Origin of the sequence: Pseudomonas sp. Marseille-Q5117, from assembly GCF_946901175.1 — a bacterium.
GTDB lineage: Bacteria > Pseudomonadota > Gammaproteobacteria > Pseudomonadales > Pseudomonadaceae > Aquipseudomonas > Aquipseudomonas iranensis.
This window is the reverse complement of record NZ_CAMPPP010000004.1, coordinates 227,617-342,959: the sequence shown is the minus strand read 5'-3', so window position 1 is coordinate 342,959 and position 115,343 is coordinate 227,617. Positions and strand designations below refer to the sequence as shown.

Annotated in this window: 86 protein-coding genes (1 of these 86 running past the window's edge); 39 read left to right on the top strand and 47 right to left on the bottom strand. The window is 60.1% G+C overall.

Annotated elements, in window-relative coordinates:
• From OC605_RS09960 to metG, 5 genes are all read right to left on the bottom strand, one after another.
• Window positions 1–99, bottom strand: partial view of an RnfABCDGE type electron transport complex subunit G gene (locus OC605_RS09960; protein WP_262136821.1) — the 5' end (the start) only. Its footprint begins 510 nt before the window's first position; only the first 99 of its 609 coding nucleotides appear in the window; it begins with the start codon at window positions 97–99; its stop codon lies beyond the left edge, outside the window.
• Window positions 96–1,079 carry an RnfABCDGE type electron transport complex subunit D gene (locus OC605_RS09955; RefSeq protein ID WP_262136819.1) on the bottom strand — a complete coding sequence of 328 codons (984 nt, stop codon included), beginning with the start codon at window positions 1,077–1,079 and terminating at the stop codon, window positions 96–98. The genes OC605_RS09960 and OC605_RS09955 overlap by 4 nt, the downstream gene beginning before the upstream one ends.
• On the bottom strand, window positions 1,066–2,070 hold the full coding sequence (rsxB, locus tag OC605_RS09950) for an electron transport complex subunit RsxB (protein WP_262136817.1): 1,005 nt from the start codon (window positions 2,068–2,070) through the stop codon (window positions 1,066–1,068). The genes OC605_RS09955 and rsxB overlap by 14 nt, the downstream gene beginning before the upstream one ends.
• Complete coding sequence (locus OC605_RS09945; RefSeq protein WP_262136815.1) at window positions 2,067–2,636, bottom strand: Rnf-Nqr domain containing protein; 570 nt, start codon at window positions 2,634–2,636, stop codon at window positions 2,067–2,069. The genes rsxB and OC605_RS09945 overlap by 4 nt, the downstream gene beginning before the upstream one ends.
• A gap of 114 nt (window positions 2,637–2,750) precedes the next feature.
• Complete coding sequence (metG, locus tag OC605_RS09940; RefSeq protein WP_122752244.1) at window positions 2,751–4,802, bottom strand: methionine--tRNA ligase; 2,052 nt, start codon at window positions 4,800–4,802, stop codon at window positions 2,751–2,753.
• A 319-nt stretch (window positions 4,803–5,121) separates the two neighbouring features.
• Between metG and apbC the strand changes: the two genes are divergently transcribed.
• Complete coding sequence (gene apbC, locus OC605_RS09935) at window positions 5,122–6,216, top strand: iron-sulfur cluster carrier protein ApbC (RefSeq protein WP_130926783.1); 1,095 nt, start codon at window positions 5,122–5,124, stop codon at window positions 6,214–6,216.
• Between the two features lie 131 nt (window positions 6,217–6,347).
• On the opposite strand, the gene OC605_RS09930 is transcribed toward apbC, so the two are convergent.
• Window positions 6,348–7,106, bottom strand: a complete 759-nt coding sequence (locus OC605_RS09930; protein WP_016773416.1) for an SDR family oxidoreductase — start codon at window positions 7,104–7,106, stop codon at window positions 6,348–6,350.
• A gap of 163 nt (window positions 7,107–7,269) precedes the next feature.
• Between OC605_RS09930 and OC605_RS09925 the strand changes: the two genes are divergently transcribed.
• The 4 genes from OC605_RS09925 (at window position 7,270) to groL (ending at window position 10,793) form a co-directional block, all read left to right on the top strand.
• Window positions 7,270–7,995 carry a HugZ family protein gene (locus tag OC605_RS09925; RefSeq protein ID WP_133338587.1) on the top strand — a complete coding sequence of 242 codons (726 nt, stop codon included), beginning with the start codon at window positions 7,270–7,272 and terminating at the stop codon, window positions 7,993–7,995.
• Between the two features lie 71 nt (window positions 7,996–8,066).
• Window positions 8,067–8,543 carry an FxsA family protein gene (locus tag OC605_RS09920; RefSeq protein ID WP_016773418.1) on the top strand — a complete coding sequence of 159 codons (477 nt, stop codon included), beginning with the start codon at window positions 8,067–8,069 and terminating at the stop codon, window positions 8,541–8,543.
• Window positions 8,544–8,802: 259 nt separating this feature from the next.
• Entirely contained in the window at window positions 8,803–9,096 is a 294-nt protein-coding gene (locus OC605_RS09915) for a co-chaperone GroES (protein WP_007916610.1), read from the top strand.
• Between the two features lie 50 nt (window positions 9,097–9,146).
• Window positions 9,147–10,793 (top strand): chaperonin GroEL, encoded by a 1,647-nt coding sequence (gene groL / locus OC605_RS09910; protein ID WP_016773419.1) that lies wholly within the window; start codon window positions 9,147–9,149, stop codon window positions 10,791–10,793.
• A 190-nt stretch (window positions 10,794–10,983) separates the two neighbouring features.
• Here groL and OC605_RS09905 read toward each other — a convergent pair whose 3' ends face one another.
• Complete coding sequence (locus OC605_RS09905; RefSeq protein ID WP_024014149.1) at window positions 10,984–11,727, bottom strand: phosphatase PAP2 family protein; 744 nt, start codon at window positions 11,725–11,727, stop codon at window positions 10,984–10,986.
• A 209-nt stretch (window positions 11,728–11,936) separates the two neighbouring features.
• On the opposite strand from OC605_RS09905, the gene colR reads away from it, so the two are divergent.
• From colR to OC605_RS09880, 5 genes are all read left to right on the top strand, one after another.
• Entirely contained in the window at window positions 11,937–12,620 is a 684-nt protein-coding gene (colR, locus tag OC605_RS09900) for a two-component system response regulator ColR (RefSeq protein WP_016773421.1), read from the top strand.
• Window positions 12,610–13,893, top strand: coding sequence for a sensor histidine kinase (locus OC605_RS09895; protein WP_262136807.1), 1,284 nt, complete (start codon window positions 12,610–12,612; stop codon window positions 13,891–13,893). The genes colR and OC605_RS09895 overlap by 11 nt, the downstream gene beginning before the upstream one ends.
• A 149-nt stretch (window positions 13,894–14,042) precedes the next feature.
• On the top strand, window positions 14,043–14,711 hold the full coding sequence (locus tag OC605_RS09890) for a class I SAM-dependent methyltransferase (RefSeq protein WP_197890826.1): 669 nt from the start codon (window positions 14,043–14,045) through the stop codon (window positions 14,709–14,711).
• A 3-nt stretch (window positions 14,712–14,714) separates the two neighbouring features.
• Window positions 14,715–15,431, top strand: coding sequence for a lipopolysaccharide kinase InaA family protein (locus OC605_RS09885; protein ID WP_186567580.1), 717 nt, complete (start codon window positions 14,715–14,717; stop codon window positions 15,429–15,431).
• Between the two features lie 2 nt (window positions 15,432–15,433).
• Window positions 15,434–15,661 (top strand): hypothetical protein, encoded by a 228-nt coding sequence (locus tag OC605_RS09880; RefSeq protein WP_016773424.1) that lies wholly within the window; start codon window positions 15,434–15,436, stop codon window positions 15,659–15,661.
• Between the two features lie 171 nt (window positions 15,662–15,832).
• Here OC605_RS09880 and OC605_RS09875 read toward each other — a convergent pair whose 3' ends face one another.
• The 9 genes from OC605_RS09875 to OC605_RS09835 all read right to left on the bottom strand — a co-directional run bounded on the left by OC605_RS09875 (window position 15,833) and on the right by OC605_RS09835 (window position 29,441).
• Window positions 15,833–18,859, bottom strand: a complete 3,027-nt coding sequence (locus OC605_RS09875; protein WP_262136803.1) for a multidrug efflux RND transporter permease subunit — start codon at window positions 18,857–18,859, stop codon at window positions 15,833–15,835.
• Between the two features lie 13 nt (window positions 18,860–18,872).
• Window positions 18,873–20,021 carry an efflux RND transporter periplasmic adaptor subunit gene (locus OC605_RS09870; RefSeq protein WP_262136801.1) on the bottom strand — a complete coding sequence of 383 codons (1,149 nt, stop codon included), beginning with the start codon at window positions 20,019–20,021 and terminating at the stop codon, window positions 18,873–18,875.
• Window positions 20,022–20,273: 252 nt separating this feature from the next.
• Window positions 20,274–21,374, bottom strand: coding sequence for a DUF1513 domain-containing protein (locus tag OC605_RS09865; protein WP_262136799.1), 1,101 nt, complete (start codon window positions 21,372–21,374; stop codon window positions 20,274–20,276).
• A gap of 14 nt (window positions 21,375–21,388) precedes the next feature.
• Window positions 21,389–22,453: an imelysin family protein gene (locus tag OC605_RS09860; protein ID WP_262136798.1), complete on the bottom strand. Its 1,065-nt coding sequence runs from the start codon at window positions 22,451–22,453 to the stop codon at window positions 21,389–21,391.
• A gap of 27 nt (window positions 22,454–22,480) precedes the next feature.
• Entirely contained in the window at window positions 22,481–23,905 is a 1,425-nt protein-coding gene (locus OC605_RS09855) for a di-heme oxidoredictase family protein (protein ID WP_410055985.1), read from the bottom strand.
• Window positions 23,906–24,185: 280 nt separating this feature from the next.
• Window positions 24,186–25,538, bottom strand: a complete 1,353-nt coding sequence (locus OC605_RS09850; protein WP_262136794.1) for an imelysin family protein — start codon at window positions 25,536–25,538, stop codon at window positions 24,186–24,188.
• 146 nt (window positions 25,539–25,684) lie between these two features.
• Window positions 25,685–27,736 carry a putative bifunctional diguanylate cyclase/phosphodiesterase gene (locus tag OC605_RS09845; protein WP_016773430.1) on the bottom strand — a complete coding sequence of 684 codons (2,052 nt, stop codon included), beginning with the start codon at window positions 27,734–27,736 and terminating at the stop codon, window positions 25,685–25,687.
• A 329-nt stretch (window positions 27,737–28,065) separates the two neighbouring features.
• Window positions 28,066–28,662 carry a superoxide dismutase gene (locus tag OC605_RS09840; RefSeq protein ID WP_016773431.1) on the bottom strand — a complete coding sequence of 199 codons (597 nt, stop codon included), beginning with the start codon at window positions 28,660–28,662 and terminating at the stop codon, window positions 28,066–28,068.
• A gap of 176 nt (window positions 28,663–28,838) precedes the next feature.
• Entirely contained in the window at window positions 28,839–29,441 is a 603-nt protein-coding gene (locus OC605_RS09835) for a LysE/ArgO family amino acid transporter (RefSeq protein WP_130888882.1), read from the bottom strand.
• A gap of 96 nt (window positions 29,442–29,537) precedes the next feature.
• Between OC605_RS09835 and OC605_RS09830 the strand changes: the two genes are divergently transcribed.
• The 4 genes from OC605_RS09830 (at window position 29,538) to OC605_RS09815 (ending at window position 33,476) form a co-directional block, all read left to right on the top strand.
• Window positions 29,538–30,425, top strand: coding sequence for a LysR family transcriptional regulator ArgP (locus OC605_RS09830; RefSeq protein WP_262136791.1), 888 nt, complete (start codon window positions 29,538–29,540; stop codon window positions 30,423–30,425).
• 106 nt (window positions 30,426–30,531) lie between these two features.
• The gene (locus OC605_RS09825) at window positions 30,532–31,524 is read left to right on the top strand and encodes an NAD-dependent epimerase/dehydratase family protein (RefSeq protein WP_262136788.1); all 993 of its coding nucleotides are present in this window, start codon (window positions 30,532–30,534) and stop codon (window positions 31,522–31,524) included.
• 116 nt (window positions 31,525–31,640) lie between these two features.
• Window positions 31,641–32,498: an ATPase gene (locus OC605_RS09820; RefSeq protein ID WP_262136787.1), complete on the top strand. Its 858-nt coding sequence runs from the start codon at window positions 31,641–31,643 to the stop codon at window positions 32,496–32,498.
• 129 nt (window positions 32,499–32,627) lie between these two features.
• Window positions 32,628–33,476, top strand: coding sequence for a cache domain-containing protein (locus OC605_RS09815; protein ID WP_262136785.1), 849 nt, complete (start codon window positions 32,628–32,630; stop codon window positions 33,474–33,476).
• 132 nt (window positions 33,477–33,608) lie between these two features.
• On the opposite strand, the gene OC605_RS09810 is transcribed toward OC605_RS09815, so the two are convergent.
• Window positions 33,609–35,126: an MDR family MFS transporter gene (locus tag OC605_RS09810; protein WP_262136783.1), complete on the bottom strand. Its 1,518-nt coding sequence runs from the start codon at window positions 35,124–35,126 to the stop codon at window positions 33,609–33,611.
• Window positions 35,127–35,203: 77 nt separating this feature from the next.
• Window positions 35,204–36,388, bottom strand: coding sequence for a 4-hydroxybenzoate 3-monooxygenase (pobA, locus tag OC605_RS09805; RefSeq protein WP_374190764.1), 1,185 nt, complete (start codon window positions 36,386–36,388; stop codon window positions 35,204–35,206).
• Between the two features lie 184 nt (window positions 36,389–36,572).
• Here pobA and OC605_RS09800 point away from each other — a divergent pair, with 184 nt between their 5' ends.
• The gene (locus OC605_RS09800; protein WP_024014136.1) at window positions 36,573–37,463 is read left to right on the top strand and encodes a helix-turn-helix domain-containing protein; all 891 of its coding nucleotides are present in this window, start codon (window positions 36,573–36,575) and stop codon (window positions 37,461–37,463) included.
• Window positions 37,464–37,594: 131 nt separating this feature from the next.
• Here the strand turns inward: OC605_RS09800 and OC605_RS09795 are convergent, their stop codons facing one another.
• The gene (locus OC605_RS09795) at window positions 37,595–37,771 is read right to left on the bottom strand and encodes a hypothetical protein (RefSeq protein WP_016773438.1); all 177 of its coding nucleotides are present in this window, start codon (window positions 37,769–37,771) and stop codon (window positions 37,595–37,597) included.
• 130 nt (window positions 37,772–37,901) lie between these two features.
• Window positions 37,902–38,807: a LysR family transcriptional regulator gene (locus OC605_RS09790; RefSeq protein ID WP_262136780.1), complete on the bottom strand. Its 906-nt coding sequence runs from the start codon at window positions 38,805–38,807 to the stop codon at window positions 37,902–37,904.
• 113 nt (window positions 38,808–38,920) lie between these two features.
• Here OC605_RS09790 and OC605_RS09785 point away from each other — a divergent pair, with 113 nt between their 5' ends.
• Together OC605_RS09785 and OC605_RS09780 are read left to right on the top strand one after the other, a co-directional pair.
• A complete protein-coding gene (locus OC605_RS09785) occupies window positions 38,921–39,799 on the top strand; it encodes an MBL fold metallo-hydrolase (protein ID WP_262136779.1) in 879 nt (292 codons plus the stop codon).
• A gap of 45 nt (window positions 39,800–39,844) precedes the next feature.
• The gene (locus OC605_RS09780) at window positions 39,845–40,459 is read left to right on the top strand and encodes an NAD(P)-dependent oxidoreductase (RefSeq protein WP_130888877.1); all 615 of its coding nucleotides are present in this window, start codon (window positions 39,845–39,847) and stop codon (window positions 40,457–40,459) included.
• 323 nt (window positions 40,460–40,782) lie between these two features.
• Here the strand turns inward: OC605_RS09780 and OC605_RS09775 are convergent, their stop codons facing one another.
• Entirely contained in the window at window positions 40,783–41,664 is an 882-nt protein-coding gene (locus OC605_RS09775) for a LysR substrate-binding domain-containing protein (RefSeq protein ID WP_122507735.1), read from the bottom strand.
• A 218-nt stretch (window positions 41,665–41,882) separates the two neighbouring features.
• On the opposite strand from OC605_RS09775, the gene OC605_RS09770 reads away from it, so the two are divergent.
• Entirely contained in the window at window positions 41,883–43,520 is a 1,638-nt protein-coding gene (locus tag OC605_RS09770) for a 5-guanidino-2-oxopentanoate decarboxylase (RefSeq protein ID WP_130902369.1), read from the top strand.
• Window positions 43,520–44,968 carry an aldehyde dehydrogenase family protein gene (locus OC605_RS09765; RefSeq protein ID WP_262136884.1) on the top strand — a complete coding sequence of 483 codons (1,449 nt, stop codon included), beginning with the start codon at window positions 43,520–43,522 and terminating at the stop codon, window positions 44,966–44,968. The genes OC605_RS09770 and OC605_RS09765 overlap by 1 nt, the downstream gene beginning before the upstream one ends.
• A 247-nt stretch (window positions 44,969–45,215) precedes the next feature.
• Here OC605_RS09765 and OC605_RS09760 read toward each other — a convergent pair whose 3' ends face one another.
• On the bottom strand, window positions 45,216–46,145 hold the full coding sequence (locus OC605_RS09760; RefSeq protein ID WP_186567608.1) for an AraC family transcriptional regulator: 930 nt from the start codon (window positions 46,143–46,145) through the stop codon (window positions 45,216–45,218).
• A 369-nt stretch (window positions 46,146–46,514) separates the two neighbouring features.
• Between OC605_RS09760 and OC605_RS09755 the strand changes: the two genes are divergently transcribed.
• A complete protein-coding gene (locus OC605_RS09755; RefSeq protein WP_186567610.1) occupies window positions 46,515–46,868 on the top strand; it encodes a putative quinol monooxygenase in 354 nt (117 codons plus the stop codon).
• A 43-nt stretch (window positions 46,869–46,911) separates the two neighbouring features.
• Window positions 46,912–47,154, top strand: coding sequence for a hypothetical protein (locus OC605_RS09750; protein WP_016773447.1), 243 nt, complete (start codon window positions 46,912–46,914; stop codon window positions 47,152–47,154).
• On the opposite strand, the gene OC605_RS09745 is transcribed toward OC605_RS09750, so the two are convergent.
• The 8 genes from OC605_RS09745 to OC605_RS09710 form a co-directional block, all read right to left on the bottom strand.
• Entirely contained in the window at window positions 47,155–47,784 is a 630-nt protein-coding gene (locus OC605_RS09745) for a flavin reductase family protein (RefSeq protein WP_016773448.1), read from the bottom strand.
• A gap of 135 nt (window positions 47,785–47,919) precedes the next feature.
• A complete protein-coding gene (locus OC605_RS09740; RefSeq protein ID WP_024014128.1) occupies window positions 47,920–49,239 on the bottom strand; it encodes an MFS transporter in 1,320 nt (439 codons plus the stop codon).
• Between the two features lie 386 nt (window positions 49,240–49,625).
• Window positions 49,626–50,954, bottom strand: a complete 1,329-nt coding sequence (locus tag OC605_RS09735) for a sigma-54-dependent transcriptional regulator (RefSeq protein WP_150741921.1) — start codon at window positions 50,952–50,954, stop codon at window positions 49,626–49,628.
• Window positions 50,954–52,714, bottom strand: coding sequence for an ATP-binding protein (locus OC605_RS09730; protein ID WP_262136777.1), 1,761 nt, complete (start codon window positions 52,712–52,714; stop codon window positions 50,954–50,956). The genes OC605_RS09735 and OC605_RS09730 overlap by 1 nt, the downstream gene beginning before the upstream one ends.
• A gap of 77 nt (window positions 52,715–52,791) precedes the next feature.
• Entirely contained in the window at window positions 52,792–55,524 is a 2,733-nt protein-coding gene (locus OC605_RS09725) for an RHS repeat-associated core domain-containing protein (protein ID WP_262136776.1), read from the bottom strand.
• Window positions 55,521–58,289, bottom strand: a complete 2,769-nt coding sequence (locus tag OC605_RS09720) for an RHS repeat domain-containing protein (protein WP_262136775.1) — start codon at window positions 58,287–58,289, stop codon at window positions 55,521–55,523. The genes OC605_RS09725 and OC605_RS09720 overlap by 4 nt, the downstream gene beginning before the upstream one ends.
• Window positions 58,286–62,770 carry a SpvB/TcaC N-terminal domain-containing protein gene (locus OC605_RS09715; RefSeq protein ID WP_262136774.1) on the bottom strand — a complete coding sequence of 1,495 codons (4,485 nt, stop codon included), beginning with the start codon at window positions 62,768–62,770 and terminating at the stop codon, window positions 58,286–58,288. Before OC605_RS09715 ends, OC605_RS09720 begins: the two co-directional genes overlap by 4 nt.
• Before the next feature lie 202 nt (window positions 62,771–62,972).
• Window positions 62,973–64,496, bottom strand: coding sequence for a fumarate hydratase (locus OC605_RS09710; protein WP_024014122.1), 1,524 nt, complete (start codon window positions 64,494–64,496; stop codon window positions 62,973–62,975).
• Between the two features lie 487 nt (window positions 64,497–64,983).
• Here OC605_RS09710 and OC605_RS09705 point away from each other — a divergent pair, with 487 nt between their 5' ends.
• The 3 genes from OC605_RS09705 to OC605_RS09695 are packed head-to-tail and all read left to right on the top strand — an operon-like array spanning window position 64,984 to window position 67,790.
• On the top strand, window positions 64,984–66,090 hold the full coding sequence (locus tag OC605_RS09705) for a sensor domain-containing diguanylate cyclase (RefSeq protein WP_186567620.1): 1,107 nt from the start codon (window positions 64,984–64,986) through the stop codon (window positions 66,088–66,090).
• Window positions 66,083–67,018, top strand: coding sequence for an iron-sulfur-binding ferredoxin reductase (locus OC605_RS09700; protein ID WP_262136773.1), 936 nt, complete (start codon window positions 66,083–66,085; stop codon window positions 67,016–67,018). The genes OC605_RS09705 and OC605_RS09700 overlap by 8 nt, the downstream gene beginning before the upstream one ends.
• A 28-nt stretch (window positions 67,019–67,046) precedes the next feature.
• The gene (locus tag OC605_RS09695; RefSeq protein ID WP_262136772.1) at window positions 67,047–67,790 is read left to right on the top strand and encodes an enoyl-CoA hydratase; all 744 of its coding nucleotides are present in this window, start codon (window positions 67,047–67,049) and stop codon (window positions 67,788–67,790) included.
• A 169-nt stretch (window positions 67,791–67,959) separates the two neighbouring features.
• Here OC605_RS09695 and pyk read toward each other — a convergent pair whose 3' ends face one another.
• On the bottom strand, window positions 67,960–69,411 hold the full coding sequence (pyk, locus tag OC605_RS09690) for a pyruvate kinase (protein WP_262136771.1): 1,452 nt from the start codon (window positions 69,409–69,411) through the stop codon (window positions 67,960–67,962).
• 172 nt (window positions 69,412–69,583) lie between these two features.
• On the opposite strand from pyk, the gene OC605_RS09685 reads away from it, so the two are divergent.
• Together OC605_RS09685 and OC605_RS09680 are read left to right on the top strand one after the other, a co-directional pair.
• A complete protein-coding gene (locus OC605_RS09685) occupies window positions 69,584–69,970 on the top strand; it encodes a tetratricopeptide repeat protein (RefSeq protein WP_016773461.1) in 387 nt (128 codons plus the stop codon).
• A 230-nt stretch (window positions 69,971–70,200) separates the two neighbouring features.
• Window positions 70,201–70,560 carry a PilZ domain-containing protein gene (locus OC605_RS09680; RefSeq protein WP_262136770.1) on the top strand — a complete coding sequence of 120 codons (360 nt, stop codon included), beginning with the start codon at window positions 70,201–70,203 and terminating at the stop codon, window positions 70,558–70,560.
• A gap of 132 nt (window positions 70,561–70,692) precedes the next feature.
• On the opposite strand, the gene OC605_RS09675 is transcribed toward OC605_RS09680, so the two are convergent.
• Window positions 70,693–71,070, bottom strand: coding sequence for a DUF6124 family protein (locus OC605_RS09675; RefSeq protein WP_262136882.1), 378 nt, complete (start codon window positions 71,068–71,070; stop codon window positions 70,693–70,695).
• A gap of 464 nt (window positions 71,071–71,534) precedes the next feature.
• Here OC605_RS09675 and OC605_RS09670 point away from each other — a divergent pair, with 464 nt between their 5' ends.
• The 5 genes from OC605_RS09670 to OC605_RS09650 all read left to right on the top strand — a co-directional run bounded on the left by OC605_RS09670 (window position 71,535) and on the right by OC605_RS09650 (window position 87,933).
• Window positions 71,535–74,723, top strand: a complete 3,189-nt coding sequence (locus OC605_RS09670; RefSeq protein WP_262136769.1) for a hypothetical protein — start codon at window positions 71,535–71,537, stop codon at window positions 74,721–74,723.
• A gap of 55 nt (window positions 74,724–74,778) precedes the next feature.
• The gene (locus OC605_RS09665) at window positions 74,779–75,654 is read left to right on the top strand and encodes a hypothetical protein (protein WP_186567628.1); all 876 of its coding nucleotides are present in this window, start codon (window positions 74,779–74,781) and stop codon (window positions 75,652–75,654) included.
• A gap of 166 nt (window positions 75,655–75,820) precedes the next feature.
• Entirely contained in the window at window positions 75,821–79,477 is a 3,657-nt protein-coding gene (locus OC605_RS09660) for a Tc toxin subunit A (protein WP_262136768.1), read from the top strand.
• Window positions 79,478–79,517: 40 nt separating this feature from the next.
• Entirely contained in the window at window positions 79,518–83,606 is a 4,089-nt protein-coding gene (locus tag OC605_RS09655; protein ID WP_262136767.1) for a neuraminidase-like domain-containing protein, read from the top strand.
• Entirely contained in the window at window positions 83,599–87,933 is a 4,335-nt protein-coding gene (locus OC605_RS09650) for a hypothetical protein (protein WP_262136766.1), read from the top strand. Before OC605_RS09655 ends, OC605_RS09650 begins: the two co-directional genes overlap by 8 nt.
• 13 nt (window positions 87,934–87,946) lie before the next feature.
• On the opposite strand, the gene OC605_RS09645 is transcribed toward OC605_RS09650, so the two are convergent.
• The 6 genes from OC605_RS09645 to OC605_RS09620 are packed head-to-tail and all read right to left on the bottom strand — an operon-like array spanning window position 87,947 to window position 94,645.
• Window positions 87,947–89,275 carry a DUF58 domain-containing protein gene (locus tag OC605_RS09645; protein ID WP_186567638.1) on the bottom strand — a complete coding sequence of 443 codons (1,329 nt, stop codon included), beginning with the start codon at window positions 89,273–89,275 and terminating at the stop codon, window positions 87,947–87,949.
• The gene (locus OC605_RS09640; protein ID WP_262136765.1) at window positions 89,272–90,273 is read right to left on the bottom strand and encodes an AAA family ATPase; all 1,002 of its coding nucleotides are present in this window, start codon (window positions 90,271–90,273) and stop codon (window positions 89,272–89,274) included. Before OC605_RS09640 ends, OC605_RS09645 begins: the two co-directional genes overlap by 4 nt.
• Entirely contained in the window at window positions 90,270–91,433 is a 1,164-nt protein-coding gene (locus OC605_RS09635; RefSeq protein WP_262136764.1) for a DUF4350 domain-containing protein, read from the bottom strand. Before OC605_RS09635 ends, OC605_RS09640 begins: the two co-directional genes overlap by 4 nt.
• A complete protein-coding gene (locus OC605_RS09630; protein WP_262136763.1) occupies window positions 91,430–92,968 on the bottom strand; it encodes a DUF4129 domain-containing protein in 1,539 nt (512 codons plus the stop codon). Before OC605_RS09630 ends, OC605_RS09635 begins: the two co-directional genes overlap by 4 nt.
• Complete coding sequence (locus OC605_RS09625) at window positions 92,955–93,932, bottom strand: stage II sporulation protein M (RefSeq protein WP_262136762.1); 978 nt, start codon at window positions 93,930–93,932, stop codon at window positions 92,955–92,957. The genes OC605_RS09630 and OC605_RS09625 overlap by 14 nt, the downstream gene beginning before the upstream one ends.
• Complete coding sequence (locus OC605_RS09620) at window positions 93,929–94,645, bottom strand: RDD family protein (RefSeq protein WP_262136761.1); 717 nt, start codon at window positions 94,643–94,645, stop codon at window positions 93,929–93,931. The genes OC605_RS09625 and OC605_RS09620 overlap by 4 nt, the downstream gene beginning before the upstream one ends.
• A 267-nt stretch (window positions 94,646–94,912) precedes the next feature.
• On the opposite strand from OC605_RS09620, the gene sbcB reads away from it, so the two are divergent.
• Entirely contained in the window at window positions 94,913–96,343 is a 1,431-nt protein-coding gene (gene sbcB, locus OC605_RS09615) for an exodeoxyribonuclease I (RefSeq protein WP_262136760.1), read from the top strand.
• Between the two features lie 98 nt (window positions 96,344–96,441).
• On the opposite strand, the gene mvaT is transcribed toward sbcB, so the two are convergent.
• Window positions 96,442–96,819, bottom strand: coding sequence for a histone-like nucleoid-structuring protein MvaT (gene mvaT / locus OC605_RS09610; RefSeq protein WP_016773476.1), 378 nt, complete (start codon window positions 96,817–96,819; stop codon window positions 96,442–96,444).
• 337 nt (window positions 96,820–97,156) lie between these two features.
• Here mvaT and purU point away from each other — a divergent pair, with 337 nt between their 5' ends.
• Complete coding sequence (gene purU, locus OC605_RS09605; protein ID WP_041479808.1) at window positions 97,157–98,005, top strand: formyltetrahydrofolate deformylase; 849 nt, start codon at window positions 97,157–97,159, stop codon at window positions 98,003–98,005.
• A gap of 81 nt (window positions 98,006–98,086) precedes the next feature.
• On the top strand, window positions 98,087–98,263 hold the full coding sequence (locus OC605_RS09600) for a hypothetical protein (RefSeq protein WP_016773478.1): 177 nt from the start codon (window positions 98,087–98,089) through the stop codon (window positions 98,261–98,263).
• On the opposite strand, the gene OC605_RS09595 is transcribed toward OC605_RS09600, so the two are convergent.
• The 4 genes from OC605_RS09595 to OC605_RS09580 all read right to left on the bottom strand — a co-directional run bounded on the left by OC605_RS09595 (window position 98,247) and on the right by OC605_RS09580 (window position 103,202).
• On the bottom strand, window positions 98,247–99,245 hold the full coding sequence (locus OC605_RS09595; RefSeq protein ID WP_262136759.1) for a YbhN family protein: 999 nt from the start codon (window positions 99,243–99,245) through the stop codon (window positions 98,247–98,249). The genes OC605_RS09600 and OC605_RS09595 overlap by 17 nt on opposite strands.
• Window positions 99,242–100,012: a polysaccharide deacetylase family protein gene (locus OC605_RS09590; protein WP_262136758.1), complete on the bottom strand. Its 771-nt coding sequence runs from the start codon at window positions 100,010–100,012 to the stop codon at window positions 99,242–99,244. The genes OC605_RS09595 and OC605_RS09590 overlap by 4 nt, the downstream gene beginning before the upstream one ends.
• Window positions 100,005–101,096, bottom strand: a complete 1,092-nt coding sequence (locus tag OC605_RS09585; protein ID WP_262136881.1) for a glycosyltransferase family 4 protein — start codon at window positions 101,094–101,096, stop codon at window positions 100,005–100,007. Before OC605_RS09585 ends, OC605_RS09590 begins: the two co-directional genes overlap by 8 nt.
• A 216-nt stretch (window positions 101,097–101,312) precedes the next feature.
• Window positions 101,313–103,202 carry a methyl-accepting chemotaxis protein gene (locus OC605_RS09580; protein ID WP_262136757.1) on the bottom strand — a complete coding sequence of 630 codons (1,890 nt, stop codon included), beginning with the start codon at window positions 103,200–103,202 and terminating at the stop codon, window positions 101,313–101,315.
• A 186-nt stretch (window positions 103,203–103,388) separates the two neighbouring features.
• On the opposite strand from OC605_RS09580, the gene OC605_RS09575 reads away from it, so the two are divergent.
• Window positions 103,389–104,876, top strand: a complete 1,488-nt coding sequence (locus OC605_RS09575; RefSeq protein WP_041480025.1) for a helicase HerA-like domain-containing protein — start codon at window positions 103,389–103,391, stop codon at window positions 104,874–104,876.
• 133 nt (window positions 104,877–105,009) lie between these two features.
• Here the strand turns inward: OC605_RS09575 and OC605_RS09570 are convergent, their stop codons facing one another.
• On the bottom strand, window positions 105,010–105,465 hold the full coding sequence (locus OC605_RS09570) for a DUF721 domain-containing protein (protein ID WP_262136756.1): 456 nt from the start codon (window positions 105,463–105,465) through the stop codon (window positions 105,010–105,012).
• Between the two features lie 308 nt (window positions 105,466–105,773).
• Here OC605_RS09570 and secA point away from each other — a divergent pair, with 308 nt between their 5' ends.
• From secA to OC605_RS09550, 4 genes are all read left to right on the top strand, one after another.
• Window positions 105,774–108,515 (top strand): preprotein translocase subunit SecA, encoded by a 2,742-nt coding sequence (gene secA / locus OC605_RS09565; RefSeq protein ID WP_038861039.1) that lies wholly within the window; start codon window positions 105,774–105,776, stop codon window positions 108,513–108,515.
• A 122-nt stretch (window positions 108,516–108,637) separates the two neighbouring features.
• Entirely contained in the window at window positions 108,638–109,855 is a 1,218-nt protein-coding gene (gene argJ, locus OC605_RS09560) for a bifunctional glutamate N-acetyltransferase/amino-acid acetyltransferase ArgJ (RefSeq protein ID WP_262136755.1), read from the top strand.
• A 159-nt stretch (window positions 109,856–110,014) separates the two neighbouring features.
• Window positions 110,015–110,647: a glutathione S-transferase family protein gene (locus tag OC605_RS09555; RefSeq protein ID WP_130888828.1), complete on the top strand. Its 633-nt coding sequence runs from the start codon at window positions 110,015–110,017 to the stop codon at window positions 110,645–110,647.
• Window positions 110,644–111,588, top strand: a complete 945-nt coding sequence (locus OC605_RS09550) for a Nudix family hydrolase (protein WP_186567652.1) — start codon at window positions 110,644–110,646, stop codon at window positions 111,586–111,588. Before OC605_RS09555 ends, OC605_RS09550 begins: the two co-directional genes overlap by 4 nt.
• A 121-nt stretch (window positions 111,589–111,709) precedes the next feature.
• On the opposite strand, the gene OC605_RS09545 is transcribed toward OC605_RS09550, so the two are convergent.
• The 3 genes from OC605_RS09545 to OC605_RS09535 are packed head-to-tail and all read right to left on the bottom strand — an operon-like array spanning window position 111,710 to window position 115,297.
• On the bottom strand, window positions 111,710–112,294 hold the full coding sequence (locus tag OC605_RS09545) for a cob(I)yrinic acid a,c-diamide adenosyltransferase (protein WP_262136754.1): 585 nt from the start codon (window positions 112,292–112,294) through the stop codon (window positions 111,710–111,712).
• A gap of 3 nt (window positions 112,295–112,297) precedes the next feature.
• Window positions 112,298–114,334, bottom strand: coding sequence for an ATP-binding protein (locus OC605_RS09540; protein WP_262136753.1), 2,037 nt, complete (start codon window positions 114,332–114,334; stop codon window positions 112,298–112,300).
• Between the two features lie 45 nt (window positions 114,335–114,379).
• The gene (locus OC605_RS09535; protein WP_136492851.1) at window positions 114,380–115,297 is read right to left on the bottom strand and encodes a putative 2-dehydropantoate 2-reductase; all 918 of its coding nucleotides are present in this window, start codon (window positions 115,295–115,297) and stop codon (window positions 114,380–114,382) included.
• Between the last annotated feature and the right edge of the window lie 46 nt (window positions 115,298–115,343).

The window sequence follows — 115,343 nt, the reverse complement described above, 5'->3', positions numbered from 1 at the left end:
GGCAATCTGCGGTGCACTGCTGCGCTGCAGCACGTATGTTGCGCTCGCGCCAATGAGTGCCAGCAGCACCAGGGTCGCGACACTCGCTGGGCCGTTCACGCGGTCACCTTCGACTGGCGGCTGGCGGCGAAGCGCTCCAACGTCGGCACCAGCAGATTCATCAGCAATACCGCAAACGCGACGCCGTCCGGGTATCCGCCCCATGTGCGAATCAGGTACGTGAGCAAGCCGACGCCAATGCCGAACAGCAGGCGGGCGAGGGCGCTTTTCGCGCCGGACACAGGTTCTGTCACGATAAAAAATGCACCGAGCATGGTTGCGCCGCTGAGCAGATGAAACAGCGGCGAACCATGGGAATCGGACCCCGATCCGTTCCAGCACAACAGGCTGATGAGGAACAGACTGGCGAGCATCCCCACCGGCGCATGCCAGGAGAAGATCCGCCGCTGCAACAGCCACAGACCGCCGAGCAGAAACGCCAGATTCACCCATTCCACACCGCGCCCGCCGAAGCGGCCGAAGGCCGGGTTGCTGGCGAACAGCTCATCGATGGTCAGGCTTTTATTGATGCGCAGACTGTCCAGTGCCGTGGCCTGAACCCAGGCGTCCGGCGCTTGAGCCGGGTTGAAAACCTGTTGCAGCGCCGAAAGGAAATCAAGGCCATGGCCCGGCCAGTGCGTCATCCCTTGCGGGAACAGCACGATGCTCAAGGCGAAGCCAAGCATGGCTGGGTTGAACGGATTTTTACCAACCCCGCCGTACAGGTGTTTGCCGAATAACAAGCCTGAAATGGTCGCGGTGATCGTCAGCCACCAAGGGCAATAGGCGGGAAGCGCAACGGCCAGCAACAGCGCACTGACCAGTGCACTGCCATCACGCAGTGCCGCTTGCACCGCTTGCCGACGCAAATGGGCGACCCCGGCTTCGACGAGCAAAGCACTGGCAACCGCCAACAGCAGATTGATCAACACGCCCCAGCCATACAACCAGAACAAAGCGAGCAGCCCCGGCAGCGCTGCGAGCAGCACGGTATTCATCGCCTGTTGCAGGCGATCGTCCGCTGCCTCAAGGGGTGGCATGGTCTTGCACCTGGCGCTCGGCGTCAGTCACGGCTTGCTCCAGTGCTGCGATCTGCTCCGGCGCAGCCTCCGCTGCCTGAGCCTTTTTCAACTCGGCGCGGCGCATGGCCAACTGGATCTTGGCTCGCTTGAGTTCGGCGTCGTTGCTCGGAGCAGAGACGGCGGGAATCACCGGTTGGCTGCTTTCCAGCTTCGCCAGTGCTTGCTCGGCGGCTTCGAATTGTTGCTGCAGGACGGTCAGTTGCGACTGCTGTTCGAACGTCAGCGGATGGCCGAAAGCTTTCAGCGATTTATGCAACTGAGCCCGACTCATCGCCACATCGACCTTGGCCTTCTTCAGCGCCGCATCTGCGTTCGCGGCTTTTTGCGCACGCACCCGCTCCAGCGCAGCCTGCACCGGGTCGCCGGTCGATACTTGCGGTTGTACCGCACGCGCGGCTCGCGCTTCACGTTCGGCCTGCTTTTGCTGTTCTTCACGCAGCAGGCGCTGGTTGCGGCGCTCGAAACGCTGGCGCGCGTGGTCACGTTTGATCGCGCGGGCGCGCTGTTCTTCAAGATCGAATGCGAGACCGCCAACCACTGGGATCGTGTTCGCAGGCAAAGGATGCATTTCGATGCAATCGACCGGGCACGGCGCAACGCACAGATCACAACCGGTGCACTCGTCGATCAGCACCGTGTGCATGAGTTTTGCCGCGCCGACGATGGCGTCGACCGGGCAGGCCTGAATGCACTTGGTGCAGCCGATGCATTCGGCCTCGCGGATGAAGGCGACTTGCGGCGGTGCCGGGCCACGGCTGATATCCAGTTCCAGGACCGGTATTTTCAACAGCTCGGCCAGGGCAGCGATGGTTTCTTCGCCGCCCGGCGGGCACTTGTTGATCGGCTCGCCGTCAACAATGCCTTGCGCATAGGGTTTGCATCCAGGATGTCCGCACTTGCCGCATTGGGTCTGCGGCAGCAGGGCATCGATGCGTTGAAGCAGACTCATGTTTTGATCAATCCACTGAATCCGAGAAAAATCACTGCGATCAGTCCGGCGCTGATCAGATCGATCGGCAGGCCGCGAAAGGGCAGGGGAATATCGTTGTCGGCCGTGCGCTCGCGCAGATCGCAGAACACACTCAACACCAGCCAGAAACCCAGCCCGGCGCCGAAGCTCAACGCCGTTGCGTGCAGCAGGCCTTGATCATTTTGCGCATTGATCAACGCCAGCCCGAGTACGCCGGCATTGCCGAGCAGCAGCGGCCACAATCCAGCGAACGGCCAATCCGGCAGCCCGCCCGCCAGCAGTTTCAGCAGCGGCGCGATCAACAACACACTCAATGGCAGAAACACGAACAGGCGCAGCGCTTCAAGCTGCAACGGCACCAATATCCACTGCCAGATCGCCTGACCGATAACGCCGACCACCACCATCAGGCACAACGTCGCCAACCCCAGCGCATGGACCTGGCGTCGGCTGCCCGCCAACAGCGGAGCGACGCCCAGCGGCCAGTGCAACACCAAGTTGTTGAGCAGCGCAGCACTGATCAGCGTTAACACGAGTTCGGTCATGGTTCTGCCAGCGAAACGGGCGGGTGTCTCTTAAGGGTAGGCACTATCGGGCCAGATATGAAAAATCCCACCGGCATGCAGAGCACGTCGGTGGGATCGTTTTATCGCAACGCCTTACTTGATGCGCTGACCCGGCTTGGCGCCGCTGTCAGGGCTCAGCAGGTAGATCTCTTCACCACCAGGGCCCGCCGCCATCACCATGCCTTCGGAAATACCGAACTTCATTTTCCGTGGCTTGAGGTTGGCGATCATCATGGTCAGGCGACCGTCGAGCTTGGACGGGTCCGGATACGCGCTCTTGATCCCGGAGAACACGTTGCGTTGCTCGTCACCGATGTCGAGGGTCAGGCGCAACAGCTTGTCCGCGCCTTCGACGTGTTCGGCCTTGACGATCAAAGCGACGCGCAAATCGATGGCGGCAAAGGCGTCGAAATCGATTTCCGGCGACAGCGGATCCTTGGCCAGTTCGCCGTTGCCTGCAGGGGCGGCTGCGCCAGTGTCGGTCTGGCTGGCGGTCAGGTCTTCCTTGGAGGCGTCGGTCATGGCTTGCACTTTTACCGGGTCGATGCGGGTCATCAACGGTTTGAATTCGTTGAGCTGGTGGTTGGCCAGCAGGGTGGTGTGGTCATTCCAGGTCAGCGGCGCGACGTTGAGGAACGCCTCGGCATCAGCGGCCAGCAGCGGCAGTACCGGTTTGAGGAAGATCACCAACTGGCGGAACAGGTTGATGCCGGTGGCGCAGATCGCCTGGACTTCATCCTGCTTGCCTTCCTGCTTGTTCAACGACCACGGCGCCTTGTCGGCGATCCAGGCGTTGGCGCGGTCAGCCAGGGCCATGGTTTCACGCATGGCGCGGGCGAAGTCGCGGGCCTCGTAAGCGTCGGCAATGCTCGGCGCGGCGGCGAGGAAGGCCTCGGTCAGCTCCGGCGCGGCATTGTTGTCGACCAGCAGGCCGCCGTTGCCTTTGTGGATAAATCCGGCGCAACGGCTGGCGATGTTGACCACTTTGCCGACCAGGTCGGAGTTGACCTTCTGCACGAAGTCTTCGAGGTTCAGGTCGAGGTCATCGACGCCACGGCCCAGCTTGGCCGCGTAGTAATAGCGCAGGTATTCCGGCGACAGATGATCGAGATAAGTGCGGGCCTTGATGAAGGTGCCGCGCGACTTGGACATTTTCTGGCCATTGACGGTCAGGTAGCCGTGCACGTTGATGCCGGTCGGCTTGCGGTAGCCGGCGCCTTCGAGCATGGCTGGCCAGAACAGCGCATGGAAATTGACGATGTCCTTGCCGATGAAGTGGTACAGCTCGGCAGTCGAGTCCTTGCCCCAGAACGCGTCGAAGTCCAGCTCCGGCGTGCGGTTGCAGAGGTTCTTGAAGCTGGCCATGTAACCGATCGGCGCATCCAGCCAGACGTAGAAATACTTGCCCGGTTCGCCCGGAATCTCGAAACCGAAGTACGGCGCATCGCGGGAAATGTCCCACTGCTGCAGGCCGGCATCCAGCCATTCGGCGATCTTGTTGGCCACGGCGTCCTGCAGGGTGCCGCTGCGGGTCCAGGCCTGCAGCATTTGCTGGAAATCCGGCAGCTTGAAGAAGAAGTGCTGGGAATCCTTGAGCACCGGGGTGGCGCCGGAGATCGCCGACTTCGGATCCTTCAGGTCGGTCGGTGCGTAGGTCGCGCCGCATTTTTCGCAGTTGTCGCCGTACTGGTCTTCGGTGCCGCATTTCGGGCAGGTGCCCTTGATGAAGCGGTCGGCCAGGAACATTTTCTTTTCCGGGTCGAAATACTGCGTGATCGAACGCTGGGCGATGTGCCCGGCGTCACGCAGCTTGAGGTAGATCTGGCTCGACAGCTCACGGTTTTCTTCGGCGTGAGTGGAGTGGAAATTGTCGAAATCGACGAGGAAGTCGGCAAAGTCGGCGCTGTGTTCAGCCTGCACGTTGGCGATCAGTTGTTCCGGGGTGATGCCTTCCTTTTCCGCGCGCAGCATGATCGCCGAACCGTGGGCGTCGTCGGCGCAGACATAGATGCATTGGTTGCCGCGATGCTTCTGGAAGCGCACCCACATATCGGTCTGGATGTATTCCAGCATATGGCCAAGGTGGATCGAACCGTTGGCGTAGGGCAGGGCGCTGGTGACGAGGATCTTGCGTGGCTCGGACATGGGGCTTCGCTACTTGATGAAACGGAGGTCGGCCACTATAAAGCGCCGGCGCATATTTTTCACCCCTGCGCCACTGGGTACTTTGAGAGCTCGGGTGGTGAGGGGATTTATTCCCGCTGGGTGGCGAAGCCGCCCCAAAACCGCAAACATCGATGCATCAGACAGTCCGAGTGCAATGGCTTTACGACTGCTGCGCAGCCGAACGGGGATAAGTCCCCTCACCACAGTGGCTTTTCAGCGCAAGTAATCTGTTCGCCTCAAATCGGTGTCCAGCGTACGATAGCCGCCATCTTTTCCAGTCTTGTTATCGGAGTTGCCCATGAGCGCCGTCACTCGCGCAGCGGTGGAAGCCGTCCTCAGCCAATACACCGACCCTTACCTGAACCAGGACCCGGTCAGCGCCGGTTGCGTGAAAAACATCGAGATCATCGGTGACCGCGTCAATGTGCAGCTGGAAATCGGCTACGCCGCCGGTTTGTTCAAGAGCGGCTGGGCGCAATTGCTGCAACTGGCCATCGAAAACCTTGACGGCGTGGTCATCGCCCGTATCGAGGTCACCAGCGTGATCGCCGCGCACAAGGCCCAGGCGCAGATTCCCGGGCTGGCCAACGTCAAGAACGTCGTCGCCGTCGCTTCCGGCAAGGGCGGCGTGGGCAAATCCACTACCGCTGCCAACCTCGCGCTGGCGCTGGCCCGGGAAGGTGCCAAGGTCGGCATCCTCGACGCCGATATCTACGGCCCGAGCCAGGGCATCATGTTCGGCATTCCCGAACGCACCCGGCCCGAGGTCAAGGATCAGAAATGGTTCGTGCCGCTCAAGGCCCACGGTGTGGAAGTCATGTCGATGGCGTTCCTGACCGACGACAACACGCCGATGGTCTGGCGCGGGCCGATGGTTTCCGGGGCGCTGCTGCAACTGGTCACGCAAACCGCGTGGGGGGATCTGGATTATCTGGTCATCGACATGCCGCCAGGCACCGGCGACATCCAGCTGACCCTGGCGCAGAAAGTCCCGGTGGCCGGCGCGGTGATCGTCACTACGCCGCAGGATCTGGCGCTGCTCGACGCACGCAAAGGCGTGGAAATGTTCCGCAAGGTCAACATTCCGGTGCTGGGCGTGGTGGAAAACATGGCGGTGCACATCTGCTCGAACTGCGGGCATGCCGAGCATCTGTTCGGTGAAGGCGGCGGCGAGAAACTGGCCACCCAATACGGCGTCGAACTACTGGCCTCACTGCCGCTGTCGATGCTGATCCGCGAACAGGCCGATGGCGGCAAGCCAACCGTAATCGCCGAGCCGGACAGCCAGATTGCCATGGTCTATCAGGAACTGGCCCGCCACGTCGGCGCGCGCATTGTCTTGCAGGAAGCGGCCACGCCGGCGATGCCGAATATCACCATCAGCGACGATTGATCCATCGGCAGCGCTGAAAAACCTGTGGGAGCGAGCTTGCTCGCGTAAGCGGTAGATCAGACAACCAATGGGTTGAATGACACACCGCATTCGCGAGCAGGCTCGCTCCCACATTTGTTTCAGGGTGACAGTCAGATCCGCAACCCGCCATCCATCTCCAGAATCCGCCCGGTGTAGTAGTCGTTCTCGAAGATATACGCCGCCGAATGGGCGATCTCTTCGGGCTTGCCCATGCGCTTGAGCGGAATGCCCGACGTCATCTTTTCCAGCGCTTCCGGCTTCATGCCCAAAGTCATTTCGGTTTCGATGAAGCCCGGCGCGATGCCCGCCACGCGAATGCCGTAACGCGCCAGCTCCTTCGCCCAGGTCACGGTCGCCGCTGCGACGCCGGCCTTGGCTGCGGAATAGTTGGTCTGGCCGACGTTGCCCGCACGGGAGATCGACGAAATGTTGATGATCGCACCGCTGTTCTTCAGCTCGACCATCTTCGCTGCGACTTCACGGGTGCAGAGGAACACGCCGGTCAGGTTGACGTCGATCACCGCCTGCCACTGGGCCAGGCTCATCTTGGTCATCTCACCGTCCTTGACCTTCAGCAGCAGACCATCGCGCAAAATGCCAGCGTTGTTGATCAGGCCGTGGATGGCGCCGAAGTCTTCGGCCACTTGCGCGACCATGTGCTCGACCTGTTCTTCATTGGCGACGTTGCACAGGTAGCTGCGCGCCTCGACACCTTTGGCTTTGCAGGCGGCCACGGCGTCGTCGAGTTTTTCCTGATTCAGATCGACCAGGGCCAGCTTCGCGCCCTTGCCGGCGAAATACTCGGCCATGGAACGGCCCAAACCCTGGCAACCGCCGGTGATAATGATTACTTTGTCGTTGAGTTGCATTCGCATGTCCCGCTGGCAGGTCTGAGTTGTTTTTGTTGTCGGCAACGCTCGATCGGCACCGGTCAGGCCTGGTTGCACACGAACATTTGCCCGATGCGCGCCGGTTACTTTTCGCTGCGCGCCTGTCCGTTTTCTAGACGGAACCCATTTAAGGAGTCACAAATTGAGCGCTGAAGTGGCGAAGAATGCCCGAGAATTGCTTCTCAAGGAATACCGCGGAGTGCTGTCGACCCACTCCAAATCGATGCCGGGTTTTCCCTTTGGCTCGGTCGTGCCGTATTGCCTGGACGAGCAGGGTCGGCCGCTGATCCTGATCAGCCGCATCGCCCAGCACACGCATAACCTGCAGAAAGATCCGAAGTGCTCAATGCTGGTGGGCGAGCGCGAGGCCGACGATGTGCAGGCGGTCGGGCGGCTGACCTATCTGGCCCAAGCGCAGAAACTCGAAGACCCGGCAGCCATCGAGGCTGCCGCCGAGCGTTATTACCGCTATTTCCCTGACTCGCAGAATTATCACCAGGCCCACGATTTCGATTTCTGGGTGCTCAATCCGGTGCGCCATCGTTACATCGGCGGCTTTGGTGCGATCCACTGGATCGACGATCTGACCTTGGCCAACCCGTTCGCCGGCAAGGCGGAAATCAGCATGGTCGAGCACATGAACAGCGACCACGCCAAGGCCATCGCCCATTACGTCGAGCTGGCCGGGCTGCCGAACAGTGTGCCGGCGCAACTGGCCGGGATCGACAGCGAAGGCATGCACCTGCGCATTGGTCAGGCCGTCTACTGGTTGCCCTTCGCTGCGCCATGTAATACGCCGACACAAGTGCGCGAGGCCTTGGTTTCTCTGGCTCACGCCCAGTCCTGGCCGAAAAAAGCGCAAAGTTAAGCTTGAATTCACGCAAGGGCGACGTCATCTAAGGCTTACTGCAAGGCATTTCTTGCGTTGAGGAAACTTTGATGCGCCCTTTTCTGTTGCTCTTTCTGCTGTTTCCAGTGCTGGAGCTGTTCGTATTCGTCAAAGTGGCAGGCTCTATCGGGTTCTTCCCGGCCCTGCTGCTGATCATTCTCGGCTCGATGTTCGGTGTGTTCGTGCTGCGCGTCGCCGGTCTGGCCACCGCATTGCGTGCCCGGGAAAGCCTGAATCGCGGCGAATTGCCCGCGCAGACCATGCTCGAGGGCCTGATGCTGGCACTGGCCGGCGGACTGTTGATCATTCCCGGCTTCATCAGTGATGTGGTCGGTCTGGTGATGCTGCTGCCGGTCACCCGTCGTCTGCTGGCGAACAAGATGCGCCAGCGCGCTGAAGACCAAGCCATGCGCCAGCGCGCCTTCGCCGACGACCTGCAACCCCGTGGCGGCCCGGCCCCGCGCGAACCGCTGGGTCGAGAGCCGAATGTGATCGAAGGCGAGTTCGAACACCGCGACAACAAGTGACATCTGCATCGACACGGCACCTTCGGGTGCCGTGCTCGTTTATGGCTGTTATTTACCGTGTCTGGATGAAAATTTTTTTCCGCCAGCCCTTGTAATCGGCTTGTACGCCCCTATGTATCGGTCACCGAAAGGTTTCCGGTATTCAAACCGGACAGACTTGCGCGGTTCGCTCGACGGACCGCAACCGGCGCAGGCCGGATTCGTTAAACCCGCCGGGACTACACCGGCCGATGAAAACCACAATTAGGAGAGATCGACAATGAAGCTTCGTCCTCTGCATGACCGCGTCGTCATCCGTCGCAGCGAAGAAGAAAAGAAAACCGCTGGCGGTATCGTCCTGCCAGGTTCGGCTGCTGAAAAAGCCAACCACGGTGTGATTCTCGCTGTAGGCCCGGGCAAAGCTCTGGAAAACGGTGAAGTGCGTGCACTGTCCGTGAAGGAAGGCGACAAGGTTGTGTTCGGTCCTTACTCCGGCAGCAACACTGTGAAAGTCGATGGCGAAGACCTGCTGGTAATGAGCGAGAACGAAATCCTCGCGGTTATCGAAGGCTGATATCCCCGTTCATTTTCCCGCTACTACAAAGTATTTAAGGAATATCGATCATGGCTGCTAAAGAAGTTAAGTTCGGCGATGCCGCCCGTACCAAGATGCTCAAAGGCGTCAACGTTCTGGCTGACGCGGTAAAAGCGACCCTGGGCCCGAAAGGCCGTAACGTGGTTATCGAGAAGAGCTTCGGCGCTCCGACCATCACCAAGGACGGCGTTTCCGTTGCCAAAGAAATCGAACTGGATGACCGCTTCGAAAACATGGGCGCGCAGCTGGTCAAAGACGTTGCCTCCCGTGCCAACGATGACGCTGGTGACGGTACTACCACCGCTACCGTTCTGGCTCAGTCGATCGTCAACGAAGGCCTGAAAGCCGTCGCTGCCGGCATGAACCCGATGGACCTGAAACGCGGTATCGACAAGGCGACCATCGCCATTGTCAAAGAGCTCAAAGCCCTGTCCAAGCCATGCGCTGACTTCAAAGCCATCGCTCAGGTCGGCACCATCTCGGCCAACTCCGACAACTCCATCGGCGACATCATTGCCGAAGCCATGGAAAAAGTCGGTAAAGAAGGCGTGATCACCGTTGAAGAAGGCTCGGGCCTGGAAAACGAACTGTCGGTTGTAGAAGGCATGCAGTTCGACCGTGGCTACCTGTCGCCATACTTCGTCAACAAGCCGGACACCATGGTTGCCGAGCTCGACGGCCCGCTGATCCTGCTGGTCGACAAGAAGATCTCGAACATCCGCGAAATGCTGCCAGTGCTGGAAGCCGTTGCCAAAGCCGGCCGCCCACTGCTGATCGTGGCCGAAGACGTTGAAGGCGAAGCCCTGGCGACTCTGGTTGTGAACAACATGCGTGGCATCGTCAAAGTCGCTGCCGTCAAGGCACCGGGCTTCGGCGACCGTCGCAAGGCCATGCTGCAGGACATCGCTGTTCTGACCGGCGGCACCGTTATCTCCGAAGAGATCGGTCTGAGCCTGGAAAGCACCACCCTGGAGCACCTGGGTAACGCCAAGCGCGTGACCCTGTCCAAGGAAAACACCATCATCGTTGACGGTGCTGGCGTGCAGGCAGACATCGAAGGCCGTATCGCTCAGATCCGCGCCCAGGTTGCCGAAACCTCCTCGGACTATGACCGTGAAAAACTGCAAGAGCGTCTGGCCAAGCTGTCCGGCGGCGTTGCAGTGATCAAGGTTGGCGCTGGTTCCGAAGTTGAAATGAAAGAGAAGAAAGCCCGCGTTGAAGACGCCCTGCACGCAACCCGCGCAGCCGTTGAAGAAGGCGTGGTACCTGGCGGTGGCGTGGCGCTGATCCGTGCTCTGGAAGCACTGACCGAGCTGACCGGCGACAACGCTGACCAGAACGTCGGTATCGCTGTGCTGCGTCGCGCTGTTGAAGCGCCGCTGCGTCAGATCGCTGCCAACTCCGGTGACGAGCCAAGCGTAGTCGTCAACGAAGTGAAGAACGGCAAAGGTAACTTCGGTTACAACGCTGCTTCCGGCGAATACGGCGACATGATCGAAATGGGTATCCTGGACCCAACCAAGGTAACCCGTTCGGCTCTGCAAGCTGCAGCCTCCATCGGCGGTCTGATCCTGACCACCGAAGCAGCGGTTGCCGACGCACCGAAGAAAGAAGGTGCAGCTGGCGGCGGTATGCCAGACATGGGCGGCATGGGTGGCATGGGCGGCATGATGTAAGCCAGCCCTGGCCCTGTAACGCAAAACCCCGCTGGCGAGAGTCAGCGGGGTTTTTTATTGCCCCAATTTCGAAGCTCACTGGTATCCCCCTGTGGGAGCGAGCCTGCTCGCGAAAGCGGTCTGTCATCCGACATGCAAGCCAGTTGAGCCGACAATTCGCGAGCAGGCTCGCTCCCACAGGTTGTTTATTTCAGGCATTGATCGGCTGTGTGTTCATCGCCGTCGAAGTCTTGCCAGCCGGGCGATACAGCACCCAGTAATAAGCCCCCAGACAAATCAGCCAGCAGAAAATCGCCGTCCACACGTTGTGCGAAAAGAAATGCGCACCCTGCATCATGCGGCTGATCGAGAACACCGAGCCCAGCGCAAAGGCAAATACAAACGCCTGCCGTGCCAGTCGCGGGCGGCGGTCACGCAACACGAAGAACAGTGCAAACAGGGTGAACCCTGTCGCCGCATGGCCACCCGGCCAGCAACGTCCCGGCTTGTCCGTGGCGGGGCGATGCTCCATCAGTTTGCTGTAGGTCTCGTGGCCGCCGAATTGCTCCAGGCTCCATGGGCACTGCACGGCGGTGACGGCTTTGACTGGAGTAACAAACGAAGTCGCCAGCCCCAGCGACAGCACCAGGCAACCCAGTTCACGCTTGAACGGTTTCAGCCGTTCGATGAAAAACGCACCGATGAAACCCAGAATGGCAAACACCGAGAAGCCGATCACCAGCTGTTTGGCCCGGTCATGCAGGATGTCTTCAAGAAAATAGCTGTGCCGCCCGATGAAATCCCCGGCGACCGGGTCGTAGAACATTTGCGCCAGAACCATGTCCAGATCGGTCAGTTCGAGCAACAGCAGAATGATCGCCGCCGCTGCGGGAATGCCCAGACACAGCCACCAGTTCAGCGGTCTTGAAGCGGGAAGGGCAGAGGTCGACACCATGGCAGGTTCCTTGGTCGATGAACGGAGGAGAGAGCGTAATCGCGCGGAGTCTGCGCGCGCTGGCGTCGGCGATTTGTTAACCGAAAGTGAAAAAAACGTCGCAGCGCGCGCAGCGCAGGTTTATCAAAAAACGCCCCTAGCCCTGAGCCACACTTGGCCGTAAGCTGCGCGGGCCAAGACGGCCGTTACCCCGTTCGGAGGAGGTGCCCATGCGAATTCTGCTGGTCGAAGACAACCGCGACATCCTGGCCAATCTGGCCGATTACCTGGGCATGAAAGGCTATACCGTCGATTGCGCACAAGACGGCTTGTCCGGTCTGCATCTGGCGGCGACCGAGCATTACGACCTGATCGTGCTCGACATCATGCTGCCCGGCATCGACGGCTACACCTTGTGCAAGCGCCTGCGTGAAGACGCACGGCGTGATACGCCGGTGATCATGCTGACCGCCCGCGACCAACTCGACGACCGGCTGCAGGGCTTCAAGTCCGGTGCCGACGATTACCTGATCAAACCGTTTGCGCTGTCCGAGCTGGCCGCCCGCGTCGAAGCGGTCATGCGCCGTGCTCAGGGCGGCGGTCGCCGCGCATTGCAGGTCGGTGATCTGAGCTACGACCTCGACACCCTGGAAGTGACCCGCGAAGGCAAGCTGCTCAAGCTCAACCCGGTCGGTCTCAAGCTGCTCGCAGTGCTGATGCAGAAGAGCCCGCACGTGCTGCGTCGGGAGATTCTCGAGGAAGCGCTGTGGGGCGATGACTGCCCGGACAGCGACAGCCTGCGCAGCCATGTTCACCAGTTGCGCCAAGTGATCGACAAGCCATTCGCCAAGCCACTGCTGCACACCGTGCACGGTGTCGGTTATCGCTTGGCCGAGGGGCGAGATGGAGTTTAAGCAGAGTCTTTCCCAGCGGATCATCATCGCCTTTGCGCTGATGAGCGCACTGGTCGCCGGCGCTTTCGCCATGGGCATCGTTGCGACGGTGCACCTGGTGGAAGAGAAACTGATTTCCGCAGGGCTGGGCGGCGATCTGCAACGTTTGCTGCTGATGGACAACGTCTCCGACTGGAGCCATCGCCCCGAGCCGGATCAGTTGTTCTATTTCAGTGGCGGGCCGGGGGATTTCGACCTGCCCAAGGATCTGCGTCACCTCGATGCCGGTTTCCACGAGGTCTTTCGCGAGCAGCTGTCCTATCACGCCATGGTCGAGGTGGTGGATGGTCGACGCTACGTACTATTGCAGGACCAAAGCGATTTCGAAGAGCGCGAGCGCGTGCTGTTTGCCGTGGTGCTGGTGGGCTTCGTGCTCAGCCTGGCACTGGCGGTGTTTCTTGGCTGGGTGCTCGCGCGCAAGGTGATGGCGCCGGTGGTGCGCCTGGCGCGGCAGGTCCGTCATCGCGACCAGTTGCTCGGGCTGGCGCCGCCCCTGGCGCCGGACTATGCGGCGGATGAAGTCGGTGAACTGGCGGTGGCGTTCGATGCCACCCTGGGGCGCTTGCGTCAGGCGCTGAACCGCGAGCGCTTGTTCACCAGCGACGTCAGCCACGAATTGCGCACGCCGCTGATGGTCCTGGCCAGCTCCTGCGAACTGCTGCTGGAAAACCCCGGTATCGATCAGCGCGGTCGCGCTCAGGTCGAACGCATCGCCCGAGCCAGCGAGGAGATGCGCGAACTGGTACAGACCTTCCTGATGCTGGCGCGCACGCAGAACGAAGAGGCCGCAGCGGCGCCACAGCAGAATCTCACGCAAGTGGCCGAAAGCCTGCTGTGCCTGTGGCGTGAGCCGATCGAGCGCAAGGGGCTGACACTGATATTCGAGCCGGGCACCCCAGCGGATACTCGCTACAACGCGACCTTGCTGAACGCGGTAATGGGCAACCTGCTGCGTAACGCCCTGCATTACACCGAACAGGGTTTCATTCGTCTGACGCTCACCGCCAACGGTTTTGTCGTTGAGGATTCGGGCGTGGGCATCCCCGAGGAAAAACGCGAGGCGATGTTCGAACCGTTTGTGCGCGGCAGCGAGAAACGTGGCGAGGGTCTCGGCTTGGGCCTGTCGCTGGTCCAGCGCATCTGCGAAAACCAGGGCTGGACAGTCAGCCTGAGCACGATGGACCCCAATGGCTGCCGATTCGAGGTAGATCTTGGCGTGAATGCCGGCAAATAGTGGCTCGAGGCTACTCCCGTACAGCTGTCTAAATCCTGTATAACGTTGTAATACTTTGCAGATTTACCTGACAGAATTTTCACAATTGGATGACCTGACGCTGACACGCCGCTGCTTAAGGTGGCGTCATCAGAACAGGAGTCCAGATGATGGCCGGCCCGATCAAGCTCGATTTTTCCGAAAAGTACGACGACCAACACGCACAACGATATCTGCGCAAGCACCAGCAAAGCCTCGGTCGCCGCCTGTCGCACTGGCGCGATGAGCAAGTCGGTCGCAAGGCCTTGGCGCTGGCGGGAGATCCCGGGCTGGTGCTGGATCTGCCCTGCGGTGCCGGGCGTTTCTGGCCAATGCTCGCGGAGAAGCCCAACCGGGTGATCATCGGCGCGGACAATTCCGAGTCGATGATCAAGACCGCGCTGCAAGGGCAGCCAGCCGATGTGGTCAAGCGTGTACAGCCGCTGCACACCTCGGCATTCGATATCGCTCTGCCGGATAACTCGGTCGACAGCATCTTTTGCATGCGTCTGTTGCACCACATCGGCGAGGCCGAGCACCGTCGGGTGATCCTGCGCGAGTTCGAGCGGGTGACCCGTGACAGCGTGATTGTTTCGTTGTGGGTTGACGGCAATTTCAAGGCCTGGAAGCGCAAGCGCGCCGAGCGGGATCGGCCAAGTCATGATTACCAGAATCGATTTCTGATTCCGGCGACGACGATCGAGAAAGAATTTGAACAGGCGGGTTTCCGCATTCAGGAACAACTGGACTTCATACCGCTCTATGCGATGTGGCGAGTTTACGTATTACGCAAGAGGTAGAGGATGGCAGTGCAAGCAGCGGTTGAAGCGGATGTCGCTCCCCAGGATCGTTTCGATTATTACTGGAACCAGCGCGGCGAATGGGTTGAAGAGCCCAATGTGCGCCGTGGTGGCGAAAGCGGGGTGCAGCGCATCGTCGACCGTGACGGTCAGCTCTTGTACGCCAAGCGCCAGACCGGGCACATCTATCGCAGTTGGTTGCACCCGTTCGGTCGCCCGACCGTATTGCGTGAACTCGATGCGCTGACCGGCGTAAGCAAACTCGGCGTGCGTGTTCCGCAGATCGTTTTTTGCGGCGCGCAACCGGATCCGCAACACAAGTGGCGCGCGCTGCTCGTCACCAAATCCCTCGACGGTTTCCAGGAACTGGAACACTGGCTGGCCGCTGCCGGTGGTCGCGATCAATGTGGTGACGTGGTCTACGAAAAAGTCCTCAAGGACCTCGCCGAGAACCTGGCGCGCATGCACAAGGGCCGCTGGCAACACAGCTGCATTTACATCAAACACGTTTTCGTGCGCGTCACCGGTGAAGGTGAAACGGCGCAGGTTGAAGTGGCGTTGATCGATCTGGAGAAGTGCCGCCAGCGTCTGACCCCCTATCGAGCCGCACAGCATGACTTGAAGCAACTGCGTCGCCATTCGTCGTTCCGCGATGCCGACTGGAAAAAACTTGTCTACTTTTATGAGACGGCGTTTGGCAGCGCTATCAAAGGTTTATAGCGATGAAACTCGAAATTGCACGAGGTTTGTTCCTGGTCGGGGCCTTGGCAGTTGCTTCACTGGCGGTGGCTGCCTGGGAGCAGCCGCGCATGCAGGTCATAGGGGCGTCCGGGAACGACGCTCATTGTTCGGTTCCACGGGTGGCAAAAGCCTCCGTGGCGACCCAGCCCGATCATGATTTGCTGTTGTTCATGTTCGGACTGTCTCAGGGAATGAGGCCAGCCAGTTGAAACGATTGAAGCCCAAATGAAAGGCCTCGCAATTGCGAGGCCTTTTTTATTCAACAACTTTCAAGATACATATCGCCCTCTGTGGGAGCGAGCCTGCTCGCGAAGGTGTATCAGTCGACATCAATGCAGCTGAACTGCCGCATTCGCGAGCAGGCTCGCTCCCACAGGATGTTATTTGCGATCCGGTTTCGCCAGGAAGGTATAAACACACGGCAGCACGAACAGCGTAAACAGCGTGCCGATCGACATCCCCGTCGCAATCACCATGCCTATATCAAAGCGGCTCACGGCTCCCGCACCGGTGGCCAGAATCAGCGGCACCATGCCGAACACCATTGCCGCCGTCGTCATCAGCACCGGGCGCAAGCGAATTGCCGCCGCTTCCTCCACCGCGTCACGGGCGCTCAGGCCCTTGTCCTTGCGCAACTGGTTGGCGAATTCGACGATCAGGATGCCGTGCTTGCTGATCAGGCCGATCAGCGTCACGAGCCCGACCTGGGTGTAGATGTTCATGCTCGACCAGCCGAGGAACAACGGGATCAGCGCGCCGCAGATCGACAGCGGCACCGTCACGAGAATCACCAGCGGATCACGGAAGCTTTCGAACTGTGCGGCCAGCACCAGAAAGATGATCGCCAATGCCAGAGCGAAAGTTACCCACAGCGCGCTGCCTTCTTGCACGTACTGGCGCGAGGCACCGCCGTAGTCGAAGGCAAACCCGGCCGGTGCTTCTTCGCGGGCAATCTGCAGCACGGTGTCGATGGCTTCGCCCATGCTCACCAGCGGGAAACCGGAAATCTTCGCTGCGTTGAGTTGCTGGAACTGATTGAGCTGGCGCGGTCGTGCGCGGTCGCTGACCTTGATCAGCGTCGACAGCGGCAGCAATTCGCCCTGGGTGTTTTTCACGTAGTAATTGTTCAGCCAGTCCGGGTTGTCGCGGTAGGCCCGTTCGACCTGGGCGATGCCCTTGTAGCTGCGCCCGTCGATGGTGAAGCGATTGATCTCCGCCTCGCCGAGCAAGGTCGCCAGCGTGCTGCCGAGGTCAAGCATCGACACGCCCATCTGCGCGGCCTTGTCGCGGTCGATATCCACGACTACTTCCGGCTTGTCGAACGCCAGATCGAGGTCGACAAAGGCGAACTTGCCGGACTCCATCGCGCGTTTCTCGATGCGCTCGGCGACTTGCAGCAGCAGTTCATAGTCATTGGCGGTGTTGACCACGAATTCGAAGGGCAGGCCTTCACCGGTGCCGGGCAGGGAGGGCAGGTTGAAACCGAAGATCTGCAGGCCGGGAATACTCTCCAGTTTGCTCTGCACCTCGGGGAGGATTTCCATCTGCGTGCGGCTGCGCTCGTTCCATGGCTTGAGCAAAAAGCCGCCGATGCCGGCCTGCACACCGTTATAGCCGTTGATCTGAAACGATGAGTAGTACTCGGGAAACTCTTTGAAGATGGTGATGAATTCGTCGGTGTAGGTGCTCAGGTAGTCGAGGTTGGTCGGCTGCGGTGCGCTGGCCATCATGAAAATGATGCCTTGATCCTCGTCCGGGGCCAGTTCCGACTTGGTGAACTTGAGAAACACCGGAATCAGGCACAGCACGATCACCGCGAACACCAGCACCACCGGCCGCGTATTGAGCGTGCCGTGGAGCATGCTTTGATAACGGCGCTTGAGGCCTTCAAAGACGCGGTCGAGACGATGGGCCAGCCCGCTGGGGTTCTCTTCGTGGCGCAGCAGAAACGCGCACATCATCGGCGACAGCGTCAGGGCGACGACGCCAGAAATCACCACTGCTCCAGCCAGGGTCAGGGCGAACTCCTTGAACAACGCCCCGGTCAGCCCGGTGAGGAAACCGATCGGCGCATACACCGCCGCCAGGGTGATGGTCATCGACACCACCGGCATGGCAATTTCCCGCGCGCCTTCCAGCGCTGCGTCGAACGGCGTCTTGCCTTCCTCGATGTGCCGGTGGATGTTTTCCACCACGACGATCGCGTCGTCCACCACCAGACCGATGGCCAGCACCATGGCCAGCAGCGTCAGCAGGTTCATCGAGTAACCCATCATCTGCATGAAGAACATCACGCCGATCATCGACAGCGGAATGGTCACCACCGGGATCACTACCGAACGCAGCGCGCCGAGAAACAGGAACACCACGACGATGACGATCAGCACCGCTTCGAACAGGGTTTTCACCACCTCATCGATGGAGGCCTGAATGAACAGTGTCGCGTCGTAGGCGATTTCGCTTTTCAGGTTCGGCGGCAGCTGTGCTTCCAGCTCGGGCATCAACTTGCGCACTTCCTTGATCACGTCCAGCGGGTTGGCGCCGGGAGTGGCCTTGATGCCGATGTACACCGACGGCGTGCCGCCAAACGAGCTGATCGAGTCGTAGTTTTCCGCGCCCATTTCCACCCGCGCGACATCACGCAGCAACACACGGCTGTCGCCATCGACCTTGAGCGGAATCGCCGCGAAGGCCTCGGCGGATTTCAGTTCGGTGTTGGCGTTGATGCTGGTGACGGTGTACTCGCCTTTCACCTCGCCGGCGGCGGAGAGGAAGTTGTACTGGCGCACCGCAGCGGTCACGTCGGCGGCGCTGAGGCCGAAGCCGGCGAGTTTCACCGGGTCGAGCCACAGACGCATGGCGAACACCTGATTGCCGAGAATTTCCGCTTCGGCCATGCCCGGCAGCGTCGCCAGTTTTGGCTGGATGACCCGCGACAGGTAGTCGGTGATCTGCGGGTTGCTCAGGTCCTTGCTGAAGAAACTGATGTACATCAGCGCCGAAGCGTCGGCGGATTCCTTGCTCAGCACCGGGTCTTCGGCGTCCTGCGGCAGCTTGTTCTTCACCTCGTTGGCCTTGGCCAGCAGTTCGGTGAACAAGCGGTCGGTGTTGGCGCCGATGCGCGCGTAGATCGAAATCACCGAGAAGTTCTGCCGGCTGACCGAGGTCATGTAATCGATGCCCTCGGCACTGGCCAGGCTCTGTTGCATCGGCTGGGTGATGTAGCCCTGAATGGTTTCGGCGTTGGCCCCGGGATAAGCCGTGGTCACCGTGATCAGGGCGTTTTCCATTTGTGGGTACTGGCGCAGCGGCAGCTTGCTCCAGGCCTGAAAGCCCAGCAGCACAATCAGCAGGCTGACCACGGTGGCGAGCACCGGGCGGCGGATGAACGGATCGGTAAAAGCCATGGGAATTCCTTGATCAGTCGGCGCGAGGCGGACTGTTCTGCTCGCCTAGGGTCTTGTCGTCGCTGATAGCGATGTGGGCGCCGTTGTCCAGTTTGATCTGGCCCGCCGTTACCACTTGTTCGCCGCTCTGCACGCCCTTGTTGATCATCACCAGGCCATCGCGGCGTTCACCGGTTTCGACGAAACGACGTTCGGCGATCAGCAGCGGTTGGCCGTTTTCATCCTTGGCGACGCTGCCGTCCTCGGCCTTTTTCTGCCCGACCACGTAAACCGAGTTGCCGTACAGGGTGTAGGTGATCGCGCTCTCCGGCACCACGATGTGTTTCTGTGGATCAGGCAGTAGCACTTCAAGGCTGGCGAACATGCCCGGCAGCAGCTTGCCGTCGGGGTTGGCCAGGGTGGCGCGGACGAGGATATTGCGCGTGGTGCTTTCGACGATCGGGTTGATTGCGCTGATCTTGCCGACGAAGTTCTGCCCCGGATAAGCGGCGACGGTGAACTGCACGGGCTGGCCGATAGCGAGTTTCGGCACCGCTTGTTCGGGCACGTAGAAGTCGGCGTAAAGGCTGCTCAAATCCTGCAACGTAGCGATTTTGGTACCGCTGGCGAGGTAGTCGCCGACGTCGACCTGACGGATGCCGATGGTGCCGCTGAATGGCGCGAGGATGCGTTTTTTCGCCAGCGAAGCGTTGAGCTGATTGACCGTGGCCTTGTTCTTTTGCAGCACGGCGGAGAGGCGGTCGTATTCGCCTTTGGAGATCGCGCGGCTGTCGACCAGTTGCGAGCCACGGCCGAAGTCCAGTTGCGCCAGGCCGAGGTCGGCGCGGGCGGTTTCCAGCAGAGCGGTCTCGACGGCACTGTCGAGTTGCAGCAACGGTTGCCCGGCCTTGACCTTCTGCCCGGATTCGAATTTGAGCTCAGTGACGGTGCCGGCGACTTCCAGACTCAAGTCGACACCTTGCAGCGCCTTGAGCGTGCCGACGGTGGGCAGGCGCATCTGCCACGGCTGTTCGCCGGCAGTGGCCACGGCGACGCTGATCGGCGGCTTGGGCTTGGAAAAGCCCTGGATCATCGTGTAGATCGAAAAGGCTTTGTATCCGCCCAGTACCAGGACGATCAGCAAAACAACACCCAACATGATCAGCATGCGGCGACGCAGCATATGTCCAGTTCCTTGGATAAATCATGAGACAGGCGGGCACATTACTCCGAGTCAGGTGGGGATTCCAACTGGCAGTGTTTACAGGTGCAGCGGGACACAATCCTGTGGTGAGGGGATTTACCCCCATTGGGCTGCGAAGCGGCCCCCTGAATCCTTCAGTCATACCGCAATTGCAGTTTTAAGGGCGGCTGCGCCACCCAACGGGGATAAATCCCCTCGCCACAGGTTGATCGTCAGCCACGGGACTTGTTGTCAGGCCATCAAGTGCAGATGGTTGTCCCAGAGCCCCGCCGGCAATTCCAGCGGCTTGGCCAGCAGCTGTTCCTGCCGGCAATCGTAGTAACGGCAACGGCCCTGCCCCGAGGTCACGACGAAGCCATCCTTTACCGCACCAACGCCGGCGCAATCAGGCAAAGGCGCATCGAGGCGCAGTTCGCCGCTGTCCAGATCCCAGATAAAGAAACGATTGCCGCGCGGCGCCGTCAACGCGACCAGACGCAGATCGCTGTGCACCGCGACGCTGGCGGTGTAGTGCCCCATCGCCTGCAACTGATCTTCCGCTACCGGGAACGCCACGAACGCTTGCCCGGGTCGCTTGATCGCCAACAGCTCCGAGCGTTCGTGGGACGGGCCCATGAATTGCTGACCGGCGACGATGGTGCCGTCACTGGCGATGCCCAAGTGGCGCACGCTGTTCATCTGCTGGGCGAGGGTTTCCTTGCTCAGCAATGTGCCGTCGCGCTGCATCAACACCAGGCTCGGTTCCATGGCGTTAAGGTTCATGTCGACGCGGCTTTCCGCCTCGGTGCGAATCCCGCCGTTGGCCACCACCAGCGTCTCGCCGTCAGGCATCCACGACACCTGATGCGGGCCGAGGCCGTGGGTAGAAATCTCGCCCGTGTGCACCAGCCGCTCGCCTTCGAACTTATACACACCGAGCAAACCGCGACCAGGATCGGTCGTATCGTTTTCGGTGGCGTACAGGTATTCGCCGTCCTTGTGCACCACGGCGTGGCCGTAGAAGTGCCGGTTCGGCTGCGAGGTCACGGTCTGCAGTAGCTTGCCGTCGCGCAGGTCGATCAGGTAACTCTCGGTACCCGGACGCCGTGCAACGAACAGCGCCAGCGGCTGCGTCGGGTGGTTGATGATGTCGTGGCAACGCTGGCCGACGTGGGTGGCGAACACCCGCGTGCCGTCGAGCCGATAGCCGACGGCGTAATGCTTGCCGTCAGTATCGTCACGCGCCGACAGTAGCAGCGGGCTCTGATCCTTGCGTTTGAACAGCGTCCAGCCGCCCAGCGTCACTGCTCCCAGCAGTGCACTACCTAAAGTCAGAACCTGACGTCGCAGCATGGCACTCGCCCTCATCAGTCACCGTCGTTGGCGTTGAAGCCCAGTTGGATGCCCAGCGCCTTGGCCAGCTCGCCTTCATGCAGGCGATGGACGACGTTGAGGCTGTCGTAGATATCGTTGAGTTGCTGGCGACCGGCGTCGTCTTCGAGCATTTCGCCCAGCGAGCGCTGGGTGCTGTCGAACAGCTTCAGCGACGCGGCATAGGCGGCATCGATCTTGTCCGCCAACGGCTTCTGTTCGGCCGGCAGCAGACCGCGCAGGCCTTTGTTGTCGACGCCTTCCCAGACGGTTTTGGCGGCGGCAAGGCTGGCTTCCAGTGCGGTCAGCGACGACTGGCTGCGCCACGCATCCGCCTGGAACGGCTGCGGCACGCCTTTGCTCTGGCGGCCCATCGGCGTGCCGAGTTTTTTCTTCAGGGTATCCAGTGCCGTCACTTGTACGCGCAGCAGATCGGCGATCGCTTCGTGGGAGTCGGCATAGCGCTGGTTGGGGAACTTGCTCATCTGCGCGAGCATGCCATCGGTGTTGTTCCAGCCCTGCAGAATCTCTTCGGCCAGTTGCTTCTGGCGTTCGCCGATGGCGATCAGCAGCGGGCAGTATTTGGCTTTTTGCGCGTCGTTGGCGACGTCAGGTTTGGCGTCGAAGAGGATGTATTCGTAAGCCGACAGGCCCTGCACCACGACGCTGGATTTGGCCAGCGTGGCGGCGTCGATCTGCGGCTGGGCGACGACCAGTTGCTCGACCTGACGGCCGACGAGGTTTTTCTTGTCCGGCCAGAACTGCACTTGCCACGAACGGTTGCCCTCGGCCAGCGGACCGATCAGCAGCGGTTGCAACTCGGCCCAGGCTTTCTGCGCGTGGAGGAAATCGGCACGGGCAGTTTCCAGGGTCTCTTTGCCCTGGCAGTAGGCGAGGGCGCTGACCGCCAGTTGCCGGTCGGCTTCGACCCAACGGGTGTAGGTCGGCAGGATCACCGATTTGGCGATCGCCGCCGAAGTGACCGCTTGCGGGTCCTGCGGCGAGCAGGCGCCGAGGGCGAGCGCGGCAAGGCTGGTGAACAGTAACTTGGGACGGAACATGTCGGGCTCCCGATGTTTTTCCAGTATTTAAAGTGAGTTCAGAAACGCCAGCAACGCAGCGCGCTGCTCGGCATTGAAAGACAAAACCTGTTGCTGCGCCGCCGTCGCCTCGCCGCCATGCCAGAGCACCGCTTCGAGCAGGTTGCGTGCGCGGCCGTCATGCAAAAACTGGGTGTGACCGCTGACCGCTTGCGTCAGACCAATCCCCCACAACGGCGGGGTGCGCCAGTCGCGGCCGGAGGCCTGAAATTCCGTGCGGTTGTCCGCCAGGCCTTCGCCCATGTCATGCAGCAGCAAGTCGCTGTATGGACGAATCACCTGATTGGCCAATTCCGGTTCGGCGGCATCGGCGGCGGTGGTGTATTTCGGCGTGTGGCACGACTGGCAACCGGCCTGGAAAAACAGATTCTTGCCGGCCAGCACCTGTGGATCGTTGACGCCACGGCGCGCCGGCACTGCGAGATTGCGGCTGTAGAACAGCACCAGCCGCAGGATGTTGTCGCTGACTTCCGGTTCGCCGTCCGGGCCATTACCGTTCGGCGCCTGTTTGCAGGCGGTTTGCGCCTCGGTGCAATCGTCGAACGGCCGCAGGCTGGTGGTCAGGCCCATGTCACCGGAGAACGCATGAACATTCTGCTGATTGAGATTCGGCTGCCCGGCTTTCCAGCCGAACCGGCCGGTGACGGTCTTCTGCAACTGGTCATCCCAGACCTGGTTGGGCCGGCCGTTGATGCCATTGTTCTCTTTCGCCTGGGCGGCGGCGTTGGCGAGGATCGCCTCCTCGGGGATCGCTTCGAGCAGGCCCAGACCAATCATCGGCGGCGCCACCCGCGCGGAAAAACGCGTGTCCGGGTGCATCGGGCCGTAACCGAGTTGGGTGATCTGCAGAGTCGGTTTGCGCAACTCGACCTCGGTGCCGTCCTTGAAGCGTACCGGCACCGGTGTGTAGTCGACGCGGACCTTGCCTTCCGGGGCAACGCCGGGCACGGCCATGTCCTGAAACTGCCCGCCATACACCGGCTCCGGCACTACGCCGAGCTGTTCGATGACTTTGGCGTATTGCGGCGCGTCGGGAATCGACAGGCGCACCAGCATCGACACCGCATTGGATGCGTCAGGTGCCGGCGGATGCCCGCGACCGTCCTTGATGTGGCAGTTCTGGCAGGCGTTGGTATTGAACAAAGGGCCGAGACCGTCGCGGGCCGTGGTGGTCGACGGCGCGATCACCCACGGGCTGCGAAAGAAACTGTTGCCGACACTGAAATCCACGCGCCGTGACGGCGGCAGGTTGGCCGATGGCAGGGAAAAGGCGTTCTGATCGCTCTTGCGCACAGTCGCCGCACCGCCCGAACGCGCTTCCCCCGGCTCGGCCTTGGTGAAACGCGGGGCGTCATCGCAGGCACTCAGGCCCAGGGCCAGCAACAGTGCGGACAAGCGAAGCGGCAACGACAGCATCAGACATCCTGCAAACGGGCGAAAACAAAGGCGCAAAGTCTAACAGGGCGGGGGAGTTTGAATAAGAGGAATTATCGTTTGCTTGATATCGCGCAAGCCTTTAAGCGCATGCCAACACTGTGGGAGCGAGCCTGCTCGCGAAAGCGATGCCCGACGCGCTGAAAATGCTGCGCCGGATCAAGCCTTCGCGAGCAGGCTCGCTCCCACAGGGATAGTGGTGTGCCAATAATGAAAAAGGCGACCCGAAGGTCGCCTCTTTTTGACGCGGACGCTGCGATCAGAATTCGTGATCGGCGTTGTCCGGGTTCAGGTCGCTGATGCCCAGTTTGCCCGCAGCGGCTTCGATCGAGCCGGTCTGCTTGACCAGCGCGGCGATGGCGTCGCGAACGACCTGGTTGCCAGCGGTGTTGCCGGCAGCGATCAGCTGGTCGTAGTGCTCACCCTTGTTGGCGTGATCGACCATGACCTGGATCTTCGCTTCGGTCGCGGCCAGATCGGCTTTCAGCGCGGTGTCGGCAGCCGGGTCGGCCTTGGCTACCAGCGACGACAGGCTGGCGCCGGTCAGCTTGGTGCCGTCAACACGGGTGTACTCGCCCAGGTAAACGTTACGCACGCCTTTGGCGTCGTAGAAGTGCGAGTAGTGAGTGTTGTCGCTGAAGCAATCCTGCTCGTCTTCAGGGGAGTTGGCTTCCAGGGAAACCTTCATGCGCTCGCCCGCCAGTTCACCCAGGGACAGGCTGCCCATGCCGAAGAGCATTTTGCGCAGGCCGGTTTCGCCTGGCTCGGCTTCCAGGGTGGCGCGGTAGTTGTCGGACACGTTCGGCTTCCAATTGCCGACCATTTCTTCCAGGTCGCTGACCAGCAGTTGGGTCACGGCTTTCAGGTAGGCACGACGACGGTCGTTATGACCACCGGTGGCGCCGGCGCCTTCCAGGTAGTCCGAGGCCGGACGGTTGCCAGCGCCAGGGCCGGTGCCGTTCAGATCCTGGCCCCAGAGCAGGAATTCGATCGCGTGGTAGCCCGTGGCAACGTTCGCCTCGGAACCGCCCAGCTCGTTGAGGCTGGCGAGTTTTTCCGGGGTGATCTCTTTCACGTCGACCTTGTCTTCGCCGACCTGCACTTCGGTGTTGGCGATGATGTTGGCGCTGGCGCCCGGGTTACCCAGTGCGTGTTCGTAGGATTTGTCGACGTAGTCGATCAAGCCCTCGTCCAATGGCCAGGCGTTAACCTGACCTTCCCAATCGTCAATGATGGTGTTGCCGAAGCGGAACACTTCGCTCTGCAGATACGGTACGCGTGCGGCCACCCAGGCAGCCTTGGCGGCTTTCAGGGTGTCGGCGTTCGGCTTGGCGAGGAACGCGTCGACCGCGCTCTGCAGGGTTTTCGCGGTGGATTCGGCATCGCTGTAAACGGCGAAGACCATGTCGGCGTAGTGCGCGACCACAGCCTTGGCGGCGGCATCGTCAACTTTACCGGCGGCAGGAGCAGGTGCAGCGGCAGGGGCTGGAGCAGCACTGCTGGAAGCCGGAGTCATTTCGGAGGCTTTTTCTTTGTCCTTGCCTTCGCCGCAACCGGCGAGGGAAATAGCGATGGCCAGCAGACTGGCGGTAGCCAGAGGCATACGAATCATGGCGAACATCCTGCTTCGGTAGTTGAGTGGACTGGCGCCGGGGGCGCGCAAAACTGCGACATAATGCAAATCTTTCGCATTATGTGTAAAGGCGTGCTTGGAAATATTTCTTATTTAGGCAAGTGTGATGGCGCGATCTTGCGCTTTTAGAGAATGGCCGCGTTGCTGCGTTGCGCCTGCTTGAGGTAAATGCCCAGCTCCCGCGCCGGCAGCGGTTTGCTGTAGTGGTAGCCCTGACCTTCGTGGCAACCCTCGGAAATGATGTAGGTTTCCTGCTCGGCGGTTTCCACGCCTTCGGCAATCACCTGCATGCCCAGGCTCTTGCCCAGTTGAATGATCGCGCGAACGATGGTCGCGTCATCGTCGTCATCGAGCAGGTCCTGAACGAAGCTCTTGTCGATCTTGATCTTGTCCAGCGGCAGGCTTTTCAGATAACTGAGGGACGAGTAGCCGGTGCCGAAGTCGTCGATCGCGATCAGCGCACCGGAGCGGCGCAGGCTGAGCAGATGCTGGGCGGCGGTGGTGATGTCTTCCATCAGGCCGGTTTCGGTGACTTCCAGTTCCAGACTGCGCGGCGGCAGGCGGTACATCTGCAACAGGTTGTTGACCACCCGTGGCAGCTCGGCGTGGTGCAGTTGCACGGTGGACAGATTTACCGCCATGCGCAGATCGACAAAGCCCTGATCGTGCCACTCGCGCAATTGCTTGCAGGCCTGATCGAGCACCCACTCGCCGATGGCGATGATCGTGCCGTTCTGTTCGGCCAGCGGAATGAACAGGTCCGGCGGCACCAGACCGTGTTCCGGATGTTGCCAGCGAATCAGCGCTTCGACGCCGACCACGCGGTGATCGCGATAACTGATCTGCGGTTGGTAGACGAGGTAGAACTGGTCGCGGATCAGCGCATCGCGCAGGTCTTTTTCCAGCTCGCGACGACGGCGCATCTCGCTGTCGACGCTGGCGATGTAGAACTGATAGCGATTGCGCGAGCGGGTCTTGGCCAGGGTCATGGTCTGCTCGGCTTTCTGCAACAGCTTCTCGGTGCTGTCGCCGTCCTCCGGAAACAGGGTTATGCCGATGGTCGCGCGCAGGCGGATCTCCTGATCGTCGAGGGCGAACGGCGCCTCGAGGTCATCGAGAATGCTTTGCGCCAGTTCTGCTGCTTCGTAAGGTTGTTCAATGTCGGCCTGCACCAGCGCGAACTGATCGCCGCCCAGGCGAGCGAGGGCGCCGAGACGACCGCTGTGGGCACGTAAGCGATCGGCCAGGGCCAGCAGCAATTGGTCGCCGGTCTGGTAGCTGAATTGCTCGTTGATGCCCTTGAAGTCATCCAGGCCGACGCACAACACCGCGACGCGGCGCTGCAGCTTGCCGGCATCGACGAGAATCTTGTCCAGTTGCTGCTGCAATTGCTGGCGGTTCGGCAGACCGGTGAGGAAGTCGTACTGGGCCATGCGCAGCAGGCTGTTTTCCGCTTCGTGGCGCAGGTGGGTGTTGCGTTCGATGGACTCGAGCAACTGGTTGGCGGTGTTGATCCACAGGCCCAGTTCGTTTTTTTCGTGGCCCTTGATCTGCGGAATCTTGTGCTCGCTGGGACGATCGGGGTTGATCTCGGTGAGGTGCTCGATGATTCGCGACAGCGGTTTGGTCAGCAACCAGTGATAGACCAGATACAGCACCAGGCCCAACGCCAGTGCGCGCAGCACGCCGGAAATGAAAATGATCACCGAGCTGACGATGAAACCTTCGCCATAAGTGGCGGTGTCGAGTGTGATGCTCAGGTCGCCGTAGTATTCGCTGTAAGGGCCACGGCCGACCAGCTGCGTGGTGAAGGTGCGTTCCTGGCCGAGAATCAGGTCGGTCAGCCAACGGCTGTTGGAATGCTGCAGCTCGCGGGATTTCTGCGCCAGCATGGCTTCGTTGGGATGGCCGATCGAGGCCTGACGCACGGCGTCGTCCTGGAACAGCCCTTCGATCACCTGCATGCCCATTTCCCGATCCAGGCTGTACACGGCCTGGGTCGATGGATCGCGGAACATGTCGAGGATGCGCTCGGCGTCGCCGGCAACCGCCTGACGGGTCTTGTAGGCATCGAAGACAATCTGCGCGCAGCTCAAGACTACGCCTACGATCAATGCCGACAGGAGCACGACCCGGAGCAACTTCACCGACAAGCTGTTCTTGAGTTCCAGCTTCAAAGGGTTATTCCTTGTTCCGTGCGGGTAGCGTCAAGTTGCCATGAGTATTGGCAATCCCGGGTTGGCAGTCAAAGGGACAATCAGGCACGGGAAAAGTCGCCGTGATCCTGGCCGCAATGTCGTCATTTGAGTAATAGCTCTGAATCAACTGTGTCGGTTGCAATTACCTTCAACTTGAGCACTGGGCCAAAGATTTTTTCCTTTCTGTGATGGTAGACGGCTGGGGGCTGGCGGCAAACGGCGTGAAGCTGCTTTTACCGTGCGAGAAACGCCATGCGCCGGGCATAAAAAAACCCGGCCGAAGCCGGGCTTTTCATCGGGCGCGCAGCTTAAGCGGTGAAGGTTTTGCCTTCGAACTGCTCGGCCACGAACTTCCAGTTGACCAGGTTCCAGAACGCTTCAACGTACTTCGGACGCAGGTTGCGGTAGTCGATGTAGTAAGCGTGTTCCCAGACGTCGCAGGTCAGCAGCGGGGTGTCGCCGCTGGTCAGCGGGTTGCCGGCGCCGATGGTGCTGGCCAGGGCCAGGGAACCGTCAGCCTTTTTCACCAGCCAGCCCCAGCCGGAACCGAAGGTGCCGATCGAGGTTTTGCTGAATTCTTCCTTGAACTTGTCGAACGAACCGAACGCTGCGTTGATGGCATCTGCCAGGGCGCCGGTTGGTTGACCGCCGGCGTTTGGTGCCAGGCAGTTCCAGTAGAAAGTGTGGTTCCAGACCTGAGCGGCGTTGTTGAAGATGCCGCCCGAAGAAGTCTTGACGATTTCTTCCAGGGTCTTGCCTTCGAACTCGGTGCCTGGCACCAGGTTGTTCAGGTTCACGACGTAGGTGTTGTGGTGCTTGTCGTGGTGGAACTCCAGGGTTTCCTTGGAGATGTGCGGCTGCAGGGCATCGTGTGCGTAAGGCAGCGGCGGCAATTCGAAAGCCATGATGATTCTCCTAATCAGGTCTGTTGCGGTGAGCGCAAGGCCGATCACGGGCGGCCGGAAATGCACCGGCGAGTTTTTACTCTTTGCGGCGCAGGGTTCGGATCATAGCACCGGGGTCGCGCCTTAACCACGCAACAACTGTGTGGGATAGAGGTTCCAGAGCCTTTGGCAATTATTCATCCGGCGATGATCAACTGCGCGGCCACGGCGAACATCATCATTGCCACCACCAGATCGAGAATGCGCCAGGTGCTCGGGCGGGCCAGCCACGGTGCCAGCCACGCCGCGCCAAGGGCCAGGGTGAAAAACCACAGCAACGATGCACTGGCCGCGCCGACTACATAAGCGCCCGGCACCGATTGCTGCGCGCCCAGCGAGCCGATCAGCAATACCGTATCGAGATAAACGTGGGGGTTAAGCAATGTCACCGCCAGAGCGCTGAGCATCACTGCGCGCAGCGAACGCACGGTCTGGTTTTCGCCTTGCTCAAGGCTCTGTTTCGAGCAGGCCCGGCGCAGCGCCTGGCTGCCGTACCAGATCAGAAACGTCGCGCCGCCCCAACGGGCAATCGCCAGCAGGGTCGGGTTCTGCGCCAGAATCGTCGCCAGGCCGAACACCCCGGCCGCGACCAGAATTGCGTCACACACCACGCACAATGCCGCCACCGGCAAATGGTGTTCACGGCGCAGGCTTTGCGCCAAGACAAAAGCATTCTGCGTGCCGATCGCCATGATCAGGCCGAACGCCACCAACAGGCCGTTTACGTAGCTTTGCCACATGGGAGAGATCCTTGAAAGAGAGTGCTTGCTGGCTATTCTCCGGTGTGACGCTGTATAAGAAAAACCAATAGTGCTGATCGCCCATTAGGAAAACTGATGTTCGACTATAAATTGCTTTCCGCGCTCGCCGCTGTGGTCGAGCAGGCCGGATTCGATCGTGCCGCACAGGTGCTGGGCCTGTCGCAGTCGGCGATCTCCCAGCGCATCAAATTGCTTGAAGCGCGGGTCGGCCAGCCAGTGCTGGTGCGCGGAACACCGCCAGCGCCGACCGAGATCGGCCGACGCTTGCTCAACCATGTGCAACAGGTGCGGTTGCTCGAGCGCGATTTGCAATCGGTGGTGCCGGCGCTGGACGAAGAAGGCCTGCCCGATCGCCTGCGCATCGCCCTCAACGCCGACAGCCTCGCCACTTGGTGGGCCGCGGCCGTTGGCGATTTCTGCGCCGAGCAGCATTTGTTGCTCGACCTGATCGTCGAAGACCAGACCGTCGGCCTCAAACGCATGCGTGCCGGTGAAGTGGCTGCGTGCCTGTGTGCCAGCGAGCGCCCGGTGGCCGGCGCACGCAGCGTATTGCTCGGCGCCATGCGTTATCGGGCGCTGGCCAGCCCAGCCTTCATCGCCCGGCATTTTCCCGATGGCGTGCGCGCCGAACAGCTGTCGCGCACCCCGGCGCTGGTGTTCGGCCCGGACGATTTCCTCCAGCATCGCTATCTGGCGCTGTTGGGCGTCGACGGCGCGTTCGAGCATCATTTATGCCCGTCCTCTGAAGGCTTCATTCGCCTGACCGAAGCCGGTCTGGGTTGGGGCCTGGTGCCGGAACTGCAGGTGCGCGAACAATTGCAGCGCGGCGTGTTGCTTGAATTGCTGCCAGATAAACCGATCGACGTGCCGCTGTACTGGCATCATTGGCGCAATGGCGGCCAGTTGCTCAATCTACTGACCGAACAACTGCTGCGCTCCGCAAAGCAATGGCTAGTGGCTTGAACGCAGCCGCAAGCGTCAAGCTGCAAGCGGCAAGCGGCAAGAACACGCACCGTTTCAATTTGGAGCTGAAAGCTCGAAGCTTGCAGCTGCTTCCCTGGAGTTTTTGATGAAGATTTTGGTTACCGGCGCCAGCGGCTTTATTGGCGGGCGCTTTGCGCGTTTCGCCCTGGAGCAGGGCCTTGAAGTGCGGGTCAACGGTCGCCGGGCCGAGAGCGTCGAGCATCTGGTGCGCCGGGGCGCGGAGTTCGTGCCGGGCGATCTGACCGACGCCGATCTGGTGCACGACCTGTGCAGCGATGTAGAAGCCGTGGTGCATTGCGCCGGTGCTGTCGGCGTGTGGGGGCGTTATCAGGACTTTCATCAGGGCAACGTCGAAGTCACCGAAAACGTCGTCGAAGCGTGCCTCAAGCAGCGGGTGCGGCGGCTGGTGCATCTGTCGTCGCCATCGATCTATTTCGATGGCCGCGATCATCTCGGTCTGACCGAAGAGCAAGTGCCCAAACGTTTCAAGCATCCCTACGCCGCGACCAAATATCTGGCCGAGCAGAAAGTCTTCGGTGCCCAGGAGTTCGGTCTGGAGACCATCGCCCTGCGCCCGCGTTTCGTCACCGGTGCCGGCGACATGAGCATCTTTCCGCGCCTGCTGAAGATGCAGCGCAAGGGGCGTCTGGCGATCATCGGCAACGGCTTGAACAAGGTCGATTTCACCAGCGTGCAAAACCTCAACGAAGCCATGCTCAGCAGCCTGTTGGCCCAAGGTTCGGCGCTGGGCAAGGCTTACAACATCAGCAACGGCACGCCGGTGCCGCTGTGGGACGTGGTCAATTACGTGATGCGGCGGATGGACGTCGATCAGGTGCGCAAATACCGCTCCTACGGTCTGGCCTACAGTGTTGCGGCGCTCAACGAAGGCGCATGCATGCTCTGGCCCGGACGCCCTGAGCCGACCCTGTCGCGCCTGGGCATGCAGGTCATGAAAAAAAATTTCACCCTCGACATCAGCCGCGCCCGGCATTATCTCGACTACGATCCGAAAGTCAGCCTGTGGGCGGCCCTCGATGAGTTCTGTGCGTGGTGGAAAGCCCAGGACATCCGTTGAAACGATTCGGCCGGGCGGCAATGAACCGCCTTGCGGGTTGAGGGTCAATGCCTGCGGCTGCGACGGTTATACTTCGCAGCATTTAGCCATCACCGCGTTTGCCAAAGGTTGCCTCAATGTCCATGCGAAACGATGCCCACGACGACGATTTCGATAACGTGCCAAGCCTGCGCGCTGACCCGTTCGACGACGATGACATCGCGCCCGGCCCCCGCACTTCCGTGCATTCGCGCAGCGCGCCAGTGGTCAAGGCCAAGGCCGCCAGCACCGGGCCGCTGTGGGCGCTGGTCGGCGCGTTGTTTTTTGCCTTCATCGGTCTGGCCTGGTGGAGCTTCCAGCAGATCTCGCTGATGGAGCAGCAACTGGTCGCCACCCAGGAAAGCTTCGCCCGCATCAGCGAAGAAGCGGCAGGGCGCCTGCAGGATATTTCCGGCAAGGTCGTCGCCAGCCAGAGCAACGTCAGCAATGACAGCGAAGCGCTGAAGCTGCAAATCAAGCAACTCGAAGGCAAGCTGCTCGACCAGAGCAAGCAGCAGCAAGGCGTGGCCGGGCAGGCCAGCGAACTGGACAAGCGGCTGGCGCAGATGACCGCGCAGACCACCGAACAACAGAACGCTAATACGCAGTTGCAGGCTCAGGTCAAAGCCTTGAGCGCCGAGCTGGCGACCATTAAAAGCACCCCGGCCGATACCAGCAAGGTCGATGCGCAGTTGAAAGCCTTCGACGCCCAGTTCAAAAGCCTCGGCGCCGATATCGCCGCGCTGAAGAAACAGGGCAACCCGAGCGCGGCTATCGATCGTCTGGAGCAGGACATCGTGGTGTTGAAAAGTCAGCAGGACAACCGCCCGGCAGCGCCACAGGGTGGCGGCAACACCGCCGAGTTCGATGCGTTCCGCGCGCAGATGACCCGCAACCTCAATACCTTGCAGGCGCAGATCCAGAATCTCCAGCAGCAGATCAATTCCCGCCCGTAAGCGCTGAGCGAGGCTGGCGAGCATTGCTTGTCAGCCTCACGGCGCAATGTTCAGAAACGCTCTGAATATCTCTACATGACCGCAAGCCGTCTACGCTCTTGAGACACCAAAAAGAACGAGGGATGCGCTATGGGGTTTTTGCATAAAGTGGCCTGGCTCGGCCTGATGCTGTTGGCCGGCTTCGGCCAGGCCAGCGCCGCCACCGCCACCAAGGATGACAGTCAGGCCGCCATCGCCCTGCTGGAAAAAGCCTTGGCCTACTACCACGACAATGGCGACAAGGCCTTCGCCGCGTTCAGCCGCCAGGGTGAGTTCGTCGACAAGGATCGCTACGTGTTCGTCCTCGACACCAAAGGCGTCATGCTTGCCAGTGGCGGGCCGTCATCGGCGCTGATCGGCCGCGATGTCAGCGAAGTGCTCGGGCCGGATCTGCAGAAGGCGTTCAAGGATGCGCTGAAAGTGCCGGAAGGCAACGGTATCCAGCAGGCCGAATACCGCTGGCAGAACTGGGCCGACGGCAAGGTCGAGCGCAAGCATGTGTTCTATCAGCGCGTCGGGCAGCGCATTCTCGCGGTAGGTTACTACCTGCCACGGGCCTCGGCTGAGCAGGCCAAGGCCTTGCTGGACAAAGCCGCGACGGATCTGTCCAAGAACGAGAAGGCCACGCTGACCGCGATCAACTCGCTCAAGGGCGGTTACTTGCAGGATGACCTGTATGTCTTCGTGGTCGATCTGAACAACCAGCGGTATGTCGCCCACGGCACCAATCTACGCTTGATCAACACTGATTTTGGCAAGGTCAAGGATCCGGAAGGCAAACCGGTGGGCGAGCCGATTCTGGCGCTGATCGGCAAACAGGATGAAGGCGAATATGAATACCGCTGGAAAAACCCGGTGACCGGCAAGATCGAGGACAAGCATGCGTACCTGAAAAAGGTCGGGCATTTCCTCGTCGCGGTGGGCTACTACAGCCCTTGAGCGCGCGATGATCGTTCCCACGCTCCGCGTGGGAATGCAGCCCGGGACGCTCTGCGTCCCATCCAAGGCCGAACGCAGAGCGTCCGTTGAGGCATTCCCACGCAGAGCGTGGGAACGATCAGCGCAAAAGGCTCATTTCGCGCCGTGTTCCCGCCCGCGCAGCAGGTTGTTCGGCATGGCAATCGCCGCTGCCAGCCCGAGCAACGACACTGCCGTGCTGACCCAGAGCAAGTGGCGGAAGGTCACCAGCAGCTCCGCGCGCAAAGCGTTCTGCGCTTCGCCGGGTGCTGCGTTCAGGCCATCGAGCAGGACGTTGCCCGAATGCCCTTCGCTGATCAGCGAACTGTTCGCCAGGTGGGCGAAACTGGAGTCGTGCAACAGCGCCAGCAGCAGCGCCGACATCAACGCCACGCCCACCGCGCCGCCCAGTGAGCGGAACAGATTGGTGGTGCTGGTGGCGACGCCGATGTCGCGTTGTTCCACCGAGTTTTGCGTGCCGACCAGCGAGGTCGGGAACTGCATGCCGCCAGCAATGCCGCTGAGCAGCATGAACAGACCGCTGAGCAGTGTCGCTTGTGGCGGACTGAAGGCCATGCCGAGAATCGAGATCGGCATGAGGATCGCCCCGGTGAGAATCTGCGGTTTGTAGCGTCCGGTGATCGAAGTGCGGCGGCCGGCGAAATAGGCGCCGATCGGCAAGCCCATCGCTAGTGGCAGCAAGTGCAACGCCGCGCTGTCAGCGCCAGCGCCGGTGACGCTTTGAAAGCGCAGCGGCATCAGCACGATCAGCGAGATGGCCTGGAAACTGGTGAAGAAGATCGTGCACCAGCACAACAGGGCATTGCGGTTGGCGAACAGGTGCATCGGCAGCAACGGCTCCCGCGCCCGGCGCTCATGCCAGACAAACAGCGCCAATACCACCACGGCACAAGCGAACAGGCCGAGCACTTCGCCGCTGTGCCATGAATGGCCTTGGCCGACTTCGGTGATGCCGAGCAGCAACGCGGTCAGGCCGATGATCATCAGCACCGTGCCGAGGTAATCGATCACCGGTTTACGCTGCGGAATCGGCAAGCCGCGCAGGTTGCGCCGTGCCACCCACCAGGCGCCAAGCCCCAGCGGCAGGTTGATCAGAAACACCCAGCGCCACGACAGGTATTCGGTCATGTAGCCGCCGAGCACCGGACCGGCAACGCTGGCCACGGCGTACATGCTGCTGAAGTAACCCTGATAGCGCCCGCGTTCACGCGGCGGGACGATGTCGCCGATGATCGCCTGACTCACCGAGATCATGCCGCCGGCGCCGATGCCCTGAAGGATCCGCGCCAGCACCAGTTGTTCCATGCTCTGCGCCATGCCGCAGAACAGCGAGGCGAGGGTGAACAGGCCCATACCGAACAGCATCAGTTTGCGCCGCCCGTACAGGTCGCCGAGCTTGCCGTAGATCGGCACCGCCACGGTCATCGCCACCATGTAGCCGGAAATCACCCAGGCCAGCAGGCTGACGTCCTTGAATTGCGCAGAGATCGCCGGCATCGACACGGCGACGATGGTCTGGTCCAGCGCACCGAGGAAGATCGCCATCATCAAGGCGACCAGCACGCTGCGAATGGCCGGTTTGGGCGTTTCAGGCTGATTGAGAATGGTCACGGAAAACCTGCGGGCGGTGATGGACCCGCGCGGCCTTCGCGCGCGGGTGGATGCTCGCAGTGTAAGTCGGTAGGAAGCTATTCGATAGCCTCGTACGGAAGCCCGACGTAATTTTCTGCAATGGTTTTTTGCCCGGCTTGCGAGCTGACAAAATAGTCCAGTTCCGAAGCGCTGATGCGCTGGCTGAATTCATCGTGCTCGTCGAAGCGATGCAGCATCGACGTCATCCACCAGGAAAACCGTTCGGCTTTCCACACCCGGCGCAGGCAGATCTCCGAGTATTTTTCCAGCAGATCGGTGCGGCCTTCGCGATAGACCTTCAGCAGAATATTGAACAACGTGCTGACATCGCTGGCAGCCAGGTTCAAGCCCTTGGCGCCAGTCGGCGGGACGATATGGGCGGCGTCGCCGACGAGAAACATGCGCCCGTACTGCATTGGCTCGACGACAAAACTGCGCAGCGGCGCGATGCTTTTTTCGATCGAAGGACCGGTCACCAGTTTTTCCGCGAGGGCATCCGGCAGGCGCTTTTTCAGCTCATCCCAGAAACGCTGATCGCTCCAGTCATCGACGTTTTCATCCGCCGGCACTTGCAGGTAATAGCGGGTGCGCGTGGCTGAACGCATGCTGCACAAAGCGAAGCCACGTTCGTGGCGGGCGTAGACCAATTCGTCGTGGACCGGCGGTGTGTCGGCGAGAATGCCCAGCCAGCCGAACGGGTAGACCCGCTCGAAAATCTTCAGGCAATCGGCCGGAATCGACTGCCGCGCGACGCCATGGAAACCATCGCAACCGGCGATGTAATCGCAATCAACGCGCCAGCTTTCACCGTCCTTTTCGAAGGTGACAAAAGCTTCGTCGCTTTTCATGTCATGGGGAACGACATTGCTCGCTTGATAAATTGTTGGCGCGCCGGCCTCCCGACGAGCGGCCATCAGGTCGCGGGTGACCTCGGTCTGGCCGTAGACCATTACTGTTTTGCCGCCGGTCAGCGCGTGCAGGTCGATGTGCACCTGACGCCCGTCCAGCGCCAGATCAAAGCCGCCATGAACCAGACCTTCGGCATCCATTCGCTGACCGACGCCGGCCTCACGCAGCAGCTCTACCATGCCTTGTTCAAGCACACCGGCACGGATGCGCCCAAGAATGTAATCGGGCGTCTGGCGTTCGAGGATCAGGGTGTCGATGCCAGCGTTGTGCAGCAACTGGCCAAGGAGCAGTCCGGAAGGACCGGCGCCGATAATGGCGACTTGGGTTTTCAGGGTTTTCATTGTTTTTATGACTCGCAAGCTTCACGCAGCAACAGCCGGTGAATGATTTTATGGATCGAGTGCTTGCATTTTTCCCTTGCGGGTCTGTCAATTGAAGGTGAAAACTGAGCCGATACCTGTACATTCTGCCAATCGGTGCGATTATCGCCCAAAAACCAGAGGCCTGGATTGAAGTATGAACAAGCCTGCCCTGCCTTCTATTCCGGTGTTCAAGCTCTATGGTGAAAGCCTGGACTGGCCGACCCCGGACTTGCTGCACTGTGAAACCATTTCCTCGCGCAGTCGCGAACACCAATGGGAAATCAAACCTCACCGCCACGCGGATCTATGCCAGCTGCTGTTCGTTTTCAAAGGTCAGGCAGAGCTCGAAATCGAAGGCCAGCGCACGCAACTCGAGACTCCGGCGATACAGGTGCTGCCACCGTTGTCGGTGCACGGCTTCCGTTTTTCCGAAGATGTTGAAGGCTTCATCGTCACCTTGGCCACGCCGCTGATCAACCATTTGCAGGCGCAACTGGGCGATTCGGTACACGCGTTGGCTCGGGCGGAAAACTACCCGGCCGGCAAGGATGGCGATTATCTCAACAGCCTGTTTTCAGCGTTGCAGGCCGAGTACAACGGCCATCAACCGGCGCGGGAAATGCTCATGCATTCGCTGGTCAGCGTGATCATGGTCTGGGTCAGCCGCCAGGCGATCGTTCGGCACAAGGCCAGCCAGCGCCCGCAGCGCCAACGCGAATACCTCAACGGTTTCATTCAGTTGGTGGAAGAGACTTACCGCCAGCACGTCAAGGTCGAAGACCTCGCCCATCGCCTGGGCATCTCTGTGTCGCACCTCAACGGCACCTGCCGTGAACTGGCCGGGCAACCGGCGTTGCAGATCATGCACGAGCGTCAGTTGCTGGAAGCCAAGCGCCTGCTGACCTACACCAGCATGACGATTTACGAGATGTCGGAGTTGTTGGGTTTTTCCGACCCGACCAACTTCACCCGGCTGTTCCGCCGCCGCGTGGGAATTTCGCCAAAGGCGTTCCGCGACCGACTCAAGGCCGAGCAACAATCCTGAAAGCGCTGATGAGCCCTGTGGGAGCGAGCCTGCTCGCGAATACGGTCTTTCATCCAGCATCCTGGTTGACTGACACACCGCTTTCGCGAGCAGGCTCGCTCCCACAAGGGATGCATTCCAGGTCAGTCTTGTCAGCGCAATGCGTTCAGCGTGGCATTGTGCGGAATACACCGCTCATAGTTGCAGCTCGCATACTCGCGCGGCAGCTGGCGCAACTGCTCGACCCGCCAGGCAGCGGTGCCGTACAGCGCCAGCGTGGCGGCGCAGGTGATGAAAATGGCGGCGTATCTTTTTGTTTTGATGTTCATGGTGTTCGACCTCTGAACGTCTACCTTGCGGTATTACTTTGAGCATAGGTCAGCGGCGCGCACTTGCCAGCGAGTGCGCTTGAGGATTTAGCCGGCCATTCAGCGAATTGATGCCCATGTGGGAGCGGGTTTACAGGCCGACATCCCACGCGGGATTTTCGGGAAACCGTCGAACCAGAAAGTCGAGCATGCTGCGCAGTGCCGCCGGCATGTGTTTACGTGAGGCGTACACCGCGTAGATATTCATCTGGCGCGGTTCTGCGTGTGGCAGCAAACGCAGCAGCTCGCCGTTGTGAATATGCACGCCAGCCTGGTAGGTCGGCAGCATCGCCACGCCCGCGCCGGCCAGGGTTGCGCGCAGAAGGGTGCTGGCCTCGTTGGCGCTGATATTGCCCTGCACCGGTACCGAAACCGGTTCGCCATCCTCCTCGAAATGCCACAGGCTCTTGCCGAAATAGGAATGGGTCAGGCAGTTATGTCGGCTCAAATCCTCAACCGTGTGCGGCGCCGGATGCTCAAGCAGATAAGCCGGCGCTGCGCAGACCACCGAGCGGCACACGGTCAGGCGCCGGGCGATCAGATTCGGATCAAGATCATTGCTGGTGCGAATCGCCAGATCGATGCGTTCATCGACCAGATTCACCGTGCGGTCGAGCATTTGCAGATCGATACTCACGCCGGGGTAAAGCCTGACGTACGCCGCGACCGCATCGGCCAGTTGCGCCTGGCCAAACGAGGTGCTGACGCTGATCCGCAGCAGTCCGCGCGGCGCGTCATCGGGTTCGCTGACGGCGGCCTGCATGTCCTGCGACAAGTCGAGCATCTGCCGGCAGCGCGGGAGGATTTCACTGCCAGCGGCGGTCAGGCTCAATTTGCGCGTGGTGCGGTGCATCAGCCGCGCGCCGACCCAGTCTTCCAGCTCCGCCAGATAGCGCGACACTACTGGCCGCGACAGGTCGAGGTGGTCGGCCGCCGCCGACTGGCTGCCGAGGTCCACCACCGTGACGAATACCCGCATTGCTTGAAGCCGATCCATGATTTGCCCGCTTTCAGAAACAAACTATGTCCAAGCATCGCATTTTTTGTACTGAGTCTGGCAACTAAGCTCTGTTGCATCGCCAGACTGGCATTCGTAATCCGGAGCAACAAATGATCGGCTTCACCCCCTTCAAACGCGTTCTGCTCGCCGCAGCATTTTTCGGCTTTGCCGCCCAGGCATCCGCCGCCGAGCTGAGCCTCGATGTCTACAACCCGGGCACCGAGGCGATTTTCCCGGTCAGCTCGGTGCTGGTCAGCGGTGAGAAAGAAGCGATTCTGGTCGATGCGCAATTCGGCAAATCCCAGGCCGAACAGGTGGTGGAGAAGATCCGCGCCAGTGGTAAACAGTTGACCACCATCTACATCAGCCACGGTGATCCGGATTACTACTTCGGCCTCGACACCCTGACCAAAGCATTCCCGCAGGCGAAAGTATTGGCTTCGCAGCCGACCGTCGATCATATCAAGCACACCGTCGACGGCAAACTGGCGTATTGGGGGCCGAAAATGGGCGCCGACGTGCCGGCGAAAACCGTCGTCCCGGACGTGCTCAAGGGCGACAGCCTGACCCTCGAGGGCAAGCAATTGCAGGTGATCGGCCTCGACGGCAAGCAACCGGATCGCAGCTTCGTATGGATCCCGTCGCTCAAAGCAGTGGTCGGTGGCGTGGTGGTCGCCGAGAACATTCATGTGTGGATGGCCGACACCCAGACCGCGCAATCCCACGCCGACTGGCTGAACCCCCTGCACACCATCGAAAGCCTGAAACCGCAAACCGTGGTGCCCGGTCATTACCTGGGTGACAGCAGCCGCTCGCTGGCCAGCGTGAAATTCACCGCCGATTACATCAAGGCCTTCGATGCCGAAACCGCCAAGGCCAAAGACTCCGCTGCACTGATCGCAGCGATGAAAAAGCGCTACCCGCAACTGGGCGAAGAAAGTTCGCTGGAGCTCAGCGCGAAAGTCGCCAAGGGCGAGATGCAGTGGTAAGCCGAACCTGAACACGCAGCATTTTCAAGCCAACTGGAGAATGTCATGAGCAAGATCGCAATCATTGGTGCCACCGGCCGTGCCGGTAGCCAACTGCTGGAAGAAGCCCTGCGTCGCGGCCACAGCGTCACCGCCATTGCCCGCGATACCTCAAAGGTCGGTGATCGCGCCGGTGTCGTCAGCAAGAGCCTCGACGTGCTGGATTCGGCGGCGCTGCAAGCGGCGGTGGCCGGTCACGACGCAGTGATCAGCGCAGCGCATTTCGCCACCGTCCCGGCCTCGGCGATTGTCGGACCGGTAAAACAGGCGGGCGTGAAGCGCTTGCTGGTGGTCGGCGGCGCCGGTTCGCTGTTGCTGCCGGATGACACGCGGGTGATCGACAGTGCCGGTTTCCCGGCTGAATACAAAGCCGAGGCGAACGCGGGGGCGGCGTTTCTTGATGCGTTGCGTCAGGAGCAGGAACTGGACTGGACTTTCCTCTCGCCGTCGGCGGAGTTTGTCGAGGGTGAACGCAGCGGCCAGTATCGCGTCGGCAAGGATCACCTGTTGGTCAGTGCCGAAGGGCGCAGCTGGATCACCTTTGCCGATTATGCGATTGCGCTGATTGACGAAGTGGAGACGCCGAAGCATTTGCGGCTGCGTTATACGGTCGGGTATTGAGTCAAGCCTTTTCCCCTCACCCCAGCCCTCTCCCGGGGGAGAGGGAGCCGACCGAGTTGTCTTGGGTCACGCATTGACCTGAACGACCGTGTCGATTATGGATTCGGCGTGGCTGTGTCAGGTCGATGAGTTTCTTGAGTATCCCCAATTAGTTCCCTCTCCCGGGGGAGAGGGAGCCGACCGAGTTGTCTTGGGTCACGCATTGACCTGAACGACCGTGTCGATTGTGGATTCGGCGTGGCTGTGTCAGGTCGATGAATTTCTTGAGTATCCCCAATCAGTTCCCTCTCCTTGGGGAGAGGGCTAGGGTGAGGGGAAAGGCTTCAGCGCAAATGAGCCTGCTCAACCAGCCAGAGCATCAGTTCCTCAAGTTGCGGCGAGGGTTCGGCTCCAGCAGGCACCACCACGTAATACGCCAACCCCGTCTTCACCTTCAACGCAAACGGCATCACCAGCCGCCCGGCGTCCAGATCATCACCAATCAGCGACCAGTCCCCGATCGCCACCCCTGTGCCGTGCGAGGCCATCGACATTGCCTGATCCAGCGTTTCGAAATGCTGCCCGCTGCCAAGGTTGCCCAGGCGCAATCCCGCTGCATCGAGCCATACCGACCAATCCTGAATGTCGTGGGTCGGGTGCAGTAACAGATGCTCTTGCAAATCCTGCGGTGAATTCAGCGCCGGCGAACCCTTGAGCAATTGCGGCGAGCAGACCGGTGTCAGTTGCTCGTCGAACAGATGCAGCGCGCCTGGCGAATGGTCCGGCGGCGGGCCGTAGATCACCGCAGCGTCGAATTGCTCGCGCTGAAAATCCACGCCGTGTTGCAGCGACGCCGTCAATTTGACCGGCACGTCCGGGCGTTCCTTCTGCCATTGCAGCAGACGCGGCAGCAGCCAGCGCATCACGCAGCTTGGGGCCTTGAGTTGCAAGGTTTGCCGCGTCTGACCGATCTGCTCGGTCGCTTCACTGATCAGCCCGAAGACCTTTTCCACTCGCGGCAGCCATTCGCGGCCTTCCGCCGTCAGCGCCAGACCTCGGGCCAGACGAATGAACAGCGGATAACCGAGCTGTTCTTCGAGCCCGGCGATCTGCCGGCTCACCGCGCCCTGGGTGATGTGCAACTGCTCGGCGGCGCGAGTGAAATTGCAGCATTGCGCGGTGATCCAGAACGTATGCAGAGCGGGCAGGGGTGGCAGGCGTTTCATGGCGATCCGAGGTATGACGTGGCGACATGGCTAGTATGACTTTTAATCGATTGTTGCTGCCAGTTGCGCACCGTTCCAATGGGCACTCCACGGACCCTGTGGGAGCGAGCCTGCTCGCGAAGACGGTTCAAGGTTCGACACGGATGTTGGCTGGACCGCTTATTCGCGAGCAGGCTCGCTCCCACAGGGAGTGTTCAGTGAATGAAAGGGCAATCAACATGGCAACGTGCGGCGAAGTACTGGTCAAGCTGTTGGAGAATTACGCGGTCGAGCAGGTGTTCGGCATTCCCGGTGTGCACACCGTTGAGCTGTACCGAGGCCTCGCGCGTTCAAGCATCAACCACGTCACGCCTCGTCACGAACAGGGCGCCGGGTTCATGGCTGACGGCTACGCGCGTACCAGCGGCAAACCCGGTGTGTGTTTCATCATCACCGGCCCGGGCATGACCAATATCACCACGGCCATGGGCCAGGCTTACGCCGATTCGATTCCGATGCTGGTGATTTCCAGCGTGCAGTCGCGCAGTCAGTTGGGCGGTGGGCGCGGCAAGTTGCATGAGCTGCCGAACCAGAGCGCACTGGTCGGCGGCGTCGCAGCGTTCTCGCACACGCTGATGTCCGCTGCCGAACTGCCGGTGGTGCTTGCTCGCGCTTTCGCGCTGTTCCAGGCCGGGCGACCGCGTCCGGTGCACATCGAAATTCCGTTGGACGTGCTGGTGGAAGAGGCCGATGAGTTGCTCGCCAGCCTGCCGGTGAATATCGATCGCGCCGGCGCCGCACCGGCTGCCGTGGCCCGCATGAGCGAACTGCTCGCCACGGCGCAACGTCCACTGATTCTCGCCGGCGGCGGTGCTATCGACGCAGCGCCCCAGCTGACCCCACTCGCCGAACTGCTCGACGCTCCAGTGGCGCTGACCATCAACGCCAAAGGCATGCTGCCGACCAGTCATCCGTTGTTGATCGGTTCGACGCAGAGCCTGGTCGCCACCCGCGCACTGGTCGCTGAAGCCGACGTGGTGCTGGCGATCGGCACCGAGCTGGCCGAGACCGATTACGACGTGACCTTCGCCGGCGGCTTCGAGATTCCCGGCAAGCTGCTGCGCATCGACATCGATGCCGATCAGACCGTGCGCAACTACCCGCCGCACATCGCACTGGTCGCTGATTCGCGCAACGCCGCGCAAGCATTGCTCAGCGCCTTGTCGCACCAACCGCTGGCCGAGCGCCGCAATGATTGGGGCCAGGTCCGCGCCGCGCGTCTGCGTAATGAATTGGCGGCGAGCTGGGATGCACCAACGCTGGCGCAGACGCGTTTGCTCGAAACCGTGCTGCACGAATTGCCCGAAGCGGTGTTCGTCGGCGATTCCACGCAACCGGTGTACACCGGCAACCTCACGTTCAACCCCGAGCGTCCGCGTCGCTGGTTCAACGCATCCACCGGTTACGGCACCCTCGGCTATGCGTTGCCGGCGGCGATTGGTGCGTGGCTCGGCGGCCAACTCGATAACGGCGCGCGCCCGCCAGTGGTGTGCCTGATCGGCGACGGCGGCTTGCAGTTCACCCTGCCGGAACTGGCCAGCGCCGTTGAAGCACGGGTGCCGGTGATCGTGCTGCTGTGGAATAACCAGGGGTACGAGGAGATCAAAAAGTACATGGTCAACCGCGCCATCGAACCGGTCGGCGTGGACATCTACACCCCGGATTTCGTCGCCGTGGCCAAGGGCCTCGGTTGCGCCGCGCAAGCCATCAGCAGCATCGACGAATTGCGCGCAGCGCTGCGTAAAGCGACGGACCGGCAAGGCCCGACGCTGATTGAAATCGACCAGAACCAGTGGATGCAGGCGGTGGCCCAATGATCAGTTTTCCAACCACACTCGACGGGCTCTACATCAACGGTCAATGGTCGTCGGGCCGCGAACATCTACGGGTGATCAACCCCGCTACCGAAGCGCTGCTGACCACCGTCAATGGCGGTGACGAACACGCCGTCGACCAGGCGATCAGCGCGGCGACCGAGGCGTCCGAACACTGGTCGACAACCACCGGCGCCGAACGCGCTGCGATCCTGCGCAACATTGCCAACGGCGTGCGCAACGGTCGCGATCACTTGATGAACCTGCAGTCGAGCAACAACGGTAAACCGCAGTTCGAAGCGGCCATCGATGTCGATGATGTGATCGCCACTTTCGACTATTACGCCGGACTCGCCGAAGGCTTCGACGCCGGTCAGGACAGCAACGTGCCGCTGCCCAGCGATGACTTCAGCGCACGCCTGCGTCGTGAGCCATGCGGTGTGGTCGGGCTGATCGTGCCGTGGAATTTCCCCATGGTCACCACCGCATGGAAACTGGCGCCAGCGCTCGCCGCCGGTTGCTGCGTGGTGCTGAAACCTTCTGAAGTGACGCCGCTGCCGGAGCTGGAACTGGCCGCGATCATCGCTGAATCCGGTTTGCCCGACGGCGTGTTCAATCTGGTCTGCGGCACTGGTCTGGCGGTGGGCGCGCCGTTGTCGGCGGATCCACGCATCGCCAGGATTTCCTTCACGGGCAGCAATGCGGTTGGCGTGCAGGTGATGCAACGCGCTGCCGAAACGGTGAAGGGTGTGAGCCTGGAGCTGGGTGGCAAATCTTCCTTGCTGGTGCTGGCGGATGCCGATCTGCAACTGGCGGTGGAACTGGCCTGTGGCGGCGCGTTCTTCAATGCTGGGCAGATGTGCTCGGCCACCAGTCGGGTGCTGGTTGCCGAGGCATTGATGGATGAATTTCTTCAGCGCCTGCAAAAACGTGCGGAGGCGATCCGAGTCGCTGATCCGTTTGATGCGGATGTGGAGATGGGCGCGCTGGTCAATCAGGCGCAGTACCAGCGGGTGCTTGGGCATATTGATCGCGGTTTGAGCGCCGGGGCGAGGTTGGTGTGCGGCGGCAATCGTCCGGCGCATTTGCCGCGCGGTTATTTTCTGCAACCGACGGTGTTCACCGACGTGCCGCTGGACAGCGCGTTATGGCGTGAAGAGATTTTCGGGCCGGTGGTGTGTGTGCGCGGTTTCGCCAGTGAGAGCGAGGCGATTGCGTTGGCCAACGACACGCAGTTCGGCCTGGTCGCGAGTGTGGTGACGCGCGATGCTGCAACGGCGGATCGCGTGGCCAATGCCTTGCAGGCAGGGCTGGTGTGGATCAATGCTCCGCAGGTGATCTTCCCGCAGACGGCTTGGGGTGGTTACAAGCAGAGCAGCGTTGGTCGCGAGTTGGGGCCTTGGGGGTTGGCGGCGTTTTTGGAGATCAAGCACGTCGTGCGAGCGGTGTAGAAGCCTGCCCTCACCCCAGCCCTCTCCCAGGGGGAGAGGGAGCTGACCGAGGTGTCTTGCTTTCTTCGTTGACCTGAAAAACCGAGTCGATTATGGATTTGAAGGTCATCAACCCAACGCTGGGTTGGCCTGGCTTGGCTGATTCCGGATTCAGCACCGATATCGCAAGTCGATGAACCTCTCCAATATCCCCCAATCGGTTCCCTCTCCCTCTGGGAGAGGGCTAGGGTGAGGGGCTTCTATGGAGTCACACCGAAAGCCGCAACCGCGCCAGGTCCCGCAACGGCGGCGCGCCAAACAGGCGGCTGTACTCGCGGCTGAACTGCGACGGACTTTCATAGCCCACCCGATACCCCGCCGCCGAGGCTTCCAGCCCTTCGGTCAACATCAGCCGCCGCGCCTCTTGCAGGCGCAGTTGCTTCTGGTACTGCAACGGACTCATCGCGGTCATTGCCTTGAAGCGGTGATGCAACGTCGACACGCTGAGGTTCACTTCCCGGGCCAGATCATCGATGCGCAGCGGCTGCTCGAAGTTGCCGTTGAGCCATTTGATTGCCTGGCTGATGCGATGGCTCTGACTGTTGGCAATCGCAATCTCATACAAACGATGACCCTGCGGACTACGCAGCAGGCGATAGAGAATCTCCCGGCGAATCAGCGGCGCGAGCATGGCGATGTCTTTCGGCGCGTCGAGCAGCCGCGCCAGACGCAGCACCGCGTCGAGCATGGCACTGTCGATTTTTTCCACGTACAGACCACGTCCGGTCGGCCGGGTCGGCACGCCCATCGGGCCGGCGTCGGCGATCAGCGCGGTGATTTCGGTCGGATCGATATCCAGGCGCACGGCGAGGATCGGTTCCTCTGGCGAGACATTGACCACCCGGCCGCTGAGCGGCATCGAAACCGACACCACCAGATAATTCAGCGGGTCGTAGTTGAAGAACTCATCGGCCAGGCGGACCTCTTTGCGCCCCTGCGCCATGATGCACAGCGCCGGCTGCGCGAGCACCGGGGCAAAGTCATGGGACTGGGTGTGGCGCGACATCACCAGCGAACCGATCGCGGTCTGGTAGCTGCCATCGTCGCTGGTGTTGCGGCGGATGATCGCCGCCAGCTCCGCGCGCTGCTTTTCCATGTCGGTGCTGGGTTCGGCTTGAAAACGATCGAATGACGTCATGCACGGCATCCTCGGCAAGTGAGGGGGGAATGCAGCAGAGCATATGTTTGTGCAAGCAGCAGCGGTAGACACATTCTGCCAAATGCTTGCCTGATTCTGCATCGCGATATCCATCAGCATCGACGCGATGCCTGTGTGTAAGAGCTGCCGAAGGCTGCGATCTTTTGATTTTTGTTTTTCAGATCAAAAGATCGCAGCCTTCGGCAGCTCCTACAGGGCAGCGGCGCCGGCCGGGGTTTTGGCAAGTCTCGCAGGATTGTGCAACGCGAAGGCAGGAATCGACTAACGGCGCGGCGGCCCCGGCCCTTAATCTTTGCTTCAGTCGCAGCCCGTCCCCCGGCTGCCACGCGATTTCATGGAGGGTTGATCATGTCCAATCAAATGCCTGTCAGTCATATGGCCTTCGTTCGTGCCCAGGCCGGGCGTTCGGCGGAACTCGGCGTGCGCCTGAGCGCGTTGATCGAGGTCTCGCGCGCGGCGCCCGGCTGCCTGAGTTTTTCCCTGCAACAATCGCAGTGCGACGCCGACCTGTGGCTGGTCAGCGGCTACTGGAGCAGTCAGCAAATGATGACGACGTATTTCAACAGTCCGTCGATGGAAGTCTTCGCCGAGCTGGTCCAGGACCTGGTGGTCAACAGCCTCGACTTCCACACCTTCAGGGACGTTTCCGCCGCGCAGGCCCTCGGTCAATGCGCCGCGCCGATACACAAACTTGCCGGTTGAGGGTTTAATGTCCGGCTTATTTGATTGAGCCAGGATCCGCGACATGGCACGTAAAGAGTTTGAACGCTTCGAAGCAGTCTCCGCAGTCGTCCCCGTCGAGCTGGGCGGCAACAAGGGTTATTACGCGGCCATCGCGGTCAAGGCCCTGGTCGATGGCGGCGCCCCACGCTTTCACAAGTTGCTCGATGAGCAAGTGTTCCCCGGCGCCATTGCTGCCGATGACGCAGCCATCAACGAGCTGGACAAGCTCAAGGGCGTCACTGACGACGCCGAGCTGATCTGGTAATTACTTCTGTGCGCCCGGGCGCCACATTTTGAACAGCGCCTCCGGCCCCAGCTGGAAATAATCCGCCGGCCCGCCGCCGCGCAAAATCGGTTGTGCGGCGGCGGTGTCGTAGATGCCGTCCTTCAGCAGCCATTTGGCGATGTGCACCGCAACCACCTCACCGAGGATCAGCCAGCTCGGTACGGTTTCGCCATCGGCGCGTTGCAGCTGGATGATCTGCGTGACCTTGCACTCGAAGGACACCGGGCTTTCGGCGACCCGAGGCACCGAAATCAGCTTTGACGCCACGGTCGTCAGCCCTGCCAGTTCAAACTCGTTGACCTCAGGCGCGACCATCGCGCAGCTCTGGTTCATCTGCTCGGCCAACGGGCGCGTGGCGAGGTTCCAGACGAACTCCCCGGTCTGCTCGATGTTGTTCAGACTGTCTTTGCGCCCGACACTGGAAAAACCAATGATCGGCGGCACGTAGTTGAACGCGTTGAAGAAACTGTACGGCGCGAGATTGAGCCGGCCTTCGGCATCCTGCGAGGAAATCCAGCCGATGGGCCGCGGGCCGACGATGGCGTTGAACGGATCGTGGGGCAGACCGTGGCCGTTGGCGGGTTCGTAGAAGTGGATGTCATCGGGCATGGGGAGCGGATTCCTGAGCTGCATTCGGATGCAGCCATAGTGCAAGGACACCGCGCATATTTCCAGCCGGACGCGAGACCCCGTAGGGTTCGTGGCAGGACACAGATTTTGTGGCCTGCCAGCGATGCGGTGCGATCAGTCAGTGACGATCCGCGAATGCTTCTGGGTGTCTTTCATGGTGATGTACACCAGCAGCGACACGGCAATGCACGCGGTGACGTACCAGTAGTAACCGGTTTCCATGCCGATGCTCTTGAACCACAGCGCGATGTATTCGGCGGTGCCGCCGAAGATCGATACGGTCAGAGCGTACGGCAGGCCGACGCCCAGGGCGCGGATTTCGGTCGGGAACAGTTCGGCTTTTACTACCGCGTTGATCGAGGTGTAGCCGCTGACGATGATCAGCGCCGCCATGATCAGGAAGAACGCGCCCCACCAGGTCTGGATGGTGTGCAGGGTCATCAGGATCGGCACGGTGAAGATCGTGCCGAGCACACCGAAGGCGATCAGGATCGGGCGCCGGCCGATCTTGTCCGACAGGCCACCGATGATCGGTTGCAGGCACATGAACAGGAACAGCGTGGCGGCGGAAATGGTGGTCGAGTCGGAGATGCTCATGCCGACCGTGTTCACCAGGTATTTCTGCATGTAGGTGGTGTAGGTGTAGAACGCCAGGGTGCCGCCCATGGTCAGGCCGACCACGGTCAACAGCTCTTTCGGGTGGCGCATCAAGGTGCGCATGGCGCTTTCCTTGGATTTTTCTTTCTTGGTGAACGATTCGGTTTCTTCCATGCCGCGACGCAGGTACAGCGCTACCACTGCGCAGAGCGCGCCGATGGCGAACGGAATGCGCCAGCCCCACGCGTAGAGCTGTTCGGTGGTCAGCATGTTTTGCAGCACGATCAAGACGCCGAGGGCGATGAGCTGGCCGGAGATCAGGGTCACGTACTGGAAACTGGAGAAGAAGCCGCGACGTTCCTTGGTCGCCATCTCGGACAGGTAAGTCGCCGAGGTGCCGTACTCGCCACCGACCGACAGGCCTTGCAGCAGGCGGGCGAATACCAAGAGAATCGGCGCGCCGATGCCGATGGTTTCATAGTTCGGGCTCAGGGCGATCAGCAGCGAGCCGAAGCACATCAGATACACCGAGGCCATCAGCGCTTTCTTGCGCCCGACCTTGTCGGCGTACATGCCCATCAGCCAGCCACCAATCGGGCGCATCAGGAAGCCCACGGCGAAGATCGCAGCGGTGTTCATCAGTTGCGCGGTGGTGGAGCCGGCGGGGAAGAAGGTCTTGGCGAAGTACAGCGAGAAGGCGGCGTACACGTACCAGTCGTACCACTCGACCATGTTGCCGACAGAGCCGCTGAAGATCGATTTGATCCGGCTGGCGGTGGTTCTCGGTTTGGCCGGCACGGCAGCCGACCCAAGGGGCAGGGCGTTGGAGTTATCCATTGAAGGATCCTTCGTTTAATTGTTTTTGTGGAGCGCGTCGGAACGCAGCCTGCCAGAGCTATAGCAGGAGGTGTGCCAAGGGGTGAGGGGCCGGTTTAGAGGGGTGGCGGGGAGGAGTGAGCGGATTTGTGCCGACTGACTGGGCTGAGTGAGCGGATTTCCGCTTACCGCGTGAAGATCAAAAGCCCCTCATCGGAACGCCGCCCGCCTAGCCCTCTCCCAGAGGGGGGACTGACCGAGGTGTTCTCGTGGGTTACATCGACCTGCAATATCGAGCCGAATACAGATTCGGGAAAGCACGGAGATCGGCTCACTTCCCCCTCGCCCCCTGGGGGAGAGGGCTGGGGTGAGGGGGATGGATTTCAGCTACACCACAAATCTCTGCCTCACTCCGCCAGAAACATCTCCCGACTCAACCCATGCCGCTGCATCTTTTCATTGAACGTACGGCGCGGCAGCTGCAGTTCTTCAAGCACCGCTTTCACATCGCCTTTATGCCGGGTCAACGCCGCGCGCAGGCATTGCGCTTCGAACGCTTCCTGCTGCGCCGCCAGCGATTGCCCCGGATCGATTCCGGCGACCGGTTCATCCAGCCCCAACACCTGGCGCTCGGCGACGTTGGCCAATTCGCGGACGTTGCCCGGCCAGTCATGGCTGAGCAGGTGACTGAGCTGTGCACCGGTCAACGGCGGAAAGGTCCGGCCCAGACGCTGGGCGGCGTTGTGCGCAAAGGTCTCGAAGAGCAACGGAATGTCTTCGCGGCGATCGCGCAGCGGCGGCAAGCGCAATTCGGCAACGTTCAGGCGATACGCCAGGTCTTCACGAAAACGCCCGGCGCGGGCTTCGTCGAGCAGGTCCGGTTTGGTCGCCGCGACAATGCGCAAATCAACGCGAATGCTCTGGTTCGAACCCAGCCGTTCGAGCTTTTGTTCCTGCAAGACCCGCAGCAATTTCACCTGCTGGGCCAGCGGCATGCTTTCGATCTCGTCGAGAAACAGCGTGCCGCCATCAGCGTATTCCAGCTTGCCGATGCGCTTGCCCGAGGCGCCGGTAAACGCGCCGCTCTCGTGACCGAACAGTTCGGCCTCGAACAGTTGCTCCGGGATCGCCGCGCAGTTCAGCGCCACGAACGGTTTGCCGGCGCGCGGGCCGAAATCATGCAGGCAACGCGCGACCAGTTCCTTGCCGCTGCCGGTTTCACCACGGATCAGCACGTTGACCGGCAACGTCGCCAGATCCAGCACTTGCCGACGCAATGTTTGCAAACCGCGGGACACGCCGAGGAGCGTCGCATCGAGCTTTGCACGGTTGTCGGCCAGTTCGTGCAGGGCGCGGTTTTCCAGGACCAGGCGGCGTTTGTCCAGCGCCCGGCGCAGGCTGCCGAGCAGGGTTTCCGGGCTGAACGGTTTTTCCAGAAAGTCGTAGGCGCCGTCGCGCATGGCTTCGACCGCCATCGGCACGTCGCCATGGCCGGTGAGCAGAATCACCGGCAGATCGGCGTCGCGCTTTTGCACTTCGGCGAGCAGTTGCAAGCCGTCCATGCCGGGCATGCGCACGTCGCTGAGGATCACCCCGGCAAAATGTTCCGGGAGCGCGGCGAGGCATTCTTCGGCACGGCTGAACAATTGCACCTGAAACCCCGACAGGCTCAGCCACTGTTCAACGGCGTCGCGAATGCTGCTTTCGTCGTCGACCACCATCACCGAATTGAGCATCAGATGTGTGCCTCCAGATCGATTGGCAGGGTCAGGCTGAACACCGCGCCGTGGTCGCCATTCTCCACGCTCAGGCGCCCGCCGGATTCATGCACGATGGCGAAGGATACCGCCAGCCCCAGACCCAGACCATCGCCCACCGGTTTGGTGGTAAAGAACGGATCGAACACTTGGCCGAGGTGTTCCTCGGCAATGCCGCCGCCGTTGTCGCTGACGCTGAGCCGCCACAATTGCTCATCGGCCTCCAGACGGATTTCCAGACGCTTGCAGGCTTTGCCTTGCATTGCATCCAGCGCGTTGCGCAGCAAATTGATCAACACCTGTTCCAGACGAATCGCGTCACCGCGCACCCACGCCGGGCGGGTCAGATGCAGGACCAGACTGACCTGTTCGTCACGCAGCCGCGCATCGAGCAGTTGCAGCGATTGATCGACCACCGTCGCCAGATCCAGACGTTCGCGCAAGCCGCTCGGGCTTTTGCGGGCGAAGGTCTTGAGGTGGCCGGTGAGGGCGGCCATGCGCGTGAGCATGTCGTCCACCGGTTTCAGCGCCTTGTACGCGTCATCGACGCGGCCATGTTCGAGCAGCAGGCGCAGGGTGGCCAGTTGCATGCGCTGGGCGGTCAGCGGTTGATTGATTTCATGGGCCAGTGCGGCGGACATCTGCCCCAGCGCGGCGAGTTTGGCCGACTGCACCAGGCCTTCCTGAGCGGTGCGCAAGTCGCGGGTGCGCTCCTCGACCAGACGCTCGAGTTCTTCGCGATTGCGCTGACGGACCTTGGCCAGCCGCCAGCGCTGATTGAGAAACAGCGACAAGAACACCAGCGCCAGCCACACACCGGCGGCGGCCAGCGCGGCGTTGCGCAAATCTTCGAAGGCCACTTGCGGGCGGCGCAGCAGGTGCAGGGTCCAGCCTTCGGTCGTCAGCGGCAGCGATTCCCACAGATAGTCCGCCGTGCCCTGCGGACCTTCGACCCGGCGCAGATCGCTGTTGTCATCGAAGCGGCGCAACGGCAAATGAGTCAGCGGCACCAGCGATTGCTTGTCGTACTGACGCGTGCTTTTGATCTCGGTCAGATCATCGGCGCTCAACGGCCGCAAGGCGCGATAACGCCAGCCAGGCTGGTTGGCGATGAAGATAATCCCGCGCGCATCGCTGACCAGCAGCGTATCGCTGCCTTGGCTCCATTCGCGTTCCAGCTCCGGGAATTCCAGTTTGACCACCATCGCGCCGAGGAACTCGTCGTTGTCCCCGAGCACTGCGCTGGAAAGGAAATAACCGGGAATTCCGCTGGTCACGCCCACTGCGTAAAACCGGCCGGTGCCCTGAGTGCGGGTCTGGCTGAAATAGGGCCGAAAGCCATAGTTGTGCCCCACGTAACTGCTCGGCAAACGCCAGTTGCTCGCCGCCACCGCCAGACCTGTGCGGTCGAGCAATTCCAGGGTCGAGGACTGCGCCGCGCCGTTGATCTTTTCCAGCTTCAGATTCAGTGCCGCTTGCTGCGCGGCATCGACCGGAGCGGCCAGTGCCGAGCGCAATTGCGGATCCAGCGCCAGTACGGCGGGCAGGGCGCGATAGCGATCAATCAGGGTGTGCAATGAGTTTGCATACAGTCCCAGTTGCTGGTTGGCGCGGGCGGCATCTTCTTCCAGCGCCTGACGCTCGGCATGGCGCATGGCGAGCGTCGCGGCCACGACTGTGCCGGCGATGATCAGCAGGGAATACAACGACAGACGCAGGGTACGGGAAGTCGGCAGCATGCTGGGCGCAGGAATGAAGGTGGGCAGGCACATTACCAATGCCCGCTGTTCTGGCCAAGAGCTGAGTCACCACCTTTTTAAACAGCAGTGAAAGTGGACGAATTGGAATGAAGGACTGTCCGCAAGTCTCGCAGCAGATTAATTCGTGTGGCGGTTCTGCGACCAATGCGTTCAATGCGTTCCGCGCTTTCAGAGGGGCTGGTGGTCTTGACCCTTTCAATTAAACGGTCCGAGCGACTCTGCAGCATATTTATCGTGCCGGTTATGTCAGCATCCAGTGCGGTCACCTCATCCTCGGTAAGATCAATTCCGATTCTGTTCACTTCCTCCAAGAGTTTAATGGTGTCTGGAATAGCCTTGATTGCCGGTCCGACGTAGGGGATCTTGCCCGCCCCCGCCAGCACGATATCCCCGCCAACATCGATGGCGCCCTCTTTGATTTTTTTGCGTCCTTCGGAAGTCGACGGATCGTAATCAGCCATGCCTTTCGCTGTAGACAGGAAATCTCGGTCAACCTGTATTTGCTTTACGAGCCCGGGCGCTTTCAGTCGATCCGGTTGCAAGTTAAGGGAAGTGTTCAGACCGGTTTCTTCGCCGATCTTTTTTGTCGTTTTGCTCACGGCTTTTCCGACCAGGAAACCAAGAGCTGCGCCGATCAGCATTCCGAGCGGACCAGCGGGGATTCCCAATGCTGTCCCGGCTGCACCCAATCCTATGCTAACCCCGTTGGATGTGGCTTTTTCCGCCAGGAAAAAACCGGTCCGCTTCGCGGTTGATACTCTGCTGTTTTTCTCGGATCGATGATTGAGTATTTGCGTTGTGACATCCCTGACAGCCAAATCAACGGCTGCAAGGAGCTCGGAATGGAAGGCTATTTGATGCTGCATTCGCTCTCTGGGAGTATTTCCGGTGATAAAGGCTAGAACTCCTCCGCTCTCCGGTTGGGCTTTCTCTGTGACACTGCCTGTCGGGTCGACATAGGTCATGGGGTTGTTGCGCACAAACCCGTACAGATTCAACCCATCCACATCCCCCGCCGGATCGGCACTGACCCAGCGCTGCAACCACGGCGCGTAATAGCGGGCGCCGTAGTAGTACAAACCGGTGACATCCATTTCCTTGCCGGAATAACGGATGAAGCGGTATGCGGTTTCCGATTTTGGCGCCATCCACGCGGTTTCGCCGAACGGGTAATAGCCTTCTGCGCTGGTGACCACAGCGTCTTTGTTGAGCTCCATCACGCAAGAGCCGAGGTGGTCTTCAAGGGTGTAACGCAGTTGGGTCTTGTCGGCTGGCCCCGCTTGCACCCAATGCAGGCAGCGCGCATTACCGAGGCTGATGATGTGCAGTTCTTCGCCATTGTCCTTGGTGCGGATTTCCAGGCCTGGCAGGTAACGCACCTGATGAAAGTGGCGGGTGGTGCCGGTAAACCATTCATGGCATTTGAAGACTCGCTGGCCCTGGCTGTAACGGTAATGCTCGGCGTCACTGTTGCTGTTTTTCCGGATGACCAGAGGCACGCTTTCCAGCTCGTCGCGCGCGTTCCACTGCAATGTCGGACCTGGCTTCAGAGTCCGTTGATTGCCGTGAGGATCAAACAACGTGTCGAAATCCGGCGGTGCGTCGCCAGTTTTCCAGCGCACACCGCGGTTGCTGTTCGGGTCGATACACATCTGACGGGTGAAGGTATTACCGTCTCGTACATGACACAGTTCGATCAGGTTGTCGCCGTCGTCGTATTTATAGCTCTGGATGTAATTGAGGCGGTTTTTCGGGTCGGTCGGTGTCGGCCAGCCGGGAATGTCCGAAGGCGCAGCGTCGTCGTAGCCGGTGGCGCGGATCAACCGATACAGCGAGTCGTAGTTGAACTCGCGGTGACCGTCGATCAGTTGATTGGCAAACCAGACGGGCTTGAAGATGGGGTCTTCGATGCGGACAACATTGCCCACCCGGTCGTAAAAATACACAAGACTCTGCAGTAGTTTTTCGCCTGCCCGGCTGCACTGGGTGTGCAGGCGCCCGTCGGCGGGATCGTAGGTCCATTGGTTGAGCACACCGTTGCCGGCCCGTTGCTCGACGATCTGATCATTGGCGTTGTACTGCGCATCCAGCAACACCGGTTGTAGTTGTATGCCCTTGATCCACAAATCCACCTGCTTGAGCTGCCCGGCGAGGCCGTAACGTGACCGTCGACAATGTTCGCCGGCATCGGTCTGCGCCAGCACGACGCCGAGCGGACTGAACACATGCTGGCTGGTGAACGCTGCGCCATCATGGAACGTACGGGTTTCCTCCAGTGGCTGGCCAGTGAAGGCATAGCGGGGGATGTCCAGTGAACCTGAGGGGTCGACCTGTTGGATGATTTTGCCGCGCCGGTTGTGGGTTGCGCTCTCGGCCCCGTCGGCATAGGTGAAGGTATCGAGCTGATTCTGACCGTTGCCCGAGAGCTCCATCGCCACCACGCGCAGTTGGCTGTCAAAGGTCGAACGCCAGTGATGGCCGCGCTCGTCCCAACGTTGCAGCGGCTCGCCGGCGAGGCCGGGGAGCACATGGCGCCTGCCGCTATCGACGCTGTTGGTGAGCACCGCCGCGCCGTCCAGCGTGTAAACGGTTGTGGCGTTCGCTATGGGCAAGCGAGGATCGTGTTGCGCCACCAGACGGCCGGCCACATCGTGTTGTTGGCGCGTCACGAGTGCTCCAGGGGTCTCGCCAGCCACCGTGCGCAGGTAGGCGACCTGACGAATCGGCAGGCCACGGCCGTCGATCGCCGCCAACGTTGGAGTGCGCCTATGAACGGGGTCGTATTTCATTTGTATTTGTGTTTGGTGAAGGGCAGAACAAATTTCTGAAACTTCTTCCAATTCGACTCTGGTTTCGCTTGTTTGCGCAAAAACCTGTTGTCTGTGAGCAAGTCCTCTTTGTACCACTTCATGATGGTCTGGCTGCTTTCGATATATCCCAGGATCGCACTGGTCTGCTCTAGTAAGGTATCGAGCCGAATGGTCTTGGCAGCCGTTATGCGGCTCGCATTAGGTAGCACATCAGATGGATTGACCGTGCTTTGTCCCAAGCGTCTGAAGGCTTTCTCTATATCGGCCCTTCGCGTAGTGAGGTTTTGTTTCCAGTCGGCGAGCATCGTTTCGATTTTTTCAATCTTGACCGGATCCAGACCATTTTTGATGTCCTCCGCTTCCTGCACCCGCGAGGCCATGCTAAGGGCCATGCCCACGCCTGGAACAACTGAACCGACGCCGCGGTTCAATAGGAATTCACTTAGCTCGGGCGGCCCGATACTCGATGAACTCTCCGTGATGCCGATCTTTTGATCAATGGCAGCGACGCTCATTGCTGAAGTTTGTGGAATCAACGGTTTTATCAGATTTGCCCAGGATGTGTATTGACTGGAAATTGCCCCGGCGATATCGCCGCCGATGTTCCCGCCTATTAACCCTTCGGAGAACGGCGGTTTGCTTTGCTGAGTAAAGTTGGCGATGTGCGGATCGTTGGGAAGCATTGCACCTATGTATATGGCGCCGAAATAACCACCAATGAAACCGGCAGCGCCATTGACGAATTCTCCAACAGCATTCGCCAGCAGTTCGATCCCGTAGGTTCCGGAAGATACGTTCAGAATCTGGTCCAGCGTAGTGGAGGAGTAAGCACCGAGGGTGGTCACGAAGTTCGAGAAATTGACAATGTCGAACTTCTCTTGGCTGTTGCCATGCACATCCACAAAAGTTAACGGGTTATTCCCGACGAATCGATACAGATTCAGCCCATCCACATCCCCCGCCGGATCCGCGCTCACCCAGCGCTGCAACCACGGCGCGTAATACCGTGCACCGTAGTAATACAACCCGCTGAAGTCCATTTCCTTGCCTGAATAACGGATGAATTTGTAGCGCACTTCCACTTCGTTTCGTGCCGCCATCCACGCGGTTCCGCCGAAGGAGTAATAACCTTCCTTGCTGGTTATGTAGGCCTGTTGATCGAGTTCCATGACACAGGAGCCGAGGTGGTCTTTCTGGCTGTAGCGCATTTGATTGTTTTCAATGCTGCCGGGACGCCCGCTGATCCAGTGCAGGCAACGCGCATTGCCGAGGCTGATGACGTGCAGTTCTTCGCCGTCGTCCTTGGTGCGGATTTCCAGACCTGGCAGGTAACGCACCTGATGAAAGTGGCGGGTGGTGCCGGTAAACCATTCATGGCATTTGAAGACTCGCTGGCCCTGGCTGTAACGGTAATGCTCGGCGTCACTGTTGCTGTTTTTCCGGATGACCAGAGGCACGCTTTCCAGCTCGTCGCGCGCGTTCCACTGCAATGTCGGACCTGGCTTCAGAGTCCGTTGATTGCCGTGAGGATCAAACAACGTGTCGAAATCCGGCGGTGCGTCGCCAGTTTTCCAGCGCACACCGCGGTTGCTGTTCGGGTCGATACACATCTGACGGGTGAAGGTATTACCGTCTCGTACATGACACAGTTCGATCAGGTTGTCGCCGTCGTCGTATTTATAGCTCTGGATGTAATTGAGGCGGTTTTTCGGGTCGGTCGGTGTCGGCCAGCCGGGAATGTCCGAAGGCGCAGCGTCGTCGTAGCCGGTGGCGCGGATCAACCGATACAGCGAGTCGTAGTTGAACTCGCGGTGACCGTCGATCAGTTGATTGGCAAACCAGACGGGCTTGAAGATGGGGTCTTCGATGCGGACAACATTGCCCACCCGGTCGTAAAAATACACAAGACTCTGCAGTAGTTTTTCGCCTGCCCGGCTGCACTGGGTGTGCAGGCGCCCGTCGGCGGGATCGTAGGTCCATTGGTTGAGCACACCGTTGCCGGCCCGTTGCTCGACAATCTGATCATTGGCGTTGTACTGCGCATCCAGCAACACCGGTTGTAGTTGTATGCCCTTGATCCACAGATCCACCTGCTTGAGATGCCCGGCGAGGCCGTAACGTGACCGTCGACAATGTTCGCCGGCATCGGTCTGCGCCAGCACGACGCCGAGCGGACTGAACACATGCTGGCTGGTGAACGCTGCGCCATCATGGAACGTACGGGTTTCCTCCAGTGGCTGGCCAGTGAAGGCATAGCGGGGGATGTCCAGTGAACCTGAGGGGTCGACCTGTTGGATGATTTTGCCGCGCCGGTTGTGGGTTGCGCTCTCGGCCCCGTCGGCATAGGTGAAGGTATCGAGCTGATTCTGACCGTTGCCAGTGACCTCCATCGCCACCACGCGCAGTTGGCTGTCAAAGGTCGAGCGCCAGTGATGGCCGCGCTCGTCCCAACGTTGCAGCGGCTCGCCGGCGAGGCCGGGGAGCACATGGCGCCTGCCGCTATCGACGCTGTTGGTGAGCACCGCCGCGCCGTCCAGCGTGTAAACGGTTGTGGCGTTCGCTATGGGCAAGCGAGGATCGTGTTGCGCCACCAGACGGCCGGCCACATCGTGTTGTTGGCGCGTCACGAGTGCTCCAGGGGTCTCGCCAGCCACCGTGCGCAGGTAGGCGACCTGACGAATCGGCAGGCCACGGCCGTCGATCACCGACAGCGAGGGCGTGCGCGAATGCACACTGGCGTTCATTGTTTCGGCACCTTGGAAGGCGGCGCTTCTTCGACGGTGTCGTTGAAATCGTAGGAGGCGCGATACCAGGGATGGTAAGCCTCTCGGGAAAAGTCGCCTTTGGCGTTGAGCACTTTAACCACGCGGCCCAATGGGTCATAAAAAAGCTGATCGTACAGTCCGAGTTTGTGCAGTGATTGATCGTTGATGTAGCAATGCCTGTTGGCAAAAAAAGGCCGGTACTGGCGCGTCGGCAACCCCTTGTTGTTGTACTCGACGCGTTCGCTGATGCGCCAGCGCGTATCGGCATCCCACTCACCGTTATCAATGAGCAGCGAGCAGCCTGCCGGGTCTACCTTGTACGCCTTGCCCGGATCGACCAGTTGTTGGGTTTGCAATGGCCGGCCGAAACCGTCGACACAGGCCTTGACTATCTGGATCTGTGGCTTGATTACGTCGCCGGGGTAGCGATCGGCTCTAAGGCTCACCGTGTGCACCGGCTCGCGCCAGACTTCTTTTATCGCCGCAAGCAATGCCAGTTCATCAGCCGTCAGGTCTTTACCGTGGGTCAGCCGACGGCGGGCGCTGGCGCGAATATGCCCGCTGGGTAACAGAAGCCTCTGGTCTATCCATTTTGAGTACAACGCCGCACCGGGCGGAATCTGTCCCATCCAGCTGAACAAGTCTTTATGCAGCGTACTCGCCGCACGTTGCACGGCGCCCTCCGGATTGGCGATGGCCCATTCAGGATGGATATCCGGCAGAGGGATATATTCGCTCAGTGGGCAGAAGCCGACGGTCGCCCCACCTTCGCTGCCGTAAAAACTGATCCTCATGGGTTGCCCGAAGGCGTCGTAATCCACTTCCTCGACGTTTTCATTGGCGTCGGTGATTTCCCGGGGAAGTAGATAGTGATCATCGTAGCGGGTTTGCGTCACACAACCGTCGGGCAGTTCAACGCGGATAATCCTCAGTGCAAAGGGATCATAGTCAGCGCTGGTCCAACCGTGGCTGAGTGTTTCGCGATAACGTCGCACCTGATGGAAATGCTCGCTATCGTGGTATTCGACATCATTGAAGTGCGCAGACCACAAGTCCTGATGTGTGCTGCCCCGCGGGATTATCCCGAACAGAAACGGCATTTGGATGTAACCGATTTTTTCCAGTTCGGCCCGCACGTCAAAATCCACGCCGGGCAGGCTGTAGGCGTCCAGTGCGGTTTTGTCCAGCAGCGCCACTTCCAACCGGCCTGACAAGGCTTCGAAACCGGCTTCACCATCATTGAGTGACTTACCGTCTGTGCCCACATAACGCTGCACGGATTGTATTGTCAGTACGAGCAGGTCGAGCCAGGTTTTCGAATCCTGATGCTTGGTAAAGTTCTCGTAGGACACCTGCGCCGGATTCAGCCCGGCAGGCAGCGTGCCTTTGGGCAACACCAGCGCATTTTCACGTTGTTGGTAGGGCAGGCCCAGGCGCCATTTTTGTCGATCAGTGTCCAGATCAATGAATCTGGCACGCGACTCCCTCAAATAGAACGATTGCTGTGCATCGTCGTGGGCGTCGCGCCAAAAACCGTTTTCATCTTCATCGGCGAAGGGAGCGGGGCTGTCGGCCGTCAGCCTGCGGGCGTAGCTCACGTCGAACCCACGGATCAATGATCCGTAGGCGTTCCACAGCAGGTTGATCCTGTGCTGACAAAGCGGATCATTGACGAAACCGTCGTATTGATAGTTGATTTCCTCTGCCAGCATCGGCAGCAAAACCGCGGCGGCATACTGATCCTGGGGCCGTACTTCGCGCACCAGATAACGCCGCTCTACGACCAGGCAAGGCATGGTGAGGCGCGGTGTGTCGGCGTACGTCTCGCTGCGCAGAACCGAGCCGACCAATGCCCGCGCAATCTGGTATTTGCTTTCGGCGTCGAGCGTTGTTTTGACGATTTTATCGAGGCCTTTTTTGCGCTCGTAACGGGTGAACAAGGTTTTGCCCAACGCGGTAGCCTGCGCATCTCTTTTGAAATAGGTCAGGCGGGAGAGATTCAGCGCGCGGCCCGTGTGGTACCAGGTCAGTACTCGTACCGGCTGGCTGAAGCCTGGATCCGGATTGATCGTGGCCGCTTCGCTGTCGGTCTGCTGCACATGACCAAAACCGCGGAATTCGCGCTCCCTGGAATCGTAATACCCCTCCTGCCAGGTAAAAAACTGGGTGAAGCAGTTGCCGGTGATCTCATCGAGTTGCTGCTGTTGCTTGACCACCGACACCGCGAACGGCAAACGGCACACTGGCAGGCGCCGGCGTTTGAGCAAGGCGCGCTTTTCATCCAGCCATTCCTGTGCCGAACTGCGATAGGTCACACAGGTACTGCAACCCATGTTGTTATTGCTGGCGATCAGTTGATAGGGTTTGGCCGAGACGAAGTCGTAGCGCCAATGCTGCGGCTTCATGTGCGTCACGGTCAGGATCAGCGTGGCGCAACCCAGCCCCTGCAGGTCGGCGAAGATAACGTGGCACAACGAGTCGTACCGCACGCCAGCCGGCCAAGGGACAATCACGGGCGTTTGTCTGAAACCGTTACCTGCGCAGTTCAGATAGATCTCGAAAACATCGGATTTCAGATAAATCAGTGCCGGTGCGCCGGAGCCGTCAAGGTCGGCAAGGCGCACGCGCAACGAATCGAACTCTCCATATTTGAACGGCAACTCGCTGATCTTGCGACCTCTGCCGAATTTGCCATGACCTAGACTTGGCCAATAATCGACCCGGTCATGGCGAAGGCGGCACAACCCGGGAATATCACTGCCGGTCAGATTGCCCAGCAGGACCAGTTCACTGCGTGAATTGCTGAACACTGGCAAGGGGTCGTCGTGGTCATGAGGAACATTCTCAGCCGGCGAGAAGCCTTTCTCACGCAGATTCTGGTAGTAGCGAACGTAGTCTCTGGCGATGATCGCCATGGAAGGCAAACCGTCGCCGCCGAAGTCGCCGACGACTGCCTGCGAAAAGAAAAACTCCTTCGGCCAGGCGTCGAAGGTAAAAAATTCAGAGAGGCCACGCTTTTCGGTCAGTTCACGAAAACCACTGAAGCCCGGTTGTGCGATGACCCATTGCAGGCGTCCGCTACCGATCTGGTCGGTGAGCATTTGCAGCACGGCGCTATTACGGTTGGCGACCGGGATCTTCTCCAGCAACTGCCATTGCTCATAATCGACCTGGTCGGTGTTGGGCTTCGCGCGCTTGGGTGCTCGGTAATACCAGGCTTGGTCGTAACGGCAGAGCAAACCCGGCAGGCCTTCGCCCCACAGATCGATACAGCTATAGAAACGGCCGTCCTCAATGCCATTTTGCCGGTCGGATTCAAGAAAGCGCTGCGGGACTTTATTGATGTTGAACGCCGAGTATTTGAACTCCACTGGCGGTGAGTTTTCGGCGCTACCGTCGGCATTGAACCCTTGATAGTGCGCCGCGCGGATCAGGCTGTAGGGCTGCTCATCTGACGGTGGCCCATATTCCAGCAGCAATCGGCGAGCGAGTTTGGCGCTGTCGACCGCACCGTCAGGAAAGAGATGAAACATCAGCACCTGGTGGCACCGTCTGCGGGTGCCCATTTCAAACCCTTGTCCGTGGGTCAGATAAGCGTCGTCACGCACGGGCCAGGGCTTGTCGCTGGCATATTCCGGTTTATCGGTGAGTAATGTTCCGCGCTCGCCGTAATCGAGCAGCAACTGGAAATACCATCGCGCAGTGGCCGCCGGGTTATCGGAGGTCCAGCTCAATAGCTGGTTGCTTGCCACGACGTTGCCGTAGCACACCCGGCGCAGATAGCGCTGGGCACGATAGTCATGAACCGGGTCAGGCTCAGCATCGTCAGCTTTGTATTCGTAGCAGATGTGCTCGCCGCGCGCGTTCATGCTTTCGCATAACAGCCAGGCTCTGACGCGAGACGCATCGTCGGGGTCGGCAAGGCGTGAAGCGCCAGTCATGCCATAGACGCGCAATGAGCCATCAGCGCCATGCACTAGCCAGAACACCGGTTCATCGGCTTTCTTGGTCTGCCGTTGCCAGCTCTCGCACAGGGCGAAATCGCTTTCGATTCGTGGCCAGTAACGCACCACTTTATGCGGGCCGATGTCCTGGCCGTTGTATGTGCTTTCAAAACGGTATTTAAGATCGCCGTTTTCATCCAGCTCGGCCATGCACACTTCGCCATTCTGATTGACGATTTCATCGTGCACGGTGTAGCGCGGCACACCCTTGTTGGTGCGGCGGCTGATCCGGCTGATGTCTATATCCCATCCCAAGCCGAAGGGGCCGTTGCCGCTGTTGCTGTTGTGACGCAGGGTCAGTTGCGGATCATAGCCGCGTCCGGCAGTCGTCGGGACAGGCAGTTCGAATCCAGCCGTACCGGTCGGGCCGACGGCGCTCCAACTGTTGCCAATGGTGGCGATTGATGAGCTTTTGGCGATGGAAGGAGCAGTAATGCTCAAGTCTTGATCGGGCATAGGGAAAACCATCGCACTTGACGTGGGCGTGTATGGATTGACCCTAACAAGAACAGGCTGAAATTGAACCTGTCAGATCTGACAGGTGCACAAGATCATTTTGTGTGCTTTGGCAGATTTTTTATCGCGATCGGTTCGCACAAACAAAAACGGCCGGTTCATCGTTGCAGATGAACCGGCCGTTTTTATGAGAGCGAAATGCTTACTGCACTTCTACCGCCAGACTTTCGCTGATCTTCTGTTGCCAGATCGCAGGACCGGTGATGTGCACCGACTCACCTTTGCTGTCCACCGCAACGGTGACCGGCATGTCCTTGACCTCGAACTCGTAGATCGCTTCCATGCCCAGCTCGGCAAACGCCAGCACCTTGGACTTCTTGATCGCTTGCGCAACCAGGTAAGCAGCGCCGCCAACGGCCATCAGGTACACGGCCTTGTTGTCCTTGATCGCTTCGATCGCAGTCGGGCCGCGCTCGGATTTGCCGATCATGCCCAGCAGGCCGGTCTGCTCGAGGATCTGCCGGGTGAACTTGTCCATCCGCGTTGCGGTGGTCGGGCCGGCCGGGCCAACCACTTCGTCACCGACCGGATCAACCGGGCCGACGTAGTAGATGAAGCGACCCTTGAGGTCGACCGGCAGGGTTTCACCCTTGTTGAGCATTTCGACCATGCGCTTGTGCGCTGCGTCGCGACCGGTGAGCATCTTGCCGTTGAGCAGCACGGTTTCGCCCGGCTTCCAGCTCTGCACCTCTTCCGGGGTCAGGGTGTCGAGGTTGACGCGACGGGCCGATGGGCCGGCTTCCCAGACGATTTCCGGGTAGGCGTCCAGCGGTGGTGCTTCCAGCGAGGCCGGGCCGGAACCGTCGAGCACGAAGTGTGCGTGACGGGTGGCGGCGCAGTTGGGGATCATGCACACCGGCAGCGAGGCAGCGTGGGTCGGGTAGTCCATGATTTTCACGTCGAGCACGGTGGTCAGACCGCCGAGGCCCTGGGCGCCGATGCCCAGCTGGTTGACCTTCTCGAACAGCTCCAGACGCATTTCTTCGATGCGGTTCTGCGGGCCACGCGCTTTCAGCTCGTGAATGTCGATGGATTCCATCAACACTTCCTTGGCCATCACTGCGGCCTTCTCGGCGGTGCCGCCGATGCCGATACCCAGCATGCCCGGTGGGCACCAGCCGGCGCCCATGGTCGGCACGGTCTTCAATACCCAGTCGACGATCGAGTCGGACGGGTTGAGCATGGCCATTTTCGACTTGTTCTCGGAACCGCCGCCCTTGGCCGCTACGTCCACTTCCACGGTGTTACCCGGGACGATGGAGTAGTGAATTACTGCCGGGGTGTTGTCCTTGGTGTTCTTGCGAGCGCCCGCCGGGTCGGCAAGGATCGAGGCCCGCAGGACGTTTTCCGGCAGGTTGTAGGCGCGACGCACGCCTTCGTTGATCATGTCGTCCAGGCCCATGGTGGCGCCATCCCAGCGCACGTCCATGCCGACACGGACGAACACGGTGACGATGCCGGTGTCCTGGCAGATCGGTCGGTGGCCGGTGGCGCACATGCGCGAGTTGATCAGGATTTGCGCCATCGAATCACGGGCCGCTGGCGATTCTTCGCGCAGGTAGGCTTCGTGCATCGCCTGGATGAAATCCACGGGGTGGTAATAGGAAATGAACTGCAAGGCGTCGGCAACGCTCTGAATCAGGTCATCTTGCTTGATCACGGTCATGAGTCGCGCTCCTCTAAAACACGATGGGGCAGCTACAAGCTTCTAGCTTCGAGCGGCAAGTTAAAGCATTACGCGGACAGCTTGAGCTTGCCGCTTCAGGCTTGCGGCTTGTAGCTGTCTTTTTGTGGCGCGACGCTAAAAAGGCGCGGCAGTATACCGCGCCTCGGTGGTGGGGGCACATTGGCTTTTGGTCGGATGACCCTGTGGCGAGGGGATTTATCCCCGCTCGGCTGCGCAGCAGTCGTAAACACTGTGAGCTCAGTGTGATTGACAGGTTGTAAGGGGCCACTTCGCAGCCCATCGAAGATAAATCCCCTCACCACAGGAACCTGGTGCGGGAATCGATGCAGCTCTATCAGGTCATGCATTTGACGTCAATTTTCGAGCCCGAAAATCGGTGGTCATTTAGCGACCGGCCCTCTAAAGTGGCATCCGGTCTGTAGAGTAGGACACTCGGTCAGCCTCCTATCGCACGGTGAGTCAACGATTGACCCATAACGCCATTCAACGCCTTTTGCTCAAACGCTTCGCCCTCGCTGCGGCCACCTACGGATTGGCTTTGCTGCTGCTGTGGCTGGCGTTTTTCACCGGGCATTACCAGCAATCGCTCAGTGGCGTGGCCATCGGCAGCGCGCTGGTGGTGATCAGTCAGGCGAGCCTTTTCGCGATGTTCTGGAGCGGGCGCAACCAGCGCTTCGCCGACCCCAGCCTGACCGAAGCGCAAGTGCTGATGGGCCTCGGCTGGCAGACGTGGCTGATCGCCCATGTCGACGAGGCACGCGGCGCGTTTCTGGTGTTCTATGTGCTGATCCTGCTGTTCGGCCTGTTCCATCTCACCCGACGGGTGTTCATCCGCTGCGCGCTGCTGGTGTTCTTCAGTTTCTCCGCGATTACCCTGTGGGACGCTTACCACTTCCGCTTGGCCGAGCCTGCGCTCGCGGCGTTGCAAGTGTGCATTCTGGCGATGGTTTTGGCGTGGCTGGTGCTTTACGCACGCTTTGTCCAGGTCTCGCGGCAACGTCAGCGTCAGCGCCGGTTTGCCTTGCAGGCGCATCAGGACACCCTGCGCGGGATGATGCGCCAGCTTGAAGATCTGGTGGCCACCGACGAACTGACCGGGCTGTTCAATCGCCGGCATTTCCTGCGCATCGCCTCCCGCGAGCTCAACGCGTTGGACGGCGACGTAATGCACGGGCTGGCGCTGATCGATCTGGACCACTTCAAACGCATCAACGATCTGCACGGCCACGCCGCCGGCGATCAGGTATTGCAGGCGTTTGCCGGAGTGGCGCAAGCCTGCCTGCGCGACGGTGACGTGCTGGCGCGCTATGGTGGCGAAGAATTCGTGGTGCTGGTGCCCGACTGTGATGCCGAACGCCTGACCGCGTGTTGCGAGCGTTTGCGCATCGCCTTCACTGAGGTTGAATTGATGGGCCTGCAAGTGCGCAACCTGAGCCTGTCGGCGGGCATGACCCTGCTGTCCGTTGGCGATGATCTGGATGAGGCGTTGCAGCGTGCCGATCAGGCGCTGTACCGGGCCAAGCGTGACGGGCGCAATCGTTGTGCCGCCGCGTGGGAGAACGTCGATGCCTGAATTGCGTGTCGGTGATCGGCAGTGGACGGTCGAGGCGGGCAGCAACCTGCTCGATGCCCTCAACCACAACGGCGTCGCCGTGCCCTACAGCTGTCGCGCCGGCAGTTGCCACGCCTGTCTGGTGCAATGCATCCGAGGTGTGCCCAACGACAATCGCCCGGATGCCTTGAGTGCCGAGCAACGTCAGGACGGTTGGCGCCTGGCCTGCCAATGCCAAGTGGTCGAAGACTTGCAGGTGCACACCTTCGACCCGATTACTGACGGTCTGCCGGCCTTGGTCGAAGCGCTGGACTGGCTCAGCGACAGCGTTCTGCGCCTGCGCCTGACCCCGCAGCGGCAATTGCGCTACAGCGCCGGCCAGCATCTGGTGTTGTGGAACGGCCACATCGCCCGCCCTTACTCGCTGGCGAGCCTGCCGCAAGAAGACCGCTTTCTGGAGTTTCACCTCGATTGCCGCCAGCCCGGCGAATTCATCGATGCCGCACGCAAGCTGCAGATCGGCGATTCGATCCGCCTCGGCGAGCTGCGCGGTGGTGCTTTGCACTATGACCCGGACTGGCATACGCGCCCGCTGTGGCTGCTGGCCGCCGGTACCGGTTTGGGTCCGTTGTTCGGTGTGCTGCGCGAAGCCTTGCGTCAGGATCACCAAGGCGCCATCCGCGTCATTCACCTGGCCCATGACGAACGCGACCACTATCTGGCCAAACCCCTTGCCGCACTGGCCGCGCAGCGGGAAAACCTCAGCGTCGAGCTGTGGAAAGCGGCCGAGTCGGCCGCCGCTTTGGCGCAACTGCGCCTTGTTTCCCGGCAGACTCTCGCCTTAGTCTGCGGCTCGACGGCCAGCGTCGATGCGTTCGCCAAGCGTCTGTACCTGGCCGGATTGCCGCGCAATCAACTGCTGGCCGACGTGTTCGTAAGCCGTGGTTGAGCGCTGATTTTCAGACGCGAGACATGCCATGACTGAAACGATTGTGCTGGAACGCGAACGCGGTTTGCTGACCCTGCGCCTCAACCGCCCGGGCAAGAAAAACGCCCTGACCCGCGCCATGTACAGCCGCCTCGCCGAGGCACTGAAACAGGCCGACGGTGACCTCGAAATCAATGCCGTGCTGATCACTGGCAGCGCCGAGTGCTTCACCGCCGGCAACGACATTGCCGACTTCATCGAGCAACCGTCGAGCGACCTCGACAGCCCGGTGTTTGACTTCATGCTCAATCTGCTCGAATGCCGCAAACCAGTGATCGCCGCCGTGTCCGGAGCTGCGGTGGGCATCGGCACGACCCTGCTGCTGCATTGCGATCTGGTCTATGTCAGCCGGGATGCGCGCCTGCGCATGCCGTTCGTCAACCTCGGCTTGTGCCCGGAGTTCGGTTCCAGTCTGATCCTGCCGCGTTTGCTTGGGCAGGCAAAAGCGGCAGAGTTGTTGTTGCTGGGTGAAAGCTTCAGCGGTGAACAGGCTGCGCAGTGGGGGATTGCCACCGAAGTGCTGGCCAGCGGTGAAGCGGCGTTGAGCAAGGCGCGAGAAGTGGCGCTGCGGTTTGATGAATTGCCGGCCGAAGCGGTGCGCATCAGCAAGCAATTGATGCGAGCGCCGGATCGGGATCTGCTGCGCAAGGTGATCGAGGAGGAGGGCGCGTTGTTTACTCAGCGTTTGCGTTCGCCGGAGGCGGTGGCGGCGTTGAGCGGTTTTTTTCGCTGAGTGTCAAGACGCCTTCGCGAGCAGGCTCGCTCCCACAGGAGATTGCATTTCAAATGTGGGAGCGAGCCTGCTCGCGAAAGGGCCTTACCAGACAAAGTATCTGTTGAATCTCAAGCAAAAAGCCCCGGCATTCACATGCCGGGGCTTTTGCGTTTCAGCGGCCGGTCAATCACACCTGCGGATCACCGACATGCAGGATCTTCATGCCGTTGGTGCCGCCAGTGGTGTGGTAGCTGTCGCCCTTGGTCAGGATGACCCAGTCGCCTTTTTCCACAACGCCGCGCTTGGTCAGCTCGTCGATGGCTTTCTGGCTGACTTCGTGCGGTTCCAGCGAGGCCGGGTCGAACGGGATGGTGTAGACGCCACGGAACATCGCTGCGCGGGCCTGGGCTTCGCGGTGCGGGGTGAACGCGTAGATTGGCACCGAGGAGCGGATACGCGACATGATCAGCGGGGTGAAGCCACTTTCGGTCAGCGCGATGATCGCTTTGACGCCCGGGAAATGGTTGGCGGTGTACATGGTCGCCAGCGCAATGCTTTCGTCGCAACGGCTGAATTCCTTGCCGATGCGGTGGCTGGACGTCTTGCCGGTCGGGTGCTTCTCGGCGCCGACGCAGATGCGCGCCATCGCCTGCACGGCTTCCAGCGGATACAGCCCTGCAGCGGATTCAGCAGACAACATCACGGCGTCGGTGTAGTCGAGCACGGCGTTGGCCACGTCGGACACTTCGGCGCGGGTTGGCATCGGGTTCTGGATCATCGACTCCATCATCTGCGTCGCCACGATCACGGCTTTGTTGTGGCGACGTGCGTGCAGAATGATTTTCTTCTGAATGCCCACCAGCTCGGCGTCGCCGATTTCCACGCCGAGGTCGCCACGGGCAACCATCACTGCGTCGGAAGCCTTGATCAGGCCATCGAGGGTTTCGTCGTCGGCCACGGCTTCGGCGCGTTCGATCTTCGCTACCAGCCAGGCTGTGCCGCCGGCTTCGTCACGCAGTTGACGGGCGTATTCCATGTCGGCGGCGTCACGCGGGAAGGACACGGCGAGGTAGTCGACTTCCATTTCGGCGGCGAGCTTGATGTCGGCTTTGTCTTTTTCAGTCAGGGCCGGGGCAGTCAGGCCGCCACCGCGACGGTTGATGCCTTTGTGGTCGGACAGCGGGCCGCCGATGGTCACCACGCAATGCAGCTCGGTGGCAGTGGCGGTTTCAACGCGCATCACCACGCGGCCGTCGTCGAGCAGCAGCTCGTCGCCCACGCCGCAGTCCTTGACCAGATCCGGGTAGTCGATGCCGACCACTTGCTGGTTGCCTTCGGTCAACGGATGGCTGGTGGAGAAGGTGAACTTGTCACCGATCTTCAGCTCGATCTTCTTGCTGGCGAATTTGGCGATACGGATTTTCGGGCCTTGCAGGTCGCCGAGCAGGGCGACGAAGCGGCCGTGCTTGGCAGCGAGGTCACGCACCAGCTTCGCGCGAGCCTTGTGCTCGTCGGGGGTGCCGTGGGAGAAGTTCAGACGGGCAACGTCCAGACCAGCCAGAATCAGCTGTTCGAGAACTTCCGGCGAGTTACTGGCCGGGCCAAGGGTAGCGACGATTTTGGTACGACGGACGGACATGCAAAGACTCCTGAGTTCAAGCGCAGGCAGAGGCTACTATGCTCGAAGGGTGTAGTCATTGTTCGAATGCACTACTTATCGTTTTCTTTATTGAACGTGGCAACTTTGGGACAAACGCGCCTGAAGATTTTCGACCAGGGGTCGATACAGAGCACAAGACAGGAGAACCCCCATGCGATTGTTGCCCATTGCCGCCCTTGCCCTCAGCGTCCTCGCCGCGACGGGCTGCACCCGTTGGTCGATGAACCATCATTTGAACAACGCCTACAGCGCCTATGAACGTGGCAATTGCGAGCAGGTCATGCTTGAACTGTCCAAAGTAGAACGTGCCAGCCGCGCCCGCCCGTACGTGTGGCCGGAAGTGTCGATGATGCGCGGCCAGTGCCTGGAACGGCAGAAGCTGTACATCGACGCGGTGCAGACCTACCAGTTCATCATCGCTTCATACCCGAACAGCGAATACGCCTACCGCGCCCGCGCGCGTCTGGAAACCCTGCAGAGCCTGGGCCATTACCCGACACGCAGCGCCGCTGCGGTAGTGCGGCCGACGCGTTTTTGACGGGTTTGTCGTACAAAATATGGCCCTCTGTACAAGCTCCGCTATAGTCAAGTAAACCGCTCTGGAACCTTGTATCCATGGCGGCGCAACACCTGCGACTGGCAGTTGTAGCGGTGACGGCGATTTAGCGACCGTCACACCGGAAGCGGGGAGAGCGGGCCTGCCTACAGGCTCGTTCCGAAGCACAGGTGCGGCTCCCTGGCGGAGCCCTGCATGGCGTACAGCACATCATGTTTACCGACCGCCGGATCGAACGGCACCAGTTGCCGTATTACCTCAGAGTGTTCAATAGCATCACCGACAAACCCGTCGGCTTTCTCGGCAACGTGTCGGTGGACGGGCTGATGCTGATCAGCCAGTTGCCGATGATGGTTGGCGCAGATTTTCAGTTACGCCTCAAAGTCCCCGTCCACGATGGCAGCCAACAGGTGATCGATTTCAGCGCCTGTTGCGTGTGGTGCCATGAAGACGCCACGCCGCTGCATTACGACGCCGGTTTCATCCTGCGGCGTGCGCCGGCGGAGTTCGGCGAGCTGGTGCTGGCGCTGAAGCAGTACTTCAGTTTTCAGCCGTTGCCGGCTTCTGCCTGATTCGATATCTGCAAGCTTCGCGAGCAGGCTCGCTCCCACTTTGAATGGCGTTCCAACTGAAGGAATGAGGACAAAATGTGGGAGCGAGCCTGCTCGCGAAGGGGCCGGTCCATGCACCCTCTCTCCGCAGAATCAACCCACCGCGATCGCTCGCTCCTGATCCAGCGCCTTCTCCGCCAGCAATAACCCCATCTCGCTCAACTGATAGATCGCCATCGCCAGATGTCGCGGCTTGTCCTCGAGGCTGTCCGCCAGGTCGAGCAGCAGAATGCTGACCGAAGAAAAGGTTTCGTAGGTTTGAATGGCCATCGCTTCGGGGTTGATGTCGGGCGCGACCATGAACATCTGCATGCCGCGATCGACAGAATTGCTCGAAGGTGGAGCGGTGGGTTTTTTCAGGTAGTGGTCGAGGGCTTTTTCAGCGGCCTCGTGGAGTCTGGTGGAATCGGGAGAAGCGTAGGGGGAAGTCGAGTCTTCGGTTTCGGGGGGATTGGGTGTTGGTTTGATCATTGTCTGCACACTCATAGTTGGGGCATCCACCTCTTCGCGACTAAACGAAAGGGTGGCGGCTGTAAGCAGGTTAGTCGACCGGGAGTGCACAAACCGGCGCGCCCTGAGGCGCCCTGCGAACAGCCACCATCGAGTGCGGGGATAGGGATTACCCGACTTGATGACGCTTATGCGCAATGCACGACCCGGGCGACTAAACCCGGCCACTGATTGGCAGCGGCACGGATCACGTTACGGGGCAGCTTCAAAGCGCACAAGCCGGCGGATTCTGAGTGATGTGTAGGCAACGGCGCAACCCGCTGTAGTCGCGTGTTAATGGCTGAAGGACGTCTGCATGTTGCAGCGTGGGAATAGTTACCGTTGGTCGGGACTGTCAGAGTTGACAGGTGTGCTGGCGAGACGGTCGCGCATTAATGACTGTACGACCTTGCGATTGATCCTCCTAGCAACTCATGGGGTGAGCCATGGAAAAGAAAGATGATGATATCGATAAAAAATCCGCCAACGTCTCGCTTCAGGAATCGGCGATTTCAAGTGACGAGAATTCTTCTGCAAGCAATCAATTGATTATCGAGGAAACGGACGCTTACGCAGAGGATCGGGACAGTGGATTGAACATCAGTGAAGTAATTCGCGCCACCAAAGATGAATACTGGGCAGAGCTGAAAGTCGATTATAACTATAGCCGGGACGGCATGGTCTTTACTTGCTATGTAAGGCAGTACCGCGCGAAAGCCAACAGCCGCTGGAAAGGGAACGTTTGGCTGGGGGCTGGTCCGGCTAACTCCGCTCCCCATCACTTCGGATTGACGGGCGACGCTCGTCAGGATGGTGCTTGGCATGATATTTCCCATGAGGCCATCACTTACACCGCATTCAAGGGCAATACAAGAATAAGTTTTGTTTATGAGTACGACAGAGACGACGTTGACGACGTCCGTTTGGAAAAGTACATCACGGTGGCCTATAAACCTCCTCCCCTTACTCTTGACCCCCTGCGGAATGTGAGTACCTCTACTTTCAATGTTACCGGTGGCGGCGCCGTTGTCGGGGCAACTGTTACGGTTGTCAATGCAGCCGGGCAGAACCTGGGAACGGTTGTGGCTACCGCTGCCAGATGGTCGGTGCGCGTCACTATGCCAAGTCATTTACATCAGATGGACGTTCAAGCCAGGCAGCGAGTCGATGGTAAGGATTCTGATCTGAGTGCAGTCATGTCAGTTTATCTGGTGCGCATCACTTCACCGCAAGCGGGTTCGACCGTACTCATGAAGGATCTGATCTTCAGCGGTACGGCTGCTCCAAATACGCGGCTCATGGTGGTTACTGCTCCGCCTGATTCGCAGGAATTGACCTGGCCTTTTTACACGGAGCTTGGCAACACAGCCTGGCAGAAACGGGCGGACTATTTTCCACCCAGCGGACCCGTCAAGGTTGCGCTTAAAGATGCGGCACCTGGCGCGGGTCAGATTCTAAGCGAGTACGTAACTTTCATCTTTCTGGACTTACCGGAAATTCAGGGTCCACCTGCATCAAGCCTGCAAGAGCAGAATTTCCGTCTGGAAGGCACGGGCGGCCTGCACAATGCCCGGATCGAGGTATTGCCCGATCTGGCTGATGGGCCGCTTTACGGTTCGGCGGTTATTCAGGATGAAGGCGGCAAATGGGTAGTGGAGGTTGAGGTACCGTCGGGGCCGCGCGTTCTTGTTGTCGAACAGTTCTCGAACAGTGTTCCATCCGGACGCAGTGCACCGCGAGCCTTCAAGATTCGCCCTCCAAAACCTGAACTACCAGTAATCGGCTTTCCAGACGAAACAACGGTGATGTTCTCCGGTAAAGGCCACTACGATGCCCACTTCCCCACACGCATCCAGTTCACCGTGAAAACAGGCCAGGGCAATGCGCCGGCTGTTGCCACGGTGCAAAACGACGGTACGTGGGCTACCAGCGCAACGGGCTGGGAATTGGGCAGCCGCACGCTCGAGGCGATTCAACAGATTTACGACAATGCCGGAGGCTGGATCGACTCTTTATCTGTCGAATTCGAGGTCGAAAAGGAGCTGCCCCCCGTCAGCAATGTAAATCACACCGACGACTACCAGCCCACCTTCAGCGGGGAAGGTGTCGCCGGCGCTACCGTCAGAATATGGCTGAGCCAAAGTGAGTTCGCTGCGCCTGATGCACCGGTCAGAAATCGGCAATGGTCGACGCAAGCATCGACCCCATGGGGCCCCACAAACAACCGGAAGATCTCCATACAGCAAACATTAAACGACTTTGAAAGCTGGCTGGAATATCACGTCAGCATCCGGCCTCGGTCACCCATTCTGGACCAGCCTGCGGAAGGGAGCCTCAAGCCGGTCTTCACTGGTCGTTGCGAGTCTGGCGCGGTAGTCAAGATCAAGTTCAGTGATGGCGAGCAATCGTATGACGCTAAAGTCTCGGGGACTGCCTGGGAGTATCAGCGCGATGCGCCGTTTGTCGATGGTAAGACCTATACCGTTGAAGCGACCCAGACGATCGTCGAGCAAACCTCGCTGCCCGTTCGCGTAACCTTTACGGCGTATGCGGAGCGCCTTGTACCCGTGATCACGAGTCCCTCGCCGGACTCAGAAGTCGGCAGTGATGTGGCGGTGATGGGTCGTAACGGCATGCCCGGCGCATCGATGCAGCTGTGGGATGCGCAGTACGAAAAAACCTTGGGCGAGCCGGTGACTATCGTCCAGAACGATTGGTCCATCTGCCTTACCGGACTGAAACGCGGTGAACGGCATATCAGTGCCCAGCAGACCCTGAACGATCGAGAGTCAAAACACAGTGCAATCCTCAAAGTCAAGGTGGTGGTTCTACCGCCTGTGTTCCTCTTTCCGGGCCCGGGGGATGATCTGCCGCGGACCTCAACGATCTCGCTCACAGGTCGGCCGGATGCACTGGTTACCGTCTGGTGTCGGGGGATCGGTGAGCCGTTGCTGCGCGATATCCAGGTCGGTCCTAGTGGCACCGTAGAAGGCAGTATCACGCTGGAGCCGGGGCACAGGCTTCTCTGGGCAACCCAGACATTCGAGGGCGAAACTTCAGCTCCAAGCCCTGACGTACCGTGCCAGGTCGTGCCCAATGCGGTAATGGCCGAGTCACCCGTTACTACAGAACCCCTTGGCAAAACGGCGACGTTTGCCGGGTTTGCGGTGCCTGGCGACTTGATCACGTTACTGCGGGACGGGGAAAAACTGGGACAAGCCACCGTTCTTCCCGATCGAACCTGGTCAATCGACATAGCGTTCGAGCCGCCCGATGGGGACATCACTCTGCACCTCATGGCGTCATTCGATGAGTTTCATTCGAGCCTGAGCGAATGGAAGGGGCAGTTGGGACTTTATCAGCCGCAGTTCACCAAGCCTGAAGCCGGCCAATGGGTGTCGTCACCGGTGGCCCTTGCCGGGACGGGCAAACCGGGCTCTGGAAGATTGACGACATGGTATAGCGCGGATGTTGTGCTCGCTGAACCGGTTACCGTTACCGAGAACGGCTGGGCGGTCGAGTTGAGGTACCCGCTTTCAAGCGCAGGCCAATGGTGCCGGTGGTCACAAACATTCGCCACCGCAAGCCCTCCGTCGGACTTTGTCGACAGTGGCCGTTTCCACGTGCGGGACTGATTGCAGGAACCAGGTCACATTCCACAAACGGAACCTCAGCGAGGAGCGCAACTTTATGTCCGGTGTGAAAAGCGACAACAGCAAGGTCGACAGTCCACCCACTATCGAGTACCCGCGAGAGGGAGATGTCATTGAAGCCAATGGATACTCGATCTGGGGCAGGGGAGAGACCTTTTCGCACACAGCGCAAACTGTCGAATTGTACCGAGTGGAAAATGGCACGAGACGTCATGTCGACACTGTGACACTTCAAGACAACGGTATCTGGTGGGTCATACTCAAGCCTCAATGGGGAGAGGTGACGCTGGTTTGCAAGTATGCAGACTCTTGCGAACTTTCCACCGAAGTCAGCTACCAAGCGACCTTTAAATACACGCCGCCCACCTTGCCTGCACCGACGATTGACAAGCCTACGGAGAAACCTGTGGATCAGACATTCGTTATCGGGGGTGAAGCTAGTTCTCTGTGCTGGGTCAGTGTCTGGCGAGATTTGACCGACGAATTGCTCTATCCGGTTCCAGCGCTCGTCAAGGAGGGGAGATGGGAGATAACAATGTATTTAAAGCCCGGTCGTCACTCGATCGTGGCCAGCCAAAGGTTTCTTTGGGGTGAGCCTTCAAATCGCTCCGCCCCATTTGATCTGTTTGTCCGCCCCGATCAGCTCAAGGAAATTACCCAGGAAACTCTACCTGATGGGCAAGTGAAAATTTCCGGCGCGGGTTGGACCAACGCAACGGTGAGTATGACCATCAAGACTGGCCCGGGAGGCACCGCGCCACCCCCGGTAATAATAGTGAACGAGCATTGGGAAATGACGACACGCGACTGGCAAGGAGGGACTCATGACATCCAGCTCGTACAGAAACTTCCCGACAATGCGGGTGGCTGGATCGAATCGTTGCCTTTTGATTTAGAGGTCAATACGAAGTAGCCCCCAAAGGCCCGCAAAGCCAATGCCGCACCTAATCTCGACGAATGGTCATCAAACCTGTCAGTTATTACAGTGGTCGGCTGGGTTTCAGTAGCGTTGAATAGGCTCTTCCAACGAATGTCGGCAACGTTCCACCATCGCAAACTTACTGCTCAAGGGTGTCCATATGGCTAAGGCAAAAAACTCGAAGCGCCCCAGCGTGGAGCTGTTTGAGCAGGTATTTGGCAAACAGGCCAGGTACAAGAAATTTGCCGCACTGAAAGCGTATCTGGAACGTGGTGACTCGATTTTTCCGCTGGTGGAAAAAGGTCCCGTCCGGCTGGCCGAAGATTTCGGACTCAGCATCGAATATGCACAAAAATTTCTGTTGCGCGCCAATGCACTGGCGATATACCTGCGCCGGCGCTATATCGAACAGTTATTGACCGGCGAGACCACACCATCACCGTACGAGGGGGGCTTCAATACGGGGCCCAGTTACGAGCTTTTGTTTCCCACGAATTTTCATGAATACGCGCCGGTCGGAGCTCTGGAAGATTCAACGGGTGTGGTGGGGTATCTGGTACAGCTTTGGACCTGGGTCCGAGACAATATCGAGCCGTATGGTGATCTCGATCCGGATACCGGCAGACTCTTTATCCATGAGCGTCGTCCCGACATCGAAGCGTTGATGATTGATCACAACGCGATGAACAAGACGATCTCGGCCGTCGACATCATCCTCGATGTCCTGAAAGCATTCATCGCCAAGCACACCGACGGGGCGGATCTGGATGAACAAATGATCGAGCGGCGCCATCCTTATGGGCTGCCGTACTACCGACATTGGGCAACAATCAACGCGGTTGTTATTCATCACGGTCTGTCAGTCGGACATTTTTCGCGCTGGACAAGTGCCCAGTACCCCAACTTTCTTCAACCGGACGCGTGGGATGAGGATGGCGGTCGTGCACTGGAACTTGCCTCGGAGTTGGGGCCGTTTCAGCGGGCATTGTTGACCGAGGATCCTGTTACTGATGACGCCGACCAGGACACCAAAGAGGCGTTTTACGCGAAGAACTACGGGCTGCACGGGGTGGATTTTCAGAGCCTCAATGAAGCGAAGTTCTTCGGCGCGCGAACCCGGCAGGATAGCGAGGCAATCGCAGCCTCGTTGTCGCTGCGTAGCTACGCGCCGACGCGATCGGACAATGTCCATGTCTATGAAGAGTCCGCCACGCATGAAAGCGAGCGTTCCGGTTCTGTTTTCATCAATGCTGGCAAGCCTCCTGCCCTCGATATCGATTACCTGAACTTCTCCCCTCGATTGAGCAAACTTCCCAACATACACCCTGAAACCTACGACCGGATGAACCGCAAACGGCGGCTGGATCTGTGGTTGGATGTGAGTCCGGAGCAAGTTGATCTGTTGTTGGTAGCCGCTTTCAATGCGGAGCGCGCAGGAGACGCTGAGAACCCTGAACCGCCTGACATCTGGATTACCGACAAGACCGTGCAGTCGCTTGGGCTGTTTCAGACCTTGCGTAGAGGTTATGGATGCAAGGCTGCGGATTTCGCCGTGTTTATCGACAAGATGTCGCTTTATGGGCGCGGACAGGCCCCATCCCAGTTTGATGAGATATTCAATAACGTCCTGGGAAACTACCGTGAGCCATTGGTTATCGATGGCGGCGATTTTCCCTTGCTGCTGGCGCCAGGTGTATCGGAACTCACGGTCAACCGAATCTGCAGCGCGTTGAAAATCGACCTGCAAACCTACCAGTATCTGGCGCAGGCGATTGCCCGTGCCCATGGCCTGACCAACAAGCTACAGCGCAGCCCCGAAATTCTATCGGCGTTTTACCGACTGGTGAAACTGCCACGTCTGTTGAACATGACCCCGGTTGAAGGTTTGTCGATGCTCACGGTGCTGGGCGGGGAAGCGTGGGTCAACGGTCTGGCGGGTATACCGGCAATCAGGAAAAACCGCGAGACCAGAAACACAGTACCTGATGTGCTCGATCTTGTTTCGGCACTGGTCTCATGTCGCTACTGGTGCCAGACGCGCAACCTGCCGGTGCCGTGGATGCTGCAACAAGTGACGGCTCCAGAGGTCAGCAATGAGGCATCCGAGCCTGAGCAGCGTTTGTTCGGTTTGATCCATGACTTGCTGGACAAGGCACTGCTGACCAACGCCTCCTTCCTGAGGGATGGCGTGAGAGAGTTGCCTGGCAGGGACTGGAGAGAATTGATGCCTTCACTGACAGACCCACAGGGCCTGGTGAAGTCTTACGATGGCTGCGAGGCCGAGTACCTGATGTTCGCCAGGCAGGAGCTCGACAAGGCGGTGGAAGAAGGATTGAACGAGGACAGCAGCGTGCGTGCTCCGATCGTCGAGATCATGCTGACTGTTCTGTTGCAGGCGCGTGACGCGCAGCTGTCGATCGCTGGCAAGTGTCTGGCGCAATACACCGAATTGGATGCGGAGCGGTCGCTGCGGGTTTTGAGCTGGGCGAATTCTACCGTTTATAAGTTGTTGACAAGTATTGTCGAACACATGGCCGAGGAGTGGATGCTGCCACTGCCATTGCGCAGCGAACCTCTCGATCCGCTCTTCAAGTTGTTGGCTGAAGTGCGTCGGCGCAGCGCCATTGTGAGCGAACTTGACCTGAGTCTCGAAACACTCAGCGAGCTGCTCGATTACGGCATCAACGTGTGGTGGAAGCAAGTCGATCGCCACGCCGTCGTCGTGTCCACGGTGTATTACCTGTCAGTTTTGGCCCACGCCTTCGAGATCAGCGAACCGCCACATACGGATTTGCTTGACTATCTGCGGCAGGTCAACGAATTGGGTGATCCCGACAAGTTGTCCGAGGACGCTCTGCGTCTGGCGCAACAAGCGTCAGTAGTGTGGCTGGCACGGTTATTTGACTGGAGCGAGCAGGAAGTGCACGAGTGTGTCGGGCGAATCGATCCGATACACAGGCTTTTGAAGAACCTTGAACAACTGGATCTGTTGGTCCGGGTTCGCGAACTGGCCAGACATACCGGGATGGATGCACTGACTGTTTTCCTGCTGGGTACGCTGCCCAGGACCGTCGATGGGGCTACGGACAAAGCTGTTTACAAGGATGTTGCCGAACGCGCCTTGTTGAGTCTGACGGAAACGGCGCCAGCGATTCGCCCGTCCGACGAGCTGCGTGCGCCGCTCGTCAACATGCAGATCGTGCCGGACAAGACCACGGTGGTCGCCGGCAGCTCCGACACGATCGTGATCACTATTACCCTGACTGATCAGAACGGCGAGCCGCTCAGCGGAGTGGCCATTCATGGACAGGCCAGCCTTGGCACGGTGGTCACGTCGGTAACTGATCCGGACGGGGTGGCCCAGGCAATATATACGCCAGGCAAAGCCATGGGGACGGAGCGGCTGTTGTTCTGGGTGCAGCTGTTTTCACCGCAGGAAGCGGATCCCGTCCAGTTGACCGATGACGTCGCCACTCTGGTTTTCCCGCCGCCGTTAATGTCCAAAGTGCCGGTAACCCGGGTCGCTGCGGGGCAGACTGTCGAGCTGTCCGCCGTACTTGAGGATGCATTCAAAAATCGGGGCAAGAGCAGGCCGGTGCAGTGGACCGTACAGGCCTATGGCGAAAATTCCTCGCGCAAGGTCGAGGCGGTGATCAAGGCGGCCAGGCTCACCACTCAGGACGGCTTCGCCCGGGCCTTCGTCTCCAGCGTTTCGGGAGGAAAGTTCAGGTTTACCGTGACCTCTACCTCGATGCCTGACGGGGACAGCGTGGACTTCGACTGGATTGAATTTGTACCTGCCGTCCGTCCTCGCTAAACACGATGTCCGCGCAGCCCGTATGACTGGAGCAAGGATCATGAGCCAAAGCATCATCGACGACCTGAACAACCAATATCGCATTGCGCTCACGGAATTCTGCGTGAGCTACTTCGCTGATAAAACACGTCACCGGTATCACAACATCAAAAAACCTGAGCATCTTGATGAATTGCTGCGTCTGGACACGCAGGACAGTCCCAAGGTGCCCAGCGCACGTGGCGCCGAGGGGATCAGCTGTGCGCAGAAGTTCGTCCACGCCGCCTATCAGCGGCTTGAGCCGGGCTATGTGACAGCTCGGTTTCCTCAAGACGATCTCAAGCGCTGGGAGCTTTACAGAAGCTATTCGGACTGGTCGGCATTGCAGATGCTTTTGATCTATCCGGAAAACTACATGACACCGTTCGTGCGGCCGGGCATGACGCAGTTGTTCCTGACGCTGATGACCGATCTGAATCAGACACGGCTCAGTACCGATTCGGTGTCGGTTGCCGTTCGCAACTATCTGAAAGCCTTTGAAGGGTTCTGCAATCTGGAAGTCATCAGTGCTTTCCTGCACGGCGACTCGGCTGTGAAGGGACGCTATTTCTTTATCGGTCGTGAGCGAGTGGCGCCTTACCGATACTTCTGGCGCGAGGCGCAAATCGAACTGACGCCGAGCTGTGCTGCAATCAGTCCGGCGGCATGGGGGCCATGGGCACCCATTGATGTCGGGGTTACCGGAACGGTACTGGATATGCGTCCGGTGTTCTGGAATGGTCGGCCTTGTCTGGTCTGGGCTGAACTTGCAGACGAGCTTGGGAAGGACCAGGAAGGATATGTTCCCTACAAGTTGAGCATCAACCTTGCTTTCAGGTCTCAGAATGGCGACTGGTCGCCTACAACGAATCTGCAAAACATATCCTATCCAGATACGCCTCCTGCTCTTGGCAGTCGCTTGATCGCCACGGTTCAGGTCAGCAAAAGTCATCCCAACGGCTGTCTGGGCGTATTGTTCTTCAACGGTGCCAAGGCAGCGACTCCAGTGTTGCTCGATGCGCTGTTTCGCCCTGTTGCCTGGTATGAGGGCGGCTGGCTGGAAATTCTGGCGGAACGTTTCGACAGCGTCCTGACCGTCCAGCATTCGTTGACTGAGCAAAGCTTGCCGAAGGTTGAAGCCTCGGACGAAGTGAAGGGGACGCTGACTGAGTTCTATGGATTGCACGCCATCCTGCTCACCCACTCCACGGGAGACAAGCTGATTGTTCAGGGCTTTTGCAAAACGAACAGCCAGGGGAGCGCGGCGAACGTCAATTTTGATTTGACACTGACCAACCCTGGGTCAGGCCAAGACCCAGAAATAATTACCGGCTCATTCCCGGGGCTGGGCGGATGGCAGACTGTATCGTTGACTTACACGCGTGCGGCCGGTGGATTTCTCACACCCCTCACTTTCACCTTCGGCGCCAGCGACTCCTCTACAGGTTACGGTAGAAAAAAATTCGTGTTGACCATGACGGGCATCGCGCGCTTCGACCCTGCTGTGCTGGAAAAGAACCGAAACGACGCGGCGCAGTTTTTGGCATTCAACAAGCCGGACACTTTGGCGCGGGTGCGCCTGAACTCGTTGTTCGCCCCGCATCTGGCCGCCCTTGCCAACTTTTCGCTGGATGCCTTGTTCGATTGGACGACGCAGTTCCTGGTTGAACCGGCTTCCGAAGCCGGAGAGGTCAATGAGCCAAACGGTGCATTCGACGGGGCCAACGGCTTGTATTTTTGGGAGCTGTTTTTTTATTTGCATCATCTGGTGGCCGCCCGCCTTCGCGAAGAGAACCGTTATCGCGAGTCCGATCTTTGGTTACGCAGGGTGTTCGACCCGCAAGCCATTGCTGACCCATCGACGACGAAGAGTTCTCCCGCCAAACCGGACTACTGGCGATGCCGCCCGCTGGTGCAGAAAGGCAATGTCGGCCATGAGTGCCTTACAGAGGACGACCCATACGCAGTTGCGTACTCGAACCCGCGACATTTCAGGATTCTGACCTTCATCGAATTCGTCAAGAACCTGATCGAAGAAGGTGACTGGTATTACCGCCAACAGACGCGGGACAGTTTGGTGCTCGCCAAAGAGTGTTATCTGCAGGCCCAAGAGCTAATGGGCGACCCGCCTTCAGCGCGTTCGGTGACGGACTGGCAACCGGTATCGCTCGGGGCGCTACTTGAAAACAGCAGGACACGCCCGGGGCTGGAGGCATTTGAACGTGCTCTGATTTATTCCCTGGCAGACGTACCTCCTTCTGCCCGTTTCAAACCATCGATGGGCATGCTTGCGAGCGGGCCGTTCAAGTTCCCGACCAATGACCGCTTGACGGCGCTGTTCCAACTGCCGCAGCGTCGTCTAAACAACTTGCGCAATTGGTTGAGCATTGATGGCAAGGATCTTTACCTGCCGCTGTATGAACAACCGGGTGATCCTGCGCAACTGTTACGTGATCTGGCTGCTGGACCCAACGCCGGCCCCAGATCAATGGGCGGGGGGGCAGTCGTCAATGCCTATAACTGGCGAGTGACATTCGAGTTCGCGCTGCGCTCCGTGCAGATGTTGAAGGAGTTCGGCGACCGGGTGCTGCGCTTTCTGGAACAGCGCGATACAGCACAACAGGTTGAGATACAGCAACGGCATTTGGTTGAGCAAGGCGAATGGACAAAGGCCATTCAGGAAAAGTCCATCGCTCAAATGGAAGCGACGCTGGTAGCGTTGCAGCAAAGTCGCGAGGCGGTGCAGCAACGTTACGATGGTTTGTCCGAGTGGTTCACTGAAAATGTAAGTGCTGAAGAATACCGGATCATGGATGACATTCTCGCCGCCAAACAACTCAATCAGGCGTCGACGGCCATGGAGGTCACCGCAGCGGCAATGGCCCTCGTACCCAAAATCGCTGGTATGTCCTTCGGCAATATGTTTCCTGAAACTGTGGGCCATGCCGTTGCCCGTGGTATGCAAATTGCGTCCATGGGCAAGTCGGCAGACGCGGAAAAGAGAGCAGTGGCTGAAGGCTATCGTCTGCGTCGCCGCGAATGGGGAATGCAGCGCAACCTCGCGCTCGCTGAACTGTCGGCGCTTGACGAGCAGATCAAGGCGCAGGAAATTGCAGTGGAAGCGGCCCGGGCCAGCGAGCAACTGGTATTGCAGACAAATCGCCAAGCGTTGGCGCTTTACGACTTCTTGCAGAAACGCAGCACTCACAGCCAGTTGTACGACTGGTTGCTGGCACAGCTCAAGGCGCTGTATTACCAGGCTTATGATGCCACGCGCAGCCTGTGCCTCAGTGTGCTGGCATCGCGCGCTGCGCAAACCGGCGATTACGACTCGCGGCCGGCTTTGCCTCAGCCATGGTCGGAGAAACATCATGGTCTGGCGGCTGCCGAGCACCTCAATAACTTTCTGATGAACATCGAGCGCGATCACCTGCAGAGCTATGAGCGGCGTATCGAGCGAATCAAGATCATTTCCTTGCGCCAGCTCTTTGATGATGACGTCGAACCTCAGCTCGATGCACCCACCTGGGCCAAGGCGTTGCAAAAGTTGCAGACCACCGGCCGGCTGGCATTCGAAGTGACAGAGTTGAATCTTAACCGCGGCAGTCCCGGTGAATATTGCCGTCTGATTCAATCGGTTGAAGTGGACCTCCCGGTACTGCTTGCGCCGTATGAGTGTGCTGTCGCCACTGTGAGGCAGAACGGCAGTCGAACCGTCATCAGCCCATCGCCGCGAGTGGTGGACTTTCTACACGGAACCAATGACCAGAATCCACCTGCAGGCATGGTGGTCAATGTGCGCCCAGGACAACAGATCGGAATTTCCGAGGGCGTCAGGGATGATGGACGCGTGGCGGATGAGCAGGACGCGGGCTTGCTTCGCACCTTTGCATGTACGGGAGTCGTTTCATCGTGGTCCATCGAATTTCCGTGGTGGAGCCTGGCCGCGCAGGCTGCTCTGCTCGCGTCCATCACCGACATCATCATCACCATACGTTATACGGCCAAGGCCGGTGAGGCGCCGTTCCGGCTGGCCGTGGAAAATCTGGTAACAGAAGCGATGCAGACCGCCAGTAAGCGCAAGGCCAAACGGAGTCAGCGTCATGTCTGATTACGACGTCAGGGCATTACGGAGTCTGCTGCGCAATGGTGATTTTTCCCTGGGGCTCGAAAGCTGGACAAGAGGACCGGTCAAACCGTCGAACCTTATAACGAAGGCTTTTGAATGTGCAAACGGCGACGAGATACGCGTGCTTTCCGCTTCCGACGGCGCATCCGTTTCTCAACGGATGACGTTATCCAAGAGTGCCGGAATCGACGTCAGGTATGTCTTGAGCTGTCTCAATGTGATGAATCACAGTGAGGACGGCCGCTTGATACTCAGCGTGGAAGGATCCCCCGAAAAGCAGGAAATTGCTTTGCTGGCGGGGCCACTTCGTGATCGGCAGGCCGACCTTGTGGACGAGAACAATGGTCTGGCCCCGATATTCGAACCGCGCGCATACGAAGTGGATGTGACATTGCCCCTTGAGGACAAAAACATACTTCGAGTCGAAGTCATCAGTCCGGGCAACGAAGAAGGTGACTTTACCTCGTCGCTGCTTATCACCGGGCTTGACCTGCAGTTGCATTTGCCGGCGACGCAGGTACAAACATTTGAGCTGGATGGGAAACAGTTTCCACTCCAGCGGGCTGTGCCGCTGTGCTTTGGAGCCCTCGGCGAGCTTTCGCACCGATTCAGATGTGTGCACGCGCAGGATGATGCCTGGCGAGGGACGCAGGCTTCCTTGACTATCGAAAATAATCCTCAGGGCGCAATTGTCGCCGATCCAGACTGTGGCAGGGACAAACCGCTGGATGACTTTTGGCGTTTCGATTGCCCGGAGATCGACGGCGACCGCCCCTATCTTTTCACTCTGCGCTTAGCGAACGAGTTCAACGCCCCCGTGCTGGACATTTCCGTCTCGCTGGGTGATCACCGTTTGAAGTTTCTCCAGTTCGAAAACGCAGCGCATTACGTGGTTCTCGAGCATGGCCAAACGATAAGGGTTGGCGTCCGTGTGGGCTCGTATTACACCCAAAAGGCACTGCAAGGGAAAAAGGTCAGCTGGAAGATAACAGGTACGCGCGCCAAGCCTGCGCCGAAGAGGAACAGGCAGACAACGACGACCGACCGTGAGGGCTGGGCATGGTTTGAACATGTACCGGTTGCAGCCGGCGTTGTGCGCATCGAAACCTCTGTCGAAAGTCTCTATTACCTCGGCGGTGTAGTAACTCACGTCTTTGAGGTCAAGGTATTGGCGACCGACCCGCTGAAGGAGCTTTGCACGCTGGATGTGCAGGGAGTAGCGCAGCCCTGGGAGCAGAAGGGATACCCCAACCGCGGGACAGTGTACGACTTGCGGATCCGCTTCCCTGAGATTCTCTGGGACACCGATGTGAGGCTGCACTGGATTGGTGAACCTGCCGATAAATTGGGTGTTACCGTTTCGCCACCGCTCGAAACAGCCGCTCGTGTAGGTCCGGATGGAATACTTGAATATCGTCTGGATAACGAGGACAGACAGGATGGCCGGTTTTCGCTGCAACTGAGCTCTGCGCATCTGTTGGAAAGCTCGCCTGCCAAACCCATGTCGCTGGCGCGCAATGACGTTATACCTGGTGAGGTGCGAGGGCCTGACAGAACTTGCGTGGTAGGTGAAAACGAAAGTGCACGGATGTGGGTGCAGGTATTGCACAAGACGGCATCAGGACCAAGTGGCCCGGTAGAGGGAGCGCTGGTTTTCTGGAAAAAGCCGGATGGGAGCGTGACGAGGACCCTGACAGGCACCGGTGGTTGGGCCAGTCATAGCCATCAGCCTGGAGGCGCGGGAGACCATCGTGTAACTGCCACCATCAAGGCTCACGAAGAAGCCGAGCCGAGCGAGATGGAATTTGTCGTGAAGGCGATTGCCACCAGCATCTGGAAGGCGCATGTGACATTAACCATGGACGGCGAAGCAATCGATCTCCAGACCATAGGATTGGTTTGCCGGCATGGACAGACACATGTGCTGAAGGTCAGTCCAGTTGCTGGCAGCCCATGGATCGGCAGCAAACGCATCAGTCTGGATTGGCGAGAGGGCGATCCACTGATTGGTCTGAACCCGGCTGATCTCGGCGTTTCTTTCCTGCTGGGGGCTGATGGATTGACATGGACCCTGTCCTCCAGCGCCGCCGAAAGTCTGAGCAGATCCTTTGAGTTGCGTTTGCGAGCCGACGACGTTGCAGACGATCGCGAGTTGTGCGGGCGTTTCATCAATCAGGACCTGACCCGAGAGCTTGGCGTCAGACTGGATCGCGTCTCGGCAGCACTTGACGGGCAGAAACTCTATCCCTGCCTCGGTGCGGATCATCGGTTTACCGTCTGGCTCAATGAGCTAAGTCCGCTGGTGGGCCTGTCAGCAAAGCTGGACTGGTCGGGAACGCCTGACGGCGATTTGGATGCGACCGTGAGTCCGCCCTTGACGCAATCGCAACCGCTGGGTGCAGAGGGCGCCATCTGGGAGCTTGGCTTCAGCGGCAGCAAGACGGCAGGCGACTTTGCGCTCGCTGCAAATCTGCCTCAATTGGCATTCGTCGCCCCCGTCACTCCCATGGTTCTGGCAAATAATGCCCTGAGTTTCAATTACATAGTGGAATCACCGGTGGACCCGGTAGTGGATCTGGATCGAGCCTGGACGTGGGCTAATGTGGTATCGCGTTTTACCGGGAAGGCGGCTGCCAATGTGCCGGTGTCATGGCGCTCTGGCGGTGACCCCGTAGCGGTCAACACCGACAGCGAAGGAAACTCCGGTTTTGCCGTTCTGCCAGTGAGCGCCGGCGTGCATACGGTGCGGGCGACTTTGCTCAGCCCCTACGACAGTTCCACCGAGGAGCGAAACGCCACATTCACGCCGCTGGCAGAAGATCTGTGGCCGCGGGTCAAGGTCAGCTTCGATGGCCAGACCAGTCAGGTTTGGGGCAGCGCCACGGGGTTTCCCCGCCGCAATGGCATTCACAGTATCGTGGCGTTTTTCCCGGAGGAGTTCGAGGGACAAACCGTACGTCTGGGTCATATCGGCACTGCACCATCAACCCTGGGCAATAGCTATGAGCCAGAGCTGGGCGTGGCGCAGGTCGTCACCAACGCAATGGCGAGGTTTGAGTTGCGCGCGGGAAATCTAACGGACGGCAGTTTTGCGTTGCGATTCTCCGCCGAGCGGCTGGCAAGGCTGTCGCCGACCAATGCGATGTCGCAGGGTACAGGTTCGCGGGTGATGAAAATCAGCTCGTCGGCCACCAAGGCCGGTGCGCAGCTTCTTTGGTGCGATGTCTTCGAGGAGGCCATCCAGGTCGTATCATCCATCAGTGGAAAACCGATGTCAGGAGTCTTGGTAACGTTCACGCACCCTGACCTGGGTGTTCTGGATGCCGAGACCGATTTTTACGGAAGGGCGTCGGTACGCTTTGTTCCTACAATTCCAGGTAACAGTCAAGTCATCGCAACGGTTGGCGATACTGTCAATTCGGCTTCGATTGCAATGGGTCTTTTCCTCGCGCAACCGAGGCGGATCGCCGAGCTTTATGAGTCGTCCGACTCACGCCAGCCTGCCGACGAAGCTCAAGCGCAGGCGAAGGCCAAAGTAACTTCTACGCTCACCGGATTACCTTTGGCAGGAGTGACCGTGACGTGGGAGTTTGCCGGGTACGTCGTGAGTTCGGTGACCGATTCCGCGGGTATCGCAGATTGGACTCACAAGGTTTTGAATGAAGGGGATGGTGCTCTAACGGCAACGGTTGAAGGGGGGCTTGGCGGTTGGGATATGGCTGTATTGGCTTATAGCGGGCAACTGCCGATTATTGAATCGCTCAATTGCGACAGGACCATGATCTATCGCGCAGATGAGGTGAACGCCTGGGCAGTCGTCAATATCCACTCCGGAGGCACACCCGCAACAAACCTGCCAGTCAACTGGCGATACGCCGGTAAATCGCTGCCCACATCGATTTCCGACGAGTACGGGATTGCTCAAGCAACATTTCTGGCTGCTGAAGTCGGGGAGTTTGAACTGGAGGCTTCACTGAATCTGGCCACAGGTTCGGTAACACGGAAGATCAACGTGCTTGCTCGGCCGAGCGTTATCTTGCGTTTGATTAATGCGTCACCGCTCATTGGTCAAGTGGGCAAGCCCGTGACAATCAAGGTTCAGGTCGTAACTATTCTGAGCGAGCCAGTCGTGGGCATGAGCGTGTTCTGGACCGTTAAGGGTGTGCCGTTGAGAGGAACTCCCAGCGATGAGAAGGGATGGTCAAAAGTGGTTTATGAACCCACGGCAACGGGCTCTGTCGATGTCAAGGCAATAGTGAACAATCCTGTGGGAGCAGCTGAAAACTCGCTGACTCTGGTCGTGATCTGAATGTGCCGTCGGATTAGAACGTGGCGGATTTTTTCCACTGAAAATAGCGCTTCACCAGTGCGGCTCCCAATCCTGCGGGGCGGACGTCCACCACATTAACTCCATGAGCACTCAGCCGCTCATGGAGTTCCGAACGCTCATTAAGGAAGTTGACGGTGCCGCAGTAGGCCAATGCCTCGGGCAGCGTTTGCACCGCGGTCTGACGCATCGCATCCAGCGCTTCTTCGCGCAGACTCGCCACCAGCACTCGGTGTGCTGCGCTCAGGCGCTTGACCGCGCCCAGCAGTTCATCATCTTCATCGCGCAAATTGGTCACCAGCACCACCAGCGCCCGGCGCTTCTGCCGAGCCAGCAACTGGTTGGCAGCAGCCTGAAAATCAGCAGGACGCTGCGTACTCTCGAGGTCATAAATCGCATTGAGCAGCACATTCAGTTGACCGCTGCCTTTGACCGGCGCCACGTAGCGCGGTTGATCGCAGGCAAACGTACTCAACCCCACCGCATCGCCCTGACGCAACGCCACATAGGCGAGCAACAGACAGGCATTGAGCGCGTGGTCGAAGTGCGACAACTCACCATCCTGACTGCGCATTTGCCTTCCGCAATCGAGCAGAAGAATGATCTGTTGATCGCGTTCATCTTCGTACTCGCGCGCAATCGGCGTGCGTTGGCGGGCGGTGGCTTTCCAGTCGATCTGGCGCAGGCTGTCGCCCTCGCGAAATTCGCGCAACTGATGGAATTCCATGCCCTGACCACGACGTTGCCGTTGGCGTATACCGAGCTGGCTGAGCCAGTTGTCGACGGCGCGCAACTCACCTCCGTACAGTCGGGCGTAGTCCGGGTAGACGCGGGTCTGATCGGCGATCTTCAGCAGGCGCTTGCCTGACCACAATCCCAGCGGGCTCGGCAGGTTGGCTTCGCAGTGTTCGAAGCTGAAATGCCCGCGCCTGGTTGGGCGCAAGCGGTAACTGATGTGGCTGATTTGGCCGGTTCGAAGCTCGACGTTCAGTGGCAAATGTTCAAATGCGAGACCGTCAGGAATGTGGTCGAAAAGGTCAATGTCCAGTGGCTCGGCGAAGTCATGGCTGATTTCCAGTTTCACCTCTGCCCAGCGTCCCAGAGCCAGGCTGCCGGGCATCTGCCGCTTGATGCGTGGCGAGGGCAGGCGCCTGAGGCGCACAGCGTCGATAACCGCCAGGGCCAACAGCGCGAGCAGCAGCCCCCAGTTGATCGAAATCAGGCTGGACGGGAGGTCGATCTGCAAGGCCTGCAAAGTGCCGAGCACAATGCTGGAAACCAGCAGCAGAGCCAGCCAGATCAGCAGCAGGCGCGCGGGTTTCACAGGCGCGGCGCCGGCACTTGATCGAGCATTTGCTGCAGCACCTGATCGACCTGCAACCCTTCGATATCCAGCTCCGGAGCGATGCGCACGCGATGGCGCAGCACGGCCAGCGCGCAGCCTTTGATGTCATCCGGGATTACAAACTCGCCGCCGCGCAACAAGGCGCGGGCACGGGCGCAACGCACCAGTGCAATCGAGGCGCGCGGCCCGGCGCCGAGGGTGAGGCCCGGCCAGCTGCGCGTGCTGCGCGCCAGGCGCACGGCGTAATCGAGCACCTGATCATCCAGCGGCAGATCGCTGGCAATACGCTGCAACGCCTGCACGTCTTTGGCTTGCAACACTGTGCGTAGCGGTTGCACATCGAGCATGTCGGCGCGGGTCGAACGACAGACCTGACGGACCATGTTCAGCTCCTGATCGGCGTCGGGATAATCCATGCGCACCTTGAGCATGAAACGGTCGAGCTCGGCTTCCGGCAGCGGATAGGTGCCTTCCTGTTCGATCGGGTTCTGCGTCGCCAAAACCATGAACGGTTGCGCGATGGGCAGGGGGCGACCTTCGAGTGTCACCTGGCGTTCCTGCATGGCTTCGAGCAATGCCGCCTGGGTTTTTGCCGGGGCGCGGTTGATCTCGTCCGCCAGCAGCAGGTTGGTGAACAGCGGGCCTTTGCGCAGCTTGAACTGCTCGGTCTGCAAGTCATACACGGCGTGGCCGGTGACGTCGCTGGGCATCAGATCGGGGGTGAACTGGATGCGCGCAAATTCGCCGCCGAAGCATCGCGCCAGTGCCCGCACCAGCAAGGTCTTGCCCAGACCGGGCACGCCTTCGAGCAGCACGTGGCCGCCGGCAATCAGCGCGGTCAGGACATCGTCGACCACTGCATCCTGGCCGATCAGCGCCTTGTTCAATTCGTTGCGCATCGCCTGCGCCAACTGGCTGGCGCGCTGGCGCTGCTGGGCAGCATGAGTCACGCTGCCGGGCTCGATCTGTTCAGTCATAACGCGTTCCTCAAGGTTTGCAGATGAGCGACCTGCCGGCTGAATTCGGCGCTGGACAAACGCTGCTTCGGTCGTGGGCTCAGGGCCTGGCTGATGGCGCGGGTGGGTTGCCGGGTCAGGCGCGATAACGCCAGCCACTGTTCGGCGACATTCAATTGATCGAAACCGGGATGGCGGCGGCGGGCGCGGCGCAGGATGTCTTGTTGCAAGGCTTGCAGCAGCGCCTGCTGGCCGTTGTGACGCAGGAGGAAATCGGCACTGGCACGCAGATGCTCCAGCAGTTGGCGGCGACCTGCTGGCGCCGGCATTTGCACCGGGCCGTGACGCACGCCGGCCTGCCACAACCACAGGCCGATCAAGGCGAGCAGGGCGACGATGGCCTGCGGGAAGTAGCGCCAGAGCAAGGTCCACAAGCCATCGTGCGCCGTGTTGTAAATCAGCGTGACGTCGGTGTCGGCGCTCAGATACCAGAGCAGCCAGGCGTTGTCGTACTTGCCGATAGCGCCGGTTTTCCATAACTCGGCATCGGTGACCACGGTGATCGTGCCGAGGCCGTACACCCGTTGCATCATGTGCGTGGCCTTGGCGCTGTTGGCCCAGGCTTGCGCGACATTGTTCGGGTCGTCGAGGTGGAAGTCGGTGTCGAAACCGGCGTAGGCCGGCGCGTCTTCGTCTTCCAGATACAGTTTGGTCAGTTTCGGGAAGCGGTCTTTTTCCACGTCCCCTGAAGGATCTTTCAAGTCCTTGCTCAGCGATTGGTGCAGTTGCACCTTATCGAGCAGCAGATCATTGCTTTGCCCGGTTTGCGCATCCCACAGCGATTCAGCGACAAATACCAAGCGTCCGCCGGCGCGAGTCCAGTTCAACACCTGATCGACTTCACGCGGCGTCATCCGCGCGCGCTCGCCGAACAACAACAAGGTGTGGCTGTGCGGATCGATCTGCGGCAGTACCGCCAGGGTCTCGGTGTGACTGACCGCGAGGCCGCGCTCGCGCAGGAACATTTCCGCCGCCAGATAAGGATTGGCTTGCGCGGCAGGCGAGGGGCCGTGATCGACGGTTTCCTGATAGGGCCGGGCCTTGAGGAAGAGGAACAGGCTCAAGCCGCCAAGCAGCACAAGCGCCAGCGCAGCCAACGACCAGCCGATGCGCCGGTTCAATGCCCGGATCCTTTGCCGAACAATTCACGCCAGCCGTTGCACAGCTCTGCTTGCAGGTGCGCAGCTGGAAGTCGGTGCCCGTAGGCCATGTTCTGCCAGTGAACAGTGAGTTTGCGGCTGTAGGCGAGCAGGTCCGGGCGTTGCAATTGCTCAATGCGTTTGAGGATCTGGTTTTCGGTGTCGGCGGCTTTCAGCGTCAGTGCGAAATCATGCAACAGATGGCTGAGCAGGCCGCGATAAAGCAGACCCAGCGCGGCGCGAGGTTCGCTCAGCCACAATTGTTCGGCGCTGCTGGCAATGTCATCCGGCAGGGTTTCACGGTTCAGATCCAGCCCGAAGACCTGTGGCGACGCCGGCGGTTTGCTGCGCGCTGGCAGGTTCGGGCGGCGGCTGACGAAAGCCCGGAGGAATTCGCGATAACGCCAGGCCAGCCAGCCCAGCGCAGCAATCAGCGTGCCCCACAACAGCACCTCAATCACGCCGGCGAGGGTATCGAGGTGTCGACCGTCGAGCCAGCCGAGCAGGGTTTTCAGCCACTGCGGTGCCTCACCCGCTTGCGCGTCTTTGGCGGGACTTGCCGGGTCGTCGCCAAAGCGATAACGGGTGACGCTTTCCTTGTTCTTGAACGGCGGTTGCTCAAGCAGCGACTGGATGCTGTCACGCGAGGCCTGACTGGTCAGCGGCTGATTGAGCAACCTTGGAGCATCCGGTGCATCGCTGGCCCATGCTGGTTGCAGATTCGGCAGCAACAGACACACCGCCAGCAACATCCCGAGCACGCCGTTGTTCAAGCGCTGGCGCAAACGGCGGAAGATCAGCTCGATGTCCCAGGCTTCCAGTTGCGTGCGGCGGTTCAGGTAGAGGCTGAAACCGCAGGCAACATAAATCGGCCCCCAGACCACCAGAATCAATGCGTAAAAAGCGTTGGTCAGGTGTTCCAGCCATTTCCAGTCCTGATCGGCGGCGAGCAGCAGCGACTGCCAGTCCCAGTCGGTTTCGATCTGCTGCGGCAAGAGCATGTAGAACAGCAGCATCAAGCCGATCCACAGTGCGGTTTCCAGATGCACTCCGATGATCGTCAACCATTGCGCGGCGCCGCCGTTGCGTTGCAGCAGCACCTGCAGACGTTGTTGTCGGGCCTCGCCGTCGAGGCCTTCGAGTTGCGTCACCGGCAGTACAAAGCTGCGACTCAGGCTCAGTCGTCGCCAGGTCAGACTCGCCAGCACTTGCGGCCTGAGCAGGCGCGGCCATTCACGCAGGGCTTGCTTGAGCGTCGGGGTTTCGCCGAACAGCGCTTTGGAGAGGATGTACAACGGCAGGCGTTCGAAGGCCGGTTTCAGCCACCAGAAAATGAACACCGCCAACGACGGCGAATCCCACAGCAACAGGCTGAGGACGGCGAACAGCGGCAGGGTGACGATCGCCCAACTGGTCATCAACAACCGCCGATGCTGCTGGCTCATCAGTACGCCCAGGTCCATGGCTTCCCAGGTCGTGCGCGGGCGGATCACTACGCTGGCGTCACTCAGGCGCATGGCGGGTCCTTCCGGCAAACAGCAGATACACCGCGACGGCCAGCCACAGCGCGGTGCCGACGGCGTATTTGGTCAGCGGCGTGACACTGGTTTTCGACGACCAGTAAGCCTCGATAAAAGCGGCGATCAGCAGGAACAGCATGACCCCGCACACCAGCAACACGCTCTTGCGCGCAGCCAGCCGGAGTGCCTCGCCGCGTGTCAGGCAGCCCGGTGCAATCAGCGCCCAGCCCAATTTGAGGCCCGCCGCTCCGGCGAGGGCAATCGCCGTTAGTTCGAATGCGCCGTGACCGATGACGAACGACCAGAAGGTCTGGCCAAAACCGATCTCGCTGAGATGCCCGGCCACCGCGCCGATGATCATGCCGTTGTATAGCAGAAAGAATCCGCTGCCCACGCCCATCAGCAAACCGCTGGCGAATGTCTGAAAGGCGATGCCCGTGTTGTGCATGACGTAATAGCCGAACATCACCCAGTCTTCGCTGGCCGCCCGCTCGGCCGAGCGTCCGAGGTGGCCGGCAACGGGGTCGTACATCCCTTGCATTTCGCGCACCTGTTCGGCAGGGATCAGGTTGTAGATCAGTTCCGGGTTCAGATAAACCAGCACGCCGAAACCGATCAGGCTGCCGAAGAACAACAGGCTGGCGGCCGCAACAAAGCGCCACTGTTCGCGCACCAGTCGCGGGAAGTCGGCGAGGATAAAGCTGATGATGAGCGCCCCGAGGCGACTGCGATGCCGATAGAGCTGTTGATGGCCGCGCAGCACTTGCTGCTGTAATGAATCGATCAGAAAACTGCTGTAGCCACGCGCCTGGGCCAGAGCCAGATGTTGGCAGAGACGTCGATAGGCCTTGGGAAAATCGCTGACTTGCGCCGTATCCTTGCCGTGTTCGAGGCGTTCAAGCGCCACGGCGAAACGCTCCCATTCGGCCTTGTGGCGACTTTCGAACAGGCTCTGCTTCATGGGGTCGGCCCCAACAGGCCGCGCGCGATGCCATTGAGTTCAGACACGGCTTTGGGCGCAGAGATGTGCAGCGGCTGCGCCAGCAATGCCGCCAGCTCGTTGACCCGTGCGGGAGAGAGTTCGGCCTGACGCTCGGCGAAACCGAGTACCGCGCGTTGTTCGCTCAAGGTCAGTGGAACGGGGCAGCGACGAGGTTCGGCATCAGGTAATTGCGGTCGGCTCAGCGGCCGCTCGCTGTATACCACCAAGGTGCCGGCGGCAATGTCGCCGAGGCGTTTGAAGGTCGGGTGTTGCAGGCAACTGATCGCACCGAGGAAATAGCCGAAGGGCAGCAAATCGACAAAACGCAGCAGGTTGCGCAATAGCGAGGCCGACCAGCCGATCGGAGTGCCGTCATCGTGTACCACGCGCAACCCCAGCCATTGCTTACCCGGCGAGCGGCCCTGACGCAGCACCTCGAACAACACCATGTACCACCAGCTGATGGCAAACAGCAGCAAGGAACCGAGGCCCATGCCGAGCTTGCCGAGAAATGCCAGCGCGATGAACAGCACACCGAGGATCAAGCCGCGAATGCCCAGATCGATGGCAAACGCCACGGCGCGCACCATCAGCCCGGCAGGGCGCAACGGCAGGTCGATGCCTTCCGGCGTTTCGACCTGATGGCGCGTATCCAGCGGTGCTTTCCTTCGCGGTGCTGTGGGCTCGAGCATGGGCTACCTGATGTTCGCCTGTTCGGGGTGCAAGTGCGCCTGATGCTAGCAGCCTCTCGGGTGTGGGAGCGAGCCTGCTCGCGAATGAGGTGGAGCAGTCAGTCCATTTGCAACTGACAGAAAGCTTTCGCGAGCAGGCTCGCTCCCACAGGGAAAATACAATTCACCTGTAGGAATATGGAGAAATTGTTGTTCGCGGGCTACGAGACTGGCCGTGGCAACCTTGGAGCGCCTAGACTTCGCCGATCTTCTGTTCAGGATTCGCCCGTGACTTCAATCTTCTGGTACGACTACGAAACCACTGGCATCAATCCGCGCAACGACCGACCGCTGCAAGTGGCCGGGATTCGCACCGACCATGCGCTCAATGAGATCGACGAGCCGGTCAACCTCTATTGCCAGCCCAGCGAAGACATCCTGCCGCACCCGGCGGCGTGCGCGATCACCGGCATCACCCCCGGCCAGCTCGCTGAAAAAGGCCTGAGCGAAGCCGATTTCATGACTCGCGTGCATGCGCAACTGGCCGCACCGGGCACCTGTGGCGCCGGTTACAACACCTTGCGTTTCGACGACGAAATGACCCGCTACAGCCTGTATCGCAATTTCTTCGACCCCTATGCCCGTGAATGGCAGGGTGGCAACAGTCGCTGGGATCTGATTGATGTGGTGCGCGCCGCTTACGCATTGCGCCCGGACGGTCTGGTCTGGCCGACCGATGATGAAGGCCGCGTGACCCTCAAGCTCGAACGCCTGACAGCGGCCAACAATATCGATCACGGCCACGCTCACGAGGCGCTGTCGGATGTGCGCGCCACCATCGCGTTGGCGCGGCTGATTCGCGAGAAACAACCCAAGCTCTACGAGTGGCTGTTCCAGTTGCGCAGCAAACAGAAGGTGATGGATCAGATCCGCCTGTTGCAGCCACTGGTGCATGTGTCCGGGCGTTTCTCGGCGGCGCGCAGTTATGTCGGCGTGGTGCTGCCGCTGGCCTGGCACCCGAAGAATCGCAACGCCCTGATCGTCTGTGATCTGCATCTTGATCCGCAGGGGTTGCTGGACCTCGATGCGCAAGCCCTGCGTCAGCGTCTTTATACCCGTCGCGATGAGTTGGCCGATGGTGAACTGCCGGTGCCGCTCAAGCTCATACACATCAATCGTTGCCCGGTCGTTGCGCCGTTGGCGGTATTGCGCGCGCAAGACCAGCAGCGCCTTGGGCTGGACATGGCGCTTTATCAGGAGCGGGCAGTGCGACTAACTGACGCACAACAAGTCTGGAAAGATAAAGTCGCGGCGATTTATGCCAGCGAAGATTTCACTCCCAGCGAAGATCCCGAGCAGCAGTTGTACGATGGATTTATCGGTGATCGTGATCGTCGTTTATGCGAACAAGTTCGAACGGCCGATCCTGCGCAATTGGCGCAAGAGCAGTGGCCTTTCGATGATGAACGTTTGCCTGAATTACTTTTTCGATATCGAGCACGCAACTTTCCCGACACCCTGGATGTGGCCGAGCAAGAGCGCTGGAAATTATTTTGTCAGCAGCGCCTGACGCAGCCCGAGGCAGGTGCGCCGAATACCGTGCAGTCATTTATCGAGGCCGCCGAGCAATGGTCGCTTAGTGCGTCACCGATGCAGCGAGAGGTGCTCAATGACTGGCAGAATTATGTCCATGCATTACGCAAACGTTTGAATCTGTGAAATCGAACATGCCTGGACAATAAATTACGGGCATAAAAAAACGCCAGCGCTAGCTGGCGTTCTTTTGTTCGCGGATCGCTCTGCGAAGGCGTTGCGGCTTAGCCCAGCAGGGTCGCCCAGCCTTCAACCACATCGCCGCCCCACTTGGCTTTCCACTCTTTCAAAGTCTTGTGGTTGCCACCTTTGGTTTCGATGACTTCACCGTTGTGCGGGTTTTTGTATTGCTTAACTTTGCGTGCACGCTTGGTGCCGGTAGTTTTTACTGCGCCGCCACGTGGAGCCTTGGATTTCGCTTCTGGATCCAGCAGCGCGATGATGTCACGCAGCGACTTGGAGTATTCACCCATCAGCGTGCGCAGTTTGCCTTCGAATTCCAGTTCGGCTTGCAGTTTGTCGTCTTCGGACAGGTTCTTCAGACGGGCTTGCAGCTCTTTGATGGCTTCTTCGGTGGCGCGATATTCGTTGATCAAGGACATGAGTACTACCTTTTGTAGAATGCTGAATGACAGGGGACAGTGCCGCAATAATAGTCAGGCTGTTTCATCAAGTAAACATTTAGATCGGCTTTTTATTTAAATGAGTTACAGGAATTAGCCGCGCTTTGAATGTTCAGTTAAATAATGTGATGCAGTCAGCACAGATATTTACAGTTGTCTGACAAAAGCCCTTCTAAAGCGTCACTGTCTTGACGTAAGACCTGCGTCAGAAAGCCGTTTCGCCATGCTTTGTCCCACCCGGCGCGTATGCGTACTGCAGTTTTCCTGCGCAGTCGCTAGAATGGCGGCCTTTGTGAAGTTCTGGAGTTTCCCCCTCATGCGCACTTTTCGGCTGGTGATCTCTTGCCCGGACCGCGTTGGCATCGTTGCCAAAGTCAGTAATTTTCTGGCCTCTCATAACGGCTGGATCACCGAAGCGAGCCACCACTCTGACAATCAAGTGGGCTGGTTCTTCATGCGTCACGAAATCCGTGCCGATTCGCTGCCGTTCGGTATTGAAGAGTTGCGCGAGAAGTTCGCGCCGATCGCCGAAGAGTTCTCGATGGACTGGCGCATCACCGACACCGAGCAGAAAAAACGCGTGGTGCTGATGGCCAGCCGCGAATCCCACTGCCTGGCCGACCTGCTGCACCGCTGGCACAGCGATGAACTGGATTGCGAAATCGCCTGCGTGATCTCCAACCACGATGACCTGCGCAGCATGGTCGAGTGGCACGGCATCCCTTACTATCACGTGCCGGTCAATCCGCAGGACAAGCAGCCGGCATTCGACGAAGTGTCGCGCCTGGTCAAACAGCACGACGCCGAAGTGGTGGTGCTGGCGCGCTACATGCAGATCCTGCCGCCAGACATGTGCCGCGAATACGCGCACAAGGTCATCAACATCCACCACAGCTTCCTGCCATCGTTCGTCGGCGCCAAGCCGTATCACCAGGCATCCCTGCGTGGTGTGAAACTGATCGGCGCGACCTGCCACTATGTCACTGAAGAACTGGATGCCGGTCCGATCATCGAGCAGGACGTGGTGCGTGTCAGCCACAGCGACAGCATCGAAGACATGGTGCGTTTCGGCCGTGACGTCGAGAAAATGGTGCTGGCCCGTGGTCTGCGTTATCACTTGGAAGACCGCGTGCTGGTGCACGGCAACAAGACGGTTGTGTTCTGATCGAGCACGCCACGCTTGAAAAACCAAGGGCCTGGGCGTTGAATCGCTCAGGCCCTTGTCATTTGAGCCCGAGGAAAAGCCATGAGCGATCCACTGGACAAAGCCACTTCAAAAGCCCCCGCCACCCTTGGTGAAGGTTGCCTGAGTCGTTACGACCCGGATGACATGAGCCCGGACGACGGCACCGAATTCCCCGGCGCCGCCGAGCTTTGGGAGCAACTCCAGCAAGAGCAGGACGAACCTAAGAAGCCTGCCTGACGTTCATCAACTTCTTCAGCAACGGTTTGCCCAGCATCAATACGAATACCGGCCCGCCCACCAGCAGATAGAAGTAATACGTCACCACGCGCCAGATCAGGATCGCCGCCGCTGCGGTGGACTTGCCCACCATGGGTGCGAGCAGCGCGGCGGAGGTCAATTCTGCAGCCCCCGCGCCGCCGGGTAGCAGGCTGAACTGGCCGGCGCCGAGCGAGAGCATCTGCACCAGAAAACTCCATGCCCACTGCAAATCCGCGCCAAGCCCGCGCAAGGCCAGATACAGCACGCTGTAGCGCAGCAGCCAGTGCACGCAGGTCAGAGCAAAAACCTGAACCAGCGTTTGCCAGGGCAGTTTCAAGGTATCGGTAAATGCCGCGAGGAAGTGCAGCAACTTGCGCGCCCAGCGACGGCGAGTGCGTGCCGTGATTTTCAACACCGCCAACAGCTGCCCGCTCAAGCGGATCAGGGCACGGTGATAACGGGCGATCAACACGCAACTGAACAAACCGCCAAACAGCGAAACGGCGCTGACGGTCAGCAGCCACTCGAGGCGATCACTCAGGTGCTGGAACAGCGCGTAAATCAGAATCCCGCTCAGGGCGCAGAGAAAGAACAGCAGATCGCTGAGCTGGTCCATGGCAAACACCGCGCTGCCCCGCGCCGGACGCACGCCGCAACGGGCGAGCAGAGCCATGATCGTCAGCGGCCCGCCGCTGCCACCCGGTGTGGCGCAGTACGCGAACTCGGCGGCCATCACCACGCCGAGGCTTTTCAATGGCGCGACCTTTTCACGCTGGTCGCCGAGCAACAAACGCAGGCGCAACGTATTGATGCCCCAGCAGAGCAGGATCATGCCGAACATGATCAACAGCCAGTTCAGCGGGAAGCTGCGCAGGCGCGCCCAGGTTTCGCCGCCGCCGAGCAGCACCGGAATCAGCACCGCCGCGAGCAGGCCGATCAGCAACAACAGGCTGCGCTTCATGCTGCGCGTTCCAGCTGACCGTGCTGGCGGGACAGCCAGTCGATTTTGGTCAGCGGTATACGTCCCTCTGCCAGCAGGCGTTGCAACGTGTGCAACCAGTAATCGCGAGAAAAGCGGTGACGCATGTCCACCGGATGCAGCCCCAGGCGAATCACCGATGCCTCGCGCCAGCGCTGTTCGCGCTGGTCGCTGACGATTTTCGACAAGCCGCGCCGCCAGGCACTGCGCGCACTCCACACCAGCCCGGGTGCATCGATGGCGCTGAAGTCGGGCAAGCGATAAAGATGCTGCGGATCGCTGGTGTAGCTGAGCGGCAATTCACGCAAGGCCTGGCGGGTGCCATTGCTCATCAGCCAAGCCGGGGCGACGAAACCCTGCACCGGCCAGTCGTAGCGCTGAAACATCTCCAGACCCGCGTGCAGGCGGGCCAGGGCTGCTTCGCGGGACAAGCGATAGAACTCGCCTTCATGGGTGTAGACCCGGCGCATGAACCAGTCGCGCGGGGTGTTCGGCAGGGGTTCCTGATCGTCATGGTAGTAGCCGTGCAGCGCCAGTTCGTCGCCTCGGGCGACACGGGCATCGAGCACTCGGCGAAACTCAGGGTTGGCATCAAGGGCATCGTGGCGATGGAAGTCCGGCACCACCAGCCACGTCATCGGCACATCACCCAAGGCATCGACAGCCTCGACGAAGGGCTGGTAATCCGCCCACGTCGAGGGCGCCACATCATGCAACACCAGGCAAACAGCTTTCATTTCTTCAACCATTGGCCACCCGTGGCAGCGTATGGCCGAGCACCGCGTGGTAGTGGCTGAGCAGGCTGTCGACCACGGTGTCCCAGGCGTAATGCCGTTCGACGTGCTGGCGCGCCTGTTGACCGAGGCGGGCGCAGCCGCGACTGAACAGCTCGCGCACTGCGTTAGCCATGGCCTGTGGATTGTTCGGCGCGCAGAGCAGACCGCAGGATTCGTTGACGATTTCTTCGAACGCCCCGGCTGCCACCGCCACCACGGGAATGCCGCAGGCCATGGCCTCAAGGATGACCAGCCCGAAGGTTTCCTGGTCGCCGGCATGCAGCAGCGCATCGGCGCTGGCCATCAGCCGCGAGACTTTCGGCGCCGGGCAGAATTCGTCGATAACGCTGACGTTGTCCGGCACCGCTGCGGGCATCGACGAGCCGACCAGCAGCAAGTGGTAACGCGGACCAAGGCGTTGCATGCATTTGAGCAGCACTGGCAGGTTTTTCTCCTTGGAACCGCGCCCGGCAAAGATCAGCAGGCGGGTGTCTTCGGCGATTCCCAGCTCGGCACGCAGGGCGCGGTCGCGGGCGTCGGGATGGAAAGTGTGCAGATCCACGCCCAGCGGTTGCACATGGACATTGCGTACACCAAGCCCGATGAGCTTGTCGGCCATGACCTGGCTTGGCGCGAGCACACGATCGAAATTGCCGTACAGACGAGTCACGTAAGCCTCGACATTCGGCGTGACCCAATGGCCCATGCGATTGCCCGCCAGCAGCGGCAGATCCGAGTGATAAAAGCCGATCACCGGCACATCCAGCTGCCGCCGCGCATCCAGCGCTGCCCATGCGGTGAGGTAGGGATCGCCGACTTCGATCAGATCAGGCTGCAAATCCTGCAGGACGTTTCGCCAAGGCGCCAGGCGCAGGGGGAAGCGATAACCTTTGCCGAAGGGCAGGGCGGGCGCCGGAACCGTGAAAATGCCGTCATGTTCACCCAGTCTCGCGCCGGGGATCAGCAGGCTGTGGCGAATGGCATTGCGCTCGCCAAGGCGACGGTGTTTGGCATCCAGATAAGTCCGCACGCCTCCGCTGGCCGGGGCGTAGAACATGGTGATGTCGGCGATATGCACGATGAGCAACCCTCCGCTGTGTCGTTCTCCCTTGATTGACCTTTATCCAGAATAGATGTTCGGTCGGGATTGCGCGGTGGGGTGTCAGTCGGGTTTCGTTGAAAGGTAGATATTCGCGAGCAGGCTCGCTCCCACAATGGAATGCATTTTCCCTGTGGGAGCGAGCCTGCTCGCGAAGTGGCCAGTCGCCGCAGCTTAAATCCTGAAGCTGCCCACCAGTTGCTTGAGACGCGAAGCCTGCTGCTCCAGATCCGAGCACGCGCGCAAGGTCGCTTGCAGGTTCTCTACTCCCTCCTGGTTCAGCGTGTTGATCTCGGTGATATCGACATTGATCGACTCAACCACCGCAGTCTGCTCCTCGGTCGCGGTCGCCACCGACTGGTTCATCCCATCAATCTCGCCAATGCGCAGGGTCACGCTGTTCAGGCGTTCGCCGGCAAGGTTGGCGATCTCGACGCTGTCCTGGCTGTGGCGCTGGCTGTCGCTCATGGTGCTCACCGATTCCCGGGCGCCGACTTGCAGCTCCTCGATCATGGTCTGCACCTGTTGTGCCGATTCCTGCGTGCGGTGCGCGAGGTTGCGCACTTCGTCGGCCACCACGGCGAAACCACGACCGGCCTCACCGGCGCGCGCCGCTTCGATCGCTGCGTTCAGCGCCAACAGGTTGGTCTGCTGGGAAATGCTGGTGATCACTTCGAGAATCTGGCCGATATTGACGGTCTTGCTGTTCAGCGACTCGATGTTGGTGCTCGACGCGCTGAGCATGCTCGACAGTTGGTTCATCGCCTTGATGCTGCGCTCGACCACTTGCTGGCCATCCTCGGCCAGACCACGGGCGTCGCTGGCCTGATTCGACGCTTGCGCAGCATTGCGGGCGATTTCCTGGGCGGCGGCGCCGAGCTGATTGATCGCGGCGGCAACGCTGCTGGTGCGCGAGGCTTGCTGGTCGGAGTTGTACATCGACGAGTTTGACGCTGCGACCACGCGCAGGGCGACCTCGTTGACCTGGCCGGTGGCCGAGGACACTTCGCGGATCGAACCGTGAATGCGCTCGACGAAGCGGTTGAACGCGGTGCCAAGGATGCCGAATTCATCGTTATTGACGATGTTCAGGCGTTTGGTCAGGTCGCCCTCACCGTCGGCGATGTCTTCCATCGCGCGGGTCATCACGTGCAGCGGCTGGATCAGCAGGCGGATCAGCATGCCGAGCAGGGCGATGATGATTGCCACGGCAATAATGGTTGCGATTACCGCTGAGGTACGGAATTCGCTGAGCATCGAGTAGGCCTGATCCTTGTCGATCGACAGGCCGATGTACCAGTTCACCGACGGCAGCCCCTTGATCGGGGCGAAGGTGACGATGCGGGTTTTGCCGTCGACGCTCACTTCGCTGAAATCGCTGCTGATGCGCGGCGTGTCCTGCGGGTAGGCTTCTTGCAGCGATTTCATCACCAAAGCCTTGTCCGGGTGGACGAGGATCTTGCCGTCGGCGCTGATCAGAAACGCATAGCCCATGCCGTCGAAATCCCGTGCGGCGAGGGTGTCGACCAGCGATTGCAGGCTCAGGTCACCACCGACCACGCCAACGCTCTGCCCGGCCTTTTTCGACGCGGTGGCGATGGAGATGATCAACTGGCCGGTGGCCGCATCGATGTAGGGTTCGGTCAGGGTCGAGGTGCTGCTGCTTTCGGCACCTTTATACCAAGGGCGTACGCGCGGATCGAAACCGTCCGGCATCTTCACGTCCGGGCGGATGGTGAAATGCCCGGTGGCATCGCCCAGGTAGGTGGCCATGAACGTCGAGGTCAGGCTTTTCTGTTCCAGCAGGCTGGCGACCGTGGCAGGTTCCGGGTTGATGGCGATGTTCTGTGCGGCGTTCTCGATCAGCAGAATGCGCCCGCTGAGCCAGGTCTGGATGTTGCCGGCGGTGACCTCGCCCATTTCATTGAGGTAGTTGTTCAGGTCATCGCGGATCGCATTGCGTTGCAGCAAGTCGTTGTACAACGTGAACGAGGCAAAAGCGGCAATGACGATGAGAGCGGCGGCAAGCAAAATCTTATGGCTGAAGCGCAGGTTTTTGTTCATGGCTTGGGGTTCCGCTAAGGTCTTAATGTCCTGGGCGTGCTTTGATAGAGACGCGCACTATGGGCAAGGTTGAAAAACTGATATTTCCGGCTCTCCTTAGGGAAATGTCCGACCCGATTTTCTGATGGGTCTATCCAATTTATGTATCGGCCATGTGTCATCAAAGATTAACCATTGGGTGAGAAAATGCCTGACTCTTCGCAACTCGTTATCGGCGCTGATCCGGCCGCGCAACCCATCGCTCAGGCCATGCGCCTGGCCAACCGCCACGGGCTGATTGCCGGCGCCACCGGCACCGGTAAGACTGTGACATTGCAGCGTCTGGCCGAAGCGTTCAGCGACGCCGGTGTCGCGGTGTTCGCCGCCGACATCAAGGGCGACCTCTGCGGGCTCGGCGCCGCTGGCAACCCGCAGGGCAAAGTGGCCGAGCGCATCGCCGGCATGCCCTGGCTCGGTCACACGCCGCAGGCTTATCCCGTCACGCTGTGGGACATCCACGGTGAATCCGGTCATCCGCTGCGCACCACGCTGAGCGAAATGGGCCCGTTGCTGATCGGCAGCTTGCTCGAGCTGACCGACAGTCAGCAGTCGGCGCTGTACGCGGCGTTCAAGGTGGCGGATCGCGAAGGGCTGTTGCTGCTGGATCTCAAGGATCTGAAAGCGCTGCTCAATCACCTCAAGGACAATCCGCAGTTGCTCGGCGAAGATGCGGCGCTGATGACCACCGGTTCCAGCCAGGCGCTGCTGCGCCGCTTGGCGACACTGGAACAGCAGGGCGCCGAAGCCCTGTTCGGCGAGCCGGCGCTGCAACTCGAAGACATTCTGCAACCGGGCGCCGATGGCCGTGGACGCATCCATCTGCTCGACGCCAGCCGCCTGGTGCACGAGGCGCCGAAGGTTTACGCAACGTTCCTGCTGTGGCTGCTGGCCGAGTTGTTCGAGCAACTGCCCGAGCGCGGCGATGCTGACAAGCCGCTGCTGGCGCTGTTCTTCGATGAGGCGCACTTGTTGTTCGGCGACACGCCCAAGGCGTTGCAGGAACGCCTGGAGCAAGTGGTGCGTTTGATTCGTTCCAAGGGTGTTGGCGTGTATTTCGTCACCCAGTCGCCGGCGGATCTGCCGGATGACGTGCTGGCGCAGTTGGGCTTGCGCATTCAACACGGCCTGCGTGCGTTCACCGCCAAAGAGCAGAAATCTCTGCGCGCCGTGGCGGATGGCTTTCGGCCGAATCCGGCGTTCGACAGTCTGTCGGTGCTGACTGAGTTAGGTATTGGTGAGGCGTTGGTCGGCACGCTGACCGAGAAGGGCACGCCGGAAATGGTCCAGCGCGTGCTGGTGGCACCGCCGCAATCGCGGATCGGCCCGCTGACCGAAACCGAGCGCACCGTACTGATCGCCGGCTCACCGTTCAAGGGCCGTTATGACAAGCCGATCGATCGCGAGTCGGCCTATGAGATCTTGATGGGACGCAAAGGGCTGGCGCCCGAGGCTGAAACACCAGCGGGCAAAGCGGCGGCCGAAGAGCCGAGCCTGGCTGACCGCGCGGGAGAATTCCTCGGCACGGCGGCAGGGCAGGCGCTGAAATCAGCGATGCGCCAGGCGGCCAATAACCTTGGCAAGCAGTTGGTGCGCGGGTTGATGGGCTCTCTGCTCGGAGGCAGCAAGCGCCGCTGATCTCAGGCGAATCGGAGATCCAAACTGTGGGAGCGAGCCTGCTCGCGAAAGCGCTGTGTCATTCAACATCAATGTCGTCTGACACGGCCTCTTCGCGAGCAGGCTCGCTCCCACATGGCAATGGTGTGCACGGTCAGGTTTTGTTTTTGGCATGCGCCGCCAGTCGCTCCAGCGCCGCGCGCAATCCCGGATCGCTGATCCCGTCGGCCGTCGACTGAATCGTCTCCGCCGCACTGCTGGACAAATCCATGGTGTGTCCAACCGCCCGGTGCTGGACGATCGGCGGGCGCACGCTGAATTTGATCCGCGTCAGGTTGGCGAACTCTTCGAACAATTGCAGCTGCCGCTGCAGGCGTTTCTGCTGATAGCGCAGGCGCGTTGCCCAATGGCCGTCAGTGACCACCAGTGACAGCTCGCCTTCGCGCCACTTGGCTACCCGGCAATGCTCGCGGGCGGCCGGTTGCAGCTGGCTTTCGAGCAGGCGCTGCAAATGCTCCAGGCGCTGGGCATGGCCGAGGATGGCTTTCAGCGGTTTGGCTTCGCGTAACAGAACGGCGGGGGCTCTGGCCGTGAGAGGGCGAAACGCCATGATCGAACACCTGAAGGAACAGAGGCGCCATGGTAGCAGAAAGCTGCGGAACCTCTGGGCCATTGCTTTTGTCCCTGATTTGCTCATTAAATCAACGCCTGACTTCTTTCCCCCGACGGGTTGAAGTTGAGCAAAACGCCCCTATTTTAAGTGAGCCCCGTCAAAGCGCAGTGCCAGCATCGTGGAACATCGCCACTTTCCTCACCACCGTTTCCGGGTAGAATGCTCGTTCGCATGCGGCCATGAGGGCTGCACGGGCGACTCACGGGGCCGCCCTCCATCCCTTTAGTGTGGAAGATCCTGCCGATATGTTTGCGCCTTTGTTAAAGAAACTTTTTGGAAGCAAGAACGAGCGTGAAGTCAAACGCATGCTCAAGACGGTGCAGCTCGTCAATGCCTTCGAAGAGCAAATGGTGGCCCTTTCGGACGATCAATTGCGCGCCAAGACCGCCGAGTTCAAGGCCCGTATCGCCAAAGGGGAAACCCTCGACAAGCTGTTGCCGGAAGCCTTCGCCGTCGCCCGCGAGGCCGGCAAGCGTGTGATGGGCATGCGCCACTTCGACGTGCAACTCGTCGGCGGCATGACTCTGCACGAAGGCAAGATTGCCGAAATGCGCACCGGTGAGGGCAAGACCCTCGTGGCCACCCTGGGTGTTTACCTCAACGCACTGTCCGGCAAGGGCGTGCACGTTGTGACCGTGAACGACTACCTGGCCCGCCGTGACGCCAACTGGATGCGCCCGCTGTATGAGTTCCTCGGCCTGACCGTCGGCGTCGTGACGCCGTTCCAGCCGCCGGAAGAGAAGCGCGCCGCCTACGCCGCCGACATCACCTACGGCACCAACAACGAATTCGGTTTCGACTACCTGCGCGACAACATGGCGTTCAGCATGGATGAAAAATTCCAGCGCGAACTCAATTTTGCCGTGATCGACGAAGTCGACTCCATCCTCATCGACGAAGCGCGTACTCCGCTGATCATTTCCGGTCAGGCCGAGGACAGCTCCAAGCTGTACATGGAGATCAACAAGCTGATCCCGCAGCTGGAACTGCACGTCGAAGAAGTTGAAGGCCAGGTCACCAAGGCCGGTCACTACACCGTTGACGAAAAGACCCGTCAGGTCGAACTCAACGAAGCCGGTCACCAGTTCATCGAAGAAATGCTCACCCGCGTCGGCCTGCTGGCCGAAGGCGAGAGCCTGTACTCGGCGCACAACCTTGGCCTGCTGACCCACGTCTACGCCGGTCTGCGTGCGCACAAGCTGTTCAACCGCAACATCGAATACATCGTCCAGGACGGTCAGGTCGTACTGGTCGACGAACACACCGGTCGTACCATGCCGGGTCGTCGTCTGTCCGAAGGCCTGCACCAGGCTATCGAAGCCAAGGAAGGTCTGAACATTCAGGCCGAGAGCCAGACCCTGGCCTCGACCACCTTCCAGAACTACTTCCGTCTGTACACCAAGCTGTCCGGCATGACCGGTACCGCCGACACCGAAGCGTTCGAATTCCACCAGATCTATGGTCTGGAAGTCATGGTCATCCCGCCGAACAAGCCGTTGGCGCGTAAAGACTACAACGACCTGGTGTTCCTCACCGCCGAAGAGAAATACGCGGCGATCGTCGCGGACATCAAGGAAAGCATGGCCGCCGGTCGTCCGGTGCTGGTGGGTACCGCGACCATCGAGACCTCCGAGCACATGTCCGAGTTGCTCGTCAAAGAAGGCATCGAACACAAGGTTCTCAACGCCAAGTTCCACGAAAAAGAAGCTGAAATCATTGCTCAGGCCGGTCGTCCGGGTGCGCTGACCATCGCCACCAACATGGCCGGTCGTGGTACCGACATCCTGTTGGGCGGCAACTGGGAAGTGGAAGTCGCTTCGCTGGAAAACCCGACTCCCGAGCAGATCGCGCAGATCAAGGCCGACTGGCAGAAGCGTCACCAGCAAGTGCTGGAGTCCGGCGGCTTGCAGGTAATTGCTTCCGAGCGTCACGAATCGCGCCGTATCGACAACCAGCTGCGTGGCCGTGCCGGCCGTCAGGGCGATGCCGGTTCGAGCCGCTTCTACCTGTCGCTGGAAGACAGCCTGATGCGCATTTTCGCCTCTGACCGGGTGAAGAACTTCATGAAGGCTCTGGGCATGCAGCCGGGCGAAGCGATCGAACACCGCATGGTGACCAACGCAATCGAGAAGGCGCAGCGCAAGGTTGAAGGCCGCAACTTCGACATCCGCAAGCAACTGCTCGAGTTCGACGACGTCAACAACGAGCAGCGTAAAGTGATCTATCACATGCGTAACACGTTGCTGGCCGCTGACAACATCGGCGAAACCATCGCCGACTTCCGTCAGGACGTGCTCAACGCTACCGTCAGCGCCCACATTCCGCCGCAATCGCTGCCAGAGCAGTGGGACGTCGCCGGTCTGGAAGCGTCGATCGAAAGCGATTTCGGCGTGAAACTGCCGATCCAGCAATGGCTCGACGAAGACGATCACCTGTACGAAGAAACCCTGCGCGAGAAGCTCATGACCGAGCTGATGGCGGCTTACAACGAGAAAGAAGATCAGGCCGGTGCCGAGGCGCTGCGCTCGTTCGAGAAGCAGATCGTCCTGCGCGTACTCGACGACCTGTGGAAAGACCACCTGTCGACCATGGATCACCTGCGTCACGGCATTCACCTGCGTGGCTATGCGCAGAAGAACCCGAAGCAGGAATACAAGCGCGAGTCGTTCACGCTGTTCTCCGAGCTGCTCGATTCGATCAAGCGCGACTCGATCCGCGTGCTCTCGCACGTTCAGGTTCGCCGCGAAGATCCGGAAGCCGAAGAGCAACGCCTGCGTCAGGAAGCCGAAGCACTGGCGGCGCGCATGCAGTTCGAACATGCCGAAGCGCCTGGGCTGGATCAGCCGGAAGCGTTGGGTGAAGAGGTCGATGTGGCACTGGCCACCGCCGCTGCCCCGGTGCGCAACGAGCAGAAGCTGGGCCGCAACGAACTGTGCTACTGCGGTTCGGGCAAGAAATACAAGCATTGCCACGGGCAGATCCAGTAAAACCCGTTTCAATCGCTGAACACCCCGCGCCGCGACCGGCTCCTGCCGTCGCGGCGTTTTGCCATTTATCCCACCGTCCTTTTCCGTGACGGTGCTGACATCATTGAGTAAGGAGCGCATTCATGGCTGTTGGTCTTGGTCCTTTGCCAACGTTGCACCCGGTTGCCGGTTTTGAACTCGGTATCGCCTCGGCCGGCATCAAGCGCCCGGGGCGCAAGGATGTAGTGGTGATGCGCTGTGCTGAAGGTTCGACCGTGGCTGGCGTGTTCACCCTGAACGCGTTCTGCGCCGCGCCGGTGATCCTGGCGAAAAAGCGCGTGCACAATGCCGTGCGGTACTTGCTGACCAACACCGGCAATGCCAACGCCGGCACCGGCGAGCCTGGCTTGGCGGCTGCCGAGCGCACCACCGCTAAATTGGCCGAGCTGACCGGCGTCGATGCCAGCCAGATTCTGCCGTACTCCACCGGTGTGATCGGCGAGCCGCTGCCGGTCGAAAAAATCGAAGGCGCACTGCAAGCCGCGCTGGACGACCTGTCGGAGAACAACTGGGAAGCCGCCGCCACTGGCATCATGACCACCGACACCCTGCCCAAGGGCGCCAGCCGCCAGTTCGAGCATGACGGCGTGACCATCACTGTCACCGGCATCAGCAAAGGCGCCGGCATGATTCGCCCGAACATGGCGACCATGCTGGGTTACATCGCCACCGACGCCAAAGTCTCCCGCGAGGTGCTGCACAACCTGATGCTCGACGGCGCCAACAAGTCGTTCAACCGCATCACCATCGACGGCGACACCTCGACCAACGACTGCTGCATGCTGATCGCCACTGGCAAGGCCGCGTTGCCTGAGATCACCCGCGCTGAAGGCGAGCTGTTCGCCAAGCTGAAGCAAGCGGTGTTCGAAGTGTGCATGGACGTCGCCCAGGCCATCGTGCGCGACGGCGAAGGCGCGACCAAGTTCGTCACCGTTGAAGTGAATGGCGGCGGCAACCACCAGGAATGCCTGGACGTCGGTTACACCGTGGCCCACTCGCCGCTGATCAAGACCGCGCTGTTCGCCTCTGACCCGAACTGGGGCCGTATCCTCGCTGCCGTGGGCCGTGCCGGCGTGCCGGATCTGGACGTGAGCAAGATCGACGTGTTCCTCGGCGACGTGTGCATCGCCAGCCGTGGCGCCCGCGCCGCGACCTACACTGAAGCCCAGGGCTCGGCGGTGATGCAGCAGGAAGAAATCACCATTCGCATCGAACTGGGCCGCGGCGAATGCAGCGAAACCATCTGGACCACCGACCTGTCGCATGAGTACGTGAAGATCAACGCTGAATACCGTACTTGACCTGATCCGGGACCGAGCCGCTCCATTCGCGAGCAGGCTCGCTCCCACAGGGTATTCTCGCTGCAGTTCGGTTTTCTGTGGGAGCGAGCCTGCTCGCGAAAACGGCGATCCGGACACAACCCATTCAGAAGCATTCCTCTGACGAAAAGGCGCCACACCATGTCCCTGCACCTGATCATCGGCGACAAACTGCTTTCCTCCTGGTCCCTGCGTGCGGCACTGGCGCTTGAACTGACCGGCGCACCCTACAGCGAGGAGCTGATCAAGCTCGGCAAGCCCGACACCCGCGAGCGCCTGCTCAAGCATTCGCCGACCGGCAAGGTGCCGCTGCTGCAAACCACCCGTGGCACCATCGCCGATTCGCTGGCCATCGCCGAATACCTCGCCGAACAGTTTCCGTCCGAGCAACTCTGGCCGAGCGATACCTTCGCCCGCGCCCAGGCCCGCTCGGCCTGCGCACAAATGCACAGCGGTTTCTTCGCCATGCGTAACCACATGCCGTTCAACCTCAGCCAGGACGCACCGCTGAACCCGGTGCCGCCAGAAGTGAAGGTCGATATCGAACGCATGCTCGCGCTATGGGCCGAATGCCGCGCGGCAGCCACGGAAGAGGGGCCGTACCTGTTCGGTCGTGTCAGTCTCGCCGATGCCTTCTTCGCGCCGATCGCCGTGCGCTTGCGCACCTATCAGGTGAAGCTGCCAGCGGTCGACGAAGCTTACGTTGAAACCGTCTACCAATGGCCCGCCTTCAAAGCGTGGCAAAAGGCTGGACTGGAGGAATTGAACCCGTGAAACGCGTCCACGTCGCCGCTGCCGTCATCCGTGACGGCGCCGGCAAAATTCTTATCGCCCGCCGTGCCGACACCCAGCATCAGGGCGGCTTGTGGGAGTTTCCCGGTGGCAAGGTCGAGGCTGACGAGTCTGTCGAATCGGCACTGGCTCGCGAGCTGCACGAAGAGCTGGGCATCATCGTTGATGCTGCGCGGCCGCTGATCAAGGTTCGCCACGATTACCCGGACAAACAGGTCTTGCTGGATGTCTGGGAAGTCTCGGCGTTCAGCGGCGAGCCCCACGGCGCGGAAGGTCAGCCACTGGCTTGGGTCACTGCCAGGGAATTGATCGACTATGAGTTTCCGGCAGCCAACCAGCCAATCGTCGCGGCAGCGCGCTTGCCTGCCGAATACCTGATCACTCCGGAAGATCTGGAAGGCCCGGCCTTGTTGCGCGGCATCCAGAAAGCGATTGCCGGCGGCATCAAATTGATCCAGCTGCGCGCACCCAACGGCTACGACCCGAAATATCGTGATCTGGCAGTCGACGCGGTCGGCCTGTGCGCGGGCAAGGCACAGTTGATGATCAAAGGGCCCTTCGAATGGCTCGGCGATTTCCCGTCTGCCGGTTGGCACATCACCGCTGCACAACTGCGTAAATACGCAGCGGCAGGACGTCCGTTGCCAGCCGAGCGCTGGCTCGCAGCGTCGTGCCATAACGCTGAAGAGCTGGCACTGGCCGCGCAGATGGGCGTCGACTTCGTCACCCTGTCGCCGGTGCAGCCGACTTTGACGCACCCGGATGCACAGCCATTGGGTTGGGAACAGGCTGCGGCACTGATTGAGGGTTTCAGCAAACCGGTGTTTCTGCTCGGTGGAGTAGGGCCGGCGGAGTGCGAGAAAGCCTGGGGTGTTGGGGCTCAGGGTGTGGCGGGGATTCGGGCGTTCTGGCCAGAAGCTTGATTCTCGATTGAGGCTAGCGGCCTCTTCGCGAGCAGGCTCGCTCCCACAGTGGATTGCATTTCTCCAGTCAGGATGCAGGCAATGTGGGAGCGAGCCTGCTCGCGAAGCGCCCTGACAGGCGCTACTTTCCTTCAGGTTTCGCCGCCGGCTGCCACCAAATCTCCGCCACCCCCTGCCGCCGCGCAATCAACCGCGCCACAACAAACAGCAAATCCGACAATCGATTGATATACGCCAGGCCAACCCCGGCCAATGGCTCAACCGAGTTCAAATGCTGACACCGCCGCTCGGCACCGCGCGCCAGACTGCGGCAGACATGCGCCTGCGCAATCAACATTGAACCACCCGGCAAGATAAAGTTTTCCAGCGGCCCCAGCTCTTCATTCCACACATCGATCGCTGCTTCCAGCCGCTCGATTTCAGCCTCGTTCAACGCCTGATATTCCGGCATCGCCAGTTCACCGCCGAGGTCGAACAGGCGATGCTGACACGGCGCCAACACGTCGATGATTTCATTCAGCCCTGGATGCACTGCGCGCTCGGCGAGCAAACCGGCGAGCAGCACGCCGACCTGACTGTTCAGCGTATCGACCTCGCCGATCGCCTCGATACGCGGGTGATCCTTGGGAACGCGGCGGCCGTCACCGAGGCCGGTTTCGCCTTTGTCGCCGGTGCGGGTGTAGATCTTCGACAGGCGGAAGCCCATGGGTTACCTCGGTAGTGGATTGGTTTCGGTGGTCAGCGGCGCCGGTTGCGCCAGCGGCAGACGCAGGGGGAAGCAAGGGCCCTGGCCGGGCGCCGACTGCACTTCCATCTGGCCCTTGTGATTGTTGGTGATGATGAAGTACGACACCGACAGGCCCAGGCCGGTGCCTTGGCCGATTTCCTTGGTGGTGAAGAACGGCTCGAAGGTACGCTTGCGCACGTTCTCGCTCATGCCGATGCCGTTGTCTTCGACTTGGATCTCGGCCCACGGCGGATTGAGCCTGGTGCGCAGAATGATCCGGCCCGGCTCGCTGTCGTCTTCACGCTGATGAATCGCCTGCGCGGCGTTCTTCAGCAGATTGAGCAGCACCTGTTCCAGCTCGTTGGCGGTGCCCGGCACCGGACCGAGGGCTGGGTCGAACTGGCGAATGATCGCCTGGCCCTTGAAGTCGAAGCCGATGGCCAGATCGAAGTCGTTACCGGCGATTTCCACGGCTTGATCAATCAATGCCGGCAGATCGCACGGCGCCATTTGCCGAGTGCTGCGGCGGCTGAAGCTGAGCATGTGCGTGACGATTTTCGCCGCGCGGGCGCCGGCCTGTTGAATGCCGTCGAGCAGTTGCGGGACTTCGCGGCCTTGCAGGTAGCGGTTCACCGTGTCCAGTTCGATGCCCAATTGTTCGGCGGTCTCGATGTTCTTCGGCAGATCCGCCGACAGACGCCGACGAATGTTCTGCACGTTGTGCAGGATCGCGCCGAGCGGGTTGTTGATTTCGTGGGCCATGCCGGCCGCAAGGCCACCGACCGAGAGCATTTTCTCCGACTGCACCATCATTTCTTCCAGCGACAGACGCTGAGTGATGTCGTCGATACGGATCACCACGCCACGCCCGGCACCGCCCATCAGCGGATAAAACGTCAGCGCATAATGCTTGGGTTCATCGTCCTTGAACCAGGTCACCCGGTCGACTTTGGCCACGGTGTGCTGTTCGACGGTGGCCTTGAGCTGCGGCAAAAACGGCTTGAGCGGTTCGAAGGCGAGGAAGATCGGCTGGTTCAGCGCCTCATCCAGGCGTGTGCCGGAGAGGGCGCTGGCTTCCTGATTCCATTGAGTGACGTAAAGCTGCTCGTCGAGAGCGATGAGCGCCGAGGGCATCGAGTCGATGATGCTGTTGAGGTAATTCTGGAAGCCGGTGAGTTTCTTCTCGATCTTGCTGCGCACCTGGACTTCCAGCTCCAGTTTGCGGTTGGTGTGGCGGGTTTCCTCGGCCAGCCCCTGCGCCTGATCGTAGGCGGCCTGTGAGTCGTCGCGTGCGCGTTTGAGCTGCTGCTCGCGGGCTTCGATGCGCGAAAGCATGGTGTTGAACGCCTCGGCCAGACTGCCGATTTCGTCATGGTTGCCGCGTGCAGCGCGCAAGGCGTAGTTCTCTTCGCGGGTGACCTGCCGGGACAATTCCTCCAGCTGGTGAATCGGCCGGGTAATCAGGCGCTTGATCTGCCGGGCGATGACCAGCCACAGCAGTACGCTGAAGATCAGGATGCCGAGGCTGGCGGTCAGGGTGCCGGTGTAGAACGCCATCGGCAGTTCGCTGCTGGCGACCAGCAACAGATGCCCCGGCGCGGCACCGGGGCGTGGCAGGGTGATCAGTTGGTTGCTGCGGAACTCGGTGAGTTGCCAGGCTTCGACGTGGCGGTAGCGCTCGGGGAGGCTGAGTTTTTCGCCGCGCTGCACTTGCGCCAGGCGTTCGCCCTTGCCGTCGTACAGGGCGGCGGCACGCAGCGGTGAATAACTGTCGAGCTCCTTGAGCAGGCGCTCGGCGCTGCGCGGTGACTCCAGCGCATCGCTGACCAGACTCGGATTGGCGATCAGCCGGCCGATGGTCTGCAGGGCCTGAGGCGCCATGCTTTCCTGAGAAATGTAGTAGGCGGCGCTGATAAAGGTCAGGTTGGCGACCAGCAGAACCGTGGTCAACAACACCAGCAGGGCAGCCAGCAGTTTCTGGCCGACCGGCAGGTTTTCAAGGCGCTGGCGCAATGGCATCAGGTTTATCGCAGCAGAGGAACAAGTCGTCAGCCTAGCGGCTGCTCAGTCGCTGGGCAATCCACGCTTGTGCAGATGAGCGATCAGGCGTTGCTGCAACTGGTGTAGATGCGGCAGATGCAACTGATGGCGCTCGGCAACTTTGCAGGCGTGGCCCAACAGATAGCTGATCTCGGTGCGGCGCTGGTTGGCGACGTCCTGATACATCGAAGAGTAATTGGCGGCGGTGGCGTGGATCACTCGTTCGACTTCCGCTTGCAGATTGTCCGCCGCAGCGGGTTGGCCGCAGCGTTCGAGCAGTTCGGTCAATTCAGCACAGAGTGTGGCAACTTCGCAGTGATGCTCGCTCAGCCCGCCGTTACGGCAGTTGTGCAACACGGTCAGCGGGTTGATCGCGCAGTTCAGCGCCAGTTTGCGCCACAGGCGAGTAAGGATGTCGGCGCTCCATTCATGGGGAATGTTCGCCGCTTGCAGATCGTCCAGCCAGACCGGCGCCAGCGGATTTGCGCCATCGCCCAGCCAGTTGAACCCGTGACCGGCGAACACCACGCGCCAATCGCCATCACGGAACGCGCCCTCGGTGCTGGAGGCGCTGATGCAGCGCGCCTGTGGCACCCGCGCGGCGACGGCGTCCTGACTGCCGAGGCCGTTTTGCAGGAGGATCAGTTCGGCGTCCGGCGCGAGGCGGGAAGCGAGGCGGGCGACGGCCTCTTCGGCGTCATAGGCCTTGCACGCAACCAGCAATCGGCGAATCGGCTCGGGGCTGTCCGGGGTTTCGCCGGGAACTGCATAGGTATGAGCTTGTCCGTTTTCTACCAGGGTCAATCCGCCCACTGCCTCGTAGCTTTGCAAGCGCGCCGCATCACGCAGGATCAGGCGCACCGGCAAGCCGGCGCGAGCCAAACGTGTCGCCCAGAGTGTGCCGAGGCTGCCGGCGCCAAGTACGTGCCAGGTGGTCGACATCAGTTTTTTGCTCGATTGCTTGCAGGCATGTGCGGCTCGCCGTATC

Coding starts and splice junctions, on each gene's coding strand:
- OC605_RS09955 (WP_262136819.1), bottom strand. CDS start 1,079: ATGCCACCCCTTGAGGCAGCGGACGATCGCCTGCAACAGGCGATGAAT.
- rsxB (WP_262136817.1), bottom strand. CDS start 2,070: ATGAGTCTGCTTCAACGCATCGATGCCCTGCTGCCGCAGACCCAATGC.
- OC605_RS09945 (WP_262136815.1), bottom strand. CDS start 2,636: ATGACCGAACTCGTGTTAACGCTGATCAGTGCTGCGCTGCTCAACAAC.
- metG (WP_122752244.1), bottom strand. CDS start 4,802: ATGTCCGAGCCACGCAAGATCCTCGTCACCAGCGCCCTGCCCTACGCC.
- apbC (WP_130926783.1), top strand. CDS start 5,122: ATGAGCGCCGTCACTCGCGCAGCGGTGGAAGCCGTCCTCAGCCAATAC.
- OC605_RS09930 (WP_016773416.1), bottom strand. CDS start 7,106: ATGCAACTCAACGACAAAGTAATCATTATCACCGGCGGTTGCCAGGGT.
- OC605_RS09920 (WP_016773418.1), top strand. CDS start 8,067: ATGCGCCCTTTTCTGTTGCTCTTTCTGCTGTTTCCAGTGCTGGAGCTG.
- OC605_RS09915 (WP_007916610.1), top strand. CDS start 8,803: ATGAAGCTTCGTCCTCTGCATGACCGCGTCGTCATCCGTCGCAGCGAA.
- groL (WP_016773419.1), top strand. CDS start 9,147: ATGGCTGCTAAAGAAGTTAAGTTCGGCGATGCCGCCCGTACCAAGATG.
- OC605_RS09905 (WP_024014149.1), bottom strand. CDS start 11,727: ATGGTGTCGACCTCTGCCCTTCCCGCTTCAAGACCGCTGAACTGGTGG.
- colR (WP_016773421.1), top strand. CDS start 11,937: ATGCGAATTCTGCTGGTCGAAGACAACCGCGACATCCTGGCCAATCTG.
- OC605_RS09895 (WP_262136807.1), top strand. CDS start 12,610: ATGGAGTTTAAGCAGAGTCTTTCCCAGCGGATCATCATCGCCTTTGCG.
- OC605_RS09890 (WP_197890826.1), top strand. CDS start 14,043: ATGGCCGGCCCGATCAAGCTCGATTTTTCCGAAAAGTACGACGACCAA.
- OC605_RS09885 (WP_186567580.1), top strand. CDS start 14,715: ATGGCAGTGCAAGCAGCGGTTGAAGCGGATGTCGCTCCCCAGGATCGT.
- OC605_RS09880 (WP_016773424.1), top strand. CDS start 15,434: ATGAAACTCGAAATTGCACGAGGTTTGTTCCTGGTCGGGGCCTTGGCA.
- OC605_RS09875 (WP_262136803.1), bottom strand. CDS start 18,859: ATGGCTTTTACCGATCCGTTCATCCGCCGCCCGGTGCTCGCCACCGTG.
- OC605_RS09870 (WP_262136801.1), bottom strand. CDS start 20,021: ATGCTGCGTCGCCGCATGCTGATCATGTTGGGTGTTGTTTTGCTGATC.
- OC605_RS09865 (WP_262136799.1), bottom strand. CDS start 21,374: ATGCTGCGACGTCAGGTTCTGACTTTAGGTAGTGCACTGCTGGGAGCA.
- OC605_RS09860 (WP_262136798.1), bottom strand. CDS start 22,453: ATGTTCCGTCCCAAGTTACTGTTCACCAGCCTTGCCGCGCTCGCCCTC.
- OC605_RS09850 (WP_262136794.1), bottom strand. CDS start 25,538: ATGATTCGTATGCCTCTGGCTACCGCCAGTCTGCTGGCCATCGCTATT.
- OC605_RS09840 (WP_016773431.1), bottom strand. CDS start 28,662: ATGGCTTTCGAATTGCCGCCGCTGCCTTACGCACACGATGCCCTGCAG.
- OC605_RS09835 (WP_130888882.1), bottom strand. CDS start 29,441: ATGTGGCAAAGCTACGTAAACGGCCTGTTGGTGGCGTTCGGCCTGATC.
- OC605_RS09830 (WP_262136791.1), top strand. CDS start 29,538: ATGTTCGACTATAAATTGCTTTCCGCGCTCGCCGCTGTGGTCGAGCAG.
- OC605_RS09825 (WP_262136788.1), top strand. CDS start 30,532: ATGAAGATTTTGGTTACCGGCGCCAGCGGCTTTATTGGCGGGCGCTTT.
- OC605_RS09820 (WP_262136787.1), top strand. CDS start 31,641: ATGTCCATGCGAAACGATGCCCACGACGACGATTTCGATAACGTGCCA.
- OC605_RS09815 (WP_262136785.1), top strand. CDS start 32,628: ATGGGGTTTTTGCATAAAGTGGCCTGGCTCGGCCTGATGCTGTTGGCC.
- OC605_RS09800 (WP_024014136.1), top strand. CDS start 36,573: ATGAACAAGCCTGCCCTGCCTTCTATTCCGGTGTTCAAGCTCTATGGT.
- OC605_RS09795 (WP_016773438.1), bottom strand. CDS start 37,771: ATGAACATCAAAACAAAAAGATACGCCGCCATTTTCATCACCTGCGCC.
- OC605_RS09790 (WP_262136780.1), bottom strand. CDS start 38,807: ATGGATCGGCTTCAAGCAATGCGGGTATTCGTCACGGTGGTGGACCTC.
- OC605_RS09785 (WP_262136779.1), top strand. CDS start 38,921: ATGATCGGCTTCACCCCCTTCAAACGCGTTCTGCTCGCCGCAGCATTT.
- OC605_RS09780 (WP_130888877.1), top strand. CDS start 39,845: ATGAGCAAGATCGCAATCATTGGTGCCACCGGCCGTGCCGGTAGCCAA.
- OC605_RS09775 (WP_122507735.1), bottom strand. CDS start 41,664: ATGAAACGCCTGCCACCCCTGCCCGCTCTGCATACGTTCTGGATCACC.
- OC605_RS09770 (WP_130902369.1), top strand. CDS start 41,883: ATGGCAACGTGCGGCGAAGTACTGGTCAAGCTGTTGGAGAATTACGCG.
- OC605_RS09760 (WP_186567608.1), bottom strand. CDS start 46,145: ATGACGTCATTCGATCGTTTTCAAGCCGAACCCAGCACCGACATGGAA.
- OC605_RS09755 (WP_186567610.1), top strand. CDS start 46,515: ATGTCCAATCAAATGCCTGTCAGTCATATGGCCTTCGTTCGTGCCCAG.
- OC605_RS09750 (WP_016773447.1), top strand. CDS start 46,912: ATGGCACGTAAAGAGTTTGAACGCTTCGAAGCAGTCTCCGCAGTCGTC.
- OC605_RS09745 (WP_016773448.1), bottom strand. CDS start 47,784: ATGCCCGATGACATCCACTTCTACGAACCCGCCAACGGCCACGGTCTG.
- OC605_RS09740 (WP_024014128.1), bottom strand. CDS start 49,239: ATGGATAACTCCAACGCCCTGCCCCTTGGGTCGGCTGCCGTGCCGGCC.
- OC605_RS09735 (WP_150741921.1), bottom strand. CDS start 50,954: ATGCTCAATTCGGTGATGGTGGTCGACGACGAAAGCAGCATTCGCGAC.
- OC605_RS09730 (WP_262136777.1), bottom strand. CDS start 52,714: ATGCTGCCGACTTCCCGTACCCTGCGTCTGTCGTTGTATTCCCTGCTG.
- OC605_RS09725 (WP_262136776.1), bottom strand. CDS start 55,524: ATGAAATACGACCCCGTTCATAGGCGCACTCCAACGTTGGCGGCGATC.
- OC605_RS09720 (WP_262136775.1), bottom strand. CDS start 58,289: ATGAACGCCAGTGTGCATTCGCGCACGCCCTCGCTGTCGGTGATCGAC.
- OC605_RS09715 (WP_262136774.1), bottom strand. CDS start 62,770: ATGCCCGATCAAGACTTGAGCATTACTGCTCCTTCCATCGCCAAAAGC.
- OC605_RS09710 (WP_024014122.1), bottom strand. CDS start 64,496: ATGACCGTGATCAAGCAAGATGACCTGATTCAGAGCGTTGCCGACGCC.
- OC605_RS09700 (WP_262136773.1), top strand. CDS start 66,083: ATGCCTGAATTGCGTGTCGGTGATCGGCAGTGGACGGTCGAGGCGGGC.
- OC605_RS09695 (WP_262136772.1), top strand. CDS start 67,047: ATGACTGAAACGATTGTGCTGGAACGCGAACGCGGTTTGCTGACCCTG.
- pyk (WP_262136771.1), bottom strand. CDS start 69,411: ATGTCCGTCCGTCGTACCAAAATCGTCGCTACCCTTGGCCCGGCCAGT.
- OC605_RS09685 (WP_016773461.1), top strand. CDS start 69,584: ATGCGATTGTTGCCCATTGCCGCCCTTGCCCTCAGCGTCCTCGCCGCG.
- OC605_RS09680 (WP_262136770.1), top strand. CDS start 70,201: ATGTTTACCGACCGCCGGATCGAACGGCACCAGTTGCCGTATTACCTC.
- OC605_RS09675 (WP_262136882.1), bottom strand. CDS start 71,070: ATGATCAAACCAACACCCAATCCCCCCGAAACCGAAGACTCGACTTCC.
- OC605_RS09670 (WP_262136769.1), top strand. CDS start 71,535: ATGGAAAAGAAAGATGATGATATCGATAAAAAATCCGCCAACGTCTCG.
- OC605_RS09665 (WP_186567628.1), top strand. CDS start 74,779: ATGTCCGGTGTGAAAAGCGACAACAGCAAGGTCGACAGTCCACCCACT.
- OC605_RS09660 (WP_262136768.1), top strand. CDS start 75,821: ATGGCTAAGGCAAAAAACTCGAAGCGCCCCAGCGTGGAGCTGTTTGAG.
- OC605_RS09655 (WP_262136767.1), top strand. CDS start 79,518: ATGAGCCAAAGCATCATCGACGACCTGAACAACCAATATCGCATTGCG.
- OC605_RS09650 (WP_262136766.1), top strand. CDS start 83,599: ATGTCTGATTACGACGTCAGGGCATTACGGAGTCTGCTGCGCAATGGT.
- OC605_RS09640 (WP_262136765.1), bottom strand. CDS start 90,273: ATGACTGAACAGATCGAGCCCGGCAGCGTGACTCATGCTGCCCAGCAG.
- OC605_RS09630 (WP_262136763.1), bottom strand. CDS start 92,968: ATGCGCCTGAGTGACGCCAGCGTAGTGATCCGCCCGCGCACGACCTGG.
- OC605_RS09625 (WP_262136762.1), bottom strand. CDS start 93,932: ATGAAGCAGAGCCTGTTCGAAAGTCGCCACAAGGCCGAATGGGAGCGT.
- OC605_RS09620 (WP_262136761.1), bottom strand. CDS start 94,645: ATGCTCGAGCCCACAGCACCGCGAAGGAAAGCACCGCTGGATACGCGC.
- mvaT (WP_016773476.1), bottom strand. CDS start 96,819: ATGTCCTTGATCAACGAATATCGCGCCACCGAAGAAGCCATCAAAGAG.
- purU (WP_041479808.1), top strand. CDS start 97,157: ATGCGCACTTTTCGGCTGGTGATCTCTTGCCCGGACCGCGTTGGCATC.
- OC605_RS09600 (WP_016773478.1), top strand. CDS start 98,087: ATGAGCGATCCACTGGACAAAGCCACTTCAAAAGCCCCCGCCACCCTT.
- OC605_RS09595 (WP_262136759.1), bottom strand. CDS start 99,245: ATGAAGCGCAGCCTGTTGTTGCTGATCGGCCTGCTCGCGGCGGTGCTG.
- OC605_RS09590 (WP_262136758.1), bottom strand. CDS start 100,012: ATGGTTGAAGAAATGAAAGCTGTTTGCCTGGTGTTGCATGATGTGGCG.
- OC605_RS09585 (WP_262136881.1), bottom strand. CDS start 101,096: ATGTTCTACGCCCCGGCCAGCGGAGGCGTGCGGACTTATCTGGATGCC.
- OC605_RS09580 (WP_262136757.1), bottom strand. CDS start 103,202: ATGAACAAAAACCTGCGCTTCAGCCATAAGATTTTGCTTGCCGCCGCT.
- OC605_RS09575 (WP_041480025.1), top strand. CDS start 103,389: ATGCCTGACTCTTCGCAACTCGTTATCGGCGCTGATCCGGCCGCGCAA.
- OC605_RS09570 (WP_262136756.1), bottom strand. CDS start 105,465: ATGGCGTTTCGCCCTCTCACGGCCAGAGCCCCCGCCGTTCTGTTACGC.
- secA (WP_038861039.1), top strand. CDS start 105,774: ATGTTTGCGCCTTTGTTAAAGAAACTTTTTGGAAGCAAGAACGAGCGT.
- argJ (WP_262136755.1), top strand. CDS start 108,638: ATGGCTGTTGGTCTTGGTCCTTTGCCAACGTTGCACCCGGTTGCCGGT.
- OC605_RS09555 (WP_130888828.1), top strand. CDS start 110,015: ATGTCCCTGCACCTGATCATCGGCGACAAACTGCTTTCCTCCTGGTCC.
- OC605_RS09545 (WP_262136754.1), bottom strand. CDS start 112,294: ATGGGCTTCCGCCTGTCGAAGATCTACACCCGCACCGGCGACAAAGGC.
- OC605_RS09540 (WP_262136753.1), bottom strand. CDS start 114,334: ATGCCATTGCGCCAGCGCCTTGAAAACCTGCCGGTCGGCCAGAAACTG.
- OC605_RS09535 (WP_136492851.1), bottom strand. CDS start 115,297: ATGTCGACCACCTGGCACGTACTTGGCGCCGGCAGCCTCGGCACACTC.